We start from the raw sequence: 107,827 nt of genomic DNA on the forward strand, positions 1-107,827 counted from the left end.
AGTGGACTGGTTAAGCCCCATGCACCACAACGACAGAAAGCTCGGCGTGGTGCCAATCCACCGCGCACATGCGAGCAGCTGTTCCACGGAAATACCGCAGATCGTCGCCACCCGCTCTGGCGGGTAATCGCGGACCAATGCCTGCATCTCGGCATAGCCTTCGGTGTGCTCGGCGACGAACCCGCTGTCTGTAAGGCCATGGCTGATGAGCAGGTGCAGCAGGCCATGAAAGAGCGCCACGTCGGTGCCCGGCTGAATCGCCAGATGCAGGTCCGCCAGTTCGCAGGTGTCGGTGCGCCTTGGGTCAATGACGATGATTTTCATATCCGGCCGTCGGACCTTGGCTTCTTCGAGGCGACGAAACAGCACCGGGTGGGCGTAGGCCATATTGCTGCCGACGATCATCACGCAATCGCTGGCGTCGATGTCCTCGTAACTGCATGGCGGCGCATCGGCGCCCAGACTGCGCTTGTAACCAACGACCGCCGAAGACATGCACAGCCGCGAATTGCTGTCGATGTTGTTGGTGCCGATCAGGGCGCGGGCCAGCTTGTTGAGTGCGTAGTAGTCCTCGGTCAGCAACTGGCCGGAGATGTAGAAGGCAACGCTGTCCGGCCCGTGCTCGCGAATGCTGTCGGCGAACACATCGGCGGCATGTTCCAGCGCGCTGTCCCAGTCGGAGCGGGTTCTGCCCAGCTGTTTGCCCAGGCGCAGCTCGGGATAGAGCGCGCGGGCCGAGAGGTCGCCGGTCAGGTGCAGGCTGGAGCCCTTGCTGCACAGTTTGCCGAAATTGGCCGGATGCTCTGGATCACCGCTGACGTCCAGGATTCGCTCGCCGTCGTGGGCGATCAGCACACCGCAGCCGACACCGCAGTAGCAGCAGGTGGACGCCGTGACCTGAACGGCCGGGCCAGTCGGGGCAGCCAGGCTGTTCATGCACACGCTCGCTGTATCGGATTTGGCTGGCCGAACATCAGATGATCGCGGATCGGGCCGATGCTGCTGCTCTCGCGGATCTGTTGCAGATACCAGCTGCCATCGGCGGTATCGCCGTACAGGCACGCCCCGACCAGCACGTCCTCTTTGATAATCAGCTTTTTATAAACGCCACTGATGGGGTCAGACAGCGTGATGCTTTCGGTGCCTTCGCCGCCGAGAAAATCCCCTGCTGAAAACAGGTCGATGCCGGTAACTTTCAGCTTGGTCGAGGTGACCGAGCCGGGGTAACGGGCAAAGCCTAGCTGGGCCAGATGATTGGCGCAGACTCTGGCCTGCTCGAACAGCGGCGCAACCAGCCCGTAGGCGATGCCACGGTGGCTGACGCACTCGCCAATCGCATAGATACGCGGGTCATAGGTCTGCAAGGTGTCGTTGACCAGGATGCCGCGATTGCAGGGTAATCCGGCCTGTTCGGCCAGCTCGATGTTCGGGCGGATGCCAGCGGCCATCACCACCAGATCGGTTTCTATTTGGTCACCGTCGGCCAGTTGCACGGCGTTGACCCGGCCGCCTTCGTCACCAAGCAGCGCCTGGGTCTGCGCGCCGAGGCGAAACGCCAGACCGCGCTGTTCGAGCGCCTTTTGCAGCATTTGGCCGCTGGTCGGGTCCAGTTGGCGTTCCAGCAGGGTCTGGCCGTTGTGCAGCACCGTCACCCGCATGCCGCGCAGGGCCAGGCCGTTGGCTGCTTCCAGACCGAGCAGCCCGCCACCGATCACGACCGCGCGGCGATGGGTCCTGGCCGTGTCGATCATCTGCTGCGTATGACCGATGTCGCGATAGCCGATGACGCCATCCAGGGTGTTGCCCGGAACCGGCAGGATGAACGGGCTGGAGCCGGTGGCTATCAGCAGTCGGTCGTAGCGGGCTTCGGTGCCGTCGTCGGCGATCACCCGGCGTCTGACCCGGTCGATTTTCACCACGTGACGGTTGAGCAGCAGATGGATGCCGTTGTCCCGGTACCAGGCCAGATCGTTGAGGACGATGTCGTCGAAGGTCTGTTCACCGGCCAGCACGGGCGACAGCAGGATCCGGTTGTAGTTGGGATACGGCTCGGCGCCGAAGACTGTGATGTCGTACATGTCGTCGCGCAGCTTGAGAAGCTCTTCGAGCGTGCGCACGCCGGCCATGCCGTTGCCGATCATCACCAGTTTGAGTTTTTCCATGTCGCCTCCGAGTAGCACCAGCGCGAGCCCGGTTTTTCTCGCGCAAACAAAAAAGGCGCCCCGCCAGTTACCTGACGAGGACGCCTTTGTCCGAATCCCGTTCTCTCGGGGAGCGCCGTCTTCGTCGTTGAAGGCAGTCGCGTATGAATGATGTCGGCAGAAGCAATGCAGTGGTCGTGCCAGGTTGGGGAAGCCCGGTACAGCGGAGTTTCAGGACGACTAGCCTGCGGATCGTGCACCGCATTGAAGCGGCGCGCACAGAAGCGGGGCGCAAATACTCAATGGCGGGCAAGCCAGGAGAATACCGCCACGAGGTTGGCCAGTAACGATACCAGGGCCACGGTGCGCCACACCTTGAGCGGTTCTCGTTCGAGCAACGGGCGAGGGCGAGCGGCCGGTGGCCGGTGTTCAGCCTGTTCCAGTTCCAGCAGCCATTGCTCGGCGGTTTCATAGCGTCGAGCGGGATCGGCCTCCAGCGCTTTGCTCAGGCTATGGTTGAGCCAGTCAGGAAGGTCCGGCCGGTAGCGGCTGGCCGGTGCCGGAATGCCGAAGCGCCGATGCTGGAACGCCTCGATTTCCCCGTACGGGTAGTGCCCGGTCAGCAAGTAATACAGAGTGACGCCGACCGAGTACAGGTCTTGCGGTGGCGCAGGTTCTACACCGCCAAATGCTTCGGGCGCGATGTAGCTCGGTGTGCCTGGCAGGTCGTTGACATTGCGCGCCGAGAGCCCCGGACAGAACGCCAGGCCGAAATCCAGGACGCGCAGCTCGCCGTCTTCGGCCAGCAGCAGGTTTTCCGGTTTGATATCGCGGTGAATGATATTGCGTCGGTGCAGCAGGCCGACAGCTTTCAGTAATCGGTTCGCGACAGCCTGCCATTCGGCAAGCGGCAGCGGGCCGGAGGCGGAGAATACAGCGGCGAGCGTACGGCCCGGGTGCTCGCGCATCACGTAATACAGGTGCTGGCGATTCGGCAGCGGATGGATCTCGGGGAAGAAGCGCCCGGCGACGCGGCGCAGGAACCATTCCTCCAGCAACAGGCTCTGGCCCGCCGCAGGTTCATCGTGGCGGCTGTTTGGCAAGGTCTTCATCAGCCATGGCATGCCTTGCGCGTCCCGGACCCGATAGACAACCGACTGACGCGACTGGGCCAGCGGCTGATCCACCTGCCATCCCTCAAACGCCTGGCCGGACTTGAGCGTTGGCGGCAATGGCCACTGCTGCAGCTGCAGCAGCGCATCGCCCAGGTCATCGGCGCCAAGGCTCGCGACCTGGATCAGCAGAGCGCTGGCGTTATCCTGACTGCCGGCCAGATGGGCGGCATCGACCAGCGTGCGGACTGCCGCGTCAAGATCCGCCTGTTCATTGAGTATCGAACGGATGCTGGTGTCGCCCAGCGTCGCCCAGACACCATCACTGACCAGCAGCAAGCGTTCGCCTTCACCCAGCTCGCCGTCGAGGTAGTCCATCACCACGTACTGATCCAGGCCCAGCGCGCGCTTGAGCACATGCTGCATGTCCGGCTGCTCCCAGACATGGTCCTCGCTGATGCGCGTCAGTTGTCCGGCCCGCCAGCGATACGCCCGGCAGTCGCCGACGTGGGCCAGGGTAAAGCGTCGACCGCGCAGCACCAGCGCACTCAGGGTGGTCAGCAGCCCGTTGGCGACCAGCCAGCGATTCTGCGCCAGCAGCAGACGGTCCAATGACTGCGCGACACCCCAGGTCTCGGGTGTTGAGTAGTAATCCAGCGCCAGTGCCTGCAACGTTGACTGCGCGGCCAGCGCGCCATCGGCGCACTGGCTGACGCCGTCGGCTAGGGCGAACAGGTAGCCCTTGCTGGCGGCAAGGGCCGGCGCGGGCGTGACCGAGCGCAGCGCGTCCTGATTTTCCGGGCGCGGGCCGCTGGCGCTGAACTCGGCGAACTGCAGTTGCAGGCCCATCCGCGGGTCAGACCCGAGCAGCTGTCACGGCGGCCGAACCCCAGGTTGTTCTCCAGCGACGCTTGACGTTCATCAAGCCGAACCAGGCCAATACCGCGAGGCCCGCGAACAGCCACAGGCCGAGCTGATAGTCGCCGCTGTGTTGTTTGATGGCGCCGAGCCCCGCTGCCAGCAGGAAGCCGCCAATGCCGCCCGCCATGCCGATCAGACCGGTCATGACGCCGATTTCCTTGCGAAAACGCTGCGGGACCAGTTGGAACACCGCGCCGTTGCCTGCACCCAGACCGAGCATCGCGGCAACGAACAATGCCAGCGCCGCCCAGGAACTGGGCAGGTTGAAGCCGACCGCGGCGATGCCGATGGCGGCGATGGTGTACATGACGGTGAGGGTGCGGATGCCACCGAACCGGTCGGCGAGCGCGCCGCCCAGCGGGCGCATCAGGCTGCCGCCGAACACGCAGGCCGCTGTGTAATAGCCTGCGGTGATCGGGCTCAGGCCGTACTGGTCATTGAAATAGCCGGGCAGGGCGCTGGCCAGACCGATGAATCCGCCGAAAGTCACACTGTAGAAAAACATGAACCACCAGCTGTCGCGGTCGCCCAGCGCCTTGAGGTAATCACTCATGGATTTTGGCTTGGCGCGTTCCGGCGCGTTGCGTGCCATCAGGCTGAACGCGACCAGCGTCAGGACCAGCGGGATCAGCGCCAGGCCGAATACATTGCCCCAGCCGAAACTGGCCGCGAGCACCGGTGCCAGCAATGCCGCCAGTACCGTGCCGGAGTTGCCGGCGCCGGCAATGCCCATCGCCTTGCCTTGATGCTGCGGTGGATACCACTGTGAAGCGAGCGGCAGCGCGACGGCAAAGGACGCACCGGCCATCCCCAGGAACAGGCCGAGGATCAGGGCCTGTTCGTAAGTATGAATGCCCAGCTGCCAGGCGCCGAGCAGGGCGGCGATCACGATGACCTGGCCGATGATGCCCGCTGTCTTCGGTGAAAGCTGGTCGGCAAGCAGCCCCATCAGAAAGCGCAACACCGCACCGGCAAGGATAGGGGTAGCGACCATCAGGCCGCGTTGCTGGGTGGTCAGTTGCAGGTCGGTGGCGATCTGTACCGCCATCGGGCCGAGCAGATACCAGACCATGAAGCTCAGGTCGAAGTACAGGAACGCTGCGAACAAGGTCGGTTTGTGGCCGGCTTTCCAGAAGCTTGTATCCATTGCACACCTCATCATCGGCTAGTGGGTCGGGCCTTGACCGCGACTCGAAGGAATCCAGACGTTGTGGCGAAGCGCAGCGCGCACCGCCGGCCCCGTTCATCAGGGCCAAAACGCAAAAACGTCGCCTCTGTTCTGCCGGGGCAGATCAGATGGGCGACGTCTTTGTCGTAAGGGGTGGCAACCGCCTTTGGCTACCGGTGATGTTTGTTTAGCAAGAGGTGGGCCAGATTCGGAAGGGCGTCATGCTTTTCCGTAGCAGCGGTGATGGGAGGCGTCTGGAACTGGCGCTGCGCGCCAGGGCTCCCCAATCCGCCCGGCAGGCAATGTGGTTCTATCCAAGCAATTCGCTCATCGCAATGATCTGCTCGGCCACCTGAATCAGCTTCTGCTGACGGCTCATCGCCTGGCGACGCATCAAGGTATAGGCCTCTTCTTCGTTGCAATCCTTCATCTTCATCAGCAAGCCCTTGGCCAGTTCGATGCGTTTGCGCTCGGCCAGTTGCTGGTCGCGGGCCTGAAGCTGCGCGCGCAGCGCCTGGTCGCTTTCGAAACGGGCCATGGCAACGTCGAGAATCGGCTGCAAGCGCTGGGCGTGGATGCCTTCAACGATGTAGGCGCTGACCCCTGACTTGATCGCCTGACGCATGACGCCGGGATCGTGTTCATCGGTAAACATGACGATCGGCCGCGGCTGGTCGCGGCTGACCAGCACCACTTGTTCCAGTACATCGCGGCCCGGCGACTCGGTATCGATCAGAATCACATCCGGGCGCAAGGCCTGAACACGGGCGGGCAGGTCAATCATCAGACCCGATTCATCGATTACCTCGAAACCCGCTTCGCTCAAAGCGGCCTTCAGGCGCCCGACTTTCTTTGCCGTGTCATTGATCAGCAAAATACGCAGCATCTTCTGGCCTCCTCAATGACTGGCGACGGGTGAGCGTTCGGCCATCGCATGCAGCTTGAAGCTGCGCGCGTAGGCCCTCGGGTCGCTGCCATCCCAGATCTTGCCGTCGATCAGCTGACTGCTGCGCAGCGGTGTGGCTGGAATATCGATGCCGAGCGCCTCCGCCGCCTGGCGATAGAGCGCCAGTTGCTGTACGCGGCTGGCTACCGCCAGATAATCGGGGTCGTCGCGCAGCAGGCCCCAGCGGCGGAACTGGGTCATGAACCACATGCCGTCCGACAGCCATGGGAAATTCACTTCGCCTGCGCCATGGAAGCGCACTGCGTGGTTGTCCTGCCATTGGTTCCCCAAACCGTCGCTGTAGCGACCGAACAGCCGTGGCTCGATACAGTCCAGCGGCGCGTCCAGGTATTCTGCGCCGCTCAGCAGCTGGGCGGTACTGCGGCGGTTTTCCGGGCTTTGCTCGATGAACCGGCTTGCCTCGATGACCGCCATGATCAGCGCGCGGGCGGTGTTGGGATTCTGTTCGACGAACTCCCGGGTACAGCCCAGCACCTTGCCGGGATGGTCGGGCCAGATCGCTTGGCTCGTGGCCATGGTGAAGCCCAGCTCGCGTGATACGGCGCTGGCGCCCCAGGGTTCGCCGACGCAGAAGCCATCGATGCGGCCGGCTTGCAGGTGTTCGACCATTTGCGGTGGCGGCACGACCACGCTGTCGACATCCTCCAACGGATGGATGCCCTGGCTGGCGAGCCAATAGTAGAGCCACATGGCATGGTTGCCGGTGGGGAAGGTCTGCGCAAAGGTCAGTTTTGATCCGCTTTGGTGCGCGCGCCTGTCAAGTGCCTCAGGAGTGACCACGCCGGCGTCCTGAAGCGGACGGGACAGGTTGATGCACTGGCCGTTCTGATTCAGCCCCATGAGAATCGCCATGTCGGTCGCCGGACCGCCGCCGATGCCCAACTCGACTGCGTAGGTCATGCCGTACAGACTGTGCGCGGCCTGCAACTGGCCGCTGACCAGTTTGTCGCGCAGGCCGGACCACGAGGTCTGGCGCTTGAGGTTGAGGGTCAGACCATACGGCTGGGCAAATCCCTGTGTGGCGGCGACAACAAGTGAGGCACAATCGGTGAGCGCCATGAAGCCCAGGTCGACACTGGACATCTCCGGCGCATCGCTGCCGGCCACCCACGCGAGCGGATTGCGTTTCGGTGTGTTCATAGGGCTTGCTTCATCAAGATCACGTCCATAAAAAAGGCGTCGCTCGGCCCACTGCATCAAGCAAGGGCCCAGGCAACGCCATTGTCCATGCACTGCTCCGCCGTTGGAGACAGTGTCGATATCTGGTTGAAGCAAGGCATATGCCAGCGCGCGGGCAGGCACGCGCCGCTACGGCTAAGTTTGCCGTGCATCTCGCCTGCGCGGCCTTCACACGGCTATAATCGCGCCCTGAATTCAGCTTCTCACGAGCCTAGCCCGCCCATGTATAACCTGGCCCGCCAGTTATTGTTCAAACTCTCCCCGGAAACCTCCCACGATCTGTCGCTCGACCTGATCGGTGCCGGCGGGCGGCTGGGCCTCAATGGGCTGATGTGCAAGGCGCCCGTCAGCCTGCCGGTGACGGTCATGGGACTGCAGTTTCCCAACCCTGTCGGTCTGGCGGCCGGGCTGGACAAGAACGGCGCGGCCATCGACGGCTTCGCGCAACTGGGTTTCGGCTTTGTCGAGATCGGTACTGTGACGCCACGCCCGCAACCGGGCAATCCCAAGCCGCGAATCTTCCGCCTGCCAAATGCCGAGGCGATCATCAATCGCATGGGCTTCAACAATCTGGGCGTCGATCACCTGCTCGGCCGTGTGCAGGCGGCGCGTTTCAATGGCGTGCTGGGTATCAACATCGGCAAGAATTTCGATACGCCCGTTGAGCGCGCGGTCGACGACTACCTGATCTGCCTGGACAAGGTCTATGCCCATGCCAGCTACATCACGGTCAACGTCAGCTCGCCGAACACGCCGGGCCTGCGCAGCCTGCAATTCGGCGATTCGCTCAAACAGCTGCTCGAAGCGTTGAGCAAGCGACAACAGGAGCTGACCCTGGCGCACGGCAAGCGCGTTCCGCTGGCGATCAAGATCGCTCCGGACATGACCGACGAGGAAACCGTGCTGGTCGCCGCCGCGCTGATCGAATCGGGGATGGATGCGGTCATCGCCACCAACACCACCCTGAGCCGCGAGGGCGTTGCAGGATTGCCGCACGCCGACGAAGCAGGCGGTCTGTCGGGTGCGCCTGTGCGTGAGAAGAGCACCCACACTGTGCGGATGCTGGCCGGCGAACTGGCCGGGCGTATGCCGATCATCGCGGCGGGCGGCATTACCGAAGGGCGGCACGCGGCCGAGAAGATCGCGGCTGGCGCGAGCCTGGTTCAGGTGTATTCCGGGTTCATTTACAAAGGGCCGGCGCTGATTCGCGAGTCAGTCGATGCGATTGCCGCAATGTCACGAGGCTGAGTGGATTGCAGGGAGAAGGGGGCTCATCAAGAGCCCCCGGGTCTAAGCCCGCCGCCCGGGTGGGGCGTGCATGGTGCGAAGGTGAAGATCAGTCGATGGGTCTTGATGGACTGGTCGGAATTACCTCATCCGACCGCGTGAAGTTCGTTGAGTCTGTGGATTCCCGCAGTACCGGTCATACCGTCCCAATTGTCGCCACGTCCTTCTCGCCAGCCGTTGATCCATGCCTGGCGTACCGAGGGCAGAGTAAAAGGGCAAAGTTCACGGGATTTACCATGAACGCCGTACTGATATCCGCGTAAAAATGCTCTTTCCAACGGATCACGCTTAAGTCTTCTCATAGGGTATTGCCCTCGTCTGTTGACTGTTACATCCCTTGGACCTCATGGTGAGGTCGGGCAGAAAGTTCTGCCGTTGGTGCCCGCTGCCGGCGTCGCGGGCCTTGGTGTCGTTACCATTGCAGTGACGACCTGAGGTGATTTCTAACCAAAGCACCAGGTGCTGTGAATGACCGTTTTGTCATAAGCACGTCACATTCCGGCGTCTGGGGCGATAAGCAGGACGGCAAAATAAGAATTATTTACCGTGCAACCCTGCTGACCCGTGGGCTGCAGGCGAACGGGGCGTGACCTGCGGCGATAGCCGATTGCTCCGTATCCGAATGGTTAAGGCGACGAAAGGTCACGAGAAATTGCAAAATTGCCTACCTTCACGGGTAGCTTATGCAGTTTGTAAATAATGATTGCTGCCGTAATGCCATGAGTTGGCATACGGCGGACCGGCACACATTCGCGTGCCACGCAGGCGTTCTCCCTGAAAGGCGCCTGTTTTGAATCTGGTAGGGCAATGCGTTGCCCGCCGCTGACGGCTCAGGCCCTGGAATACACATGTCGGATCGCTACGAACTTTTCCTCACTTGCCCCAAAGGCCTCGAAGGGCTGCTAGCCGAAGAGGCCGCGAGCCTTGGCCTTGAGGAAGGCCGCGAACATACCTCTGCCATCCGCGGCATGGCCGACATGGAGACTGCTTACCGGCTGTGCCTGTGGTCGCGCCTGGCGAACCGCGTGCTGCTGGTGCTCAAACGCTTCCCGATGAAGGACGCCGAAGACCTCTACCACGGCGTGCTGGACATCGAGTGGCAGGACCATCTCGAAGCGGACGGTACTATCGCTGTCGAATTCAGCGGTCACGGCTCCGGCATCGACAACACCCACTTCGGTGCCCTGAAGGTCAAGGACGCCATCGTCGACAAGCTGCGCACGCCCGACGGCGAGCGTCCTTCGGTCGACAAGATCAACCCGGATTTGCGCGTGCATCTGCGGCTGGACCGTGGCGAGGCGATTCTGTCGCTGGACCTGTCGGGCCACAGCCTGCACCAGCGCGGTTATCGCCTGCAGCAGGGGGCCGCGCCGCTCAAGGAAAACCTGGCGGCGGCGATCCTCATCCGTGCCGGCTGGCCGCGCATCGCCGCGGAAGGCGGCGCGCTGGCGGACCCGATGTGCGGGGTTGGCACCTTCCTGGTCGAAGCGGGCATGATCGCGGCCGACATCGCACCCAATCTCAAGCGCGAGCGCTGGGGTTTCTCGGCGTGGCTGGGCCACGTACCGGCGCTGTGGCGCAAGCTGCACGACGAAGCACTGGCGCGTGCGCAGGCCGGTCTGGCACGTCCGCCTTTGTGGATTCGGGGCTATGAAGCCGATCCGCGGCTGATTCAGCCGGGCCGCAACAACATCGAACGCGCCGGCCTGAGCGAATGGATCAAGGTCTATCAGGGCGAAGTGGCGACATTCGAGCCGCGCCCGGATCAGAACCAGAAAGGTCTGGTGATCTGCAACCCGCCCTACGGCGAGCGCCTCGGTGATGAAGCCAGCCTGTTGTATCTCTACCAGAACCTGGGCGAGCGCCTGCGTCAGGCCTGTCTGAACTGGGAAGCGGCGGTATTCACCGGCGCGCCGGATCTGGGCAAGCGCATGGGTATTCGCAGCCACAAGCAGTATTCATTCTGGAACGGCGCGCTGCCCTGCAAGCTGCTGTTGATCAAGGTGCTGCCCGATCAGTTCGTCACCGGCGAGCGTGGTACTGCCGAACAGCGCCAGACCGAACGCGAGGCTGCGGTCGAAGCATCAAGTGAAGCTTCGAGTGAGGCCTCGGGCGAAAAGCGGTTCAACAAGAACGGCAACCCGATCAAGCCGGCGCCCGTCGTCGTGGAGCAGGCGCGGCTGAGCGAAGGCGGGCAGATGTTCGCCAATCGTCTGCAGAAGAATCTCAAGCTGATGGGCAAATGGGTGCGCCGCGAGGGCATTGAATGCTACCGCGTGTACGACGCAGACATGCCCGAGTACTCGCTGGCCATCGATCTGTACCATGACTGGGTGCATGTGCAGGAATACGCCGCGCCGAAGTCCGTCGATCCGGAAAAAGCCTCGGCGCGATTGTTCGATGCGCTGGCCGCCATTCCACAGGCGCTGAACATCGACAAGAGCCGGGTAGTGATCAAGCGCCGCGAGCGCCAGAGCGGCACCCGGCAGTACGAGCGTCAGAGTTCCCAGGGCCAGTTTCTGGAAGTGAACGAAGGCGGGGTGAAGCTGCTGGTCAATCTGACCGATTACCTGGATACAGGCCTGTTCCTCGACCACCGCCCGATGCGCATGCGCATCCAGCGCGAAGCGGCCGGCAAGCGCTTCCTCAACCTGTTCTGCTATACGGCAACCGCCAGTGTGCATGCGGCCAAGGGTGGTGCGCGCAGCACGACCAGCGTCGACCTGTCACGCACCTATCTGGACTGGGCACGGCGCAACCTGTCGCTCAACGGGTTCTCGGACAAGAACCGTCTGGAGCAGGGCGACGTGATGGCCTGGCTGCAGGCTTCGCGTGACGAGTACGACCTGATCTTCATCGACCCGCCGACCTTTTCCAATTCCAAGCGCATGGAAGGCGTCTTTGATGTGCAGCGTGATCAGGTCGAGCTGCTGGACCTGGCCATGGCGCGGCTCGCGCCGGGCGGCGTGCTGTACTTCTCCAACAACTTCCGCAAGTTCGTGCTGGACGAGAATCTGGGACAGCGCTACGCCGTCGAAGAAATCACCGCGCAGACTATCGACCAGGATTTCGCCCGAAACAGCAAGATCCACCGTGCCTGGAAGATCACCGCCAAGGCTTGAACTGCGGCTCCTGCAACCATGTGCGTGCGGGAGCCAGCTTGTTGTGGGAGCCAGCTTGCTGGCGACAGTGCCGGTTCAGCCCACACGTCTGTGTCGTCTGACTAGCAGCACTCGCCAGCAAGCTGGCTCCCACAAAACGTAAGCAGCTCATATTCGTGCGGGAGCCAGCTCAGTTAACTGTGGGAGCCAGCTTGCTGGCGAGACAATCCAACGATCTGGCGCGTAGCGGCAGCAGGGCATCGCCCTTAGCTCAAGTCAGACTCAAGCCCGTGGGAGCCAGCTTGCTGGCGAGAGTGCCGGTTCAGCCCACACGTCTGCATCGTCTGACCAGCAGCACTCGCCAGCAAGCTGGCTCCCACAGCGCCGCTAAAGCCTCAGGGCTGTTCGATCGACACGGTGGTGTTGGTCAGCTTTGGCTGTCGGTACAACTCGACCAGCACTTCGTCCAGCACCGATGAGGCACCGAATGGACGAGGGTCGTTGAGGATGGCGACCACCGCCCAGGTATTGCCGTTGCTGTCGCGGCTGAAGCCTGCGATGGCGCGCACGGTATTCAACGTGCCGGTCTTGATATGGGCCTGCCCCAGCACCGGCGTGCGCTTGAGACGCTTGCGCATGGTGCCGTCCATGCCGGCGAGCGGCATGGAACTCATGAACTCGGCAGCGTATGGGCTGCGCCACGCGGCTTGCAGAATCACTGCCATTTCACGCGCGCTGACCCGTTCGGCACGTGACAGACCTGAACCGTTTTCCATCACCAGATGCGGCGCGGTGATGCCCTTTTTCGCCAGCCACTGGCGCACCACGCGCTGCGCGGCCTTGGCGTCATCGCCATCGGCTTCGTTGCGGAATTCCTGGCCCAGGCTCAGGAACAGCTGCTGCGCCATGGTGTTGTTGCTGTATTTGTTGATGTCACGAATCACTTCGACAAGGTCCGGCGAAAAAGCCTTGGCGAGCAACTTCGCGTTGCCTGGCACCACGTCGACACGATCCTTGCCCAGAATGGTCCCGCCCAGTTCCTGCCAGATGGCCCGCACTGCCCCGGCGGCATAGGTGGGATGGTCGAGCAGCGACAGGTAGGTCTGCGAGTTGCAACCGTTGCCCAGCTGACCGCTGACCGTCACGTTGACGCTGCCGTCAGGCTGGGTCACCGGGTTGTAGCGCACCTCGCCGTTGCACTGCTTGGTGGCAGCGGCCTTGACCTGATTGTCGATACGGACCGTGGCGATAGGCGGTTCGACCGAAACCAGAATCTTGCCGTCGTCGTTTCGGGTCACGAAGCGCAGTGCCTTGAGATTGACCATCAAGGCGTCGGGCTTGACCAGAAACGGCTTGTTCACGTCGTTGCCATCATCGTTGAAGACCGGCAGCTGCGGCTGCACGAAGTGGCTGCGATCCAGCACCAGATCCCCGGTGACCTGCTGCACGCCGTTAGCCCTCAGGTCGCGCATCAGCAGCCAGAGTTTCTCCATGTTCAGCTTCGGGTCGCCGCCACCTTTGAGGTAAAGGTTGCCGCGCAGCACGCCGTTGCTCAGAGTCCCGTCGGTGAAGAACTCGGTCTTCCACTGGTGGGTCGGGCCGAGCACTTCAAGCGCGGCGTAGGTGGTGACCAGCTTCATGGTCGAGGCCGGGTTGACCGACACATCGGCATTGAAAACGGTCGGGGTGCCCGGCCCGTTGAGCGGCAGCATGACTAGCGACAGGGCGTCGTCGCCGAGCTTGCTGGCCTTGAGGGCCTGTTGAACCTTGGGTGGCAGGGTGGTGTTGACGACAGCGGCTTGAACGGGAAGAGCCAGCGGGAAAATGAGGGTCGCTAGCAGAAAAGGACGCAACGATTTGATCATGGAAATAACACCCTACTGCAAAGAGGGGAAAAAATGAGGGCATGGATGGATTCCCTCGATAGAAATATAGATCGCGCGAGGCATTTGGTAATAAAGAAGCGCTCGCCCGTGAACAGGCGGCATTATGCCCGAAGCGGGCCGGGGTTGTGACAGACCGATGGCAACGTCCGAAACTTTTTTCTGCAATCGGGGTGAATCTCCATTGCGCGGGCTTTTGCCGGGCCAAACTGGTAAAGTGCCGCCCGGTATTTATTTATGAGGATTGTTCCATGGCCACTAACCGTTCCCGCCGTCTGCGCAAAAAGCTCTGCGTCGATGAATTTCAGGAGCTGGGTTTTGAGCTGAACCTGGATTTCAAGCCAGAACTGGATGACCAGGCAATCGATGCTTTCCTCGACGCTTTCTTGAAAGAAGCCATGGAAGCCAATGGTCTTGGCTATGTAGGCGGCGATGACTTCGGTCTGGTCTGCCTGAGCAAGCGTGGCTCGGTCAACGAAGAGCAACGCGCTGCCGTTGAAGCCTGGCTCAAAGGCCGCAGCGAACTGACCGAGATGACTGTCAGCCCGCTGATCGACGTCTGGTACCCGGAAAAAGAAATCAACCCGGTCGCTTGATGTCTGGGGGAGCAGGCCCTGCGCCTGCTTCCTTGCTTCGCCCTCGCAGTCGTTTCAAATGCATCAGGTTCCAGCGCAGCACGTCCTCATGCCTGCGTCCCGAAAGTAGCTCCATCCCCAAAATTGCTCCATTCCGAAAAAATACCTCCATCCTTCTCAGGCACCGCTTGCAGCCTGTGCCTGCTCGCTCGCCAGAGCGTTTTCCAGATCGTACATCGCCCGTTTCACGGCTTCGAGTCGTTGGCTGATCTGGCGGTCCGGTACTTCCCGACCGCAGGCATCTTCCAGCTCCTCACAGCTCCTGATCACACGTGAGGCGCGGATAATTCGCGCGGCACCTTTGATGCGATGCGCCATTTCCCCGATCTGCTCCCGATCACTTGCCTCCGATAATGCGGCCAGCATCAGCCGGTCTTCACGGCTGCTGTTCAGCAGTTGCGCGAGCAAGCGCTGAGCCATATCGGGGCGGCCGCCAGTCAGGCTGCTGACGCTGGCCATATTGAAGTCAGGTTCGGTGCCGGCAGTCGGGTCAAGCGTGGCCAGACGCTCGTTGAGCGTCGTCAGGCTGACAGGCTTGAACAGGCAATCGTCCATTCCCGCTTGCAGACAACGTTCGATCTCTTCGGGCTGAGCGTTGGCGGTGAAACCCCAGATCGCGCATCGCGGCAGCCCGTCTTCCTGTTCGCGCCGGCGGATGCTTTTTGTCAGCTCGTAGCCGTTCATGATCGGCATGTTGCAGTCAGCGATCACCAGATCGAACGGCTCCGCCTGCCAGCGCTCCAGTCCGTCGGCACCCTGTTCGGCGGTCTCGCAACGATGGCCGAGAAAATCCAGCTGCTGGCATAACAGAAGACGGTTGGCCGGATGGTCGTCGACGATGAGGATGCGCAGCGCCTGAGTCGCCGGGGGCACCGGTTGCGGCGCGGCTGGCAGCGGTGAGAGTGGGTCGAGGCGCGTCAGCTCCAGTGTCATGTGTACGGTGGTTCCGCGGCCCGGTTCGCTTTCCAGCGTCAGGCTTCCGCCCATCATCTGGCAGAGATTGCGGCAGATGACCAGGCCCAGGCCGGCTCCGGCCCGAGCCTGCTGGCTATGGTTGTCGGCCTGCGCAAAGGGCTCGAACAGTCGTCGCTGATCGTCGGCGCTGATGCCGATGCCGCTGTCGCGCACCGTCAGGTCCAACAGGAACCGTTGCGCCGCGGCGCCGTCCCTGGCCTGCAGGCTGACCCGCACTTCGCCGTGGGCGGTGAACTTGATCGCATTGCTCACCAGATTGGAAAGCACCTGCTTGAACCGCAGCGGGTCGATCAGCACGTCGCCGTTGATCTGGCTGTCCAGTTCAAGGACCAGATTCAGACGTTTCTGCCGGGCCAGGCCGTCGAACACTCGCACCACCGACTCCGCCAGCTGGCGCAGATTGGCGCGCTCCGGGCTGAGGGCCAGGTGCCCGGATTCGATGCGCGCGATATCCAGGATGTCGCCGATCAGGCCCAGCAGATCGTTGGCCGAACCGTAGGCGACCTCGATGGCGCCACGGTCCAGTTCACCCTGGTCGGCGCGCTTGAGCGCCAGTTCGAGCATGCCGATGACTGCGTTCATCGGCGTGCGGATTTCATGGCTCATGGTCGCCAGAAAGGTGCTCTTGGCGCGGCTGGCATTGTCGGCCTGCTCTTTGGCGGCCTGCAGCTCCTCGATCAGTTCGCGACGCTCGCTGATATCGATCCAGCCACCAATGACGCCCTGTACCACGCCGAGCGAATCGCGAAAGGGCAGGATCCAGTGGTAGATGGTCATGTGCCGGTCGCCGATGTGCAGCGTGCGGTCCAGGACCATGGCGGTGTCGGTAGCCATGACCCGCTGGTAGTCGGCGGCGTACTCACGGGCCTCGGAAGCGTTGCTGAGGACCCCTTCGGTGACGGCCCTGTCGATGACGTCCTCGCGGCGGGCGGCGAACGCCTTGAGGTAGCTGTCATTGCACATGCGCAACAGCCCGCCGCGATCCCGCACGTAGATCGGATGAGGAGTGCCATCCACCAGGGCGCGCATGAATTCGAACTGGTCGTTGAGCGCCCGCTCCGCGGCCTCGCGCTGTTTGATCTGTCGGCGCATGTAGGCATTCCATGCCAGCAGCGCCAGCAACAGCACACCGGCGCCCAGCACAATCTGGTAGATCAGCCGCTGGTAGTCTTGCCAGTTCACGCCGGTATGGGCATAGGACCGCCAGCGATTGTTGATGGCTGCCAGTTCCTGCGGGGCGATGCTGGCCAGCGCCTTGTCGAGTATCGAGCTCAGCTCCAGAGCATTGCGCGAGGTGGCCATCGAAATCAGCGCGGGTTCCTCGCCCACCGTTGCCGTGATTTGCAGGCGCTGGCCGAAGATGCCCGACGACAGAAAGTAGTTGGCGCTCAGCAGCGAAGTGACCGCACCTTCCACTCGGCCCAGCGACAGCATGTCCAGCACCTGGAACGGGTTGTCGACCTCGACGGGCACGATGCGCGGGAATTCACGCTTGAGCCAGGGAAGCAGTGGACTGCCCTTGATCAACGCCAGTCGCTTGCCGTCCATCTGTTCCAGATAGGCGGGGTTTCTTTCGCCCTTGAGCGTCAACAGCACGAACGAGTTTTCGACGTACGGGCGGGTGAAGCTCAACCGGTCCTGGCGATCGTCGCTGGCCACCAGCGCGCCGATTACATCGGCTTGTCCCAGGCTCACCTGATCCATCATGTCGGCCATGCTCGGCGCGCGTCGTACCTCGAAACGCAGCCCGGTACGCAAACGGACCAGCTCCAGCAGGTCGGCGGTCACGCCGCGGAAATGGCCATTGGTGTCGAAGAAGGTCAGCGGTGCATAGGTTTCGTTGATGACCACGCGCACCTCGGGGTGGCGAGCAATCCAGCGTTCCTCGCGCGGGGTGAGTTGCAGTTTCTGATCGGTGACCATCAGGTCGCTGCCGGCGGTCCAGCGCTTGGAGATGGCGATGCGTTCATCGACCGGTATGGCCTTGAGCGTCTGGTTTATCACCTCCAGCAGGGTCGGGTTTTGCTGGCTGACGGCGAAGCTGAAACCGTTGGCCTCGTGCTTGCCAAAGTTGGCCATCTGCACGTTGTTCAGATAGCCCTTGTTAATGATGTACTGAGTGGAAATGGTGTCGCCAAGAAATACGTCCGCCTGATTGAACGCCACCGCGTTGATCGCGTTCTGGAATGAGGGGTAGGTGGTGAGCAACGCATCAGGGTAGAGCGCTTCGACCATTTTGGGCGGGAGATAGTGGTAAACCATGCTCAGCCGCATGCCTTTGAGCCCGTCGGTCAACGAGCGGGTTTCGCCGATGCGGCTGACCAGCACCGGCTGATCGACTGCATAGGGCTGCGATAACCGGATGCCCTGGTCTATTGCTTCGAAGCCGTTCGCACTGCCAAGCAGATCGATCTGGCCTTGTTTCAGTGCCGCCATGGCCGCAGCGCGGTTGTCGAAACGCTGGACCCTGACCGGCAGGTCCAGCGCCGCGGAGATGATACTTGCGTAGTCGGCGGTTATGCCTTCGTAGTCGTTGCCCGAGATCGTGATGTCGAACGGCGGATAGTCCGGTGCCGAGGTGCCAAGGATCAGCTCCCGCTTGCCGCGCACCCACCGCCATTGATTGCCGTCGAGCTTCACATCCATGTGAGCCGGACTTGAGCGCCCCAGCAGGATGAAATGATCCGCCGCGCTTGAGGACGATGCCGCCCATCCCAGGCAGAAGCCCGTGATGAGCGTAATTAACAGTTTGTAGCGCCTGGACATCCGGTCCCTCACACTAGCGCGTTGCGTTTTGCCATCTCGATAAGTTCTACCAGGGTTTTGGTCTGGAGTTTTTGCATCAATCGAGTCTTGTAGGTGCTGACTGTCTTGTTACTGAGGAACATGCCCTTGGCGATCTCCTTGTTGGATCGGCCCTGGGCAAATAACTGCAGGACCATGAGTTCGCGGTCGTTCACCAACTTGAAAAGTTCTGTTTCGCTTGGTTTGCCGTCTTCGCCGACGGCGGGAGCCAGGGCCTGACTGGGGAAGTAATTGTAGCCGGATAATACGGCCTTCACCGAACTGAGCAACTCGCTCAGATCTTCCTGTTTGCAGACGTAGCCAGCCGCGCCGGACTGCATGCAACGGATGGCGAACAGGTGCGGCGTCTGCGAAGTGAGCACGAGTATCTTCGAGGGAAGCCCCATGGCGTTGAACCGGGCCAGTACCTCCAGACCGTCGAGCTTGGGGATGCTGATGTCGAGGATGATCAGGTCCGGCATGCATTCACGCACCATCTGCATGGCGTCCACACCGTTATCCGTCTCGCCGACGACTTCGTAGTTCTCGTTTTCCAGCAGCATCCGCACGGCCAGGCGAATAACTGGATGGTCGTCGATGATAAAAACTGAGTTCATAGTTCAATCCATACAAGCAGCGTAGAAAACGCGCACCTTATCTCAGATGTTCAGACAGGCACATGAACAGAGGGGCCCGGAGGGCATATATAGGAAGGTTCCTACAGTAATTAGAGTATTGGAGTACGTAAAAGCCCACGTCTGGAACAAAATGTTTAATGGCGCGACCTGTCTGCTGACTGCGCTGGAAAGTTATAGCGGCGTGTGATGTTTATCGTCTTTTGGAATTATCCTCCAACGGAAGCGGCAACTTCCTACGTGTTTATTTGTGTAAACCGGAAGGCCCAGGCTGGGCGTCTTGCTGTGTAACGTCTTTGGCAAGGCCGCTCAGCATTCGGCTGGCTGTCTGGTGAGCAAGCGGGAAAGATCAGGGCCGTGAAGCGGTTTGCTCAGGCAACCCAGTAACGGCAACCCGCGCTCGCGTGCCAGATGCTCCAGCGTTTGCAGCTGTCCGCTGCCCAGCCCGCTGAGCACGATTGCCTGACGCACGAAACCGCGCCGGCAGGCGTGGTCGATCAGATCGAACCCCGTAAGGTCAGGCAGGCATTGATCACACAACAACAGGTCGTAGGGCTCGGGACTTCGTTCCATGGCAGCAATGGCCTCCACGGCGGTCAACGCGGGCGTGAGCAGAAAGTATCCGTGGTTGTTGAGCAGTATTTGGGTGGCGATCAGTTGGAACGGGTGATCTTCTACCAGCAGTATCCGCAGGTTGTGTTTGAACATGGGGCTTCCGGGAGCATCGGCCGTAAGGGGTGGATCGGGCTCGGCGCGGCGCAGTGAATCGAGCCGGATCGACGGGCGTCGCCGCGTCAGGGCGGCAGTTGAGTGCGGGGATTATTGGGGGCGCGGCCCCGGATGGGCGATAGGACGTTTCTGATAAAAACGTAGGGAGAGTCTGAAGTTTAGGTGTGTCATTAACGAGGAACCTGGCCTCAACGGGTTTTTTCCCAAGCTGTCGAAGCCTGATTCCTCAGTAATGTTCAGTGATGTCCTGCGCCGCCGGTCATTTCGCGGGCCATCTCACTGGCGTAGCTGTCAGTCATGCCGGCGATGAAGTCGATCATGCGCAGGAACGCGGCGTGCAGTGGCGCGTCGGGGCTCGGCGCGCTGTTGCCCAGCAGGTCGAGGATGCGCCGGTGTTTGAAGGACGGCGTGCGTCCGCCGAACTGTTCGACCGCCGCGCCGCAAAACGCATTGAGCAGCACTTCGAGCGTGGTATAGGCGCCGATCTCATGCAGAGTCTTGCGCTTGTCCTGGAAGATTTTCTTGCGCGCCATGTCCTTGGCGCTCAGCACACAGCGTTTGGCCGGCCCGTGCATGTGCTCGACCAGATCGCCGGGCAGCGTGCCGGCCAGCAGCGCGTCCTGCTGTTCAACGAAAGCGCGGGCGGCGGCGTTGGTCAGGTGCTCAATGGCCTTGCCGCGCAAGATCGCCAGTTTGCGTCGGCGCGAGTCCGCCGGACCGAGCTGACGATACGTCTCCGGCAGGTCGTCCCCGACCAGACTCAACAGCAGCGACTCAACCTCGGCGTATTCGAGCAGGTCCATTTCCAGGCCGTCTTCGAGATCGATCAATGCGTAGCAGATGTCGTCAGCCGCTTCCATCAGGTACACCAGTGGATGCCGCGCCCAGCGTTCATCTTCCAGCTGGGGCATGCCCAGTCGGGAGGCGATCTGTTCAAGAATCGGCAGTTCGCTCTGATAGCAGCCGAACTTGTGCTTCTTATAGCCCAGCGAATCGGCATGACGAGCCGTCCACGGGTATTTCAGGTACGTGCCGAGGGTGGCGTAGGTCAGGCGTGTGCCGCCGTCGAAATGGTGGTATTCAAGCTGGGTAAGTACGCGAAAACCCTGAGCGTTGCCTTCGAAATTGAGAAAGTCGTTACGCTCGGTCTCGCTCATCGCGTCCAGCCAGCCGCGACCGGCGGCCTGCGCGAACCAGTTGCGAATTGCATCTTCGCCGGAATGGCCGAAAGGCGGATTGCCGATGTCGTGGGCGAGGCAGGCCGATTGCACGACCATGCCCAGATCGCTGGGGTCGCACCAGTCGGGCAGGGCGCCGCGCAGGGTTTCTCCGACGCGCATACCCAGCGAACGGCCGACACAGCTGACTTCCAGCGAGTGAGTCAGGCGCGTGTGGATATGGTCATTGCTCGACACCGGGTGGACTTGGGTCTTGCGGCCCAGGCGACGGAAAGCACCCGAGAATATGATGCGGTCGTGATCCTTGTGGAACGGGCTGCGGCCCAGTTCTTCAGGACTGTGCAGGGTCTTGCCCAGGCGTTCGCGGTTAAGCAGGGTTTGCCAATCCAAGGCGGTCACTCCATCAGTGGTATGGGCCTAGCTTCGGGGTTCCATCCGCCGTGCGCAAGGTCTGTCGCCGTCGGTGCAGATGAACAGTAGTCTGCCGAGCGGCATGGCTCAACGTACGTGCTCGCCGGTCCGGGGGCAAAAACAGGAATGCCCGCTGCGGCAGCGCCGATGCGGGCATTCATGTCGCCGGCCAGGGACCGCTTTGCGTGCAGCTGCAGATCTGACGGTCGGGCTCAGAGCCTGCGCGTCTTGTTCTGCCTGTTCTGCATCGCGACCTTGATCAGCGGCAGCAGGGTAATGCCCAGTTTGACCAGGCTGCCCACGGTGCTGGACTTGTCTGAACGGCGGGTCTTGGCGGCCCGACCGCTGAACATGCCCAGTATCGCCGCGACGCCCACCCCCCACAGCGGCGCGTGACGTACGCCCAGAGCGCCTTTCCAGTCATGACGAATGCCGCGCAGACGTTGCAATGGCTGCAGCAGGTGCGTGGATTCGTGGCGAATCTCCTGGCGGTGCATTTCCATGCGCAGGCGGATCAGCGCCTTGCGCAGTTCGCGTCGGGTATTGCCTTGATGCGATTTGGGTTCACTCATGGCAGCAATCGCTCACGGTCATTGGCCAGTTCTTCCAGGGTCGCGCTGAACGGAGACGATTCATCGTAAATCGCCGCTTTCAGACGCAGCCCGCAGAACACCGCGGCCAGGAAGTAGAACACGCACAACCCGACGATCCCGGCCACTCGGTAGTTGTCCCACAACAGGATCAGCAACAAGGCGGACAGGCCGGTGAGCAGCAGCAGGGCGAAAACCAGCGCCAGCCCTGCAAACAGCAGAAGGCTGACAGTCCGGGCTTTCTGCTCCTGAAGTTCGATGCCGAGCAGTTCGACGTGGCTGTGCAGCAGGCCAAGAAAAGCAGCGCCCAGGCGCCGCGGTGAGGAGCTTTGGTCCGCCGCTGGCGGCCCAGAATCCGTTCCCAGTGTCATGACTTAGCGCCTTGTTACCAGCAAGCCCAGCAGGAAACCGGCGCCGGCGGCGATACCGACCGACTGCCAGGGTTTGGTCTGCACGTATTCTTCCGTTGCAACGATTGCTGCTTCGCCACGCGCACGCACCGATTGCTCAGTGTCTTTCAGGGTCTCTTTGGCGCGCAACAGGCTTTCACGGATCTGGTCCCGAAGCTCGTCCGCCTGCTCACCGGCCAGGGAGGCGGTGTGCTCAAGCAGTTTTTCGGTGTCAGCAACCAAGGCCTGAAAGTCGGCCTTCAAGACTTCCTGGGCGTACTGTGCGGTTTGGCTAGGCATGGTTTTCTCCGTTAGGTGGCTGTATGGAGGCTTCGAGTGCGACCGATTCCATAAGGTTCCTTGAAGGCCCCTCGCAATCCTTCGGGCACGGGCGTGATGGCCGACCTGCCGCTGCTGGATCGCGCCAGGGCGCTGAGCAAGCGGCGCTTTAAAACCGGCGCTTCGGGGATAGTGTCATAGAAAATCTTGTATGGCGTCCGATGACAGCCTTTTGTTGTGATGCGCTGTTGGCACAGTCATGACACGAGGCACGAGGATGGGGTTACAGACGTTTACGCCATATGGCGGCATCTCGGTGATGCTGCCTGCCGCGCTGGTTATCGCGATCTGGCTGTGGACCATGCGCTCCAGGCGCTCGGCGTTGTTATGGGGCCTGACCTTGCTGGTGACTTACTCGGTGGTCGTGGTCAGCAAGGTGTTGTTCAAAGGCTGGGGCGTAGCGCTGGAAAGCCTTGGGATTTATGTTCTGAGTGGCCATGCGATGAACATGTGTCTGATGCTGCCGGTCGGGCTCAGTCTGCTGGTACGCCAGGTCCGGCCTGCGTTGCGCTGGCCGGCGGCAGCTCTGGGGCTGGTGCTGGGTAGCCTGTTTGCGGTGTTCTGCGTCGCGCCCTTCATCCATCCGCTGGCCGAAGCAGTGGCGGGGGCGTTGCTGGGCGGTATTGCGGCCTGCGTGTTTCTGGCGTGTCTGGATAACCATTCGCCCGGCCGGATTCCTTCGGCCGCGGTTGTCGCGGGTCTGCTGTTCATCGCCATCAGCAGCAACCTCACGCAGCTCAATGCCGAAAAACTGCTGGATCGCATCTCGATGAAGATCTCCGGCTCTGAGCGCGCCTTCCGCCAGCCCGACTGGCGCAGTGGCAGCGAAACGCTCTGAGCGGCCGCGCCAGGGCCGGGCGTGCAGGCAGGCTTTGCCTCGACGCCTGCGCGGTGCGGGAATAGAATATCGGCCCCGGTTTACATTTCCGCCCCGCTTGAGGACGCGTCAATGCTTCCTGAATGCCAGCTGTTCGGTACCCTGGGGTGCCATTTGTGTGAGGCTGCCGAAGCAGAGCTGTTGCCGTTCGTTGAGCACGGGCTGCTGGTGGAGCTGGTGGACATCGCCGACGACCCGCGCCATTACGACGCGTATTGCCTGCGGATTCCCGTGCTCCGGCGAGTGGACACCGGCGAAGAACTCGATTGGCCATTCGAAGGTCCGCAACTCGCTTCTTTTCTGGGCAAGTGAAGTAGCAGGCAACCAAAACCTATCCCGACCTTCCCAGGCTGAATGCGCAGTGAATATCGACACCCGAATCAAGTTTCGCCATCTGGTGTGCTTTCTCGAAGTGGCCCGCCAAGGGAGTCTGGCGCGGGCTTGTGATGCGTTGTCGATCAGTCAGCCCGCGTTGTCCAAGACCCTCAAGGAGCTGGAAAGTCTGCTGGAGACTTCGTTGTTCGTACGCAGCAAGAGCGGTGCGGCATTGACCGACGCCGGCGTGGCCTTCATGCGTTTTGCCGGGCCGAGCGTGCAGGCGCTGCGCGAAGGCGTGAACAGTCTGCGTTCCGGCGAGCATGAAACGCTGACCGCGCGCCTGGGCGTGCTATCCACGGTGGAGAGTCTGCTGGTACCGGAAGTGATCAAGCGTCTCCATGCCCGCAACCCGGCACTGGTCGTCAGCGTGATGACCGGGCCCAGCGCTTACCTGTTGTCGCAATTGCGCGTCGGCGAACTGGATCTGGTGGTCGGTCGCATGACCGACAGCCCGCAGATTCAGGGTCTGACCTTCGAGCATCTGTACAACGAATCCATGACCCTTGTGGTGCGCGCCGGCCACCCGCTGCTGACGATGCCGCGCCGACGCCAGAGCCTGGAGGATTTCCCGCTGGTCCTGCCACTGGCGGGCACCACAATTCGCAAGTTCGCGGACAGCCTGTTCGTGCAATACGGCATTCAACCACCGCGCCAGCGTCTGGAAACCCTGTCCTTGACGCTCAGCCGTCGCTACGTGCAGTGCAGCGACGCGATCTGGATTGCGCCGCTGGACGCGGTGGTCCTGGATATGCAGGCCGGCGCGCTTGCCGAACTGGACATGGGAATTCGCGAGCCGGGCGGGTCGGTGGGCATCTGCAGTAACCCGGCGGTTCCCTTGTCGCGCGCTGCCGAGTGGTGTGTGGACGAACTCCAGAGCGTAGCAGCGGACTATCGCGAGGGGCGCTATACATAACCATATGGTTATGGCTCCGGTGGAATTTTTCATTTTTCGCTTTGCCCCCGCCGCGCGACACTCCGCCGCAGGCCTGAGCGCAAGAGCACTCCTTGCGCGCTCCGTTCCCGTAACAACAAATCCCATAACAACAAAAGGGAGAACGCCATGTCTGTCGCGGACAACAGCCGCTTCGTCATTCGTGATCGCAACTGGCACCCCAAGGCGCTGACGCCTGACTACAAAACCTCGATCCTCCGCTCGCCGCGCCAGGCGCTGGTGAGCATTCCGCAATCGGTTTCCGAAACCACCGGCCCTGATTTCTCGCACCTGCAACTGAGCCGGCACGACAACGACCTGCTGCTCAATTTCGATCATGGCGGCCTGCCTATCGGCGAGCGCATCATCGTCGCGGGACGTGTCTGCGACCAGTACGGCAAGCCCGTCCCGCACACGTTGGTGGAAATCTGGCAAGCCAATGCCGGTGGACGTTATCGCCACAAGCGCGACAGCTACCTGGCACCCATCGACCCCAATTTCGGCGGGGTCGGGCGTACGCTGACTGACCGGGACGGCAACTACAGCTTCCGAACCGTCAAGCCGGGTCCTTATCCATGGCGCAACGGCCCCAATGACTGGCGTCCGGCGCATATCCACGTGTCAGTGAGCGGCCCGTCGATCGCCACGCGGCTGATCACCCAGCTGTATTTCGAAGGCGACCCGCTGATCCCGATGTGCCCGATCGTCAAGGCCATCACCAATCCGGATGCGGTGCAAAGCCTGATCGCGCGGCTGGACATGGGCATGGGCAATCCGATGGATTGCCTGGCGTACCGCTTCGACATCGTCCTGCGCGGCCAGCGTCAGACCCACTTCGAAAATTGCTGAGGAGGCTTCGACATGCCTGTTCAATTGCTGCAGGAAACGCCTTCGCAGACTGCGGGGCCTTACGTGCATATCGGCCTGGCGCTGGCAGTGGCCGGAAATCCGGTCCGCGAGCTGGAAATCTGGAACGACATGGCCAAGCCCGGCGCGCCTGGCGAGCACATTGTGCTGCTGGGCAACGTGTTCGATGGCAACGGCCACCTGATTCGCGATGCCTATCTGGAGTTCTGGCAGGCCGACCATCAGGGCGTTTACGACGGCACCTACGATCCGCTCAAGCCGTTCAATGGTTTCGGACGCACCGCAACCGGTGACGATGGCACCTGGATCATGCATACCGTCAAGCCCGGTTCCGTGTGCAACGCCGCTGGCGTGCCGATGGCGCCGCATATCAACGTTTCGCTGTTCGCCCGTGGTATCAATATCCACCTGCAAACCCGGTTGTATTTCGACGATCAGGCACAGGCCAATGCGGCTGATCCGGTGCTTAACCTGATTGAGCAACCGCCACGCCGTGAAACCCTGATCGCTCGTCAGTGCACGGTCGACGGGAAACCGGCTTATCGCTTTGATATCCGGGTCCAGGGCGAAGAAGAAACCGTATTTTTTGATTTCTGAGGCTGCGCTTTCTGAAGTTTGGAAGCTGATGCTGATCGAAAGTGACCTGTGTGTGCTTCACGGCGCCTGCATCGGCAGGCGACCCTATAAAAATAAAAGGTAACAACCATGACCCTATCCGCTCGCGGAACCGTCACCGGAACGCTCGACGTACAGACGTTCATCAACAGCCAACCGTTATCTTCATACCAGTGGCGGGTAGTCGCCCTGTGCTTTCTGATCGTCTTCCTCGACGGGCTCGATACGGCGGCCATGGGCTTCATCGCCCCGGCGCTCAGCCAGGATTGGGGCATCAACCGTGCAAGCCTGGGCCCGGTGATGAGCGCCGCGCTGATCGGCATGGTGTTCGGTGCTCTCGGATCCGGCCCGCTGGCCGACCGTTTCGGGCGCAAGGTGGTGCTGGTCGTCGCAGTGCTACTGTTCGGTGCGTTCAGTCTGGCCTCGGCCTACAGCACCACGCTTGACCAGCTGTTGGTGCTGCGTCTGCTGACCGGCCTGGGGCTCGGTGCCGCAATGCCCAACGCCACCACTCTGCTTTCGGAATACACGCCGGAGCGCATTCGTTCACTGCTGGTGACCAGCATGTTCTGCGGTTTCAACCTGGGCATGGCCTGCGGCGGCTTCGTTTCCGCCAAGATGATCCCCGCCTTCGGCTGGCAAAGCCTGTTGCTGCTGGGCGGAATATTGCCGTTGCTGCTGGCGCTGGTACTGATGGTCTGGCTGCCCGAATCGGCGCGTTTTCTGGTGGTACGCAATCGGGGCGCGGAGCGGATTCGCAAGGTGCTGGCGCCCATCTCGCCTGCGGACGTGGCGCTGGCCAAGGACTTCAGCGTGCCGGAGCAGAAAACCGTCAGCAGCCGCAACGTGTTCAAGGTGGTGTTTTCCGGAACGTACAGCGCCGGTACGCTGCTGCTGTGGCTGACCTATTTCATGGGCCTGGTGATCGTCTATCTGTTGACCAGCTGGCTGCCAACCCTGATGCGTGACAGCGGCGCGAGCATGGAGCAGTCGGCGTTCATCGGCGCGCTGTTCCAGTTCGGCGGGGTGCTTAGCGCAGTGGGCGTGGGCTGGGCCATGGACCGTTTCAATCCGCACAAGGTCATAGGCGTGGCGTATGCGCTGGCGGGCGTATTCGCCTGGCTGGTCGGCCAGAGCCTGGGCAATGTCGCGGTGCTGGCGACACTGGTACTGGTGGCGGGCATGTGCATCAACGGCGCCCAGTCGGCAATGCCTTCGCTGGCCGCGCGTTTCTACCCGACCCAAGGCCGGGCGACCGGTGTGTCGTGGATGCTGGGCATCGGCCGCTTCGGCGCGATCCTCGGGGCCTGGGCCGGCGCGACCCTTCTGGGGCTGGGCTGGAGCTTTGAACAAGTGTTGACGGCGCTGGTTGTACCAGCCGCGCTGGCGGCGCTGGCGATTCTGATCAAGGGCTGGGTCAGCCATTCCGACGCCACTTGATTCGACGCTACCCGATACCTTTTGCTGTGGAGCTGTGCTGTGAATCGACCGAGCAACCAACTTTTCGATGCGTATTTCACCCACGCGCCGATGCGTGAAGTGTTCTGCGACGAGGGACGCGTGCAGGGCATGCTCGACTTCGAAGCCGCGCTGGCGCGCGCCGAGGCGCGGGCGGGCCTGATCCCCGAGGCGCTGGTCGCCGATATCGAGGCCTGCTGCCATCCCGCGGGCTTCGACTTCGATGCTCTGGCGGTGGCCATCGGCAGCGCGGGCAACTCGGCGATTCCGTTGGTCAAGGCGCTGGGCAAACAGGTGGCCGCGCGCAACCCCGAAGCCGAGCGTTACCTGCACATGGGTGCCACCAGCCAGGACGTGATGGACACCGGACTGGTCTTGCAGCTTCGCGCAGCTATTGAATTGCTTGAGCGTGATCTCGCGCGTCTGGGTCAAGAGCTGGCTACCCAGGCGTCACGCCATGCGCAGACACCCCTTGCCGGGCGGACCTGGCTGCAACAGGCAACGCCCGTCACGCTGGGCATGAAAATTGCCGGTTGGCTCGGTGCCCTGACCCGGCATCGGCAGAGACTCGCCGAACTCAAGCCGCGCTTGCTGAGCCTGCAATTCGGTGGCGCCTCCGGCTCGCTGGCGGCGCTGGGCGACAAGGCATTCGTTGTGGCACAGGCGCTGGCCGATGAGCTGAACCTGCGTTTACCCGAACAGCCGTGGCATACGCAGCGCGATCGACTGGTCGAGTTCGCCAGTCTGCTGGGCATGATCGCCGGCAGCCTCGGCAAACTGGGTCGCGACGTCAGCCTGCTGATGCAGACCGAAGTGGGCGAAGTGTTCGAGCCGGCGGCACCGGGCAAGGGCGGCTCATCGACCATGCCGCACAAACGCAACCCGGTAGGCGCGGCCGTGATGATCAGTGCCGCTACGCGCGCGCCGGGGCTGGTGTCGACCATGCTGGCGGCAATGCCTCAGGAACACGAGCGCAGCCTGGGCCTGTGGCATGCCGAATGGGAAACGCTGCCGGAACTCTGCTGCCTGGTGTCCGGCGCATTGCAGCAGGCATTAGTGGTGGTGCCGGGCCTGGAGGTCGACGCCGGGCGCATGCTGGATAACCTGGAATCGACAAAAGGCCTGGTGCTGGCCGAGGCCGTCAGCATCGCCCTGGCGCAGCGTATCGGCCGTGACGCCGCTCATGCACTGGTCGAACAAAGCTGTCTCCGCGCGGTGGAGCAGGGCGCGCACTTGCGTGAGGTGCTTGGGCGGAACCCGCAGGTCAGCGAGCAGCTCTCGCCACGGGAGCTGGACGAACTGCTCGATCCGGCCCGCTACCTGGGCCAGGCGCAGCGCTGGGTCGAACGTGCGGTCGACGAATATTCAACCTTCAACAACCTCATGGACAGCCAGTCAGGACACAACCAATGACCGAAGATGAACGCTACCAGGCCGGCATGCAGGTTCGCCGCGCGGTGCTGGGCGACACCCATGTCGATAACAGCCTCAAGAAATTGACCCCGTTCAATGGGGAATTCCAGGAAATGATCACCCGTCATGCCTGGGGTGATATCTGGACCCGTCCCGGTCTGCCACGCCATACCCGCAGCCTGATCACCATCGCCATGCTGATCGGCATGAACCGCGAAGGTGAACTGCGCCTGCACCTCAAGGCCGCTCGCAACAATGGCGTGACGCGCGAGGAGATCAAGGAAGTGCTGATGCAGAGCGCCATCTACTGCGGAATTCCGGCCGCCAATGCCACGTTCCATCTGGCCGAAGAAGTCTGGGACCAGCTCGGCGCGGAGTCGCTGGAGCAGCCCTGATCAGGCGTATTCGAGCGTGTTTCAGAGCATGCCGTCCCAGCCTGGCTGGCGACGGCTTTTTGCTTTTTGCGCGGCGTCGAGAATCGAAAACGACCCTTGCATGCCCGTGCGGCTCGGCGATGTTGCGCAGCGTCGGGAAGTTGCGTAGGTTCAGACCTGCCGCCGCATCGTCGCCCGAGGCGGCGCGGCGCGCCTTCAGCATCCGGAGCGTCGGCCTCGTTACAGAAACCTCTTTATCGCAAAATCCAAGGAAGCCTGATGAGCACAGCCAGTACCCCGTTGTCCGGCGTCAACCAACCGCTCAAGGGTATCTGCTTCATTCTGCTGGCAACCTTTCTGTTCGCCAGCCATGACACCCTGTCCAAGTACCTCTCTGGTTTCTATCCGATCATGTTGGTGGTCTGGGCGCGCTATCTGGTGCATACCTTACTGATGGCCTGCATCTTCATGCCGTCGGCGGGACTGCGTGTGCTGCGCACCAAGAAGCCTGGCATGCAGGCCTTGCGTGCACTCGCGTTGTTGGGCACCAGCCTGTTATTCACCAGCAGCCTGATGTTCATTCCTCAGGCAGAGGCCACGGCGGTCAACTTTCTTGCGCCATTGCTGGTGACCGCGCTGTCGGTGCCGCTGCTGCATGAGCGAGTGACGCGCGGGCAATGGGCGGCGGTGATTGTCGGGTTTTCCGGGGTGATGATCATTATCCATCCGGGCGGTGAGCTATTCACCCCGGCGATCCTGCTTCCGCTGTCGTCGGCGCTTTGTTTTGCCATCTATCAGCTGCTGACCCGTCTGGTCAGCCCTCACGACAGCCCGACCACCAGCAATTTCTTCGCCGGGCTGTTCAATACGTTGTTGATGAGTGCGCTGGTTCCGTTTGTCTGGGAGGTTCCGGCGTGGCGGCATCTGCCGTTTCTGCTGGCCCTGGGTGCCTGCGGCATGGCCGCGCATTTGCTGCTGACCCAAGCCTTCAGATTCGCCGCGCCGGCGATGCTGGCGCCGTTCAGTTATTGCCAGATCGTGTTTGCCGGGCTTCTGGGGTTTCTGGTCTTCGGCCACGTCCCGTCACCGACGGCCCAGGCGGGCATCGCTATTATTTGTCTGAGTGGGCTTGCGGCAGCGTGGCAGCAGCGGCGTAACGGTTAGGCGGTTCTGATCCCAAGGGGCATAGGAGTTGGCCTGCTGATGACCTACCCAGACGGACCCCGCTTTTGATTCTGCCCAACGGGCGTGGAGTCAGCTTGCTGAAGCACTGCCGCTACGCGCCAGATCGCAGGCAAGCCAGCTCCTACAAAGCATAAAAGTTGGCCTGCTGATGATCCGCCCTGGCCGAGCCTGCTTCTGATTCTGCCCAACGGGCGTGGGAGTCAGCTTGTTGACGATCTGCCGGGAACCGGCAGCTACCGGCGCACGCGAGCTAGCTGAAGCACTGCCGCTACGCGCCAGATCGCAGGCAAGCCAGCTCCTACAGAGCATAAAACTGGCTTGCTGATGATCTACCCGGCTCGACCCCGCTTTTGATTCTGCCCAAAGGGCGTGGGAGTCAGCTTGCTGACGATCTGCCGGAACCGGCAGCAAACCGGAGCACGCGGGCTAGCTGAAGCACTGCCGCTACGCGACAGATCGCGTACACGCGGAGTGCCGTCCGGTCCGCTCCTATAGATAGCTGAGCTGCGCAGAATGCGATGCCGTGGAGGCGACCCGCGTCGCCTCTGCATCACTCCTTAACCGCAGGCACTTCCCGGGGAGCCATGAAGTACATCCAGATCAGCGCAATGAAGTACATCGCTGGAATCATGGTGAACAGCACGTTGTAATTGTTATTGGTGGCAGTGAGTACCGCGCCCACCAGCTGCGTCATGAACATGCCGCCGATAGCCGCGCACATGCCGCCGAAGCCGAACACGGTGCTCATCATGTGCTTGGGTGTGTAGTCCATCACCAGACTCCAGATGTTGGCCGTCCAGGCCTGGTGCGCGCCGACTGCCAGCGAAATCGCCAGAACCGCCACCCACAGGCCACTGGCATTGGCGGCGAATACCACGCTGCAGATGGTCAGCGCGAATATCAGCATCGAGATCAGTCGCGAGGTGCTGGGACGCATGCCGCGCCCGATCAACCAGGAAGACAATACGCCGCCCCCGATGCTGCCGAAGTCAGCGGTCAGCCAGATCAGGATCAGCGGGATACCCATTTGCGTCACGCTGATGCCCAGGTTGTATTGCTGATTGAGAAACGGCGGCAGCCAGTACAGATAGAACCAGAACACCGGCGCGGTCAGCGAGTAGGCAATGGCAAACGCCCAGGTGCCGCGCATTTTGAGGATCCGGGAAAAGGGCACCTTGACCGGTTCAGGTTCGACGCCCTGATTGATGTAGGCAAGTTCGCTCTGGCTGACAGTCGGATGATCTTCAGGGTTGTAGTACTTCAGGCGCCACAGGATGACCCAGAGCAGGCCGAGCGTGCCCATCGCGACGAACGCTGCCTGCCAGCCCCAGACGGTGAGAATCAGTGGAAGCAAAGCCGGGGTCACCATGGCGCCGACGTTGGTGCCGGCATTGAAAATGCCGGTCGCCACCGCTCGTTCGCCGGCCGGGAACCACAGGCGTGTGGTCTTCACGCACGCCGGGTAGTTGGCTGCCTCGGTCAGGCCCAGAATGAAGCGGCAGACCATGAAGCCCGCGGCCGAAGTCGCCAGGCCGTGCGCGCCGGTCGCCACGCTCCAGAGCAGTACCGCGAGGAAAAACGCGCGCTTGACGCCGACCCGGTCGATGAACCGGCCTTGCAGCACGAACCCGACCGCATAGCCGACCTGGAACCAGAAGTTGATGTTGGCGTAGTCCATCGCCGTCCAGCTCATTTCCTTGGCCAGGACGGGTTGCATGACGCCGAGCGCGGCGCGGTCGATGTAGTTAAGGGTAGTGGCGAAGAACACCAGGGCGAGCATCCCCCAGCGCGTTTTGCCGACGGCAAGCGCGCCTCGGATCTTGGAGCTCATGCTGGCATGAGCGGCCTGGGCGAGCGGAGTGCTGTGTGTGTTGAGCATGATGTTCCATCCGTTCCGGGACTGCGCCGCACGCGCAGTCGGACTGTGAAAGTCCACTCGACGGGCCGTTGAAGTGAGGTCCGCGCCAATTCAGCGTAGGGCTGGCCGACGGGTCGGCGTTTACCTGACGCAGAAAAAGGCGGACAAGTTACACGTTACGGGCATCGAGTGCGCTTGATTGGTTCACGTCGCGGCAATATCGGGCGCTGCAACGGCAGCACGGCGGGATACGGCCGGAACGCTCGGAAAGGAATGGGATAGCGGAGCAAGGCAAGTACACATGAGCAATTTTCCTGTTCTTGAAATTGTTATGAATCGCTGATTCGGAGAACGACAAAGCTTCCTGGCTTGTCGGAACGTCCTGCAATGTGTGCCTGATGGTGGGCGCGGATCGAAACAGCGTCAATTGACCGAAGAGGCTTTTGTTCGATAATCGAACGTAAAACTAACTGGTTGGTACACTTTGTATTGCGGTCGTATTGGCTCAGGCAAATACTCTTCATGGGCCCTGTAAACAGGGCGCGGTCCAGACAATCGCGACCCGGGAGGTCGTGCTTACCAAGGAGCTCGAACATGCTGCGTTCCATCGCCACCGTCTCGCTGAGCGGTACCCTGCCGGAAAAACTCGAAGCCATCGCGGCCGCCGGTTTCGACGGGGTGGAAATATTCGAGAACGACCTGCTGTACTACGATGGCAGCCCACGCAATGTGCGACAGACTTGCGCCGACCTGGGCATCGCCATCACTCTGTTTCAGCCGTTTCGCGACTTCGAGGGCGGGCGACGAGACCGGCTGCAGCGCAATCTGGACCGCGCCGAACGAAAATTCGATCTGATGCAGGAACTGGGCACCGACCTGGTGCTGGTCTGCAGCAATGCTTCGGCCGACTCGGTCGGTGATGAAAACATCCTGCTCGACGACCTGCATCTGCTGGCCGAGCGCGCCGGTGCCCGCCAGTTGCGGGTAGGTTACGAGGCGTTGGCCTGGGGCCGGCACGTCAATACCTGGCAGCAGGTCTGGAATCTGGTGCGTCAGGTCGATCACCCGGCGCTGGGTGTGCTGCTCGACAGTTTCCACACGCTGTCGCTCAAAGGCGACCCGTCGGGCATCGCGCAGATTCCCGGCGACAAGATCTTCTTTGTGCAAATGGCCGACGCGCCGATCCTGGCAATGGACGTGCTTGAGTGGAGCCGTCATTTCCGCTGTTTCCCCGGCCAGGGCGAATTCGACCTGGCGGGTTTTCTGGCACCGATTCTGCGCAGCGGCTACACCGGGCCGCTGTCGCTGGAAATCTTCAACGATGGCTTCCGCGCCGCGCCTACCCGCGCCAATGCCGCCGACGGTCTGCGGTCTCTGCTGTATCTGGAGGAGAAAACCCGCCAGTTGCTGGCCAGGGAAGCGGAACCGGTCGCATCGGATATCCTCTTCAACCCGCCACCGGCAAGTCAGTACAACGGCGTCGAGTTTCTTGAGTTTGCGGTCGATGAAGACCACGGCGCGCGGCTGTCCACCTGGCTTGAGCACCTGGGCTTCGCGCGGCTCGGTCAGCACCGCTCCAAGGCGGTCAGCCTGTTGGGGCAGGGCGATGTGCGGATTGTATTGAACGCCGAACCCTATTCGTTCGCCCACAGCTTCTTCGAGGCTCACGGGCCGTCGCTGTGCGCCACTGCTCTGCGAGTCGATGACGGCCACCGCGCGCTGGAGCGCGCGCGTGCGTTCAAGGGCCAGCCCTATCGCGGCCTGGTCGGGCCGAACGAGCGCGAGATACCTGCCGTGCGTGCCCCGGATGGCAGCCTGATCTATCTGGTGGAAGGCGCGGAGCCCGGCCAGTCGATCTACGACAGCGATTTCATCATCAATCCGCAGCCACCAGCGTCCGGCGGCCTGCAGCGAATCGACCACATGGCCATGGCGCTTCCGGCCGACAGCCTGGACAGCTGGGTGCTGTTCTACAAGACCATCCTCGATTTCGAGGCCGACGACGAAGTGGTGCTGCCCGATCCTTACGGGCTGGTGAAGAGTCGTGCCTTGCGCAGCCCGTGCAGCAGCATTCGTCTGCCGCTGAATATCTCCGAGAACCGCAACACCGCCATTTCCCATGCGCTGTCGACCTATCGCGGCTCGGGCGTGCATCACATCGCGTTTGCCTGCGACGACATCTTTGCCGAGGTGCGCCGCGCCAAGGACGTCGGTGTGCCCGTGCTCGACATCCCGCTCAACTATTACGACGACCTCGCGGCCCGCTTCGATTTTGACGATGAATTCCTCAGCGAGCTGGCGTACTACAACGTGCTGTACGATCGTGACGCTCAGGGTGGTGAGCTGTTCCACGTCTATACCGATGCGTTCGACGGACGATTCTTTTTCGAGATCCTGCAGCGCAAGAACGGCTACTCGGGTTATGGCGCGGCCAATGTGCCGGTGCGTCTGGCGGCCATGGCCAAGGCTCGCAGTGGCGCCGCGCGCCAGGCACGACTGTAACCCGGAACGGGGACACGAGCGTGGCGCGGGGCATCGGCTGCCTCGCGGCTTCCCTCGGCGTCGGGTGGGCCGCATAATCCGCGCTTCAACCGTGGTCGTGAGCACATAATGAAAACAACTGCCGACACCCTCGCCGTCGAGCCGGTCGGGGTCCTGCCCAAGGGTCGCAAGAACAATCCGGAAAAGACTCGCGAAGACATCCTTCAGGCGGCCATCGCCGAGTTCGTCGCCTACGGGCTGTCGGGCGCGCGGGTCGATGCCATTGCCGAACGCACCCGCACCTCCAAGCGCATGATCTATTACTACTTCGGCAGCAAGGAGCAGCTGTACGTCGAGGTGCTGGAAAAGCTCTATGGCGACATTCGCAGCACCGAGAGCCAGCTGAATCTATCGGAACTGGCGCCGGTCGAGGCGATTCATCGGGTGGTGGAATTCACTTTCGACCACCATGACCGCAACGTGGATTTCGTGCGCATCGTGTGCATCGAGAATATCCACAATGGCGAGAACGTCAAACAGTCGCAAACCATTCAGGCCAAGAGCCAGAACATCATCCGGGCGCTGGACGATATCCTGCGCCGTGGCGAGGCCGACGGTGTGTTCCGCGAGGGCGTGCCGGCCATCGACCTGCACCTTATGATCAGCTCGTTCTGTTTTTACCGCATCTCGAACCGCCACACCTTCAGCGAGATCTTCCAGATCGAGCTATGGAGCGAGGAGGTCAAACAGCGCCACAAGGCGATGATCTGCGATGCGGTGCTGCGTTACCTCCAGCGCTGAACGGCCGCGGCCGGACTACAAGCTGTGGAAGTGCGCCATCATCCGTTCGGCGTCAGCCGCGCGGCCACTGAACAGCTCGAACGCCTTGACTGCCTGGAACACCGCCATGGTCGAGCCGTCGAGGGTCCGGCAGCCCAGCGCCCGGGCGTGCTTGAGCAGCTCGGTTTCCAGCGGGAAATAGATGATTTCCGCGACCCATAGTGTCGGGCGCAACAACTCGACCGGCAGCGGCGTGCCCGGCAGTTTCGCCATGCCCACCGGCGTGGTGTTGACCAGCCCGTCGGCCTCGGCCATGGCGGCTGGCAGATCCGTTCCCGCCTGGGCGCGACCCGCGCCGAAATGTGCGTTGAGGTTATCTACCAGGCCCTGGGCACGCGCCGCGTCCACTTCGAACACGGTCAGCCGCTCGACACCGGCACTGAGCAACGCGTGGGCGACCGCCGCGCCCGCACCGCCGGCGCCCATCTGCACCACGTGCTGTCGGGCTGCACCGGCGAGACCGCGCTGAAAACCTTCGGCGAACCCAAGGCAGTCGGTGTTGTGACCGATGCGTTTGCCGTCCTTGAACACCACCGTGTTGACCGCGCCGATGCCGCGCGCCTCGTCGGACAGTTCATCGAGCAGCGGAATGACCGCCTGTTTGCAGGGGAAAGTAATGTTCAGCCCGGTAAAACCACTGGTGCGCGCACCTTCGAGCAGAGCGGGCAGGGCGCTGATGTCCATGTCCAGCGCATCCAGGTCGATCAATCGATAGAGATAACGAAGCCCTTGAGCGTCGCCTTCGTGCTCGTGCAAGGCCGGGGTGCGTGAAGCCTGGATGCCAGAGCCGATCAGGCCAGCGAGGATGGAAGATTTTGCGATCTGGGTCATGACGGTGCGTCTCTTGTTCTTGTGTCATTGCCGTTAGGACGACGTTTTGGCGAAATGTACCAGATGGTTAATCATGCTGCCGAGGGATTTGCAGCCGGGTTCGGGAATCTGTGCGGTGATCGCCCGCATGGAGGATAATGCCGCGCCTGCCCATTACGACCATCTTGCCCGAGCCCCTGCATGTCCGAATCATTCAACGCCGCCGCCCACCAGGCCAGCACCTTGTATCTGCCGCCAGGCGCGTGGACCACGGTACTTGACTGCCTGTGCGCGAAATTCCCGGCCATCGACCGCGAGCAATGGCTGGACCGCATTGCCCGCGGTCGCGTGCTCGACGGCGACGGCCAGCCGATCAGTGCGGATCTGGCATTTCGCGAAGGGCTGAAGATCCATTACTTTCGCGAGGTGCCAAACGAAGCGCCGATTCCCGTGGTTGAAACGATCCTCTACGCCGACGAGCATCTGGTGGTGGCCGACAAGCCGCACTTCCTGCCCGTGACACCCGCAGGCGAGTATGTTGAGCAGACCTTGCTGCGACGTCTGATTCAGCGGCTGGACAATCCTGATCTGGTGCCTCTGCACCGCATCGACCGCCATACCGCCGGGCTGGTGCTGTTCTCGGCAAACCGACAGACCCGCTCGGCGTATCAGGCGCTGTTCCCCACTCGGCGCATCGAAAAACGCTACCAGGCCATAGCGGCCGCCTTGCCGCACCTTGAATTCCCTCGGATGCATGAAAGCCGGATGGTCGACGGCGAGCCGTTTTTCCGCATGCAGGAAGGGCCGGGCGCTAGCAATACCCAAACGCGCATCGAGGTCCTTGAGCGCAACGGCGAGTTGTGGCGTTACGGGCTGTATCCGGTGACCGGCAAGAAGCATCAGTTGCGCGTGCATATGGCGGCGCTGGGAGCGCCGATTTGCAACGATCCGTTCTACCCCGACGTCATCAAGGACGCGGTCGACGATTACGACCGGCCTCTGAAACTGCTGGCTCAAGGGCTGGATTTCATTGACCCGGTCACGGGCGAGCCGCGCCGCTTCGAGAGCCGGTTGCGCCTCGACTGGTGACTGGTGAATTGCGGACATTAAAAAACCCGCACAAGGCGGGTTTTTCAGCTCAGCGAGCTCGTCTCCGGATTACAAATCCTTGACGGTACGAACCTGGTCCTTGTTGATCCGGGTCTGTTTGCCGTCCAGTTGCTCGAACTCGTAGAAACCGGAGTCTTCATCGTACTGGGGCGTATCGACCGCCTGGATTTCACGGCCATCATTGAGGGTGATCACAGTGGGCGAGGAGCAGCCGGCGAGAGTGGCGATGCCCAGTGCAAGCAGAAAGGCAGCGGGAAGGGTCCGTTGTTTCATTACTGTGTCTCCAGATGGATTCTTGATTACTGACCTTCAGACGTATACACCCCCCGCAAGTTCAATGACCAGTTACAGCCGTCGGTTATTACTGATCTGGGTCAACAGCGCCGGGGTATTCAGGTTGGCGAGGCGAGGGTCGTCGGCGCCTAGTTGCAAGGCGACCGGATGCAGTGCCTGCATGGCCCGGCGCGGGCTGCGTTCGCCGGTCTGCCAAGCGGCTTCCAGCGCATCGGCATGGGCCGTCGGAATGATGCAGATCAGTGGCTGCCAATGCTCGCCTTCGCGCACCATCACCGGCTGATCCGGATGCCCGGCGGCCTTTTTTCGCAGCGCCTCAAGCAGCGGCGTATCGATCAGCGGCACGTCGCAGGGCAGCACCAGCAGGTAGTCGTGACGGGCTTTTAGCAGCGCGGCGCGGATGCCGGCCAGCGGTCCGGGGAAGTCACTGTCAAGGTCCTGAACCAGTTGATCGGCGTAAGGCGCGTATTGCTCCAGATTGCGGTTGCACGACACGATCAGGTCGTCGGTCAACGGCCGGGTCAGTCGATGCAGATGCTGGATCAGCGGCTCGCCCTGCCATTCCACCAGCCCCTTGTCGCGTCCGCCCATGCGTTGCCCCTGGCCACCGGCCAGCAACAGGATCGAACAAGGGGGCAAGGCACCACTGGCATTCATCGCAGACTCATCAGGCAGCATAAAGGAGGGCTGTGATATAACACCGGCCTGTTTCCTTAACAACCGGATGAGGCCATGAACGCCAAGGCTGACACACCTTTCGTACCCCTGAATATTGCCGTGCTGACTGTCAGCGATACCCGTACCCGGGAAACCGACACTTCCGGCCAGATGTTTGTCGATCGTCTGACCGCTGCCGGTCATGGGCTGATCGAGCGCGTGCTGCTCAAGGACGACCTGTACAAGATTCGCGCTCAAGTAGCGACCTGGATCGCCGACGAGCAGGTTCAAGTCGTGTTGATTACCGGCGGCACCGGTTTTACCGGTCGCGACAGCACCCCCGAAGCGGTAGCCTGCCTGCTGGACAAGCAGGTAGACGGCTTCGGCGAACTGTTCCGGCAGATTTCCGTGCCTGATATCGGCACCTCGACCATTCAGTCCCGCGCGCTGGCCGGCCTTTCCAATGGCACGCTGGTCTGCTGCCTGCCGGGCTCGACCAATGCGGTGCGTACCGCATGGGATGGCATTCTTTCGCAGCAGCTGGATGCGCGCTTTCGTCCGTGCAACTTCGTGCCGCATCTCAAGCAGGCCGAGCCCTGCGCCACTCGCGGGTAAGCACTGATGAGTCTGATGCCTGTCGAGCAGGCGCTGGCCCGCCTGCTGGAAATGGCTGAAGCCGCGCCCATCACCGACCATGAGTGCGTACCGCTGGCTCAGGCTCAGGGCCGGGTGCTGGCCACGGACCTGATCGCCAGCCTCGACCTTCCGCCCTGGCCCAACAGCGCCATGGATGGCTACGCCTTGCGCCTGGCAGACTGGAACGGCGAGCCGCTGCCGGTCAGCCAACGCATCTTCGCCGGCCAGGCGCCGGAGGCTCTGGCGGCAGGCACTTGCGCGCGCATCTTCACCGGCGCGCCGCTGCCCGCCGGAGCCGACTGCGTCGAGATGCAGGAGAATGCCGAGGTGCTGGACGACCAGCGCGTACGCTTCAGCCAGCCTTTGAAGATCGGGCAGAACATTCGCCCGCGCGGCCAGGAAACCCTGACCGGTGACAAGGTGCTGGCCGCCGGTACGCGTCTGGGCCCGATCGAGCTGGGGTTGGCCGCGTCGCTGGGGTTGGCGGAACTGGAAGTGGTACGTCGCGTGCGGGTTGCGGTGCTGTCCACAGGTGATGAGCTGATCGAACCGGGTCAGCCTCTCGGCCCCGGACAGATCTATAACAGCAACCGGGTGCTGTTGTGCAGCTGGCTCAAGCGCCTGGAGTGCGACGTGATCGACGCCGGCATCCTGCCCGACGAGCTGCAGCTGACCCGCGCTGCGCTGGCCGGGCTGAACGAGGTCGACCTCATTCTCTCTACGGGCGGGGTGTCCGTGGGCGAAGCGGATTTCCTCGGTCACGCACTGCGCGAGGATGGCGAGCTGGCGCTGTGGAAGCTGGCGATCAAGCCCGGCAAACCGCTGACTTTCGGGCATTATCGCGGCGTGCCGGTCATAGGTCTGCCGGGCAACCCGGCGTCGACGCTGGTGACCTTCGCCTTGCTCGCCCGACCGTACCTGCTGAGGCGCCAGGGCGTTGCCGACGTCACGCCAATGCAGTTTCCGGTGCCCGCCGGACTGGTCTGGCACAAACCGGGCAGCCGCCGCGAGTACCTGCGTGGACGTCTGGAAAACGGTCGCGCGGTCGCTTACAGCAACCAGAGTTCCGGCGTGCTGCGCAGCGCGGCCTGGGCCGACGGACTGATCGAGATCCGCGAAGGCACCACCGTGGCTGAAGGTGATCCGGTCAACTTCATCCCGTTGAGCGAGGTATTAGGCTAGTTAGCCGAAAGTGGTTGAAACCGGGGCACTGCAATACCTGAGATCCGAGGTGAGCGTCATCGGCCCCCGCAGATTCTGGTGGTGGCCGGTGCCCGCTTGGCAAGTCTGTGAAAAATCGGCTGGACATGCATAAACGCTGGCGGGGACAGCCCGTACGCCTGCTTGCGTCCGTACAGCTGCGACCAGAGGCATGCGTCACGGACAGGATTAAGCAGTCATTCGTGCGTCTGACGCACTTATACGCTGTGTAAATGTAAATTTTCTTCATGTGCGCGAGTACCTAGAATGCCGGCCATCGATATGACCGGATAGCGTTGCGCCCATGACATCCCTTGCCTCGACTGGCCTTGCAGCCAACGCCACTCAGCCTGCCGCGCCGGCTCCGGCCGTTTTTGGCCTGCGCACCGTGCTCGGCCTGGTGGGTGTGTTGCTGGCCGTGCTGGTGGCGGGAATCAACGAGGGCGTCACGCGGATCGCGATGGCCGATATCCGCGGAGCCATGTTCATCGGTTCGGACGAAGCGACCTGGCTGATCGCCGGCTACTCGGCAACGTCTGTTGCAGCCATGGCGTTCGCCCCGTGGTTTGCGGTGACGCTGTCGCTGCGTCGCTTCACCTTGAGCGCCATCGCCGTCTTTGTCGTGCTGGCGCTGCTGTGCCCGCTGGCGCCCAACTACCCCAGCCTGTTGGTGCTGCGGATTCTTCAGGGGCTGGCGGCCGGTTGTCTGCCGCCGATGCTGATGACCGTCGCGCTGCGTTTCCTGCCGCCGAACATCAAACTCTACGGTCTGGCGGGCTATGCCCTGACCGCGACGTTCGGCCCCAGTCTGGGTACGCCTCTGGCAGCCCTCTGGACTGAATACTTCAATTGGCACTGGACCTTCTGGCAAGTCATCGCCCCTTGCACGGTGGCAATGATCGCAGTGGCGCATGGCATCCCTCAGGACCCGCCGCGTCTGGAGCGCTTCAAGCAGTTCAACTGGCGAGGCGTACTGCTCGGCGGGCCGGCAATTGCGTCGCTGGTGATCGGCATCCTGCAAGGCAATCGCCTCGACTGGTTCGAGTCGACGCTGATCTGCTGGTTGCTGGGTGGCGGGCTGGTACTGCTGGTCGCGTTCATGATCAATGAGTGGTTCACGCCGGTGCCGTTTTTCAAGCTGTCGATGCTGGGCAGCCGCAACCTGTCCCACGCTTTGCTCACGCTCGCTGGCGTGCTGGTCATCCTGACCGCCGTAGCGTCCATTCCATCTTCATATCTGGCGCAGGTGCATGGATATCGACCATTGCAGACCGCGCCGCTGATGCTGATCGTGGCCTTGCCGCAGTTGCTCGCACTGCCGCTGGTGGCGGCGCTGTGCAATGTTCGCTGGATCGATTGTCGCTGGGTGCTGGCCGCAGGGCTGGGCCTGCTGGCGCTGTACTGCGGGCTCGCGACCCAGATGACATCGGAGTGGATACGCGACAACTTCTACAGCCTGCAACTGTTGCAGATCATCGCTCAGCCGATGGCCGTTCTGCCGTTGCTGATGCAGGCTACCGGCGGCATCGCGCCGCCCGACGGGCCGTTCGCATCGGCCTGGTTCAACACGGTGCGCGGTCTGGCAGCGGTCGTTGCCACCGGCGTGCTCGAAGCACTGACTACGACGCGACAGCATTTTCATTCCAATACGCTGGTGGATCGCCTGGGCAATTCACCGGCGTTGGCCAGCGAAGATTCGGTGACTTCGCTGGCGCATCGCCTGCACGAGCAGGTGGTGGTGCTGACCAGCGCCGATCTCTATTACTGCATGGGCTGGCTTGCCGTTGCCCTGATGCTGCTGATCCCTCTGATGCCGACGCGGGTCTTTCCGCCTCGCGCGCTTCCCGCGCACTGAATTGATTGAATCGAGAACTTTCATGAGCATGACCTCCAGACAGACCCTGGCCCTGTGCGGCGCAGCCATCCTGCTCGCCGGACTGGGCATCTTTACCCTGACCGGCGACGGTGCGCGGCAGACCACCAACGACGCTTTCATCGCGGCCGATTACTCGGTCGTGGCCCCCAAGGTCTCGGGCTTCATTAGTCAGGTGCTGGTAGAAGACAACCAGCCGGTCACGGCCGGTCAGTTGCTGGCGCAGATCGATGATCGCGACCTGCAGACCGCGCTGGCGTCGGCTGAGGCGGGGGTGGCCACCGCCAGTGCCCGGCTGGAGCAGGCGCGCGCCGTGCTGCAACGTCAGGCTTCGGTGATCGCCCAGGCTCAGGCCGCGCTGATCGCCAGCAACGCAGCGGTGAAGTTCGCCGAGCAGGAACGAACCCGCTACGAGCATCTGGCCGGTGCCGGTGCGGGGACCGTGCAGAACGCGCAGCAGGCGCGCAATCGAATCGACACTGCCAACGCTCAGCACGCCAGTGCCACGGCGCTGCTGGCCGCCGAACGCAAGCAGGTCGAGATTCTGGTCGCTCAGCAGCACAGCGCCGAAGCTGACCTGCAACGTGCCGAAGCGGCGCGGGATCAGGCCCGCCTGCAGCTGTCCTATACCCGCATCGTGGCGCCGATCGATGGCACGGTCGGCGAGCGGGCGGTGCGTGTCGGCAATTACGTCAACCCCGGCAGCAAGCTATTGTCGGTGGTGCCGCTGGAGCGGGCCTATGTGCTTGGCAACTTCCAGGAAACCCAGCTGACCCGTGTCAGCGTCGGTCAGGCGGTGCAAGTGCGGGTCGATACCTACCCCGACCAGATTCTCAAAGCTCACGTTGAAAGTATCGCGCCGGCCACTGGCGTGACCTTCGCCGCGATTCGTCCGGACAACGCCACGGGCAATTTCACCAAGGTGGTTCAACGAATTCCGGTGAAGATCGTGCTGGATCCCGGTCAGCCGCTGGCCAGCCGCCTGCGCGTGGGCATGTCGGTGGAGGCGAGTATCGACACGGAGTCGCCCGTCGATAACCAGGTGAGCGCGCTATGACACGCAATTGGGGTAAAACAGCTCTGGCTCTGGCGGTGCTCGCTGCGCTGACAGGCTGCCAGGTGGGTCGCGATTTCCAGCGCCCACAGACCAGCGATATCCAGTGGCTGCCGGTGCAGGGCGAACAGGCGGCCAGCCGCGTCGCCGCCACGCCCATCAATGAGCGCTGGTGGGAGGTGTTTCAGGACGCCCGGCTTTCGTCCCTCATCGATCGTGCGGCCGCGGCCAATCTGGACGTGCGGATCGCCGCGGCTCGCCTGGAGCAGAGCCGCGCTGCGCGCAATGTGGTGGCGGGCGAGGAGACGCCAAGCGTTTCAGGCAACCTGGGCTATCAGCGCAAGCGCAACAGTGCCGAGGGGTTGAATGATCCGTCGGGCAACGCTGGCCGTGCGCCTTTCAATCAGTGGGATGGTGGCCTCGGCGCCAGTTGGGAGCTGGATCTGTGGGGCCGGGTAGGGCGCGAGGTCGAAGCGGCCGATGCCAATGTAGAGGTCGCGGAGAACGACCGACGCGCCGCGCTCTTGTCTCTGCAGGCCGAGGTAGCCGGCGATTATTTGCAGCTGCGCGGCCTGCAACACACGCTGGCGGTGACCCGGCAGAACCTGGACCTGGCGCGCAACAGCCTGGAGCTGTCGCGGGTGCGACTGGGCAACGGTGTGGCCACGGACCTGGACGTCGCCGAGGCGGCGGCGGAGGTCGCGGCCCTGGAATCGCGACTGCCCATTCTCGAACAGCGTCAGGCGCAGTTGATCAACGCGTTGGGCCTGCTATTGGCGCAGACTCCACGCGCCCTGCAAAGCGAACTCCAGCAACCCGTTGCAATGATCGAAGTGCCGACCACGGTTCCGGTGGGCCTGCCGTCGGAGTTGGCGCAACGGCGGCCCGATATTCGCCGTGCCGAGGCAAGGTTGCATGCGGCGACGGCGAGCATCGGCGTCGCCGAAGGGGACTTTTACCCGCGGATCATGCTGTCCGGCAATGTGGGTTTCCAGGCGCTGCAGTTGTCGGACTTCGGCAGCTGGGGATCGCGCCAGTTCGGCATCGGTCCGCAACTCAGCGTGCCGATTTTCGAGGGCGGGCGGCTGCGTGGCATGTTGCATTTGCGTGAGGCGCAGGAGCAGGAAGCGGCACTGGCGTATCAGCAAACCGTACTGCGCGCCTGGCAGGAAATCGACGACAGCATGAGCCTGTACAACGCCAGCCAGTTGCAACAGCGCAAACTCGAAGAAGCCGTGCAACATAACCGCGTCGCGTTGCAGGCGGCCAAGCGTCAGTACGCTGAAGGCGTGGCGGATTTCGTCAACGTGCTCACGGTGCAGCGCGCACTGCTCGCGACCGAAGAGCAATGGGTGCAGAGCTCCACCACCCAGGCCCAGGCGCTGGTCGGCCTGTATCGCTCGCTGGGCGGTGGCTGGTAGGTCTCAGACTTTGCCGGCTTCCTCGTCCAGGCGGTCGGCCTCGAACAGCTGCGCCAGTTCGCCCCTGGCTTCGCGGGCGGTCTGCAGCACCTTGGCCTCATCGTCATAGACTTCATGCTGGGCCATCAGCACCTGCTCATCGTGACGCTTGAAGCGGGCAATCCGGGCGTCCGCCTGAGCCTGACTCAAGCCCAGACCCAACAAGGTCTGACGGCTCATTTCCAGACTTGAATAGAACGTTTCGCGAATAGCGTGGGCGCCGACGTCCATCAGGCGGTGCACGTGCTGGCGGTTGCGCGCCCGGGCAATGATCTTCATGTCCGGATACAGCTTGCGCACCAGTTCGGCGGTCTTGATATTGGTGTCCGGGTCGTCGGTGGCAATGATGAAAAACTCGGCTTCATGGACCTTGGCGGCGCGCAGGATCTCGGGCCGCAGCGGGTCGCCATAGAACACCGGCACGTTGCCAAAGCTGCGCGAAAACTCGATGGACTCCACGGCGGTGTCCAGTGCGATGAAAGGGATCTTCTGCGCGCGCAGGATTCGCGCAACAATCTGACCCATACGGCCCATTCCGGCGATCACGACGCGTGGCTCGTCGGTGTGGATTTCGCGGTATTCGTCCGGCACCTCGGTGGTTTTCGGCCTGGGCGCCAGCCAGCGCGCGAGGGCTATGAACAGCAGCGGAGTCAGAGCCATCGACAAGGTGATGGTCAGGATCAGCATGTCGTACAGCGCCGGCTCGAACAGACCCTGATCGCTGCCGATCTTGAACACTACGAAAGCGAATTCCCCGCCGGCCGCCAATACCAGACCCAGACGCAGCGCGCTCTGCCTGGCGAGGCCGCCGGCGAGGCGCCCGATGAAGAACAGCAGCGGCAGCTTGATGCCGATCAGCAGCAACGTCAGCCCCAGCACAATGAAGGGTGAACTGAACAGCAGGCCGATATTGGCGCCCATGCCGACACTGATGAAAAAAAGCCCCAGCAGCAGGCCCTTGAACGGCTCGATTTGCGCTTCCAGTTCGTGGCGGTATTCCGAGTCGGCGAGCAGCAGGCCGGCGAGGAACGCGCCCAGCGCCATCGACACGCCCACCAGCTCCATCAGCCACGCGGTGCCGATGACGACGAGCAGGGCAGTGGCGGTCGACACTTCCTGAATGCCGGTCTTGGCGACGATGCGAAATACCGGACGCAGCAGGTAACGGCCACCGATGACGACGATGGCGATGCTGCCGAGCACCCGCAAACCGTGAGTCAGGGTGTCCTGTGAATCCGTGCTCTGGTCGGAGCCGGCCAGGAAAGGCACAAGCGCAATCAGCGGGATGGCGGCGATGTCCTGAAACAGCAGAATCGCAAACGCCAGCCGTCCATGAGGGCTGTTGAGTTCCTTGCGCTCGGCGAGGCTTTGCAGGCCGAAAGCAGTGGACGACAGCGCCAGGCCCAGACCGAGCAGCACAGCGGTGTTCAATGCCTGGCCGAAGGCAAGCAGCGCAACAGCGCCAATAACCAGGCCCGTCAGCAGAACCTGGGCCATGCCCACGCCGAATACCGATTTGCGCATCACCCAGAGGCGCTTGGGCGAGAGCTCAAGACCGATGATGAACAAAAGCAATACCACCCCGAGTTCCGAGATGTGCGCGACGCTCTCCGTATCTCCTATCAAACCCAGCACCGAGGGGCCGATGATGACGCCTGCGATCAGGTAACCGATCACAGCGCCCAGTTGCAGCCGTTTGGCCACCGGAACGGTAAGAACGGCTGCGCAAAGAAACACGACTGCGGCCTGCAGCAGGCTGCCTTCATGGGGCATGTTTTAACTCCTTGGTCGATCAGGTAGGGCGGGAAACGTTTTGCAACAGGCGCGCATTAAACCACGTGAAATCCACACGACAACTTTCCATCGGCAATGACGGCCATCAGTGAAGTTGATAGTTGAGGCGGGAAACCGCTGCGACGGCGGTCGGGGCAGATCGCCGATGCCTGGAGCGTTGCTTCGGCGTAAGATAGGCGCGCATTTGCGTAAGGCCAATGCGGATCATGAAGACATCAGGAAACCGGTTATGACCAACAAGCAACGTTTGATTTACTCCGTACTGATCGCCGTGGGCGTTCTGGCCATCATGCTGGGCCTGTCGCACCTGCAGACCAGTGGCGTCATCACCGAGAAGACGTTTCAGTACATCGCCATTGGCGTCGCCGTGCTGGTGGTCGTGCTCAACGGCGTCCTGCGTCGCAAGGTCAAGCGCTGACCGGGATCGCGGCTAGCGACCAGAGGCGTTTTGCGCGTCGCTCAACCACTCGGCGGCGCGCGCATTGAAGCTGTAGGTTTTGTCCGGGTCGAGATTGATCACGCCTTCGTCGCAGAGCCGTTTGAGGACTTCGCGCACGCTGAGAAACGACAGCGGCACGTCGAGCCGCAGCAGATGACTGTGAACCCCGCGCACGCCCAGCGCCTTGCCCTCCAGGCTGGCGACCAGCAAAGCGTCCAGCACCTTGAGCCGCACAAGGCTGCTTCGCAGGCCGAAGCTTTTCAGCAGCAACCGGATGTGCTCGTTGCCGGGACGTTCAGCGGATGACGTCGGCGCTTGCGCCTGGGCGATGGCCGTCTGCCGCAGCAGGGTGCGGGTCGTTACGCCTTGTCGGTTGAACATGCGCAAACTCCTTTTCAGGCATTAAACGAAAAACTCAGTAACTAAGACGAACGAGTCGCCCGGATCCTCAATTTTTCGTTGAAATTAATCTGCAACGCACGGCGGCCGGACGAATGCCGGCGGCCTGGGCGTCGGCAGAATTCGGCCTCGGAGACTGTTCGGGTGTCGGGTTTGACTGCGGTGGCAGCGGCTTTCAATGCCAGGAAGCCGGCGGGTCAGCCTTTCGGCGTATTCGCCGGACGTCTGGTCAGGACCGGGTTGCCTTGTTGGTTGTGCGCCACGGTGACGGGCAAAACCTTGGGCAGACTGCGCAGCAGCCCCGAGAGATCGCGGGTGTTGTAGCTACCGCCAAGACGCAGAGCGCCGGTGGCCTGATCACCCAGCAGGATCGGCTGCGGCAGGTAGCGATTGATCATCGGCAGCGCATCGCTCAACGGCAAGTCGTTGAAAATCAACTTGCCGGTGCGCCACGCCAGGCTCGTATCACCTGCTTTGGTCGCGCTAACCTGCGGTTGTCTGTCACCCGTCCGGTAACTGGCCTGCATGCCCGGCGTAAGTGCCATATCGCTGGAGGGCTGCGCTCGATCACTGCGTACCTGGACCGAACCTTCGACAAGATTCACCCGCACCTGGTCCTGATAGAGCCACAGGTTGAAGCGCGTGCCGGTGACCCGGACGCTGCCTTTGCCGGCGTCGACGATGAATGGATGCGCAGCGTCGTGGCTCACTTCAAAGAAAGCCTCACCCTTGGTGAGCGTCACGCTGCGCCGATCCTTGAAGTTGAGATAGGTCAGCTGCGTACCGATATTCAGCTCCACGCGGCTGCCATCCGACATCGTCACCAGACGTGTGGAATCCAAGGCCTCGTAACTCTCGTAGGCGTCAGGTACCCAGCCCTGGTTCCAGCCAACGAAGCCCGCAACCGGCAATGCCAGCGCGATGACCGCCGCCGCTGCCGTCAGCGGGTGCCACGCCCGGCGGTTGCCACGTGACGCAGGCGGCGAAAGCGGTTGAAGATTTGGCGCGGGATTGATCGCCGGCACGTGCGCGGTCAAACCCCAGACGTCACAGATGGCCTGGTATTCGCTTGCATGTCGTGGGTCGGCGGCGTGCCACTTGGCGAAGCGTCGGCGCTCGGCATCCGTGCAATCGTCCGCGTGCAGGCGCATGCACCACTGCGCCGCTTCGTCGGTGATTGCATCGTATTGTGCTTCGCTGAGCAAAGGTTCGCTCATGGGCGCTCCAGGCTTGACTGTTGGCGCATTCTACCCCTTGATCTCCACTGGCGAGAACAATACGTGGCTATTGGGTATCAAGGTTGGCTCTATTAGCTCGTGAATGTGATCCGCTCTCATTGATGCATGGCTACCGCTGTCACTGTAGTCAGTGTTTTTCTTCCAGGTTTGATCGACTCCGTCTCCCCATCTTCTCTTTCAGGAAATTGCGATGACCATGACCTCTGGCAGCACCCCATCCGACGGCAGCGCTTCCGATAGCAGCTCGGTCCATTGTGTTTCCTGGCGGGAGCTCGCTGACGTGTTGTACCGGGTGTTCATGGCCCACGGCACATCCGCCCAGGTGGCGCAGGCGCTGTCCGAAAACTGCGCCAGCGCACAGCGCGACGGCTCTCACAGTCATGGCATTTTTCGCGTTCCGGGTTATCTCTCGTCACTGGCCAGCGGCTGGGTGGATGGACGTGCGGTTCCGGTGGTCGAGGATGTGGGCGCGGCGTTTGTCCGTGTCGATGCAGCCAACGGATTCGCCCAGCCGGCACTCGCGGCGGCGAGGTCGTTGCTGGTCAGCAAGGCGAGAGCGGCCGGCATCGCAATCCTTGCGATCCGTGGTTCCCATCACTTTGCGGCGCTCTGGCCGGATGTCGAGCCGTTCGCAGAGGAGGGGCTGGTGGCGTTGAGCATGGTCAACAGCATGACGTGCGTGGTCCCTCATGAGGCCGACAAACCGGTGTTCGGTACCAACCCGATCGCGTTCGCGGCGCCGCGCGCCGAGGGACCGCCCATTGTCTTTGATCTGGCGACCAGCGCCATCGCGCACGGCGACGTGCAGATTGCCGCGCGGGAAGGGCGACAGTTGCCACCGGGTATGGGGGTCGACAGTCATGGGCAGGCCACTCGCAATCCGGACGAGATTCTCAAAGGCGGCGCATTACTGCCGTTCGGCGGACACAAAGGGTCGGCGCTGTCGATGATGGTCGAGCTGCTTGCCGCAGCGCTGACCGGCGGCAATTTTTCCTTCGGTTTCGACTGGTCGCAGCATCCTGGCGCGCAGACTCCGTGGACAGGCCAGGTGATTATCGTCATTGATCCTGACAAAGGCAGCGGGCAGCAATTTGCTCAACGAAGCGAAGAATTGGTGCGTCAGCTTCACGATGCCGGCCAGGCGCGTATGCCCGGCGACCGTCGCTATAAGGAACGCGCCGTGGCGGAAAAGCGCGGGATCGAAATTGCCCGAAGCGACTGGGAACGACTGCAACTGCTCGCGGGCCTTGGATGAAAAGACGGGGCAGCCTGAAAGTTGCACCCACATTAATACCACCCCGTTGTCGCAGAGGCGCCGGATCAGACCGCGTGATCCCTCAGTAGACAAGCAGAGCAGGGCGCCTTGAGGCAGTTTAAGTTCGGGCTGGAGTGCAGCGACTGATGACCATTCGTCGACAACGGACTTGCTTTGGCCCTCGGTTGCAAATACTGTATGTATAAACAGTATCTGCAAAAGAGGTTAGTCATGTCCCTGAATACCGTGCAAAACCCTGCCACTGCCCATCACTTCGCAGCACCCTTGATCAATGAAATGCAACGCGAGGATTTCCTCGCGCTGGCGGCGGCGCTGCGGCAGTTCAACGCGTATGAATCCGATATTGCCATGGCAATCGAATCGGCGCGTTACGTCGATCAGGCTGAATGATCCAAGCTTTCAGAGAATGCGGACGAATCTCCGACGCTTGCCTGCTAATATACGAACCATATATGATTCGTATATTCATAGTGGAGGCGAGTCATGGGGCTGGTGAAAATTTCCGAACACATGCATAGCAATGTGCGTGCGGCCAGCGTTGCGCTGAGCCGGTCTATCAATGCACAGGCAGAGCACTGGATGCGCGTCGGCATGATCGCCGAATTGCATCCGACCCTCGATTACACCGAAATATGCCAGATGCTGATTCGCACTCAGGCATCCGACGCGGTGTCATTCACTGCCGAAGCTGGCGAGCTTCCTTCATTGACTCAGGTGGCTTCATGAGCAATGCAATCAGTCTGAAGACCGAACAGGATCTCGTGCAGTTGCGCATTGCCGGCAGGCTGGCAGCGGACGTTCTCGCGATGATCGCGCCGCATGTGAAGCCGGGCATCAGCACCGAAGCGCTGGACGATATCTGCAATCGCTACATCGTTGACGAGCTGAAAGTCATTCCGGCGAACGTCGGCTATCACGGTTTCACCAAGACCACCTGCATCTCGCCCAACGCTGTGGTTTGCCACGGGATTCCGGCCGCATCCGACCTCCTCAAGGAGGGCGACATCGTCAACATTGACGTGGCGGTCATAAAGGACGGCTGGTACGGCGATACCAGCCGCATGTACCTGGTGGGAGAGGTCAGTCCGCTTGCCCGGCGCCTGGTCGAAACAACGTATGAAGCAACTCGCGCAGGTATCCACGCCGTTCGCCCTGGTGCGACGCTGGGCGACATCGGGCATGCAATTCAGACTGTCGCGCATCGCGAGGGCTTCAGCGTCGTGCGTGAATACTGCGGGCACGGCATCGGGCGCAAATACCACGAAGAACCGCAGGTGTTGCACTATGGCACTGCAGGAAAGGGCTTGAGGCTCAAGCCGGGAATGGTCTTTACCATTGAGCCGATGATCAACGCGGGCAAGGCCGGGACCAAGACCTTGCCTGACGGCTGGACAGTGCTGACGCGTGATCAGTCCTTGTCGGCTCAGTGGGAGCACATGGTCGCTGTCACCCAGACCGGTTTTGAACTGCTCACACCCTGGCCCGACGGCACCGGCAGTTATCCCGCCATCTGATTGCCGCAGGCCGGGCCGGGCTTTTACACCGGTTCGGCCTGGTCTTCCCTGGGGTTGCTCTCCGCGCGTTTGATGCGCTTCTTCCACAAGACCTGAGTCACACCAAAGCCCTGCGCCTGCAGGGTCGCCAGCTTTATAGGTCCCGCAGCAACGTTCCCACTGACTGTTCCGACGCCAGCGTGCAGGGTCGCGAAATGCAGTGCATCGCTCTGGCAGAGCTGCAGTGCTTCATGGAGAAAGTGGCGAGGCTCGCCCTTGAACTGGTAATGAATCTCGAATTCCGTTTGGGTATTCATCATGATCCGCCTGTGGGGCGTAGCGGCTACGCCCATCTGAAAATGAGTACATAGGTGTACCGGGCAGCGAGTCCTGGAAAACGGGTACTGCGCTGCAACTTCATTTCGAGATCGATACAGGCTTGCATAACTACAAGCGGCCTTGATCGGACTGCTGTCTCTGGGGGATTAACTTAGCTGGAAGCTACAGGGTTACAGATCAGAGTGAACGGTCGTCCGACAAGTGGCATAACGCCATATCCATTTGAGTGATGTGGCGGCTTCAGTTTTACTCAAACGGTTGTAGTTGACCTCAACTGCATGACTTCAGGTCTACAGGCCCCACAAATTCATTGCCATGGCCCATCACGCACGCCACTCGCTGGTTGCGCTGGCGCTCCCATGGCTGAGCCGGATAGGTCTTGTTCCAGGCCTGATAGAGCTGTTGGTCCTGGCGGGAAAGCCTCAGGTTGTAGTGCTTGCTCATGTAAAAGTAAGTCCTGGCGATCATGCCGCGAATCGATGGCCGCGGCATGACTTTTCGGGCCTTGAAATCCACCTGGGTCAGGCAGGAACCGTATTGGCCCTTGCGCTCCGGCACCCAGCCAAAGCTGTAATTGCTGCGGTCGCCGTTCACCTCGCCAATACTCGGTACCAGGTTGTGCAGATCAGCCTCGGCGCGCTTGTAGATATCGTCGTTCTTCGCGCAGTTCTTGCGCCCCCCCGATTGCCAGCACTGGCGTTGGTGGCCGATCTGCCATGCCGGCACGATATGTTCCCACTCGATACGCTTGGCTCGGTTGGCGTTCTTGCGTGGCACGTAGCCGCATCCGGCGAGGTCCACCTTGTTGCCCGAGTACTTGCAGCCGCAGTAGAACTCGGTGGACTGAGGCGCATACAGACCCCACGCGACTTTCTTCGCTTCGCTGAACGTACGAGGCGCATCGGCCTGCGCAGCAAGCGGCGCGAGAGCCGCCAACGACGTGAAGAGCAGGATGGAAAGCGAGGCTTTCATGCGGTCAATCTTCCTTCGGCACTGTCCAGAAAAGCTGCACACCGCCGTCATCGCGCCAAGCGAGCGTCACATTGTCGTTTTCTGCGATTTCTTCCAGCAACTGCGCCCAGTCTTCTTCGGATTCATCGGGCTTGCGGAACAGCAATGCCGCTTTGGCTTTCTGCGCGGCGGGCGAATTGATGATCTTTTGTACCCGGATGCCAAGGCGCTCGTAAGAGCCTGGCTCGGATGCGGTTGCTGGAGATTGTTTTGCCACGGGGAAAGTTCCGATATGTGCTGTACGGGCGTACAGTATTTCAACGTCGGATCTTTCGCAACAACTATTGGGATCAAGCGTTTACATGGCCTGGATGGCATGGTTGTCTGCAACCGACGGTAGCGTTTGATTCGACGGTGATAGCGCCATGCAGCGATTGACAAAGCACAGAACATTTCACATAGTCGACCCCTCGCAAACGTTTGCGTAGTAGCTCTGAGCCTTGGCTACGTAACGTTGGCCCGAACAATAATCACAAGAACGGAGATGAACCCATGAAGCTGCCATTCGCTGGACGCCTTCTCGCTGTCGCCATGTTCGCCGCCACGGCGCTCGTGCCCCTCTCTGCAGTCCATGCTCAGACCCCTGAAAAACCCAAGGTTGCGTTGGTGATGAAGTCGCTTGCCAACGAGTTCTTCCTGACCATGGAGGACGGCGCCAAGGCGTACCAGAAGGAGCATTCCGCCGAGTTCGACCTGATCTCTAACGGCATCAAGGATGAGTCCGACACCGCCAATCAGATTCGCATCGTCGAGCAGATGATCGTGTCAAAGGTCGATGCACTGGTTATTGCGCCCGCTGACTCCAAGGCTCTGGTTCCTGTGATCAAGAAGGCGATGGACGCTGGCATCCAGGTGGTGAACATCGACAACCAGCTCGACGCCACAGTGCTCAAGAGCAAGAACATCGAAGTTCCGTTCGTGGGGCCTGACAACCGTAAAGGCGCGGCTCTGGTGGGCGAGTACCTGGCCAGACAGCTCAAGTCGGGAGATGAGGTCGGCATCATCGAAGGCGTGCCGACCACCACCAACGCCCAGCAGCGTACGGCAGGTTTCAAGGACGCAATGGAAGCGGCCCGGATGAAGGTTGTGTCTGTGCAGTCCGGCAACTGGGAAATCGACAAGGGCAATGCCGTTGCGTCAGCCATGCTCAATGAATATCCCAACCTCAAGGCGCTGCTCGCGGGCAACGACAGCATGGCGCTCGGAGCCGTCTCGGCGGTACGTGCGGCAGGCAAGGCGGGCAAGGTGATGGTGGTCGGCTACGACAACATCAACGCGATCAAACCCATGCTCAAGGATGGCCGGGTCCTGGCGACCGCGGATCAGTTCGCGGCGCGTCAGGCGGTATTCGGCATCGAAGCTGCGCTGAAGAAGGTCAAGGGCGAGAAAGTCGAGACCAATGACAAGGGTGTGATCGAAACCCCCGTCGAGCTCGTTACCAAACCTTGAAGCCATGCCTTGATCCAGGCTGAGTAATGGCATCCGTCCACACAGGGCGGGTGCCGGGAGAATTCTATGTCAGCGTCTGTTCAGACGGCTGTACTGTCGGTCAGCGGCATCGGCAAGACCTATGCCCAGCCAGTGCTGGGTGATATCGACCTGACCCTGATGCGCGGTGAGGTCCTGGCCCTGACTGGCGAAAACGGGGCCGGCAAAAGCACGTTGTCGAAAATCATCGGCGGGCTGGTTACGCCGACCACCGGCCACATGACGTTTCAAGGCCAGCCTTACCAGCCGGCCAATCGCGCTCAGGCAGAAAAGCTCGGCATCCGTATGGTCATGCAAGAGCTCAACCTGCTGCCGACGCTAACCGTCGCCGAAAACCTGTTTCTGGATAACCTGCCACGTCTCGCGGGCTGGATCGATCGCAAGCGCCTAAGGGATGACGCCGTCAAGGCGATGGCGCAGGTCGGTCTGGAAGCAATCGATCCGGACACATTGGTGGGCGATCTGGGCATAGGCCATCAGCAGATGGTGGAAATCGCGCGCAACCTGGTTGGCGACTGCCATGTGCTGATCCTCGACGAGCCGACAGCGATGCTGACCTCCCGCGAGGTCGAAATGCTGTTCGAGCAAATCACGCGGTTGCAGGCTAAGGGCGTATCGATCATCTACATTTCGCACCGCCTTGAGGAGCTGGCCAGGGTCTCGCAACGCATCGCGGTGCTGCGTGACGGCAAGCTGGTTTGTGTCGAGCCCATTTCCCGCTATGACAGCGAGCAACTGGTGACCCTGATGGTGGGGCGCGAGCTGGGCGAACACATGGATATGGGCGAGCGCCACATCGGCGACGTCGCGCTGTCGGTCAATGGCCTTAGTCGCGCGGGCAAGGTGCAGGATGTGTCGTTCAAGGTGCGCCGCGGTGAGATCTTCGGTATTTCCGGATTGATTGGCGCCGGTCGTACCGAGTTGCTGCGCCTCATCTACGGTGCCGACATCGCCGACAGCGGCAGCATAGAGGTGGGCAAGCCGCTGCGCCCGGTGACCATCCGTTCGCCGTCGCACGCCGTGGAGAACGGTATCGCGCTGATCACTGAAGATCGCAAGAGCGAAGGCCTGCTGATGACCCAGTCGATCAGCGCCAATATCGCTCTGGGCAACATGAATGCGATTTCCAGCGGCGGATTAGTCAGTGCGCAGGAAGAGCTCGAACTGGCGCAGCGCCAGGTCAGCGCCATGCGCATTCGCAGTTCAAGCCCGGCGCAGCTGGTGTCGGAACTATCCGGCGGCAATCAGCAGAAAGTCGTGATCGGTCGCTGGCTGGAGCGCAATTGTCCGGTAATGCTTTTCGACGAACCGACACGAGGCATCGACGTCGGGGCCAAATTCGATATCTATGCGCTGCTGGCCGAGCTGACCCGTCAGGGCAGGGCGCTGGTGGTGGTTTCCAGTGACTTGCGCGAGCTGATGCTGATCTGCGACCGGATCGGCGTGCTGTCGGCCGGGCGTCTGATCGATACCTTCGAACGGGACAGCTGGTCGCAGGACCAACTGCTCGCCGCCGCCTTTGCGGGCTACCAGAAACGTGACGCGCTGCTCAGTGAAGCAGCGCCCAGGAACGACTCATGAAAAACATCACTTCCCCGGCGTTGCCTTCTGCAACGCGGCGCGGCGGCAATTATTACGGGCTGGGTACTTATCTGGGGTTGGCGGGCGCGCTGCTGGCCATGATCGTGCTGTTTTCGGTGCTCAGCGACCACTTCCTCTCGTACCAGACGTTCAGCACGCTGGCCAACCAGATTCCGGATCTTATGGTACTGGCCGTAGGCATGACTCTGGTGCTGATCATCGGCGGCATCGACCTGTCGGTCGGCTCGGTGCTCGCCCTTGCGGCATCGGCGGTCAGCGTTGCGATCCTCGGCTGGGGGTGGAGCGTATTTCCCGCGGCTTTGCTCGGCATCGGCTGCGCCACCCTGGCGGGCACCATCACCGGTTCGATTACCGTGGCATGGCGCATACCGTCGTTCATCGTCTCGTTGGGCGTGCTGGAAATGGCTCGCGGTGTTGCCTACCAGATGACCAACTCCCGCACGGCGTACATCGGCGATTCTTTCGCGTGGCTCTCCAATCCGCTGGCATTCGGCATCTCGCCGTCGTTCGTCATCGCTTTGCTGGTGATTTTCATCGCCCAGGCGGTCCTCACGCGTACCGTTTTCGGCCGCTATCTGATCGGGATCGGGACCAATGAGGAGGCCGTGCGCCTCGCGGGGATCAACCCCAAGCCGTACAAGATCCTGGTGTTTTCGTTGATGGGCCTGCTGGCCGGCGTCGCCGCGCTGTTTCAGATCTCGCGCCTGGAAGCCGCCGACCCGAACGCCGGTGCTGGCCTGGAGCTGCAGGTCATCGCGGCGGTTGTTATCGGTGGTACCAGTCTGATGGGTGGGCGCGGCTCGATCATCAGTACCTTTTTCGGCGTGCTGATCATTTCGGTGCTCGCGGCGGGGCTGGCTCAGATCGGCGCCAGCGAACCGACCAAGCGCATCATCACGGGTGCCGTGATCGTCATTGCGGTGGTGCTCGACACTTATCGCAGCCACAGGGCGCGTCGGCAGAACTGACATGGCAACCATTAAAGATGTCGCGGCACTCGCGGGAATTTCCTACACCACGGTGTCCCATGTACTGAACAAGACCCGTCCGGTCAGCGAGCCCGTGCGGCTGAAGGTCGAGGCGGCCATCGCGCAGCTGGACTACGTGCCCAGCGCCGTGGCGCGTTCCCTGAAAGCCCGGAGCACCTGCACCATCGGCCTGTTGATCCCCAATGGCATCAATCCTTACTTCGCAGAGCTGGCCAGAGGGATCGAAGACCACTGCGAGCGCAATGGTTTCTGCGTGATCCTGTGCAACTCCGATGACAACCCCGAGAAGCAGCGCAGTTACCTGCGCGTGCTGCTGGAAAAACGCGTCGATGGCCTGATCGTGTCGTCGGTGGACGGCGACGTCAGTTTTGCCGGCGGGCTGGCGGAGGTGCGCACGCCGCTGGTGGTGGTGGACCGTGAACTGGAAGGTATCGAGGCCGACATGGTCCGCATCGACCACGAGCAGGGCGCCTATCTGGCGACGCGGCATCTTCTGGGCCTGGGGCATCGGCACATCGCCTGCATCGGCGGGCCGGCCGACACGCTGGTCGCCGAAATGCGCCAGGCCGGTTACCGGCGAGCGATGCTTGAGGCCGGGGTCGATGTGCTACCGGGATGGACCGTCAACAGCGAGTTCACCAGCCCCGCAGGCTACCAGGCGGCGGTGGGTCTTCTGAGTGATCAGCCACCCACGGCGATTTTCGCGGGTAACGACGTGATCGCCATCGGTGTGTTGCGCGCCGCGGCCGAGCGCAGCGTGGCAGTGCCCAGGGATCTCTCGGTGGTGGGGTTCGACGACATTCAGATGAGTCGTTACGTTTACCCGGCACTGACTACGGTCGGTCAGTCGATAAGACAACTGGGCGAAACCGCCGCCGAAATGCTGTTGTCCAGAATCGCCGCGCCCGACACCGCGCCGGTTCGCAAGCGTCTTGTGACCCCCAATGTCGTAGTGCGTGAATCCACGGCACCACCTCCATCCGTTTCCGGCATGACGCTGAAGCACAGCGACGAGTGAATGAACCATGCAAGCAAAGATAGTGATAGTCGGCAGCCTGAATATGGATCTGGTGATCCGCGCCCAGCGCCTGCCACGCCCTGGGGAAACGCTCGCCGGCGAAACCTTTGCCACGGTGCCGGGCGGCAAGGGTGCCAACCAGGCGGTGGCCGCCGCGCGCCTCGGAGGTTCGGTGGCGATGATCGGCTGCGTGGGCGCCGACGCCTACGGTGACCAGCTGCGCGCTGCGCTGTTGACGGAAGGTGTCGACTGCCAGGCGCTTACAAGTATCGACGGCCTGTCTACGGGGATCGCTTCGATCGTCGTCGACGCCGCAAGTCAGAATGCAATCGTGATTGTGGCCGGAGCCAATGGCCAGCTGACCCCGGCGTCGATCGAGCGGCACGATGCGCTGCTGGCGGCTGCGGACATTGTCATCTGCCAGCTCGAAGTGCCCACCGCCACTGTCCATCGCACCCTGGTCAGGGCGCATGAGCTAGGCAAGACCGTGATCCTCAACCCGGCACCGGCAGTCGGGCCGTTGCCGGTCGAGTGGTATCCGCTGATCGACTATCTGATTCCCAACGAGAGCGAAGCGCAGGCGCTCACCGGCGTGGCCGTCCAATCGATAGCCACCGCCGAGCAGGCCGCCGCCATGATGCTGGCGGCGGGTGTCGGCGGTGTGATCATTACCCTGGGCGAGCGTGGTACTTTGCACGCCACGGCTGAAGGTTTTGAACATGTGCCTGCGCCGGTTGTCCGTGCAGTGGACACCACGGCAGCGGGCGACACTTTTGTCGGCGGCTTTGCCGCCGCGCTGGCCAGCGGTCACGACGAATCGGAGGCAATCCGCTTCGGCCAGCTGGCCGCCGCGTTGTCGGTTACTCGCGCAGGCGCGCAGCCCTCCATTCCTACGTACGACGAAATAAAGGAATTCAAACCCGCATGAAGAAGACCGCGTTGCTGAATATCGAATTGTCCCGAGTCATCGCGTCCCTGGGCCACGGCGATATTCTGATGATCATTGATGCTGGCATGCCCGTACCGGCCGGAGTAGAGCTTATCGATCTGGCGCTGACCCGTGGCGTGCCCGATTTCGTGAGTGTGCTGGACGTAGTCCTGACGGAAATGCAGGTGGAGACTCACGTCCTCGCCAACGAAATGGTCACCGCCCGGCCGCCGGCGCTGCAGGTTATCGAAAATCTGAACCTCGACGGGCAACTCGGCCACCAGCGCTGGGTCAGTCACGAGGATCTGAAGGTCTTGAGCCGCGAGGCCAAGGCGATCATCCGCACCGGCGAATGCCAGCCTTACAGTAATGTGGCGTTAGTCGCCGGTGTGGTTTTCTAAGCGTTCGGCTTGAACGAAATTTACCGACAGGGAGTTGCATATGATGCCGAAAGGGTTTTTCAGGCACTTGATCCGGGGAGCGCTGCTTTTGTCCATTCTTGGTTCTGCCGTTGTACAGGCAGCAGAAAAGCGTGATCTGATCATCGACACCGATCCGGGCGCAGACGATGTTGTTGCGCTGCTTCTGGCGCTGGCATCGCCCGAAGAGCTGAACGTGATGGCGATTACCACGGTCGCCGGCAACGTGCGCCTCGACAAGACCTCGCGCAATGCCAGGCTGGCGCGCGAATGGGCCGGGCGCGAGGAGGTGCCGGTGTACGCCGGCGCGCCCAAGCCACTGGTCCGCACTCCGATCTACGCCGAAAATGTGCATGGTCAGGAAGGGCTTCCGGGCGTGCCCGTGCATGAGCCCGCCAAAGGGCTTGCTTCCGGTAATGCGGTGGATTACCTCATCCGCACGCTGAGTCAGGCCAAGCCGCACAGCATCACCATTGCAATGCTCGGCCCGCAGACCAACCTGGCGCTGGCACTGGTTCAGGCGCCGGAAATCACCCAGGGCATCAAGGAAGTCATCGTCATGGGTGGCGCACATTTCAACGGTGGCAATATCACTCCCGTGGCCGAATTCAATCTGTACGCGGACCCGCATGCCGCTCAGATCGTGCTCGCCAGCGGCGTCAAACTGACCTATGTGCCCCTGGACGTTACCCACAAGATCCTGACCAGCGAGGCGCGGCTCAAACAGATCGCAGCGCTTGGCAACAACGCGGGCAAGCTGGTGGAGGGCATCCTCAATGAGTACGTCAAACTGGACATGGAGCACTACAGTCTGCCGGGTGGCCCGGTGCATGACGCCAGCGTGATCGCCTGGCTGCTCAAGCCCGAGCTTTTCTCGGGCCGGCAGATCAATGTCGCCGTCGATACTCGTGAGGGCATCGGTTTCGGCCAGACAGTTGCCGACTGGTACGGGACACTTAAGCAGCCGGCAAACGTGTTCTGGGTCGAAAACGGCGACGCTCAGGGTTTCTTCAATCTACTGAGCGAGCGGCTGGCGCGGTTGAAATGAGGATTGGCCTGCTATCGATTCACGTCTTGTGACGATTTGGCAGCGCGTGCAGTTGGATCGTCAGGCAAGCTTGCGCACCCTGAAACCGGATCCGGTTCTCATGCTCTGTCGAATCGCGTGGTGCAACCAAAACGCCCCGGCGCGGTCGCACAGAGGCTGATAATGTTTATCGATAGAGGAGGCTGTATGCCCTGGAAGTTCGCAACACTCGGTTTTGTCGTCGTGACATCGTTACTGGCGGGCTGCAGTACCCCATCCGGTTCGACGGATGACACCAAAGCCGCCGAAACCACCACGACTACAACCAGCGATGGTCGTTGCGATGCCGAGGGCGGTCAGTTCGCAGTCGGCAAGCAGGCTTCGATCGATCTGCTGAACCAGGTGCGTACCCGATCCGGCGCTCTGGACGCGCGTATTCTGGGTCCCAATGACATGGTGACGCTGGAGTACCGCTCCGAACGGGTCAACGTCAATACCGACGCAGCCGGCAAGGTGGTTCGTATCAACTGCGGTTGACGCAGGCCCTTTCCACCAGCCAATAAAAAACCCCGTCAGTGACGGGGTTTTTTTAAGCCGGCTGAATCACTCGACTTTGACTTCTTCTGCTTGCATGCCTTTCTGGCCTTTAGCAGCAACGAAGCTGACGGTCTGGCCTTCTTTCAGGCTTTTGAAACCGTCGCTCTGGATTGCTTTGAAGTGTACGAACAGGTCGTCACCGCCACCTTGTGGAGTGATAAAGCCGAAGCCTTTTTCATCGTTGAACCATTTTACGGTGCCGGTTTGGCGATTAGACATGGTGTATCTCCAAGAACATAATTTTCAATAGCGTGCTGCTCAGGCCAACTGGGCACACCGGCCTATCATAGTCTAAATGTGCGAAAAGAGAGCCATTCAGGTAGGAAGTTTGATCGAGTCATCAAAATAGCGGCGGATTTCCCTGGCGCCGGCTGTGCTCCGTTGACGTTCGAGTCGTGGCCGTCAGGCAGCGGGATCGTGCTGAAAGCCCCGTCGTAGCGGGGCTCCAGACATTGCACTGAAGCGCGTCGATAGCCAGCAGAGCGTGCCGGTCTGGCTATGTGAATATTTTATTTTTTTGGCTGGACGCAGTTGTCAGCGACCAGTTTCTGCATCTTCGAGGTCAGTTGCGTGCTGGGTGCCTTGTTGGTGTCGTTGAGAGACGCGATCTCGTCGGCGGTGAAATGGGCATCGACCTGCCGGGCACCGCAGTCGCAGTGAGCCTTGGCCACTTTTTCGTCAAGATTCTGCTGCTTGGCGGCACTGATGCATTCTTGCGTGAAGGTCGAACGCGTCGCGTTGTCCATCGCCGCCTGGGCGCCGAAAGGGGCCAGAATCGCCGCGCTGGCGAGGAGGGCTGTCAGGCTTGAAAGCTTCATGATGTTCTCCTTGGGTGGAAAAGTCGTACAGGTCTCGGTTAATTCAGACGGCTGTGAGCCCGACCAGTTCAGACGAGGTACGTTTACTTCTCTATTTCGCTTCGTTTGCGCGGCAGATGCGTCCGAATCGCGGCAGCTGTGCTAGGATGCGCGTCCTGTGAATTTCGCTCGCGCTGCGCTGTATCATCCATCCGCGCGTCGCAGGCAGTTTTTTCGTATCAATCCAGTCATCTGGTTCGGTTCAAGGTTGGCCTGAAGGCTCCTGCCACTGTGAGGCAGGCATACCACCGGATCACGTACTGGCTCATCCCAACCCACGTGACCTTTGGTAGGGGTCACCACTAGGAGAGGAGGCGCCATGCCCACCATTACTCTTCCCGACGGCAGTCAACGTTCATTCGACCATCCGGTCTCCGTAGCCGATGTCGCGCTGTCGATTGGCGCCGGTCTGGCCAAGGCCACCGTGGCCGGCAAGGTCGACGGCAAGCTCGTCGATGCCTGCGATCTCATCGAGAACGACGCCAGCCTGCAGATCATCACCCCCAAGGATCAGGAAGGACTGGAAATCATCCGCCACTCCTGCGCTCACCTGGTGGGTCATGCGGTCAAGCAACTGTATCCGACGGCCAAAATGGTCATCGGCCCGGTGATCGACGACGGTTTTTACTACGATATCGCTTACGAGCGCCCGTTCACGCCTGACGATATGGCGGCGATCGAGCAGCGCATGCAGCAGCTGATCGAGAAAGACTACGACGTCATCAAGAAAGTGACCCCGCGCGCTGAAGTGATCGAGGTGTTCACCGCCCGTCACGAAGACTACAAGCTGCGTCTGGTCGAAGACATGCCTGACGAACAGGCCATGGGCCTGTACTACCACGAAGAATATGTCGACATGTGCCGCGGTCCGCACGTGCCGAACACCCGCTTCCTGAAATCCTTCAAGCTGACCAAGCTGTCGGGCGCCTACTGGCGCGGCGACGCCAAGAACGAGCAACTGCAGCGCGTATATGGCACTGCGTGGGCGGACAAGAAGCAGCTGGCGGCCTACATCCTGCGTATCGAAGAAGCCGAGAAGCGTGATCATCGCAAGATCGGCAAGCGCCTCGGCCTGTTCCATACCCAGGAAGAAGCTCCGGGCATGGTGTTCTGGCACCCGCAAGGCTGGACCTTGTACCAGGTGCTTGAGCAGTACATGCGCAAGGTTCAGCGTGAAAACGGTTACCTTGAAATCAGGACGCCGCAGGTGGTTGATCGCTCGCTCTGGGAGAAATCCGGGCATTGGGCCAACTACGCCGACAACATGTTCACCACAGAGTCGGAAAGCCGCGACTACGCCATCAAGCCGATGAACTGCCCATGCCATGTGCAGGTGTTCAATCAGGGTCTGAAAAGCTACCGCGAGCTGCCGATGCGTCTGGCCGAATTCGGTGCCTGCCACCGCAACGAGCCGTCGGGCGCACTGCACGGCATCATGCGTGTGCGTGGCTTTACTCAGGATGACGCGCATATCTTCTGTACCGAAGAACAGATGCAGTCCGAATCCGCGGCGTTCATCAAGCTCACCCTCGACGTCTACGCCGATTTCGGTTTCAAGGACATCGAGCTCAAGCTGTCCACTCGTCCTGAAAAGCGCGTGGGTTCCGACGAACTGTGGGATCGCGCCGAAGCGGCGTTGGCTTCCGCGCTGGACAGCGCAGGCCTGCCTTATGATCTTCAGCCAGGCGAGGGCGCGTTCTACGGCCCGAAAATCGAGTTCTCGTTGAAGGACTGCCTGGGTCGTGTATGGCAATGCGGTACGCTGCAGCTGGACTTCAACCTGCCGATCCGTCTGAGTGCCGAGTACGTATCGGAAGATAACGGTCGCAAACACCCGGTCATGCTGCACCGCGCGATCCTCGGTTCCTTCGAGCGTTTCATCGGTATCCTGATCGAGCACTACGAAGGTGCGTTCCCGGCCTGGCTGGCGCCGACCCAGGCAGTGATCGTGAATATCACTGACAAACAGGCCGATTTCGCCCTTCAGGTTGAAAAAACTCTGGCTCAAAGCGGATTTCGTGCCAAGTCCGACTTGAGAAATGAAAAGATCGGCTTTAAAATCCGCGAGCATACTTTGCTCAAGGTCCCTTATCTCCTCGTCATCGGAGATCGGGAAGTTGAAACGCAAACTGTCGCTGTGCGTACACGCGAAGGCACCGACCTCGGCTCGATGCCGGTCGCCCAATTCGCTGAATTCCTCGCACAAGCGGTTTCCCGGCGTGGTCGCCAAGATTCGGAGTAATTATTATTAAGCGTGAAATGAGACAAGATAAACGAGCTGCACCTAAGGCCCCGATCAATGAGAATATCTCGGCCCGCGAGGTTCGGTTAATTGGCGCTGACGGCGAGCAGATTGGCATCGTCTCGATTGATGAAGCGCTTCGTATCGCCGAAGAGGCGAAGCTGGATCTGGTAGAAATTTCTGCCGACGCGGTACCACCGGTTTGCCGGGTCATGGACTACGGCAAATCGATCTTCGAAAAGAAGAAACAGGTTGCTGCGGCGAAGAAAAACCAGAAACAGATCCAGGTTAAAGAAATCAAGTTTCGTCCAGGGACGGAGGAAGGGGATTACCAGGTAAAACTACGCAACCTGGTACGTTTCCTGAGTGACGGGGACAGGGCCAAGGTATCGTTGAGATTCCGCGGTCGTGAGATGGCCCACCAGGAGCTGGGCATGGAGCTGTTGAAGCGGGTTGAAGCTGACCTGCTCGAATACGGTTCCGTTGAGCAGCATCCTAAGATGGAAGGACGCCAGCTGATCATGGTCATCGCCCCGAAAAAGAAGAAGTAACCACCAGGGCACGGCAGGCCTTGCGGTTATGTTTATCAACTGAATGCGGAGTATCCGAACATGCCAAAGATGAAGACTAAAAGTGGTGCAGCTAAGCGGTTTCTGAAAACCGCTAACGGCATCAAGCACAAACACGCTTTCAAGAGCCACATCCTGACCAAAATGTCGACAAAGCGTAAGCGTCAACTGCGCGGTAGCAGCCTGCTGCATCCGTCTGACGTGGCTAAAGTCGAGCGCATGCTGCGCCTTCGTTAATTTTGATCAAGATATAGAGGAAGTTACTCATGGCTCGTGTAAAGCGTGGCGTCATTGCCCGTAAGCGTCACAAAAAGATTCTGAAACTTGCCAAAGGCTACTACGGCGCGCGTTCGCGTGTATTCCGTGTTGCCAAGCAAGCGGTCATCAAGGCAGGCCAGTACGCCTACCGCGACCGTCGTCAGAAAAAACGTCAGTTCCGCGCTCTGTGGATCGCTCGTATCAACGCTGGTGCTCGCGTCAACGGTCTGTCTTACAGCCGCCTGATCGCTGGCCTGAAAAAAGCGTCGATCGAAATCGACCGCAAGGTTCTGGCTGATCTGGCTGTGAACGAAAAAGCGGCGTTTGCTGCGATTGTCGAGAAAGCTAAAGCCACTTTGGCCTAAGTCCCCGGCAATCACCGCCTTCGATTTCGAGGGCGGTGTTGAACGTCATAAATAGGGGAAGAGCCTTAAGCTCTTCCCCTATTTCGTATCTGGAGTCTGTACATGGAAAACCTGGACGCGCTGGTCTCTCAAGCTCTCGAGGCTGTGCAAAGCGCTGAAGATATCAATGCCCTGGAGCAAATCCGGGTTCAATACCTTGGCAAGAAGGGTGAGTTGACTCAGGTGATGAAGACCCTGGGGAACCTGCCTGTTGAAGAGCGTCCGCAAGTCGGCGCCCTGATCAACGTCGCCAAGGAACGTGTTACAGAGGTTCTCAATGCTCGCAAGGCGTCGTTCGAGGAAGCGGAACTGACCGCCAGACTCGCCGCCGAGTGCATCGATGTGACTTTGCCGGGCCGTGGCCAGACCTCCGGTGGTCTGCACCCGATTACCCGCACTCTGGAGCGTATTGAGCAATTCTTCACTCACATCGGCTACGGCATTGCCGAAGGCCCTGAGGTCGAAGACGATTATCATAACTTCGAGGCGCTCAACATCCCTGGCCACCATCCGGCGCGGGCGATGCATGACACCTTCTATTTCAATGCGAACATGCTGCTGCGCACGCACACCTCTCCGGTGCAGGTGCGGACCATGGAATCGCAACAGCCTCCGATCCGTATCGTGTGCCCGGGGCGAGTCTATCGTTGCGACTCGGATATCACCCATTCGCCGATGTTTCACCAGATCGAAGGCCTGCTGGTCGACCGCGATATCAATTTCGCGGATCTGAAAGGCACCATCGAAGAGTTCCTGCGCGTGTTCTTCGAAAAGGAGCTGGCGGTACGTTTCCGTCCGTCGTTCTTCCCCTTCACCGAGCCGTCGGCTGAAGTCGACATGGAATGCGTGATGTGCAGCGGCAAAGGCTGCCGTGTCTGCAAACAGACCGGCTGGCTGGAAGTCATGGGCTGCGGCATGGTCCATCCGAACGTGTTGCGCATGTCCGGGATCGATCCCGAGGAATTCCAGGGTTTCGCATTCGGCATGGGCGTCGAGCGCCTGGCCATGCTGCGTTACGGCGTCAATGATTTGCGTCTGTTCTTCGACAACGACTTGCGGTTCCTCGCGCAATTTCGCTAGGTCGCACGCCCGTAACGTATCTTTCAGGAGAGCAGGATGAAATTCAGTGAACAATGGCTGCGCAGCTGGGTAAGCCCGCAGGTTTCCCGTGACGAGCTGGTTGCTCGTCTATCGATGGCCGGTCTTGAGGTCGACAGCGTAACGCCGGCCGCCGGCGCCTTTTCGGGTGTGGTGGTGGGTGAAGTGCTCAGCACCGAGCAGCATCCGGATGCCGACAAGCTTCGCGTGTGTCAGGTCAGCAACGGCAGCGAAACATTCCAGGTCGTATGCGGGGCACCCAATGTGCGCCCGGGCCTGAAGATCCCGTTCGCGATGATCGGTGCCGAACTGCCCGGCGACTTCAAGATCAAGAAGGCCAAGCTGCGCGGCGTCGAGTCGAACGGCATGTTGTGTTCCGCCGCCGAGCTGCAGGCAGGCGAGGGGAATGACGGTCTGATGGAATTGCCAGCCGACGCGCCGGTCGGTCAGGACATTCGCGTGTATCTGGAGCTGGACGACGCCAGCATCGAAGTCGACCTGACTCCCAACCGTGGCGACTGCCTGTCGGTGGCCGGTCTGGCGCGCGAAGTCGGCGCGCTGTATGCCGCCGAGGTCGTACGCCCGCAGATTGCCACGGTCGCTGCGACACACGATGAGGTGCGTCCGGTCGAAGTGCTGGCACCTGCCGCTTGCCCGCGCTATCTGGGCCGAGTCATCCGCAACGTGGATCTGTCGCGTCCGACCCCGCTGTGGATGGTCGAGCGCCTGCGCCGCTCCGACGTGCGCAGCATCGACGCTGCGGTCGACATCACCAACTACGTGATGCTGGAACTGGGCCAGCCTCTGCACGCCTTCGACCTCGCCGAGATCAACGGCGGGATTCGCGTGCGCATGGCTGAAGAGGGTGAAAAGCTGGTCCTGCTCGATGGCCAGGAAGTCACTCTGCGTGCTGACACCCTGGTGATCGCCGACCATCAGCGTGCGCTGGCCATTGCCGGTGTCATGGGTGGCGAGCACAGTGGTGTGACCGCCAGGACCCGCGACATTTTCCTGGAAAGCGCATTCTTCGACACCATCTCGGTAGCGGGCAAGGCGCGTTCCTACGGCCTGCACACCGACGCCTCGCATCGTTACGAGCGTGGCGTCGACTGGCAGCTCGCCCGTGAAGCCATGGAGCGCGCCACCGGCCTGCTGCTGGAAATCACCGGTGGTGAAGCCGGCCCGGTAATCGAGGTGGTCAGCGAGCAGCATCTGCCATCCATCGCTCCGGTAACATTGCGCGCAAGCCGCGTGGAGCAGATGCTCGGCCTGGTAATCGAAAACGCTGAAATCGAGCGCCTGCTCAATGCGCTCGGTCTGACCGTCTCCGCCGACGGCGATGGCCAGTGGCGCGTAGAAGTGCCGAGCCACCGTTTCGATATAAGCCTGGAAGTCGATCTGATCGAAGAACTGGCGCGCCTGTACGGATACAACCGCCTGCCGGTACGTTACCCGCAAGCGCGACTCGCGCCTCAGGCCAAGGCGGAAGCGAAGGGCGACCTGCCTGAACTGCGCCGTCTGCTCGTAGCCCGTGGGTATCAGGAAGCGATTACCTATAGTTTCATCGATCCAAAGTGGTTCGAACTGTTCAATCCAGGTACCCAGCCCCTGTTGCTGGCCAACCCGATCTCCAATGACATGGCCGCCATGCGCTCGTCGCTGTGGCCAGGTCTGGTCAAGGCGCTGCAGCATAACCTGAACCGTCAGCAAGACCGCGTCCGCATGTTCGAGAGCGGGCTGCGTTTTGTCGGCCAGTTGGGTGAGCTCAAGCAAGAGCCGATGCTGGCCGGCGTTGTATGCGGCAGTCGTTTGCCTGAAGGCTGGGCGCAGGGTCGCGATGCCGTCGACTTCTTTGACGTCAAGGCCGATGTAGAGGCGGTGCTGGGCTTCGCCGGTGCGTTGGGTGAGTTCACTTTCGCCCCCGGTCAACATCCGGCACTGCATCCAGGTCAGACTGCGCGTATCGAGCGCGACGGGCGTGAAGTCGGTTACTTGGGCGCGCTCCATCCGGAGCTTTCCAGAACGCTGGGGCTGGACCGTCCGGTCTTCGTTTTCGAGTTGGTACTGGCGGAAGTCGCTACCGGTCGTCTGCCGAAATTCCACGAGCTTTCGCGCTTCCCTGAAGTGCGCCGCGATCTGGCGCTGCTGGCTGACCGCGATGTGGCGGCCAGCGCAGTGCTGGACGTAATACGCGAAAATGCAGGGGAATGGCTGACAGACCTCAGGCTATTTGACGTCTATCAGGGTAAAGGCATTGATCCTCATAGAAAAAGCCTTGCAGTCGGCTTGACCTGGCAGCATCCATCGCGCACTCTTAATGACGATGAGGTAAACGCAACCACACTTGCTATCCTCACCTCGCTTGAGGAGAGGTTAAACGCCACGTTAAGGAAGTAACGTATGGGGGCTCTGACGAAAGCTGAGATGGCCGAACGTCTGTACGAAGAGCTGGGCCTGAATAAACGAGAAGCCAAGGAATTGGTCGAGCTGTTCTTTGAGGAAATCAGGCACGCTCTGGAAGATAACGAGCAGGTCAAGTTGTCCGGTTTCGGCAACTTCGACCTGCGAGATAAACGCCAGCGGCCTGGGAGGAATCCCAAGACCGGTGAAGAGATCCCGATCACCGCTCGCCGTGTGGTCACCTTTCGTCCAGGGCAGAAGTTGAAGGCCCGAGTTGAGGCTTATGCTGGAACCAAGTCATAACGACGAGCTGCCCCCCATCCCGGGCAAACGCTACTTCACCATCGGTGAGGTCAGCGAGCTCTGCGCGGTAAAACCGCACGTTCTGCGCTATTGGGAGCAGGAATTTCCTCAGCTCAACCCCGTCAAGCGACGCGGAAACCGCCGGTATTATCAGCGACAGGACGTCATGATGATCCGGCAGATCCGCGGTCTGCTTTACGAGCAGGGCTTTACCATTGGTGGCGCCCGTTTGCGGCTTTCCAGCGGAGAGACCAAGGATGATGCCCAGCAGTACAAGCAAATGATCAGGCAGATGATTGCCGAGCTGGAAGATGTGCTGGTCGTACTCCGGACCTGAATTACACAGATACTTCCATAATTCAAAAGCTTAGGGTATATTCCTCATCGCTTTCGCAAGTTGCGAAGCAGAGTTACACGCCTAGTCGGGGCGTAGCGCAGTCCGGTAGCGCACTAGCATGGGGTGCTAGGGGTCGAGTGTTCGAATCACTCCGTCCCGACCATATATTTCAGTGACTTAGCCACCTTCGGGTGGCTTTGTTGTTTCTGCCCTAGTGACTTTTCGAGTGACCCTGGGGTTTTTCACTATACCTGCCTCCTCTTCAGAATCGTCAGCGCTGGTGCGCGCGAGTCGGTTACTGATACCTTGTTGGCCGCTGCGATCAGCTGATCCAACTCTGCTGCCGAGTAGTGGCTGGTGATGCTGCCGTTCTTGTGCCCGAGCAAAGCTTTCCGGTCTTCCTCGGTCACGCCTGCGGCGCGCAGCCTTCTTCCGAATGAATGCTTGAGGTCATGGATACGGATTCTCGCGAACCCGTCGTGCGCCGGCCTCAAGTACTTCTCCTGCCACTTCTTCGCCGCCCTTGTCCGCGCCTTCCTCCAGGCTGAGTCGTTCATGCGGTGAACGGTCGATGCATTACCCTCGCCATCTGGCATTCCAAACGGAAACACGAACAGCGGATGCTTGCCGCGCTGCTGCTCGATTACCGACTTGGCCACGTCGTTCAACACCACCAAGCGCTCGTCCCGGTTCTTCACGCCGGCTTTCTCGCTTCGGCCGCCAAACCCCGCAGGGATCAGGAACACACTGGTTCCCAGTTCCGGTACCGCGATCTCCCAGTCCCATTGCAGCTTGCACACTTCCTGCTCACGGCAGCCGGTATTGACCTTGAACATCGCCATGGTCTGGAGATGTGACGGCAGCTCGGCGAACAGAATCGATTGCTCTTCCCACGACAAAGGGTAGGGCTTGCGACAGTTCGTCTTCTCATCGAGCAGCGAGATCATCGGCACCACGTCAAGCCACGGCCGCCGCTCCTCATCCCGCCACTTCCTGGCACACAAATTCAGAACCCTGATAACGCGTTGCAGCGCGATGTTCACAGTTCGGTTCGTGACCGGCTTGCCGTTTTCCGGTTCCAGCTTGGATCGGATGTAGGGGGCCAGCGCATCGTCGTCGACGTGGGTGATCGGCAGATGCCCAATAAACGGGTCGAGCTGTGCCATGTAAGTGGCTGAAATATGGATTGATGGCTGGTTCTTCACTTCCAGCAGGAAGCGGATCGACGCCTCCCGCCAGGTCCGGACCTGCCGAACGCCATACACTTTGCGCTGGCGTAGCTTCTCCAGCAGGTGGATCAGGTACTGCTCGGCTTCCGCCCGGTCACTAGTTCCAGTACTTTCCTGAATTCGCTCTCCTCGGTATTTCTTGTCGATTTTCCAGATGCCGTTCGGCATTTTCTGGAGGCCGGTGATTGCCTTTTGGGCCATGGTGTTACTCCTGTGGCATCGCCATGGCGCTCGCTGCGCCGCCGATTGTTGTCCTGATTGCTTACCTTTTCAATCGCCTTGGCCTCGACGTAGGCATCTGCCCACGCATCCAGCTCCAGGCGGTCGAACCCGATGCCCTGTTTCCCGATCGGGAATTCCCGCACGTTCGGGCGCACGGTCTTGTTGAATTCATCCCGGCACATGCCGAGATACCCGTAGGCCTCTCCCGCCCGAATGAACCGGGGCAGGATCGGCGCTACCAGGGCTGCGCTTTTATTTGCCATTGGCATAGCTCCGCTCTCCGCTAAGCGGAGGCATTTGGTGAGGATGGTCAGCGGTCGGCGACACCGGGGCATTTGCCTGGCGCCATTGGAAAGTCGATGTAAACTTGTAACGCTATTGAATCGTTTTTGAGCGAAGGCACCTCGACATTGAGTCACGCGGTACGCAGTGCCTGGACACGGAAGGAGCAGCAGTCCATGGAAGTAGTCAAAACCGGTAACCGAGTGTTCGGCCGAAACGGAATCGAACTGGGCTATGTCGACGAGCACGGGCTCGTTTGGTCCGACAACGCCGTTGTATTCAGGATTGTTCGAGGCGCTGTTTACTCAGCGCATGACCAATATCTGGGCAAGCTTGAAGGGGGTATTGGAGTAACGAGCCGAGGGCAGATTCTGTTCAGCGTCGAAGGCATCCTCACTTGGGGCTGAGTATGCATAGGGCTGACTGATGTCCGACGAGTGCCATGCTTGTGATGCTGGCATCATGATGGCGCGTGGGCTATACCTGAAGAATTCAGTCAGTTTCAGGGCATCGCTATGTTCAGGAATTCACCGGTGATGTTCGCGGTTTACCGCGGCGTCCAGATAGAGTTGCGCTTGCTATACGTACCTGAGGGCGTCCTCAGCGAGCTGAAACTGTTTGATGAGAGCGGCGGCACCCGAGTGCTTTTTGTTTGCGAGCGGCAAAGCTTTGTTGATCGCGAGGAAGCCTTAACCGCGTTGGCGACTGAGTGCCGTATGCACGTCGATCATTGGATCGAAAAATGTCCGCGCAGGCGACGAATGAGGCTCACTCGCGAGGAGGCCATCAGCTCCCCGCACGTCCCGCCGGGTCAGGAGTTCCGCTGGAATTCAACAACCCAGACCCACGGGTTGGCTTCCCAACTGCCAGCGCCGTTGATGGCCTCTCAGAGCTCTCGCCATGCGGAGAGATATCAGTCACGGTAGTGGGCGCTCCATGATGGGCATGCCTCCGCCAGCCGCTCACTGGCAGGCTGTTATGGTTTAATACTTGACCATCAGGAGGATCAGTTATGGGCAAGAGTGCCAACAAGCCTTTTTACTTCGCCGGCGTACCTTTGGTTGCGATCGGCTGTGCCTTTGCTGCGATCGGCGCATCGGGTCAGGAAGCGTTCGGGTGGACAGCCATCGGGCTACTTCTGCCTGGCGTGGCTCTTCTGGCCGCAGGCGTTCTAAATCGTCGCCGGGCGAGCTGAGCAAGACGGACGACCGTCATGCGGCCGCCATCAGCGCTTCAATTACGCGCTGTCCGGCCAGCGGCGGGACCGCGTTTCCAGCCATGTGCATCGTCTGGCGGTGGCTGTCCGGGCGTAAGGTGTCGAGCGGAAACGTCTGAGCGGCCAACGCTTCGTTCGCGCTGAGCATTCGCATCTCGCTGCCGCGTACGAGCGCCCAGCGGTCCAGCGTCGTGATGGTGCCGATTGGGCGATTCATGTCCCGCCCGGTCAGCCCGGATCCTTTGCCGTAGTAGGGCATGATGAACTGATCGCCGAAGCGCTCGCGGCCGTTGCGCACTCGGTCGAGCGTGGCCTGCGCGCGGCCTGGCTTGTCGATGGCCGACCACTTGCCAGCGCCGAAGTCCAGAAAGCTGGCGGCCGGCACATGCTGACGTTTGTGCAGCTCAAGCATCAGCGGGGCGCGGCTTCGGGTCAGCACCAGGAACAGACGCACCCGGTGCTGCGGGACGCCGAGGTCGGCGCAATCCACGACGTGCGGCGCGACCTGGTAGCCCAGCGCCTGAACCGCTGCGACCCATGCAGGGTAGAGCGCCCATTCGGTGAACTCCGGTACGTTCTCTACCAGTGCCGCTTCGGGCCGGTGAAACTCCAGCGCCGAAACGACTGCCCAGGCCGTGGACCGGCTCGAATCATGCTGCGGGTTACCGGATGCCTTGCCGCGGGCCTTCGAATGACCCTGGCAGCAGGGCGAGGCCAGCAGCAGGTCATGCGCGGGCACATCTTCCCAGCGAGCCTGGTGCAGGTCTTGGCAGATATGCTGCGTGTCGGGGTGGTTGGCGCTGTGCCATTCAACGGCAACGGGCCAGTGGTTGGCGGCCCAGAGAACCTGGACGCCTGCGGCGCGCGCGCCGGTGCTCCATCCGCCGAGTCCGGCGAACAGGTCGATTGCTGTGGTCATGGGAATAGTCCGCCGTTATAGTCCGGCAATATCAAAGGAGACGGTTATGGAATGTTTCGTGTGCAATAAGAAAGCCGAGCGGCTTGAGCCGGCAGGTGACTATGAGGAGCTGGTCTGTGAGGACTGCGGTCGTTACCGCATCACAGGAACGGTCGTCCGGATGTGGGAGAAGGCCAGGTGGGTCCATACAGTTGCCATGCAGCAATGGATTGAAGAGCAGCGCCGCGGCGGCGTGGAAGTTCCCGTTATCAACAGCGATATCGTGGAATGGGAAGGGGTGCGGGCTGGCTCTTAGTCGCCGCAGAAGCAGGCGATCGCTTCGTCATGATCGGCGAAAATATCGAACTGCGTGTCCGAGTAATCGAGCATCTGCTGATAGCTAGGCCGGTCAAAGCGGAAGAGGGCGCCGTCACTTGTGGCTGTGGTGCTCTGGACCGCAGTGCGTTCCATTCGAGCCCACCATTCCGCCTTGCTGCGGTCGCTGGCTATGATCGAGTAGACCTGCTTTGCCCCCTTGAGGAAGCACAGGTCGCAGTTCCCTTCCAGGGTGCGGCCATTGATCGTCGGCAGCTCCAGGTCAAACGGCTGGGCATTCCAGAACTCGCCGATCTGTTGCACGCCGACGTTGGCATCCGCCAGCGGCATGACCATCGTTGCGTGCTTGCTTTCGGTGGTGGTCTTGCGGTGCCGGATCTTCGCAACCCGCCTGGGCTCGTCCGCCCGGATGCCGGTCATCATGTCCACCGGTGTTTCCTCGGTTGAGCAGCCGATCATGCGCAGGTATTTGTGGATGACGCGAATCTTTAAGTCGATCGTGCAGAACCTGGTCACAGGGTTCGGCAAGTAGCTGCGCTTGCGGATCAACGCTTCGAACGGCTCACCGTCGCGGCTGGCCGTTTCATAAGTGACCATCGCGAAGCCGCGCTCGTCGTCGCGGTACTCCAGCCAGATGATCGGCACCTTCCAGCGTTGGGCGCACTCGTTAACGAAGTCCAGTGTGGCCGGGTGTTCCTTGCCGGTGTTGGCAAAAGTCACAATCAGGTCGCCCAGGTCGCTGTTGTTATCCAGCACCTGGCGCAGCATATAGGCGCTAGTCCGGCCTCCGCTGAAGCTGACGACCGTCGTGCCGCGCATGCGGTAAGGGTTCATGCATTACTCCAGGCAGCCGCGGTCGCTGCCGGGCTGGCGTGATTCGTTGAAGTGGGGAGGTGGTCAGGCTGCTGCGGCTTGTTCTTTGATCGCCATGATGGCGTTGGCCGCGTGTCGCACGTAGAACAGGCGAGCCATCAGGTTCGGGCAGGGCTTGCTGATCCGCGTTTCCCAGAGGTCGCTGCCGCCGATCAATTCTTCATGCTGTTGCAAGAAGTCGTAGGCCAACACGATTTCGCTGTCGCGACCATCGGCGAAGCGCTCGACGTCTTCGATGACGTCAATAAGCTCATCGAACGGCAGGCGATCATCGTCAGCTCTGACGCGCTCTCGCATCCACTCGGCGAGTTCTTCCGCCTGCGCCTCGGTTGTATCGTCCGTAATCGAGGTCATCCATCCGGGAATCTCGTCACTGTCGAGCTCTTCCTCGATTCGAGCCACGATGCAGCTGCAGACTGTCTCCCGGATGCTGTCGAAGTCGATCACTTCGCGCTTGCAGTCGCTTTCCAGCTTGCCATGAAGATAGCCGTCGCTCTGATGACGCAAGAAGTTGATGCCGTAATCGGTCCCGACATTCCAGATCAGGCCGTCGATATCGCCGAACATCGAAATGCCATAGGCGGTTACGCAGATATCGAAGTGGTAGTTTCGGGTTCCAGGTTGCTTGCAGCGCCATACCTCAACACCGTTTTCGTTTACCAGTTGGGTGTACTGGTGATGGGCCAGATCCTCAGCTACGCGAGCAATCAGAGTGGCGCGCTCTTGTTCCTTCATGGAAATCTCCAGGTAGGCGCCGCCCTCCGATACCGGATGGTGGCAAATTGGTTTGGGATGGGGTATTAAGGATGCCCGGCATGGAGCCGGATCAAGGAGTGAGAAATGAGTCAGCAGGCACAAATCGATGCGCTAGAGCATCTGGTACTTACATTGATTAAGAAGAACAGGTCCAGCCTGTCTACCACTGAGCTTTTCGATGACGCCAAAGCCTCAGTAATGAGCGAGCGAAACGCGAGCGGTAACGAATATAAAACAGAAGCCAGCTCGTATCTTGAGCACTTGCAGACGACTTGGAAGATCTAGCTACTCGTCGCGGCCTATCCGCAATTCCTCGCGCCGATAGGCCAGCTCTAATTTCTGCACCACAACTGGCGACACACTGATTTCGTGGCGCGGAACCTCCAGCAGCGGCAGCGCGCCGCCCGGTCCAAGCGCATGCAGATGATGAATCATCAACGTCAGCGCCTCGCCCTGTTCCTCGATGTCCGCCCACTGCATCAGCTCGGCCAGCGCCTGCTTCGTGCCCGGGCGAACCCGTAGCCTCAGCTCTTCCTCGCCTGCCTTCTGCCGCTTGAGCACAGTTCGCTCGTTCCGCTCTTGCTGGGTCATGGCCATGTCAGCCGCTCCATCTGGTCCTGCGTAAAACGATGTCGCGGGCGGTGGACGCTCCGCAGTTGAATATCTCGGCCAGGTAGCCGTAACCGACGCCACCGCTGTCGTAGATCGCGCGCATTTCAGCGACCTGCTCAGTCGTGAGCCTTGATCGGTGATGGCTGGGTCCGCATCGGTGGTTGGTGTGGCTTCTGGTTATCGCAGCTGCTTGCATGGTGGATACCGCTCGCTGGGATGTGGAGTTGTTCGGCCCGCCGCCGTGTGCGGACCCGGTTGCTGATGCGCCTCAAAACGGGATGTCCGAGTCAAAGTCGTCGAAGTTATCCGGCGGCGCTGATCGTTGATTCTGCTGTGGAGCCACGCGTTGCTGCTGCTGGCGCGGCGCTGACTGCCGGGCGGGCTGTTGCTGCTGTCCGCCATCCAGCGGGCGCCCGCCGAGTAGCTGCATCGTGCCCTGCATGTCCACCAGAATTTCCGTGGTGTAGCGCTTGATGCCGTCTTTCTCCCATTCGCGGGTCTGAAGCTTGCCTTCGATGTAGACCTGAGAGCCTTTGCGCAGATACTCGTCGGCGATTTCCGCGACCTTGCCGAACAGCGAGACGCGGTGCCATTCGGTTTTCTCGACTTTCTGACCCGACTGCTTGTCCGTCCATTGCTCGCTGGTAGCCAAGCTCAGGTTGGTGACTGCGTTGCCGTTGGGCATGTAACGCACTTCGGGGTCCTGGCCGCAGGTGCCTACCAGGATGACTTTATTGACGCCTCTCATGACGCTTGCTCCAGTGGGGTGAGTTCAGCTTTGCGCTTGTCCTTGGCGGCAACCACCTGCTGCACCAGGTCATCGAACCCGATGGCGATTGCTTTTGCCGCATTGAATGCCGCTTGCAGCGCGGACATGTCCGAGGCGCTGGAGATATCTGCGATAGCGCCCACCAGCAGCTCCTTGGCTCGCGATTCCGGGCTGACACCGGCGTTGAGCCAGGCCAGAAGCTTGCGGCCCGTCTCCTCGCTAATCAGTTCGGGCTCATCGAACAGCTTCGTCCGGTCCTTGCTGGCGAGCGCCGTGTGCGCGTCGTGGGTAAGGTCCAGCACGACCGTGAATTCGTAATCGGTGCCATCGCGCTGCTCGGACTTCATGCCAAGCTTCAGGATCTTTTTGCCTTCGCCTTGGACCGTCTCTGTCTTGCTGCGCATCGTGCAGATAACGTGGAGGGAGCTGGTCAGGATCTTGTTGGTGAGCTGCCGGTGCCGAGGCGTGGTCTCGTTCCATGCGGCCCAGGTGTTGCCCTTGAATTTCTGGTGAGCCAGCTTCTCGTTCGCTTCAAGGCATCCGCCCGGGCCAGTCCACTCATGCGAGTAGCTGTCGATGATGAGGACGCTGTAGCCGGCGGTCTCCGCCGCAGTGATGGCCTCGACGTACCGTTCAGGTGTGAAGGGCGCCTGCAGCTCCAGCACGTCAAAGTCCGCGATGTCGGAGTACAGCGAGGCGCTGCCTTGCTCGGTGTCGATCACCGCGATGCGGCCTCCCAGCCCTTTTGCCATGAGCAGGGCGGAGTAGGTCTTGCCCGATCCAGATGGCCCGGCAAGTGCCAGCCGTAGCTTGGCCTGCTTGCGTTCGGCTTTCTTGAACATGATGTTTCCTCAGTTCGGTTGGTTGTCCCATTCCCGCTCAAGGCGGGCTTGTTCTGCTTCGTACTCTTTGCGCTCATCGCCTTGGTATCTATCAGGCGAGAAGGCACCGACCGTCATCCAGTCGAGCTGGGCTGCAAGGCGAGGGCTGCTCATGACGACACCTGCTGCTGCACTCGAAAGCGCAGTACCTGCAGCACCCGTCCCCGGTAGCCGGGCTCGGCGTACTGCTCGACGGGAGGGCCGTAATAGCCCCGCTGCTCTGCGAGCCGGTAAGCGGTGCGCAGGTCGTGGGCGCTGATCTCTTCGAGCTGGTCGTTAACCAGCGACTTGTGAATAGGCGTGGTCATGCGCAGCCTCCTGGTGGCGGGCAGATCGTTTCCATCTTGGCGATTGCGCAGCTGATGCGTTGCGCCAGGTTCTTTCGGTACGCCGCATCGCGGTCACGGCGCGCGGCGAGTTCGGCAGGGCTGTCGTATTCATGGACGAACTCGGCGAAGTCCCGCACGGGGTTTCCGTACTGGTCCAGGCGCTGCTCAAGCCGCCGAACCGATTGAATGCCTTGGTAGCTGTCCTGATACCGCTCTAGATCATTCATGCGCACCGGCCTACCGGCTGGAGGCCGAACAGGCTGTGGTACATCTCGGTGTAACTGGAATGCTCTGCGCAACTGATGTCGCCCTGGGCGTAGGCCAGCTCGACAGCCATCTGGAACGCAGCGGCTGTCATATCAGGGAAGGGCGCAGTTGGGTGTTCAGCCAGCGCCCGCTCGATGAAGCGCTTGGCTGTGGCGTGTCGAGACATGGTCGCCTCCAGGGCGTAAACCGCATTGGTCGGATGCCAGGCACACAGGGACCAAGCTGGGCGTGAATAGCCAGCCTGGCACCCGCCGATGCGGTCGTATTGGTTGGGGTAGTGTTGATGCAGGGGGCCGCGTTGCGCGGTGCAGAAGTCTTCCGCATCGGGGTGTGATCGCCTACCGGGACGAAGTCCCTCGACCATTTCTGGAACCCGACGTGCCCGCCGGGTAGATCACACCCCGATGCGCTCTCGTTGAGAGGATCGGGCAGTTAGCGTCAGGCTGACGTGGCGCTGGTTGTCTTTCCTCCGCAGGGGTGGACGGAGGTTTAGCGGTAGTGGGTGAGAATCCAGGCGCGCACATCGGGCGCGAAGTTGAACTGCTGCTGGACCAGCTTTGCCACCTCGGCCTGCAGCTCCGGCGTCATCGCGGTCGTAGCGTCAATTGGCGCATTGAAACCGTAGTTGCCGTTCTGATCGTCGGACTTGGCCAGTACGCGACCGATGGCGATGTGACTGCCGCCCATTCCGTCGTAAAGCACGCACAGACCGTTGTGGTGCTCAATACCCTTGTATGCGCTGTCTGTGTACGGCTCCAGCACCTCATACGGGTCGTCGTGAACGTCGTCGAAGTGGTCGTAGGGCAGCATCACGCCAACCAGTAGATAGGTGTTGCTCTGTACGCTCATGCTGCGTCTCCGGGTTGATTTCCCGTCTGGCCCTGTCGCCAAGGCCAGCCAGTGAAATCTTTCCCTCATTACCGCCGGGATGGCGGGGCGCACTGCTTGCCGGGTCGTTCTCTCGGTTCTGGCGTTTCACCATCGTCAGCCGTACAGGGTTGTCCCTGTCGTGGGCAGCCTTTCGGGGCTGTCTGATCGCCGGTCGCCGGTAGAGGCAGTGCGGTCTGTTGTGTGTTGCGCTGGTTGTTAAAGAGCGGCGGGCTTCTTGAGGCCCTGTCCGCCCTGCGCTTGTGTTTCATGTGCAAGTCGGCTTGCATCTATAAAAGCATGCTTGTTATTTGAATGCAAGCAAGCTTGTATTTATTTTTTGTACTGTACGGATATACAGTCTGGAAAATGGAGGTGTTTGTGGCAGAGAAGGGCAGTAGTAAAGAAGTTGCTCGGAAGGAAATGACAGGATTGGAGCGCTTAGGCCTTCGGGTGTCGTCGATGATCAATCACCCAATTGCGCAGACGCAGCGATGGGTGACGGTCCATCGGCTTGATACAGATGGTGAGCGGGAGTGGGAGGAGGTGATGGGCGTTCTTGCGGAAACGGACGAGATCGACATGACCTTCAATGACGACGGGTCAGTGACGTTGAGGTGGGAAGCGCAGAGCGATTACGACCATCCGGTAGCGGATGACGAATTTGCGCGAGTAGAAAGAATCGAGACGCTTGGCGCTGAAGCCCCGTTCTGAGCCCACAAAAAAGCCCGCTTGGCGGCGGGCTTCATTGGTTGGCCGACTTACCGGGATTACCAGCGGAAGGCCTTATCTGCAGCGCCTGCGATAAGCGCAATCACTATGGTCAGCGCAAACATACCGAAGAACAGTGCTATGGAGGCGGGCCATGACCAATGCCATGCGTAATGCGCACCCATTACGCCAATCACACAGTTCAGAAGGTTAACGCGCAGAACGAAAACGAGAATTGTGGCAACGAGCGAGCTGAAGAACCAGTGCCAATCAAGCCAGTGCTGGATGCCGCCGTAGATTGCCAGGATCTGGGCAATGCCCAGCGCAATGTTGATGGGCAAAAGCAAAACACCGATCCCGGTCGCTACTTTATCCGATGCACTCATTTTACTGCTCCATGTGGTGAGCCATCACTTTAACATTGCAGATGGAAGGAGTGGATACCTTGGCCTCGCCAAGCCTCAGACCTTCTTTGCATTCCAGACCAACAGCACCTTGGCGTGGATCGTTACATCATCCATGCGCGCCTCCAGGTCCTTGTTCTTGGGGTTGTCCGAGATCAGCCAGAAGTGGTCCTCGTCCTTACGCTGCACGCGCTTGATGAGCAGATCAGTGTGCCAGGTGAGCACATAGATACCTTCCCCGCTGTACTCAGTGACGCCCCGGTCGACGATCACCGGGTCCTTGTCGTTGATCGTGCCTTCCATGCTCTGGCCCCAGCCCGTAATCACAGCCAGGGCAGAGGCGGAGGTGTACGACACGCCCTTATCCTTAAGCAGCTCCTCTCGGACGATCAGATTCCGGATTACATGCTGATAGTCCGACGGCACCTGGCCGTGCCCCATCGACGCCCGGACGTCGTACTGGGGAATCAGGATCTCGCCCCTCTCGATGCCTGGGCCTTCTGCTGGAAGCAGAGCCGGTATCTGCAGTGATGCCGTTTCGGCCACTGCGGCGGCGATGCCTTGGCGTGCTTCTTCGGGGAGGTTCTTGCCGTGCTTGGCGAGCATCTGCTTGACGATATCGGCCGACGACTTGGCCGCGGCGGATGCCTTGCGGCGCGGCGCCTCTCCCTTTCCGGAAAGCAGCCAATCCACGGTCGTATCGTAGCCTTCGGCGATCGCGATCAGGTTTTCATTCTTGATGTTGCCTGTGTCGCCTGCAAACCATTGGCGCACTGCCTCGTAGCTCACATTGCAGGTGGTAGCAATGTCCCGCTTGAAGCTGCGTGCGCTTATCTCCGGCTTGCGAGACAAAACCAGCTGTTGAATTCGGTCGGTAATTTTCATGCGGGCAATCTACAAGAGAGCTTGTCAAGCATGCTTGCCTTGTAAACACAAGCATGCTTGAATATGAACAACGCAAAGGAGGTCGGCATGACCAAAACACAAGCAATCCAGCATTTCGGCTCTGTCTCTGCCCTGGCAAAAGCCCTGTCCGTTACGTACGAGGCCGTCCGCCAATGGGCCGAGGTTCCGGAGCTGCGCCAGTACCAGATCGAGCGGATCACGGGCGGTGCGCTGAAGGCCGAGCAGAAAAGCCAAGCCGCGTAAGCATGCCGCCCAATTCATTTCACCCACTTCAACCGCAACAGGAGCAACAAATGTACGACGAACCTCGCCACCTGAAGGACCGCGAGATCAAGTCTCGGTATGACGACGAGACCTACGAAGCGCTGAAAGCCGTAGCGCGCCTGCACAAGCTGCAACTGGCTGTGTTTGTGCGGATGTGCGTGGAAGAAAAACTGGAAAGCATCGTTGAGCAAGATCTTAGCGTTACCCAGCAATCGGCTTGAAGTCCGGAAGGAGGCCCGCAGTGCCTGAAACCACGATATGCCACGGCATCGAGAGGCGGCTCTACGAAAAGCTTGAACGGTTGGCGAAGGCAGCAGGAATGACGCCAGGTCAGTACGCCGCAAAGCTTGGAAGCGAACGCATCTTTGAAAAGACCAGGCCAAAGGGTGCCGGGAAGATCCGGCATCTGCCAGTAACAAGACGAGAGCCCGCAAGGGACTCGGGAGTCCCTGAAAAGGGAGGGGGAGGGACTGATGAATCCCTTGAATAGCAAGACCGCCAAATCGCAGGCACAAAAAAGCCCGGCGGCAACCGGGCTTTTTCAGAACAGCAGGAGTAAACACTTTGTGAGGCCGATTATGCATACCTTGAACAATGATGTACAGGCCCTGAGCCGGGCCGCGCCACAAAATGGCAGCTTTGAAAACGTGGCGCGCACAGATTCGATGAGCAGCTTTGACCTTCTGGAAATGGTCAACGCTGCCCGGCACGAATTTGGCGAGAGCGAGGTTCGCCGCGCTGATTTCACTGCTCGCTGCCGCGACGAGCTGGAAGGCGAATACTACGAAACTTTCGTAGTAAGGAATCCGCGTGGTCCGGCTTCAGAAGGTCTGATGCTGACCCGCGACCAGTGCATGCTGGTATCGATGCGCGAGTCCAAGGCGGTGCGCCGCTCGGTAGTCGCCAAGCTCAACGCGCTGGCAGGTCCCAAAGAGCTCAGCACGCTTGAAATCCTCCAGATGGCTTTGGAATCCGAGAAGGCCCGAGTGCTGCTGACCGTCCAGGTCGAGGTCCAGGCCACGAAGATTGAGCACCTGGAGAACCTGTTCAAGGAAGGCATGAGTGCCCCTCAGTTCTGCAAAGGCCTGAACGGCGTCAACGTCATGCAGATCGGCAACTTCCTTGAAGGGCGGAGCTGGCTCTACAACGAAAGCAAGACCGGCCTGCGCTGGCGTGTGGCTTCGTACGCCCGCGACAAGTACATGACGGAGCACCAGCACGAAGTAACGCCACACGGCAAAGACCCCTTTATTTCCTATACGCCAGTCCTGCTGCGCAAGGGCGCTGTTCGCCTGTACGAGCTCTATCTGGCAGGCGAGCTGCCCATGAAAAAGAACTGGAACGGCCTTCACACCCATGACAAAGCACTTAAGGGGGTCGCGTGATGGCTGGCGACTGGATCAAATTCGAACTCACCACGATGGATAAGCCGGAGGTGTGCCAGCTGGCGGATCTTGCCGCCATCGATCCGGATGCCGTGGTGGGAAAACTGATGCGCGTGTGGGGCTGGTTCGATCAACAGACAGAGAGTGGTAACGCTCCGAGCGTTAGCAAAAAGTTGCTCGACCGTTCCGTAGGCGTTACCGGCTTCTGCGATTTGATGAAATCCGTCGGCTGGATGGAGGAAGAAGACGGCTTCATCAGCCTGCCGCACTTTGACCGGCACAACGGCAAGACGGCCAAGAACCGGGCTCTCACGGCTAAACGTGTCGCTTCTCACAAGACCAAAGGTAACGCTGCCAGCGTTACTAGTGCGTTACCTAGAGAAGAGAAGAGAAGAGAAGATCAACACAACACACTACGCGAGGGCGCTGAAAATTCGGCAGACCCAAAAGCCCCGTGTGAAATGACCCTGGACTGGACGCCTGATGATCGCGTGCTGGCCGCTTACGCCACGCGCATGGGTCTGGCTACGTCCCTGTTCACCCATGAAGCCATCGGCGCGTTTGTCTGCCACTACGCCGCGTCTGGCCGTTTTGAGACGCCTCAAGCGTGGGCAAGCCTGCTGGTGAAGTGGGTCAAGCGGGACTGCGCGACCTTGGCCGGATCGAACGTGCGACCGTTCCCTATCCGCCAGGCCAACGGCCCAGACTTCGACGACACGTCCTGGTCGACCGATCTGGGGGTGCTCTGATGAGGCCAGTCAACGAACTGATGGCAAACATGGGCAACCTGCCCGCAGTGGAGACTGCGCCGCGCAAGATCGACGCCGGGACCGCGCAAGTGGTGAACACGCTGTTCCGCGAGCTGAGAGCCATCTTCCCGGCGTGGAAACAGGCATGGCCGGATGACGACACGCTCAAAGCCGCCAAGCGCAGCTGGATCAAAGCGTTCATGGCCCAGGGCATCAACCAGATCGAGCAGATCCGCTACGGCATCGAGAACTGCCGCAAGTTACAAAAGCCTTTCGCGCCGAGTGCTGGTGAGTTCATCGCCCTGTGCCAGCCAACGCCTGAAATGCTCGGCATACCGTCCCACGACGCTGCCTACGCCGAAGCAGTGGCGAATGCTCACCCGTGCATGGTCGGTAGCCGCCAATGGTCACACCAAGCCGTATACCACGCTGCGTCTCAATCAGGCTTCCACGCGCTGAGCCGGTTGTCCACCGACGCCAGCCGCAAGCTGTTCGACCGCAACTACGACATCACCATCCGCATGGTCCTGGACGGCAAGCCGCTGCGGAACATCCCGCTCGCGCTGCCCAGCCGGGCCGACGGGCGCATGACGCCTGAGATCGGGAATAAAGCGCTCGCCGAGCTGCGGAAGGGTCGCCAATCACACATGGGCAAGGGAGCTGCGCAATGAGCGAAGAAACGATCATTCAGATTTTTGAAGCGCGCCTCGAAGCAGATTATCGCCAGCTGGCGGTGACCACCAACGAGCGTTTTCTGTACTCAAGCGCCGCTTACATCCTCTCCGACAGCTGCGCGACCACTACGGGTTACGTTGGCCGCCGGCTGGGTATGACCTGCCAGCAGACGCGGAAAACTCTGCGCCGTATGGAGAAGCAGGGCTACGTAGTCGCGGATAGCAACGGCTCCAACAACATCAACTGGAGGCTGAATCCATGACCGAGTTCGTGATGCGCAGCCGGGACGACACCAGCCGCTTGTTGGGTGTTTTGCATGGGACCAACTTCGACAAGCCCAAGAAGATCGTCATCAAGGATCTGGACCGCAGCAGCGAGCAGAACAAGCTCCTGCATGCGCGCCTGACCGATATCGCAAGACAGGTCGAGCACGCAGGCAAGAAGTGGGACGTGCTGATCTGGAAACGCCTACTGACGGCCGCCTGGCTGCGTGAGGCTGGCGAACGCCCGCAGACGATCCCAGCACTCGACGGCCACGGCTTCGATGTCGTGTACGAGCGCACCAGCAAGCTCAGCGTGAAGCAGTGCGCTGAGTTGCTGGACTGGATCGAGGCGTTCGGCGGTGAGCACGGCGTTCGGTGGACGGCCAAGGATCACTGGAGCGGCCGCTATGACTGAGTTTGCAAAGGGCCTCAATCGGGCCGCCAATCGCTTTACCAGGTTCATGGCTCAGGCCTACCAACAGCCAGAGCTCTGCCTCCAATTCCAATGGGGGCAGTCGTAATGCGCCAGGCAGTACAGGCAGTGAAGACCCCGAAGCCGAAAAGGTGCCGTGTGCCGGAGTGCCGGACAACATTCGTCCCGCAGCGCCTAGGTCAGTCTGTATGCAGTCCGGCCTGCGCGATCCTCGATGCGCCAAGGCATCAGCAGAAAGCCCGCAAGGCTCTGGCTGACGTCGAACGCCGCGAGATCAAGGTGCGCAAGGAGAGGCTGAAGAGCAGGGGAGAGCATCTGCGTGATGCTCAGATCGCGTTCAACCAGTTCATCCGCGCCCGCGACCAGGCCGCCGGTCATCCGTGCATTTCCAGCGGTCGCCCTCTGGACTGGTCCGGTAACCAGACAGATGCCGGCCACTATCGCAGCGTCGGTGCTGCGCCGCACTTGCGCTTCGATGAACGCAACTGTCACGCACAGAGCAAGCAGGACAACCGCTTTCTGTCCGGGAACGCCGTGGACTACCGGGTCGGCCTGATCGCCCGCATCGGCCTTCAGGCTGTCGAGGAGCTGGAAGCGGACCAGTCCGTGAAGAAGTACACGGTCGAAGAACTCAAGGCCATCACGGCGCATTACAGGGCGAAGACCCGAGAATTGAAGGAGCAAGCAGCATGATCTATCGCAACGTGATTTCAGCAGTAGTGCGCGCCCTGGCGGCCGAAACCATCAACAGCGCGGGCGGGTGCGATTTCGAGCCAAAGGTTCAGGCGTCCAAGCTCAAGGGCGAGATCGTCGGCAAGGAGGCTGCATTCCTCACCGACTGCATGGTGTTCAGCCGGCTGCACAAGAACCTGAGCCCTGAGCACTGGCGCGTGCTGGTGGCGAAGTACTCCACGCATTCCGACCGCAAGCACGCGGCGATCACCGAAATTACCAAGCGCTACCGCTCGCCAGCGCCCGAGCGTTTCCGTCATTGCGCAATCGTGACGTGGGCAATGCCCAAGCTTGCTGGCGTCGACGGCAAGAGGAGTACAGATGTTCTCCCTGCGGCATGGTACGAAATGGACAACTGGAGCGACGAGCCGCATCCGGTCAAGAAGCAGGAGCGGTGGAGGAGGGATATTCGCAAGGGTCTTGAGGGCGCGATTGACCTGGCCTTGACCGAGGCGCAGCACATTTTAGAGCATGAAGGCCTTTTAGTGGCAAATGTCGCTTGACGGCAGATGATCCAATGAGCCAATATCGCCCCATCCTGTCATTCCTGCGCGTTTAGGAGTGAACAAAAACCCGGCCTTTAGCGTCGGGTTTTTTTTGGAGTTATCGGTACATAAGGACGTGGTCATGCGGGTTGGTACATTCATAGTTTTTTGTGGCGCAGCTCTTTCTGGTTGTTCGGGGATACCTTCTGTCCCCTACGAAGAGCCTGCCCCGTCGGAAGCGTACGCGCGCGTTCGCGTTATTACGAATTCCACGGTTTATGGGGATAGCATCGTCGGCAGTTGTGCTCCCGCTGTCCGTCATCAAATGGCGGAAGCCGGGCGCTTTTCCCGGGACGGAGAGGCGAACATCAGTTATCCGCAGTATCCCCTGAAGCCGCCGAGCCTTGGGATGCCGAAAAGGGTTGCGCCGCCTCTTGCTGAGTACGTGCCTGGAAGTCGAATGGCTGAAGGCGCACACAAAGAGGTAGTAGCTGAGTACCGCGTTCGAGCCGATCAGCCATTTCAAATCGCAACTCGGGGAGCCAGCATTGGCGGGTATGGCACGCTCCGATGGTCCTGCGGGGCCCAAGCGCTCGTGTACAAGCTGAAACCAGGTAAAGACTACGAAGCATTGGTCGGGGTCGGTCCGGCACCAAATAATAATGGCGCGCCACCGGTTATGTGCATCTTCGAGGTTATTGAACTTATGCCTCTACCTGGCACCTCTGTGGTAATCCCCCTAGCCCAAACGCCCGCTGCGCCGCCGCAGGTGTTCTGTAAAAATTAACAAGCCTTGCCTGCATGTAGGCGGGTTACATGCCTAAGTAGACACGATAAAGCCCGGCCTAACCGCAGGGCTTTTTTGTGTCTGAGGAAAAACAAAGCCCCGACACAGATCGGGGCTTTTTTGTTACACGAAAGAAAGGGCGGCTCCAGCGGGTGCAGCAACACCCAAGGGAGCCACCAGACCGCAGATGTAGCCTGCAAGCCAGCCAAGGCCCTCACTGCTCGCGCGAGCGGGGCGGAGCCTAGCAGAAAACGATAAGGCTTTGCAGATGTTGAAAGACTTCAGATGTGGACAGTGCAAAAAACTTCTTGCCCGAGTGGGCGGGAAGACCGAGCTCCAGATCAAGTGCTCCCGATGCGGGACGTTGAATCATGTGAAGGCCCCGAGCCTCAAGCTATCGCCTCTGAGCGACATGAAAGCGGAATTCTCCGCAGACATTCATTCCACTCAAGAGGTGATCTGATGGCGATCGAACTTCCAGCAACCGTTATTTATGGAAACGCGCCCACTTATACGTTTGACGGCAATTGGGACAGTGCTTTTGACAGCACGCCAGCGTATGTACGTGAGATCTACGGCATTCCATTGGCAGCAGAAGCCTATGTGATGAACGGCCCTGCCGTGTGGGCTGCCGCAGCGGAGGGCGACGGACATAAGCTAATGGAGGAGGTCTGCAAAGGTCTGAGCGGCCAGTCACTTTTGATGCTCAAGGACCAATTTGCGCTTCATTGCTATGGAGCTAATTACGTAGGCGCAGGCGGGGTTGCGCACGGCAAATACACCGTAGACGGACAAAGCCTTCAAGGGGCTTACGGGCAGTTCATCCTCGCCAATCTGTACACCAATGCATGGCGGGACGCGTTCAAAGAACATCCGATTGATCTGTACGGTCCATTTATGCCCTTTTCTGCAGTGGGCTACTGGATATTCGGCGAGGGTAGGGAGCGAAATATCCATGTCGGATCGCTTAATCTCGCATTCGACGCCTCCGAGGTACAACCGATCCAAGCGATCCTGTCGAATTCTGCGAATGGGCCAGGTGTTTACCCGCTGGCCAATGAGCCTTTCAGCATCAATACTTTCAAGCACCCTTCTGACCTACCAGTCGCATTGACCGTTGGACGCGTCTCGGGGAACATCACAGGTTCGCTGACGGTAAATCCTGATGGCACTTACTCGTTTAGTGGGTCGTACACATTGAATGATGATAAGTTCGACGCCGATCCCAACAAACGCCCGTGGCTCCAAGAGGCATTGACAACCTTTCTACGCGGGATGGGCGACGTATTCGGTCACACTGATTACTACATCCGCTTTCAGGGCTCTCAGGAGCTAACCCTAACTGGTACCCGGTAACCTCTAATGAAGAAATTTTTGCTACTGCCATTGATGGCATCCACCCTGCTGCTTACGGCCTGCGGCGAAAAAGACGCGGGAAGCTGCGCTGATGGAGGAAGCGAATCTTTCTTCAAGTCTTCGTTAGACAGCTACTACACGCGTAACAACCCAGACATGGTTGGGAAGTACCAATTGGTAGAATCAGCCAAATACGATTCCACTACGAACTGGTGGATGGTGCCGGTTGATGCGGAGGGTAGAAAGCTGCTTGCTCTTATCAGCTGTGATGGTCGGCTTGAGCTGAGTGGCCGGAAATGAGCTAGATACCTCCACAGGGGGATACCGTTAGGTATCCCTTCTGCCAACAATCCTAAAGCCCGCGTCCGTGCGGGTTTTTTACGCCCACGATTTCCCAAATGCCCTCCATGCCTCTTGCTTGCAATGCACAAATCGCGAGGGACTCATTTGCACCTGGAGAGACGATGACTCGTTCCCTTTGCTGGAGCATCTTCGCCTTTGCCATGGCGGTGCTCAGCTACCTCATGAATCGCGACATCAGCGCCAACGTGTTCCTGGGCGTGCTGATGGTGATTCAGGGCCTCAAAAGGACCGGTGAAGAAACCCATCGAGTCACCGAGCGCATCATGACGCTTTGCCTCACCGCTGGGGTGAGCGTCATCACCTTCGCCGTATTCGCCCGCATGACCGGGCTTGAGTGGGACAGCCCCGCATCATGGTGACCCTCAACCCAACCCACCGCCCCACGGAGTGCTTATGAGTGCAGAAGCAATACCTGCCGCACTCGTAAGCGGTGTGGCAACCGGTGGAGGGGTGACGCTCGCTTACCTGTTCTCGTTCGATCACGGCATGGCGCTGGCTGCGATTGGCGGCTGCTGCTTCTTCCTGGGCGCATCCGCTGCATTGCCGTGGAGTACCCGCGTCTTCTACGCCCTGGGCTCCTGCATCATCGGTTACATCTTCGGAATCATGATGCTCAACCTGCTGTCCTACAACGGGGCGGCCGCTTTCCTGGCCTGTGTTGCATCCGCGCTTGCATCCTGGGTGTTCGGATCGCTGAAGCGCTGGGCAGACGGCGGGCCGCGTCCTGACTGGGTAGACTGGTTCGCAACCTTCGCAAAGGGGTTCCTGCCGGCCTTCCTCAAACGAGGAAAGCGCGATGAATGAATTTCTGCAATGGGTAAACGCCGTCGCCATCTGGCTCGACAGCGTGATCCCTGATGTTCTGCTGGGTACGCGAGGCACCTGCCACCTGCTGATATTTCTGGTGGTGGCTGGGTATCAGAGCGGAACCGCCAAACACCGCAAGCTGATCGGCGCGATTGCCGCAGCGTTCGCAGGTGCCAACGCCGCCGAGGCCTACCGGGTCGCCGTGAACTTCAACCAGTTCTCCGCCGTGGTCCAGCCGCCGCTCACGCTCGTGATGCTGTGCGTGCTGTTCTTCGTGATCTACGCCAGAGGCAACGTCGCCCGGATGCTGCCACGCAGTTTCACCGACATGATTCGCTGACCGCGCCGCAAGCATCTGTGCATGATCATCGTTGCAAACGGGACCATTGGTCTGCGATATCACCGACTGTCGACGGCCCGCCACTCTTTATCCACGCCATGAGTGCGCGATCAAACCTGAAGCCATCGCCGCATTCGGCAGCGAGGAATCGCCGCACGTTCTGCGTGTTCCTATAGTTTTGGTCGATTGGGGTGGATCTAGTGATCGGTCCTGAGTGCCAGTCGAATTGCATCGTCATTCCTTGTCGTGTGCCGAGTTGCTGGAGAGCATAGAGCACCGCGCCACGAAACAGGCACCGCCATTTCGTGGCGCGAGCTCTCCACTTTCGGCAGTTAAGGCATAAATAAAGGTTGCAGAGTGTACCTTAAGGGTACATAATGTATCTCAAGGGCGGCACAGAGGGTGCAACCCGGAACCCGAAAGGATGGAAAATGCCAAGCGAGAGAGAAGAACTGGAGCTTGAGAAACTGCAAGCTGAGGTTCACAAGTTGGTAGCCGAGACTCGAAAGATGATCGCAGAGACCAACAAGCTGAAACGGGAAACAAGCTTCTACCCGTTTGTAGCGACAGGGGGCCTGATCACAGTAATCGTCACAGCTGCCGCCTTCATCCACAAATTCTAAGCAACGAGCCCCGAGAGATCGGGGCTACTGCCCGGTAGCTCTTGAGATTTGAGCCGATTCGGGCGAGAGTACGCACATAGGGTCAGGCAATAGGCTTGTCCCGATACCCGAGAGAGGATGACCATGAGCCACGATCAAGTAATCGCGCAAATGCGCAAAGACCTGGCACAGTTGGGCGACGAAGTCCGCGCCGCGCCCCGTCACGAGACCCGCAATATCATATTGTCTGCAGCCTCTGGCGCTGTCTTTGCGCTGGCTGTTTCCTGGGTCGCCTTCAGAGTCCTGTTCTGAACCATTTTTTCAGCCCTGCCACGGCGGGGCGTCAGGACTCATATGAAACGAATCGAACATTACCAGCCGCCAACCGCGGCTGATCTGGCGCGCCTCAAGGACGAACTCGGTTTTACCAGTCCGCAAATGGCTGACCTGGCCGGGCTTGCCCAAGGCGCCCAGTGGCGCAAGTACACCGGCGGCGCCCAGCCTCGCGAGTTGAACCCACACATGCATTTCTACATGGCGGCGCTGTTGACGCTCACGCCTGATGAGCTGGAGCGGGTAGCAGGCAAAATGCGCGAGCATGGCGCGGAAGTAGGGCTCGGCCCTTTGCCGGCCGGACCGAGCAGGAACAGCCAGAGCTGATATCGCTCCACGCTTCAACCATCCACTGAGCCCAGCCTAATCCGCTGGGCTTTTTTATTGGCTGAGCTGGCGGAATTGTCCGCGTCCGACCTAGCCCAACTGCACAGTCGAGTAACCCCAATGACAGCTCAAATCCACGACATCGCGGATCAGCGTCCGCACCTGTGTGTGGTTGCGTCTGATGGGCCGCACGTCATCCCTGTCGCGCTGGTTCGCTCAGTGATCGAGGGCGACAAGCCATCCAGCATCCTGACCGAGCCTGTGCTACGCAGGATGATTGAGGAGTGGCTGGAGCAGATGTGCCGCGAGTGAGCGCGGCACGGGTGACTTAAGAAACCTTGAGCGCTTGCTGAATCTGGTCGGCATAAGTCGAGAGCCTTTCCAGCTCTTCTTTGACGATTGTGGAGCGATCTGGCGAATTGGAGACTTTAGCGGCAATCAATATAAGTGCCGCAGCGACCGCCGCTTGTCTTTGGTCTTCCGCCGTTCCAGGCCCGAAACCGGTGTTCGCCATGAGGTTTTTGAAATGCTCTGACATTGCTTATTCCTTCAGATGAATGAGTGGGCACTAATACCGGCAATCGGCCACTATTTCAATCCTCTTAAGTTTACCGAGATCAAACCATGACAGCCAAGCAACCCGACTGGGAGGCGATTGAACGTGCCTACCGGGCCGGATTGCTTTCCATACGCGAGATCGCATCGACCCAAGGCATTACCCACGGCGCCATCAACAAGCGCGCCAAGCGGGATGGCTGGGAGCGAAATCTCAAGGCAAAGATTCAGGCCAAGGCCGATGCGCTGGTATCCAAGCGCACGGTATCCATCGAGGTATCCAGCAAACAGGCGGATACCGAGCGCGAGATAATTGAGGTCAATGCGGAAGTCATTGCGAACATACGCATGGCTCACCGCAACGACATATCGCGCGGCCGGCGACTCACCAACAAGCTGCTGGATGAGCTGGAAGGACTGACTGACAACCGTCACCTGTTCGAAGAGCTCGGCGAGCTGCTGCGCTCTGAGGACGACAACGGCCAGGACAAGCGGAACGACCTGTACCAGAAGATCATCGACCTGCCGGGGCGCTCCAAGACCATGAAGGAAATGGCCGAGACGCTGAAGACGCTGATCAGCCTTGAACGCCAGGCTTACGACCTCGACAGTAAGCAGGGCGGGAACGACGCAGACGATCTGTCCAAGCTGATGGACGAACTATCGAAGGACGCCTGACATGAAGCCCGAGCACATGAAGCTGCTCAGGGATCGGTTCTGGCGCCTGAACAACCTGTACTTCATCACCGACAAGAACGGGAAGAAGGTCCGCTTCCGCATGACGCAGGAGCAGATTGATTACTTCCAGGGCATGCACACCCGCAACATCATCTTAAAGGCTCGTCAGCTGGGGTTCACGACGCTGGTCTGCATCGTGCAGCTGGATGCGGCCCTGTTTGAGTCGGCGAAGTGCGCGCTGATCGCTCACACCCTGAACGACGCCAAGCGCCTGTTCCGCGAGAAGATCAAGTATGCGTATGACAACCTTCCCAAGGAGATACGGGCTGCAAACCCTGCTTTTAACGATGCTGCTGGTGAGCTTGTGTTCAGCAAGGGCGGATCGCTCTACGTGTCCACATCCTTCCGGGGCGGGACTCTACGGTATCTGCACGTATCCGAGTTCGGGAAGATCTGCGCCAAGTTCCCCCACAAGGCCCGAGAGATCGTTACCGGGGCCTTCGAGGCTGTCGCCGCCGACTGTTTCGTTACCATCGAATCGACGGCGGAGGGCAGGGCGGGCTACTTCTTCGACTACTCGCAGAGCGCTGAGAAGCAGCAGCTTTCCGGCGTGCCGCTGGGCCTGCTGGACTGGAAGTTCTTTTTCTTCAGCTGGTGGCGCAACGCGCTGTACTGGCTCGACCCGACAGATGTGGTCATCCCTGACCGCCTGACGAACTACTTCAACGAGCTGCACGCCAAGCACGGGATCGTCACGAACCCAGGCCAGCGCGCCTGGTACTCGGCCAAAGAGAAGACGCTCGGCGACGACATGAAGCGGGAGTACCCGTCGATTCCCGCCGAGGCCTTCCAGCAGTCGATTGAAGGCGCGTATTACGCCAAGCAGTTCACCAAGCTCTACGGCTCGCAGCGCATCGGCGTGCTGCCAGACAACAGCCATCAGCCTGTCCACACGTTCTGGGATATCGGCGTGGGCGACTCGACGTCGATCTGGTTCGTCCGGATCGTTGGTGAGGAATTCCACATCGTCGACTTCTACCAGAACAGCGGCGAAGGCCTGCGGCACTACATGAAGGTGCTCAAGGACCGCGGCTACACCTACGGCGAGCACTGGGGGCCGCACGACATCGACAACCGGGAGTTCAGCAGCGATGCGAAGACCCGGCGTGAGGTGGCGCGCGAGGGTTACGAGATTGACGGCCAGCATTACCGTCTGACGTTTCAGGTCGTTCCCAAGATCGGCGTGGACGACGGCATCGACCAGGTGCGCGAGATCCTTCCACGCTGCGCCTTCGACGAGGCCAAGTGCGAGGAGGGCATCACCTGCCTGGAGAACTACCGCAAGGAGTGGGACGACAAGAAGGGCTGCTGGAAAGACAAGCCACTGCACGACTGGTCATCCCACGCCGCTGACGCCTTCCGCTACTTCGCTGTCGCCAAGACCAAGCGCGCAGTCATGACCCACATCCCTGTCACATTCACATTCTGAGGTTCTACGCATGCCGAACTACAGTGCCGTCCGGGCAGAGTACTCGGAGGCCTTGCCCGGCTGGCAGCTGGTCAAGCGCTGCGTGGCTGGGCCTCGCGAGGTCCGCAAGTACAACGAATATCTGCCGATGCCGGATCCTCTCAACCTGAGTCCGGAAAACCTGGCGCGGTATGAGCAGCTGAAGAAGCGAGCCATGTTCCTGAACGTGGTTGGCCGCACCCGCACCGGCTTGCTGGGCGCGGTGTTCCGCAAGACTGCTGAAGTCGAGCTGCCGGCCGGCATCCAGTACCTGCTGGAGAACGTATCCGGCGACGGTTCCAGCCTTGAGCAGATGAGCAAGGAGCTAACCGGCGAATGCCTCGATACGGGCCGCGCTGGCTTGCTGGTTGATTTTCCGAAGGTCCTGCTGCCAGAGGGTCAGGTTTCGCTGACAAAGGCTCAGGAAGGCGGCAGGAAGTCGTTCATCCACTTCTATCCAGCGGCCAGCATCATCAATTGGCGCGAAGACGTTATCGAAGGCGTGAAGAAGCTGACGCTGGTCGTGCTGCATGAGCAGGTCAACAAAGTGACCGAGGACGGTTTCGAGTTCACTGCTGTGGACCAATACCGGGCGCTGATGTTGGTCGGCGGTCAGTACGTGCAGCGCCTGTACCGGGAAGACATGGCAGACGTCGAAGAGAGCACACCGACCGACAAGACCGGCAAGCCTTTCGATCACATCCCGTTCCACTTCATCGGCTCTCAGAACAACGACGCCAGCATCGACAAGGCGCCGCTTGAAGACCTGGCAGAGGTGAACATTCTTCACTACGGCAACAGCGCCACGGTGGAAGAGTCGGGCTTCATCAGTTCGCAGCCAACGCTGTTCATCACCACGGCTATCTCGCCTGACGATTTCGCCAAGCTGAACCCGAACGGCATGCACATCGGGTCGCGCCGCGGGCATAACCTGGGCACCTCTGGATCGGCAGTCATGCTGCAGGCCAATGAAACCCAGCTGGCCCGCGAGCTGATGAAGGACAAAGAAGAGCAGATGCTCATGATCGGCGCGCGGATCGTCCAGCAGGGCGGCAGTGCCGAGACGGCTGAAGCAGTCCGGATTCGCTACACCTCCGACAACTCGGTACTGGGCACTATCGCGGGCAACGTGTCCGAGGCGGTGCGCCTGGCTCTGTTCGACGCTCAACGCTTCATGATGGATGCGCCTGACGAGGACGGGACTGTGTTCTGGCTCAATCAGGAGTTCTTCGAACAGACCATGGACGCTCAGGCGATTCTGGCTCAGGTCCAGCTGTGGCAGCAGGGCATCATCGCCAAGAAGGACTTGCGCACCAATCTGCGCAGGGGCGCTGTCATCGAGGCAGACCGGACCGACGACGACATCGACGAGGACCGCGAGGGCGAGGCTCCGATATTGGGCAGCGAAACCGACGAGAAAAAGGAGTCCAAGCCAGCCGAGGTAGACGATGAGCAGTGAGGGATATCTCGAAGGCGAGACGACCAGGCATCAGATCTACCTGGAGCTGCTGGCCCTGGGCAACGCGAAGAAGGCCGCCAAGTTCATTTATACCGCGATCAAGGCAGCGCAGGAGCGCATTGCGGAAGGCTTGAGCGCTTACGGCACTCGACGGTATGAGCAACAGATAAGAGCGCTGCAAAACGATCTGGCGGCCGTGTACGGCTCAATGAAGGGTCAGATACAACTGGACCTTCGCGAACTGTCGGTGGTCGAGTCGAAATTCAGCATCGAGCTGATGGGGCAGGTGGTCAGGCCTGTGGTGCAGCTCAACACCCCGTCGCCGCAGATGATCAAAGCTGCCGCCTTGTCCGAGCCGATGAAGCTTGAAGCACGGACGGGCGTGCAGAAGATCAGTATCAGCGGCGCGCTCGACCAGTTCGGGACGAAGAAGTCCGCCGAGATCATCGGAGAAATCCAGATCGGGGCGGCCTTGGGCGAAACCACACCGCAGATCAGCCGACGCTTGGCCGGGCTCCACCAGTTGCAGCGAGATCAGGCCACTGCACTCGTTCGCACCGTGACCAACCATGTCGCCGCCACGGCGCGCATGGAAACGCTCAACGCGAATGACGACATCCTCGAAGGCAAGAAGCGGATCGCCACCCTGGACGGCCGGACGTCTCCGGTCTGCCGGTCGCTGGATGGCACCGTCGTGCCGTTGTCGGCTCCGTCGCCGCCGTTCCACTGGAACTGCCGCACCTCGGAAATTCCCTGGCTCAAGGCCGAATACCGGCGGGAGATACCAGGCTCCACAAGGCCCTCAGTAGGACCAGACGGGGCAAAGCCTGTACGCAGCAACACCACGTATCAGGAATGGCTGGAACGGCAGCCCGCGAGCTTCCAACGCGAAGTACTCGGCCCAAGCCGTTACGCCCTGTTCTCGAAGGGCGAGCTGACGCTGGACCGCTTCGTTGCGGCGAACGGAAAGACCCTGACCCTTGACCAGCTGCGAGAGCTTGAGCCTTTAGCGTTCAAGCGCGCAGGACTCTGAATCAACCACGACCGGCCATGAGCCGGTTTTTTTATGCCCGCGGCTGAGCCAACGGCGAATCATCCGGGGGATGAAATGAAATATCTGATCGACAAGGCAGCATTCGACGCACTCGAACCCGCTCTGCAGGCTTTGTACAAGGTGCAGGGCGACCAGTACGTGCTGGCCGTTGAGGGCTTGCCCGCCGGTGACGGTGACCTGGAAGGCCTGAAGCGCCAGAACCAGACGCTGCTGGACGAGGCCAAGGAAGCCAAGCGCTTGAAGCGCGAAGCCGACGAGAAGCTGGCCCAGAAAGAGCTGGATGCGGCCAAGGCCCGCGGCGACTTCGAGCAGCTGTATGCCAGCAGCGAACAGGCTCTGGCCGCCGAGCGCACCCGGCTGGCCGAACTGACCGCCAGCATTGAGCGTCGCGACCTGACGTCGGCGGCAAGCAAGGTATCCACGGCCATCGCTGACGGCGAGAACGCCGAGATCTTGGCTGAGTTCGTCCAGCGCCGCCTGAAGATCGTAGACGGCCAGGTCAAGGTCACGGATGCCGAGGGCAACCTCACCATCGCGTCACTCGACGATTTGGCAAAGGAATTCCAGCAAGCGCCGCGCTACGCAGCATTGGTGCGCGGCTCGCAAGCGAACGGCGGCGGGGCTGCCGGGGGTAAGGGTGGCGGGGCCACCAAAACGTTTGACCAACTCACCGGCATGGAGCGCGTAGAGCTTCGCCGAACCAATCCCGCCGAGTACGAGCGCCAGAAAGCTGCTTCGAAGTCGGCCAAGCAATAAGGAAACCCCGCAATGCCAACCATTCTCTCGGACGTCGTGTTCCGCGACGAACTGCGCGATTACATCAATGTGCTCAGTGTTGAGCGCACCGCGTTCTTCGAGTCGGGCATCCTGACCAGTAACAGCGATATGGCGCAGCTACTGGCAAGCCCGTCCAACACCTTCACCATTCCGTGGTGGGTCGATCTGGATGCGTCCATCGAGTCGAACTACTCGAACGACGTGTACACCGACATCGCCGTTCCGCTGTCGGTCACCAGTGCTTCCATGCAGGCGCGCGCCGCGTACCTCAACGAAGGCTGGAACTGCATGAACCTGGTGAAGAACATCACCAAGCAGGACCCGCTGGAATTCGTTGCCGGCCGCCTGTTGTCGTACTGGCGCAAAGTGGCCCAGCGCCGCGCCATCGCAACCACCATCGGTATCTACAACGACAACGTAGCCAGCAACGGCGGCGACATGGTCGTGGATGCTGGCGGCACCATCAACGCCGCAGCGATCATCCGCGCCAAGGCCACCATGGGCGACTACTCCGGCCAGTTGGGCGGACTGAGCGTCATCGCGATGCACTCCGCCGTGCAGACCGAGCTGCAGATCCTCAACCTGATCGACTTCACCCCGTTGGCTGACCAGATTCCTGAATTCGGTCGCTTCCAAGGGATGCGCGTCGTGGTTGACGACTCCATGCCGGTTGTTGGCACGGGTGCTGACGCTCGCTACCTGTCCGTCATCTTCGGTCCGGGCGCGCTCGGCTACGAAGAGCAACAGCCAGCGGGTGAAGACGGTCTCGAATACGAGCGCGCTCCTGATCGCGGCAATGGTGGCGGTACAGAAACCCTGTGGACTCGTCGTAACTTCGTCGTGCATCCGCTGGGCTACTCGTTCACCAGCGCAACCATCACCGGCACGCCCGGCACCACACGCCCGGTATCGGCCAACTGGTCCGACCTGGCTCTGGCGACCAACTGGGAGCGCAAGTTCGACCGCAAGCAGGTGCCTCTGGCGTTCGTCACCTCCACCGTATCGGCCTGACCGATGGCCGGCCTCAGCCGGGGCTGGCCGACTTGAAGGAGAAACATCATGGCAGTCGAACCAGACAAGCACATCGACCCAAACAACAAGGCCCGCTGGGGCTTTGGCGGAACGGCCGGCAACATCACCGTCGGCCCGCAGACAGTCGGCGAAACCGGCGGCGTTGATACCGCTCGCACCGAATCGGACGAAACCGCAGCCCGTAACAACGGCGGCGGCGCGAAGACCGAAGCGGGCAAGGCGTCCACCAGCAAGACCACCACCAAGTAACACCGGGGCTTCGGCCCCACCTATTCGAGGCATCCCATGCAATACGTGACCATTGCCGCCGTTGACGCCGCCCTGGGCGAGACGTGGGCTGCCCAAAACGAGAAGGCTCGCTATGTGGCTATGGCGAATGCCTGGCTCAACTCGCAGACCCTGCGCCCAGTCGAGCCCGACGCCATTCCGCAGGGCCTGATCGATGCTGGCGTTGAGCTGGCCGCTGCGGCCGCCGCTGGCGAGCTGTACCAGACCAAGACCGAAGGCGAGGTGCTGTCCAAGTCGGTCAAGGCCGGCTCTGTGTCTTCGGCCAAGACGTTCGCCAGTGTCAGCGGCACATCCGCTGCACTCCCGGCCCGCGTCCAGTTCGCTCTGGCACTGATCGAGCCATGGAAGGCCAGCGCCTTCTCCTTTGCCGTTCACAGGGGCTGACCATGGGCCTACGCGATGAGTTGCAGGCCGATCTGGCCGAAGCGTTCGATACCGACCTGGCCGACGCCATGCAGGCGTTTGCAGGCGGCATCACGCTGCCCGGCACATGGGATCCGGTGACCGAGACGGGCGGCGAGCCAGTCGTCATCAGCTACACCGGGCGCGGCGTGTTCGATAGCTACCGCGTCGACCTGATCGACGGCGAAAGCATCAAGTCCACTGACCAGTTGCTGATTGTCCTCACAAATGAGGTGATTGGCGGCGTCCCGCAGGTAGGCCACAAGATCAACGGTTTCGACGTGCTCAACGTGCAGATCGATCCGGTTGGCGCGCACTACGAAACCCAACTGAGGAGCGTCTGATGGCCGGATGGAGCATTCCCCCGACAGCCTTCGTCGCTCAGATCGAAAGCGACCTGACCAAGCAGGCGCGGATCATCGCCATGGCGCTGCTGGGCGAGATCGTGACCCGATCGCCGGTCGACACTGGCCGCTTTCGCGGAAATACGACTGTCAGCATCGGCAGGCCAGTGCTCTCGAACAGCACCACGCTCGACCCGACCGGCTCCGGCACCCTGAGCGCTGGCAACGCCGTACTGACTGGCCTGAAGCCGTACACGATCATCTACATCCAAAACAATCTTCCCTACGCGGAGAAGCTGGAGAACGGCCATTCCAAGCAGGCGCCGAACGGCGTTTTTGGCTTGGCCTTCACCGGCGTAGCAGCGGCGTACGCATCATGACCTACGAAGAGATCCGCGTTGCGATCACCGAACGCATGGCCGCATTCACCGGCATCGGACAAAGTCGCATCTTTTACCCGAATGCCCAGTACCCAGCTCAGAACACCGATACCTCAGGCATGTTCAAGCCGCCCGCCGAGGGTTTGTGGTGCCGCCTGCACATCGGGCACGCCACGGCTTTCATGGCAGGCATGGCCGATCAACCCTACACCCGCAAGCCTGGCCTGATAACCGTCCAGTGCTTCGCTCGCATCCGCACTGGCATGAAGGGGCTGAATCAGCTGGCGGATGCCTTGGAAGCGCATTTCGCCTACTGGAGCCAAGGCGACCTTGAGTGCATCGAAACCAGTCAGGTCGATGCAGGCGAGTTCGAAGGCTTCTACCAGATCAATGTTGTGACCCGGTTCCGCGCCGGTTGAACCTGAAGCACCAACCCGGCCCGCCTTGAGCGGGTTTTTTTATGCCCGCAGAACGGAGATAACCCATGAGTAGCGGCGCCAAAGTCACGTCTTACCTTATTCCCGAAGTAACCCCCGGCGTCACGCCAGTGGGCAGCTTCGACACCCTGCGACTGACCGGCAACACCCTGTCGCCCACCGTGAATACCGAAGTCAGCGACGAGATCACCGACTCGCGCCTGAGCCAGGGCTCTGTGGCCACCAGCACCGACATTCAGGGCGACCTGACTGCCGAGCTGTCCTACGGCACGTTTGACCGTCTGTTCGAGGCCGCCTTCTACGGCACCTGGAACAATGACGTGCTGACCATCGGCGACACCCGCCGCACCTTCACGATCGCGAAGAACTACGCGGACGTGAACGTGTTCACCCTGTTCAAGGGCATGCACGTTTCCACCTTCGCGCTGGAAATCCCGTCTGACGGCAAGATCACCGCCACCTTCGGGATGATGGGCCTGGACTACGCCGACGGCACGGTAAACACCGTAGCCGGCGTCAAGCCGCCGACCACTACGCCGTTCATGTCGAACGTGAACGTGGGCACAGTCAGCGTCAACGGCGAATCGCTGGAAGGCATCGCGTGCGTATCCGGTATGACCATCGAGCTGGACAACGGCATGCAGACGCAGCGCTGCCTCGGCTCTGAACGTCTCGGTCCTGGCGCTCACATCGCCACCGAAGCAGCGATCACCGGCACCATCACCATGGCCTGGTCCCAGCGCGCCTGGCAGCTGTGGAAGAACAGCTTCAACCGCGCGCCAATCGCCGTCTCGTTCCCGATCACTGACAGCCTCGGCAACTCCTACACCTTCGACTTCCCGGCGCTGGAGATCGATGGCGAGCTGCCGAACGGCGGCAAGCGCGATCTGATCGAAGTGACCTTGAACTACACCGTAGCGAAGGTGGCGCCGACCATCACCCGCGCGCCGGCCCCGGTCGAGCCTGAAACCCCGTAACTGATGCTCCTTTGGCCGCTCCGGCAGTAACGCCAGCCGGTGCGGCCCTTTTTATTGGCGTGGCGTGAGGAACTACCGTGACCCTGAAAATGAAGAAGGAACCAGCCCCGCATAGCGAGGCGCGCTGGTTCGATTACGACGTAGACACCAAAATTCAGTTGGTAGGCCTGGACAACGAGGAATATCAGATCGCTCTGGAACGCATGCGCCGCCGCCTGATCCGAAACGATGCCCAGTTTCCCGAGGGCGACATTGGCATCATCGAGGGCGAGAAGACCGAGCATGACAACCAATGCATGCTGATCGCGACCTTCCTGCTCAAGGACTGGAGCGGCGCCGAAGATGAGCAGGGCAACCCGCTGAAATACAGTCCGCAGGTCGGCCGCGACATGCTCAAGGGCGATGTCGATTTCTTCCTGTTCGTGCTCGCCAAGGCTTCTGAGGTCGCGGCTGACCTCAAGAAGGAAAAAGATGAGGCAGTGGGAAAGCCATCGCCCGCTTCGAGTGGGAAAAGGAGTGGGCGGGCAACGTCGAAAAAAGGCGCGCAATCTATACCCGCCTGAAGCGACGCATCCCGGACGAGCCGGAGATTGACTCGATCACTGCCTACCTGCTGCATACCTTCCGGAGCGTCTGTCGTGCACGTCAGTACATGAGCACGATGGCCGGCGTATTCCCGCTGCCGCTCTCGGCCAGCCAGATCAATGACTGGCTTGAGGGGCATCCGGCGGCGCTGCCCCGCGACATGATCGACGATGTTGTGTTCGCATTGGATGACCTGGTTCTCAGCGACAGGGATGAAGGTTGACGCCCTTACTTAAAGTTAGGGCGTCCAGTAAAGTTGCCACACGTTTACCGTATTGGAGCCGCCATGAAGCGCGATTGGGAGCTGGTCAGGAAAATCCTGATCGCTGTAGAAGAGATTCAGGGGCACAACCAGCACGTCGATGGCACCTCGATCCCCGGATATGACGCGCCGTTGGTTTCCTACCACATTTATCTGCTCAAGGAGGCCGGGCTGCTGGAGGCTACTTGCGCGACCTTTCTGAGTGAGCCGCGACAGTGTCATGCCTTTGAGCTGACGTGGGAGGGGCATGAGTTTCTGGACCAGATCAGGCCGCAGAGCATCTGGAACAAGACGGTCAGCTTGGTGAGAGAGAAGGGTCTGGACCTGTCGTTCAGCACGATCAAAGCAGCTGCTGCAGCCGTAGCAAAGAGCCTGATTACCTTCTAAGGGCCTTCGTTGGTCGCCGTGTTGATGGTAGATTGCTGCCATCAACAGGGAGTCTCGTCAATGCAGCTGGTGATTGTTATTTTGCTCGTACTCATCCTACTGGTGTTGGCACCATGGATGCTCTTCGTTTTCCTAGCAGGCGCTCTTGCTTATGGGACGGTGGTTGCGGCCGCAGGCGCAATAGCGCTGGCTGTAGGCCTGATCTTCGTCGTCGTGCTGCTTTTCAAAGAAAAGATCAGTGCTTTCAGAAGCAAATCCAGCATCGATGCGCAGATCCGTTCAGGAAACGAAATCTATCGCGCCAAAGAAGCCGCTCGTCAGGCAGAACAGGCGCAGAAACCTGCGTCTACTCCTGCTCAAGAGCTTCAGCCCGAGCCTTACCGGGGCAGGCTTCGGCCATGCTCGTATTGCCAGGTTGAGATAGCGGTAGGTTCACTCTACTGCCCGTCCTGCGGGAAGCAGACCAAACCGTTAGTACAGTAGCTGCCTGAGTCCAGGCGCTGATCACCAAGCCCGCCACTGAGCGGGCTTTTTCATGCCTGGAGAAACGTATGGCCCTGACATCCCGCCTCGCACTCGAAGTCGATGGGCGCAGCGCCGAGCAGCAGATTCTCGCCGTGCGCCGCGCACTTGAGGGGCTGAATGAGGCCGGCCTTCGGGCTGGACCTGTTCTTTCCGGCGCAAGCGGCAGCGTTGATACAGCTGGACGCAGTGCGCGCACCGCTTCCGGGCAGGTGCAGGGCCTGGAGCGGCAGGTGAAGTCGCTTGCAGCTGCAGCAGCAGGGCTTGCCGGCCCGCTTGCAGCGGCGTTAAGCGTCAAGGCGCTGTACGATGCAAGCGAGGCATACAGCACACTGACCAACCGCATGCGGCTTGTAACAAATGGCTCTGCCGAATTGGCCGCTGCACAAAAGGCCGTGTTCTCGATTGCGCAAAGCTCCTACCAGCCGCTCACCGCAACGGCCGAGCTGTACCAGCGCATAGCCACGAACCAGAAAGAACTCAAGCTGACTGGCGAGGGTGTAGCTGGTGTTGTTGGAACCATCAGCAAGACCCTTGCTATCTCTGGCGCTTCAGCGGCTTCAGCTAACGCTGCATTGATCCAGCTGGGTCAGGCCTTCGCCTCCGGCGTACTGCGTGGCGAGGAATTGAACTCCGTAATGGAGCAGGCGCCCGCTCTCGCGCAGGCCATTGCTGCGGGCATGGGCAAGACGGTAGGACAGCTTCGTTCGCTCGGAGCGGAAGGCAAGCTCACGGCCGACGCGGTAGTGAAAGCTCTACAGAGTCAGCAGAAAGCCGTGGAAGACCTGTTCACCAGAACTCAGGCCACAATCGGCAACAGCCTGACCGCGCTGGGTAACTCCGCTACGTCCTTCGTGGGACAAATTGACCAGGCCACAGGAGCAAGCACTGCGCTGGCAAAGGAAATCCTTTTCCTGTCGAAAGCGCTGGATGGCAGTCTTCCAGGCACGCTCACTGCCATCAAGGAAAACACGTCCGCGCTTGAGCAGGTCATGACTACCGGGCTGTATGTGGCCCTCGGCCGGATCGCTGGAGGCCTTGCTCAGCAGGCTGCTCAAGCTGGGGTTGCAATGGCCGCGAACCAGCGGTTGCTTGCGTCGACCGCCTCAGTCGCCGCACAAGATCTTGCCGCTGCGAAAGCGAAGCAGACTGACGCAAAGGCCGCGGTCGACCGCGCAACAGCACAGATCGCTGGCGCGCAACGGCAAGTCGCAGCCAACCGTGAAGTGGCAGCGTCTGAAGTTGCCCGAATCAAGTCAGTTCAGACAGCCTTAGTCGCCGAGCGCGAACTTGAAGCTCAGCGTCTACGTGCGCAGATCACCGATCAAGGGCGAACCGCTTCGCTCACTCGCCTCGCCGAGTTAAACCGCGCGCATGCCGCCATCACCGCTCAGGTGGCTGCTGCAGAGCGCACACTCGCGGCGACTACCGTAGCGGCGTCCGCGCAAATCGAGGCCTCTTATGCCGCTCGGACAGCTGCCGTTCTGGCTTACGGAGAGACCACTGCCGTCGTCAACGCTGCAACCGTTGCATCGACGCGCGCCGCTCAGGCAGCAAGCCTCACGTCCAGAGCGCTGACTGGGCTGGCGTCTGCGGGAACCGGGCTGCTTGGCATGCTCGGAGGGCCGCTCGGCCTCCTGTTCATAGCTGGTGCCGTGGCTGTCTCCTTTGCCGACTTCAGTAGCAAGTCCGAGAAGCTCAAGGGCGATTTGTCAGACCTGGGTAAGACGGTTGAGCAACTCCGGATGGAGTTCCAGAGGCTGAACCAGGATCAGCAACAGGCCAAAATAAACGAATGGAGGGATAAGCAACTTGGCGCCACCATGGAGGTGGAGAACTCCTATAAGGACCTTAAGAAGTCGATTGAGGCTGCGCTGGTTGGTAATTCCAGCGCAGACTTGGTCGACCCTGCCAAGATCGCCAAGCAGACACAGGCGGTAGACGAACTCTTTGCAAAGCTTGACGCGGCGAAAGCTAGCGGCGGAGCGCTAGGTCCTATTCTGCGCGAGGCTGCCGCCAGCGGCGAAGTTCCTCCGGCGCTGCTCAGGAGCTGGGAAAAGCAGGCGGGCGTTGTCGGCGACAATATCTCGGTTCTCAACCAGGTGAACGATGTTCTAGGTCTGCAAACGGGGCTGATGGGACAAAATACTGCAGCCACGACGCAGAACAACCAAGCAAAGGCAGGCTTCACCGCAGCAGGAGAAGGCTACCTCGGCACGCTGCAGAAACAGCTCGCCAAGCTTCAGGACAACAATGACGCAGTCAAGGAGGCAAACCGATATATATCTGAGCACGCTGATCTTTCTGAGGCCGACAAGGTCGCCATTCTTTCCACCGCCAACGCGCTGAAGTCTCAGGAGCAGGCCAACAAGGATGCCGCCAAGGCGACCCGCGAAGCGAATAAGGCCTACACGGAAAGCGCCGGCACGAAGTTGCTGGATCAGGCCCGGCAGCAGTACTCGGTCCTCCAGCAGCAAAACGCTCTTATCGACGCACAGAAGGGGCAGATCGACAAGATAGGGACTGCTGGCCAGCAGCTCATCAAATGGGAGCAGCAGCTCGCCGACATCAAAGGTAAGCAAACGCTGACTGCGGATCAGAAGTCCCTAATTGCCAATCAGGACCTGATCACCGCACAGCTCAAGCGCAACGCTGCGCTCGAGCGGGAAACGGAATTACGCAAGATCGCAACCGAGGAGACGCAGAAGCTCGCCGCGTTCCAGACCAACCTGAACAGCCAGCTTGCCAAGGACCAGACCGGGCTCGATAACAGCCTGGCCGGTCTCGGCATGGGCGAACAGCAGCGCGCCCGGTTGCAGGAGCAGTTGAGCATCCAGCAGCAGTACCAGTCGCAGATGGACAACCTGCTGCAGCAGCGTAACGAAGGGCGCATCAGTCCTGAGCTCTACGCCAAGGAAACCTCCGCGCTCCAATCGGCATTGCAAACCCGCCTATCCATGCAGACGCAGTATTACGAGGCCGTGGACAAGGCGCAGTCTGATTGGTCCATTGGCGCAACGTCGGCCATGCAGACCTACGTGGAGCAGGCGCGCGACGTGTCCGGACAAACCCGGCAGATGTTCACCAGCGCCTTCAGCAACATGGAAGACGGCATCATCAACTTCGTGCGAACCGGCAAACTTTCCTTCAAGGATCTGGCGGACGGAATCATCGCGGACCTGATCCGCATCCAGATCCGTCAGGCGGCGGTAGGCTTCCTCAGCAGCGCCATTGGTGCGATCGGAGGGCTCGGGGCTGGTGGCGCAGGTGCAAATGGATTCGCGGCAGGCTCTGCCGGAGCAACCTCGTCGAAGCTCGGCGCATCAGCCGCTGGCTACTCGTCGCAGTACGGTTTCTCCGACGGCGGCTACACCGGCAACGGCGGCAAGTACGAGCCGAAAGGCGTGGTGCACGGCGGCGAGTTCGTAGTGAAGAAGGAGGTCGTCAGCCAGCCCGGCGCGCGTGAGTTCCTGGAGCGCATGAACGCAAATTCAAAGGGGTATGCCGATGGAGGGTATGTCGGCTCAGGCGCCTCGCGTGGCAGCACCGCCGGAGTGCAGCCGGGCAAAGTCGTAATCCAGCAGTCAATCCTGGTCCCCGAATCCGGGGGAAACACGAACAAACAGGAAGATGCAGCGATTGGGCAGGCCTATGCGACTGTCGCGAAGCGAGGAGCTGAGCAGGCCATAGCCGAAGAACTGCGCCCAGGCGGATCAATCTGGAGGCTCGTTAATGGCCGTTGAAACGTTCACTTGGTGCCCCAGCAAGGGCACCTCAAGTACGCCGAGCTACCGAACTCGCTCCTCCCAATTCGGGGATGGGTACGAGCAGGTAGTCGGCGATGGCATCAACAACAAACAGGATTCATGGCCGCTCTCCTTTACGGAGAGCCGGGATGAAGCGCTCCTCATCAAGTCCTTCCTTGATCGACACGGGGGCTACAAGGCGTTCTTTTGGACGCCACCCCTTGGCGAGCTGGGTCTTTACCGAGCAACTGCGCCTTCTGTAACGCCTATCGGCGGCGGCGTTTATACGCTGACATCGACTTTCACCCAGACATTCCACCCCTAAGGGACAGCCATGCCGCTGATCAGTGATATTCAAGCGCTTGAGCCTGGCAGCGAGGTGCTGCTTTTTGAGCTGGACGGCTCTGAGTATGGGGCTGATGTGCTCCGCTTTCATGGGCATGCGATCCCTCACACGGCCGCCGAGCTGGTAGCGGCGGGTGCCGAAGCGGACCTACTGCCGGCAAAGCCGATTTACTGGCAGGGGGAAGAGTACAGCGCTTGGCCTGTGCAGCTGGAGGGGATAGAGGCGAACGGCGACGGCACCGCTGTCAGGCCAACGTTTTCCGCCGGGAACGTAAATGGGCGCATTACTGCGCTGTGCTTGGCCTTCGAGGATCTGCTCGAGTTCAAGCTGACCATGCGTCATACGCTCGGCCGGTACCTGGACGCCGAGAACTACCCGAGCGGAAACGCTGACGCTGATCCCACGCAAGAAACCGTCGAGATCTGGTATATCGACCAGAAGACCAGCGAGGATGGGGAAAATGTCAGCTGGGAGTTGGCGAGCCCGGGCGATGTGGGTGGCGAATCGGTGGGCCGGCAGATGACCACGCTTTGCCACTGGTGTCTCACTGGCGGATACCGCGGGCCGAACTGCGGCTACACGGGCCCGTATGTGGACAAGGACGGGTTGCCAACAGATGACCCTGAGAAAGACGTGTGCGACGCAACGCTGACCCGTGGTTGCGAGCCAAGGTTTGGCTCTGCCAACGAACTGCCTTTCGGCGGCTTTCCCGCCGTTTCCCTTATAGCCCGGAGCTGACATGCTCAAGTACATCCTGACGGCCGTGCAAGCGCACGCGGCGGCCGAGTACCCGCGCGAGTGTTGCGGCCTGCTGTTGGCCGTGGGGCGCAAGCAGCAGTACTTCCCCTGCATGAATGCAGCGAGCGACCCAAACGAAGAGTTCCGTATCAGTCCCGAGGATTACGCGGCGGCGGAGGATGCCGGCCAGGTGATCGGGGTAGTGCACTCGCATCCCGACGCAACAAGCAGGCCGTCGCCGCGCGATCTGGCGATGTGCGAGGCGACCGAGTTGCCCTGGCATATCCTCAGCTGGCCGGAAGGGGATCTACGGACGATCGTCCCGGCTGGCAACACGCCATTGCTTAAACGTCCTTTCGTTCACGGAGCGTGGGACTGCTGGCAAGTTTGCGCCGATTGGTACAGGCGCGAGTGGGGACTGGAGTTTGAAGCGTTCAAGCGCACTGATGGCTGGTGGGAGTCTGCCGATAGCGAGAGCTTGTACGAATCGAACTACGAGGATGCTGGCTTCTACCGGGTAGACCAGCCGCAGCGTGGCGACATGCTCGTCATGGAGGTTGGCAGGACGATGC

At 60.7% G+C, this 107,827-nt stretch carries 129 protein-coding genes, 1 tRNA gene and 1 pseudogene (2 of these 131 running past the window's edge); 87 read left to right on the forward strand and 44 right to left on the reverse strand.

Going from position 1 to position 107,827, the window contains the following annotated elements:
* The 6 genes and pseudogenes from J3P77_RS09110 to J3P77_RS09135 all read right to left on the reverse strand — a co-directional run.
* A protein-coding gene (locus tag J3P77_RS09110; protein ID WP_434681224.1) for a nitrate reductase crosses the window boundary here: on the reverse strand, positions 1–936 show its beginning. The gene continues 1,794 nt to the left of window position 1, outside the view; 936 of the gene's 2,730 nt are visible here — the first part of the coding sequence; the start codon lies at positions 934–936; the stop codon falls past the left edge of the window.
* Positions 937–962: 26 nt separating this feature from the next.
* Positions 963–2,162 (reverse strand): annotated as a pseudogene (locus J3P77_RS09115) (NAD(P)/FAD-dependent oxidoreductase); the annotation flags it as partial.
* A 278-nt stretch (positions 2,163–2,440) separates the two neighbouring features.
* Positions 2,441–4,102, reverse strand: coding sequence for a protein kinase domain-containing protein (locus J3P77_RS09120; RefSeq protein WP_434681225.1), 1,662 nt, complete (start codon positions 4,100–4,102; stop codon positions 2,441–2,443).
* A 7-nt stretch (positions 4,103–4,109) separates the two neighbouring features.
* The gene (locus J3P77_RS09125) at positions 4,110–5,321 is read right to left on the reverse strand and encodes a nitrate/nitrite transporter (protein WP_434681226.1); all 1,212 of its coding nucleotides are present in this window, start codon (positions 5,319–5,321) and stop codon (positions 4,110–4,112) included.
* A 331-nt stretch (positions 5,322–5,652) separates the two neighbouring features.
* On the reverse strand, positions 5,653–6,228 hold the full coding sequence (locus J3P77_RS09130) for an ANTAR domain-containing response regulator (RefSeq protein ID WP_434681227.1): 576 nt from the start codon (positions 6,226–6,228) through the stop codon (positions 5,653–5,655).
* Between the two features lie 12 nt (positions 6,229–6,240).
* Positions 6,241–7,449: a CmpA/NrtA family ABC transporter substrate-binding protein gene (locus J3P77_RS09135; RefSeq protein WP_434681228.1), complete on the reverse strand. Its 1,209-nt coding sequence runs from the start codon at positions 7,447–7,449 to the stop codon at positions 6,241–6,243.
* 261 nt (positions 7,450–7,710) lie between these two features.
* Here J3P77_RS09135 and J3P77_RS09140 point away from each other — a divergent pair, with 261 nt between their 5' ends.
* Entirely contained in the window at positions 7,711–8,736 is a 1,026-nt protein-coding gene (locus tag J3P77_RS09140; protein WP_434681229.1) for a quinone-dependent dihydroorotate dehydrogenase, read from the forward strand.
* Between the two features lie 125 nt (positions 8,737–8,861).
* On the opposite strand, the gene rmf is transcribed toward J3P77_RS09140, so the two are convergent.
* Positions 8,862–9,077 (reverse strand): ribosome modulation factor, encoded by a 216-nt coding sequence (gene rmf, locus J3P77_RS09145; protein ID WP_002553055.1) that lies wholly within the window; start codon positions 9,075–9,077, stop codon positions 8,862–8,864.
* A gap of 546 nt (positions 9,078–9,623) precedes the next feature.
* Between rmf and rlmKL the strand changes: the two genes are divergently transcribed.
* Complete coding sequence (gene rlmKL, locus J3P77_RS09150; RefSeq protein WP_434681230.1) at positions 9,624–11,897, forward strand: bifunctional 23S rRNA (guanine(2069)-N(7))-methyltransferase RlmK/23S rRNA (guanine(2445)-N(2))-methyltransferase RlmL; 2,274 nt, start codon at positions 9,624–9,626, stop codon at positions 11,895–11,897.
* Between the two features lie 374 nt (positions 11,898–12,271).
* On the opposite strand, the gene dacB is transcribed toward rlmKL, so the two are convergent.
* Entirely contained in the window at positions 12,272–13,741 is a 1,470-nt protein-coding gene (gene dacB, locus J3P77_RS09155) for a D-alanyl-D-alanine carboxypeptidase/D-alanyl-D-alanine endopeptidase (RefSeq protein ID WP_434681232.1), read from the reverse strand.
* Between the two features lie 269 nt (positions 13,742–14,010).
* Here dacB and J3P77_RS09160 point away from each other — a divergent pair, with 269 nt between their 5' ends.
* On the forward strand, positions 14,011–14,355 hold the full coding sequence (locus tag J3P77_RS09160) for a YggL family protein (protein ID WP_434681233.1): 345 nt from the start codon (positions 14,011–14,013) through the stop codon (positions 14,353–14,355).
* Between the two features lie 156 nt (positions 14,356–14,511).
* Here J3P77_RS09160 and J3P77_RS09165 read toward each other — a convergent pair whose 3' ends face one another.
* The 7 genes from J3P77_RS09165 to J3P77_RS09195 form a co-directional block, all read right to left on the reverse strand.
* Positions 14,512–18,135 carry a transporter substrate-binding domain-containing protein gene (locus tag J3P77_RS09165; protein ID WP_434681234.1) on the reverse strand — a complete coding sequence of 1,208 codons (3,624 nt, stop codon included), beginning with the start codon at positions 18,133–18,135 and terminating at the stop codon, positions 14,512–14,514.
* An 8-nt stretch (positions 18,136–18,143) separates the two neighbouring features.
* Positions 18,144–18,770 carry a response regulator gene (locus tag J3P77_RS09170; protein ID WP_434681236.1) on the reverse strand — a complete coding sequence of 209 codons (627 nt, stop codon included), beginning with the start codon at positions 18,768–18,770 and terminating at the stop codon, positions 18,144–18,146.
* Positions 18,771–19,097: 327 nt separating this feature from the next.
* Complete coding sequence (locus tag J3P77_RS09175) at positions 19,098–19,496, reverse strand: response regulator (RefSeq protein WP_434681238.1); 399 nt, start codon at positions 19,494–19,496, stop codon at positions 19,098–19,100.
* A 257-nt stretch (positions 19,497–19,753) separates the two neighbouring features.
* Positions 19,754–21,085 carry a deoxyguanosinetriphosphate triphosphohydrolase gene (locus J3P77_RS09180; protein WP_434681239.1) on the reverse strand — a complete coding sequence of 444 codons (1,332 nt, stop codon included), beginning with the start codon at positions 21,083–21,085 and terminating at the stop codon, positions 19,754–19,756.
* A 233-nt stretch (positions 21,086–21,318) separates the two neighbouring features.
* Positions 21,319–21,678, reverse strand: coding sequence for a hypothetical protein (locus J3P77_RS09185; protein ID WP_434681241.1), 360 nt, complete (start codon positions 21,676–21,678; stop codon positions 21,319–21,321).
* Complete coding sequence (locus J3P77_RS09190) at positions 21,675–22,067, reverse strand: phage holin family protein (RefSeq protein ID WP_434681243.1); 393 nt, start codon at positions 22,065–22,067, stop codon at positions 21,675–21,677. The genes J3P77_RS09185 and J3P77_RS09190 overlap by 4 nt, the downstream gene beginning before the upstream one ends.
* Positions 22,068–22,070: 3 nt before the next feature.
* Positions 22,071–22,385, reverse strand: a complete 315-nt coding sequence (locus J3P77_RS09195) for a DUF883 family protein (protein WP_434681244.1) — start codon at positions 22,383–22,385, stop codon at positions 22,071–22,073.
* Between the two features lie 256 nt (positions 22,386–22,641).
* Between J3P77_RS09195 and J3P77_RS09200 the strand changes: the two genes are divergently transcribed.
* The 9 genes from J3P77_RS09200 to J3P77_RS09240 all read left to right on the forward strand — a co-directional run bounded on the left by J3P77_RS09200 (position 22,642) and on the right by J3P77_RS09240 (position 30,501).
* A complete protein-coding gene (locus tag J3P77_RS09200) occupies positions 22,642–23,262 on the forward strand; it encodes a hypothetical protein (protein ID WP_434681245.1) in 621 nt (206 codons plus the stop codon).
* A gap of 111 nt (positions 23,263–23,373) precedes the next feature.
* Complete coding sequence (locus tag J3P77_RS09205) at positions 23,374–23,613, forward strand: glutaredoxin family protein (protein WP_434681246.1); 240 nt, start codon at positions 23,374–23,376, stop codon at positions 23,611–23,613.
* Between the two features lie 49 nt (positions 23,614–23,662).
* On the forward strand, positions 23,663–24,592 hold the full coding sequence (gene pcaQ / locus J3P77_RS09210; RefSeq protein ID WP_434681247.1) for a pca operon transcription factor PcaQ: 930 nt from the start codon (positions 23,663–23,665) through the stop codon (positions 24,590–24,592).
* Positions 24,593–24,739: 147 nt separating this feature from the next.
* On the forward strand, positions 24,740–25,459 hold the full coding sequence (gene pcaH, locus J3P77_RS09215; RefSeq protein WP_434681248.1) for a protocatechuate 3,4-dioxygenase subunit beta: 720 nt from the start codon (positions 24,740–24,742) through the stop codon (positions 25,457–25,459).
* Between the two features lie 12 nt (positions 25,460–25,471).
* Positions 25,472–26,074, forward strand: a complete 603-nt coding sequence (pcaG, locus tag J3P77_RS09220; protein ID WP_434681249.1) for a protocatechuate 3,4-dioxygenase subunit alpha — start codon at positions 25,472–25,474, stop codon at positions 26,072–26,074.
* 108 nt (positions 26,075–26,182) lie between these two features.
* Positions 26,183–27,532 carry an MFS transporter gene (locus J3P77_RS09225; protein ID WP_434681250.1) on the forward strand — a complete coding sequence of 450 codons (1,350 nt, stop codon included), beginning with the start codon at positions 26,183–26,185 and terminating at the stop codon, positions 27,530–27,532.
* 90 nt (positions 27,533–27,622) lie between these two features.
* Positions 27,623–28,963, forward strand: a complete 1,341-nt coding sequence (locus J3P77_RS09230; protein ID WP_434681938.1) for a 3-carboxy-cis,cis-muconate cycloisomerase — start codon at positions 27,623–27,625, stop codon at positions 28,961–28,963.
* Positions 28,960–29,358, forward strand: coding sequence for a 4-carboxymuconolactone decarboxylase (gene pcaC, locus J3P77_RS09235; protein ID WP_434681251.1), 399 nt, complete (start codon positions 28,960–28,962; stop codon positions 29,356–29,358). The genes J3P77_RS09230 and pcaC overlap by 4 nt, the downstream gene beginning before the upstream one ends.
* Positions 29,359–29,616: 258 nt before the next feature.
* A complete protein-coding gene (locus J3P77_RS09240; protein ID WP_434681252.1) occupies positions 29,617–30,501 on the forward strand; it encodes a DMT family transporter in 885 nt (294 codons plus the stop codon).
* Between the two features lie 571 nt (positions 30,502–31,072).
* On the opposite strand, the gene J3P77_RS09245 is transcribed toward J3P77_RS09240, so the two are convergent.
* The gene (locus J3P77_RS09245) at positions 31,073–32,401 is read right to left on the reverse strand and encodes an MFS transporter (RefSeq protein WP_434681253.1); all 1,329 of its coding nucleotides are present in this window, start codon (positions 32,399–32,401) and stop codon (positions 31,073–31,075) included.
* Between the two features lie 573 nt (positions 32,402–32,974).
* Between J3P77_RS09245 and quiC the strand changes: the two genes are divergently transcribed.
* The gene (gene quiC, locus J3P77_RS09250; protein ID WP_434681254.1) at positions 32,975–34,882 is read left to right on the forward strand and encodes a 3-dehydroshikimate dehydratase QuiC; all 1,908 of its coding nucleotides are present in this window, start codon (positions 32,975–32,977) and stop codon (positions 34,880–34,882) included.
* Between the two features lie 108 nt (positions 34,883–34,990).
* Positions 34,991–35,662 (forward strand): TetR family transcriptional regulator, encoded by a 672-nt coding sequence (locus tag J3P77_RS09255; RefSeq protein WP_434681255.1) that lies wholly within the window; start codon positions 34,991–34,993, stop codon positions 35,660–35,662.
* A 15-nt stretch (positions 35,663–35,677) separates the two neighbouring features.
* Here the strand turns inward: J3P77_RS09255 and J3P77_RS09260 are convergent, their stop codons facing one another.
* Positions 35,678–36,532: a shikimate dehydrogenase gene (locus J3P77_RS09260; RefSeq protein ID WP_434681256.1), complete on the reverse strand. Its 855-nt coding sequence runs from the start codon at positions 36,530–36,532 to the stop codon at positions 35,678–35,680.
* A 180-nt stretch (positions 36,533–36,712) separates the two neighbouring features.
* Here J3P77_RS09260 and J3P77_RS09265 point away from each other — a divergent pair, with 180 nt between their 5' ends.
* The gene (locus tag J3P77_RS09265) at positions 36,713–37,600 is read left to right on the forward strand and encodes a pseudouridine synthase (RefSeq protein WP_434681257.1); all 888 of its coding nucleotides are present in this window, start codon (positions 36,713–36,715) and stop codon (positions 37,598–37,600) included.
* Positions 37,601–37,669: 69 nt separating this feature from the next.
* On the opposite strand, the gene J3P77_RS09270 is transcribed toward J3P77_RS09265, so the two are convergent.
* Positions 37,670–37,894: a YgdI/YgdR family lipoprotein gene (locus J3P77_RS09270; protein WP_434681258.1), complete on the reverse strand. Its 225-nt coding sequence runs from the start codon at positions 37,892–37,894 to the stop codon at positions 37,670–37,672.
* A 72-nt stretch (positions 37,895–37,966) separates the two neighbouring features.
* Positions 37,967–38,572 carry a molybdenum cofactor guanylyltransferase MobA gene (gene mobA / locus J3P77_RS09275; protein ID WP_434681259.1) on the reverse strand — a complete coding sequence of 202 codons (606 nt, stop codon included), beginning with the start codon at positions 38,570–38,572 and terminating at the stop codon, positions 37,967–37,969.
* A gap of 75 nt (positions 38,573–38,647) precedes the next feature.
* Here mobA and moaB point away from each other — a divergent pair, with 75 nt between their 5' ends.
* From moaB to J3P77_RS09300, 5 genes are all read left to right on the forward strand, one after another.
* A complete protein-coding gene (gene moaB, locus J3P77_RS09280) occupies positions 38,648–39,187 on the forward strand; it encodes a molybdenum cofactor biosynthesis protein B (RefSeq protein WP_434681260.1) in 540 nt (179 codons plus the stop codon).
* Between the two features lie 6 nt (positions 39,188–39,193).
* Complete coding sequence (locus tag J3P77_RS09285) at positions 39,194–40,390, forward strand: molybdopterin molybdotransferase MoeA (protein WP_434681261.1); 1,197 nt, start codon at positions 39,194–39,196, stop codon at positions 40,388–40,390.
* 322 nt (positions 40,391–40,712) lie between these two features.
* Positions 40,713–42,263, forward strand: a complete 1,551-nt coding sequence (locus J3P77_RS09290; protein ID WP_434681262.1) for an MFS transporter — start codon at positions 40,713–40,715, stop codon at positions 42,261–42,263.
* Between the two features lie 22 nt (positions 42,264–42,285).
* Positions 42,286–43,338, forward strand: a complete 1,053-nt coding sequence (locus tag J3P77_RS09295) for an HlyD family secretion protein (RefSeq protein ID WP_434681263.1) — start codon at positions 42,286–42,288, stop codon at positions 43,336–43,338.
* Entirely contained in the window at positions 43,335–44,756 is a 1,422-nt protein-coding gene (locus J3P77_RS09300; RefSeq protein WP_434681265.1) for an efflux transporter outer membrane subunit, read from the forward strand. Before J3P77_RS09295 ends, J3P77_RS09300 begins: the two co-directional genes overlap by 4 nt.
* Before the next feature lie 3 nt (positions 44,757–44,759).
* Here the strand turns inward: J3P77_RS09300 and J3P77_RS09305 are convergent, their stop codons facing one another.
* A complete protein-coding gene (locus J3P77_RS09305; protein ID WP_434681267.1) occupies positions 44,760–46,568 on the reverse strand; it encodes a monovalent cation:proton antiporter-2 (CPA2) family protein in 1,809 nt (602 codons plus the stop codon).
* 250 nt (positions 46,569–46,818) lie between these two features.
* Here J3P77_RS09305 and J3P77_RS09310 point away from each other — a divergent pair, with 250 nt between their 5' ends.
* Entirely contained in the window at positions 46,819–47,007 is a 189-nt protein-coding gene (locus tag J3P77_RS09310; protein ID WP_434681268.1) for a hypothetical protein, read from the forward strand.
* Positions 47,008–47,019: 12 nt separating this feature from the next.
* Here the strand turns inward: J3P77_RS09310 and J3P77_RS09315 are convergent, their stop codons facing one another.
* Together J3P77_RS09315 and J3P77_RS09320 are read right to left on the reverse strand one after the other, a co-directional pair.
* Positions 47,020–47,409: a Fe2+/Zn2+ uptake regulation protein gene (locus J3P77_RS09315; RefSeq protein ID WP_434681269.1), complete on the reverse strand. Its 390-nt coding sequence runs from the start codon at positions 47,407–47,409 to the stop codon at positions 47,020–47,022.
* Between the two features lie 215 nt (positions 47,410–47,624).
* Positions 47,625–48,644 (reverse strand): FecR family protein, encoded by a 1,020-nt coding sequence (locus J3P77_RS09320; RefSeq protein WP_434681270.1) that lies wholly within the window; start codon positions 48,642–48,644, stop codon positions 47,625–47,627.
* A gap of 217 nt (positions 48,645–48,861) precedes the next feature.
* Between J3P77_RS09320 and J3P77_RS09325 the strand changes: the two genes are divergently transcribed.
* The 4 genes from J3P77_RS09325 (at position 48,862) to map (ending at position 51,455) form a co-directional block, all read left to right on the forward strand.
* Positions 48,862–49,920 (forward strand): Ldh family oxidoreductase, encoded by a 1,059-nt coding sequence (locus J3P77_RS09325; protein WP_434681939.1) that lies wholly within the window; start codon positions 48,862–48,864, stop codon positions 49,918–49,920.
* Between the two features lie 231 nt (positions 49,921–50,151).
* Positions 50,152–50,331 (forward strand): hypothetical protein, encoded by a 180-nt coding sequence (locus J3P77_RS09330; RefSeq protein WP_434681271.1) that lies wholly within the window; start codon positions 50,152–50,154, stop codon positions 50,329–50,331.
* A 93-nt stretch (positions 50,332–50,424) separates the two neighbouring features.
* Positions 50,425–50,667, forward strand: a complete 243-nt coding sequence (locus tag J3P77_RS09335; RefSeq protein ID WP_434681272.1) for a ParD-like family protein — start codon at positions 50,425–50,427, stop codon at positions 50,665–50,667.
* On the forward strand, positions 50,664–51,455 hold the full coding sequence (gene map, locus J3P77_RS09340; protein WP_434681273.1) for a type I methionyl aminopeptidase: 792 nt from the start codon (positions 50,664–50,666) through the stop codon (positions 51,453–51,455). The genes J3P77_RS09335 and map overlap by 4 nt, the downstream gene beginning before the upstream one ends.
* 23 nt (positions 51,456–51,478) lie before the next feature.
* Here map and J3P77_RS09345 read toward each other — a convergent pair whose 3' ends face one another.
* The 3 genes from J3P77_RS09345 to J3P77_RS09355 all read right to left on the reverse strand — a co-directional run bounded on the left by J3P77_RS09345 (position 51,479) and on the right by J3P77_RS09355 (position 53,001).
* On the reverse strand, positions 51,479–51,751 hold the full coding sequence (locus J3P77_RS09345) for a DUF6555 family protein (RefSeq protein ID WP_434681274.1): 273 nt from the start codon (positions 51,749–51,751) through the stop codon (positions 51,479–51,481).
* A gap of 292 nt (positions 51,752–52,043) precedes the next feature.
* A complete protein-coding gene (locus tag J3P77_RS09350) occupies positions 52,044–52,745 on the reverse strand; it encodes an endonuclease (RefSeq protein ID WP_434681276.1) in 702 nt (233 codons plus the stop codon).
* A gap of 4 nt (positions 52,746–52,749) precedes the next feature.
* Positions 52,750–53,001: a DUF1654 domain-containing protein gene (locus tag J3P77_RS09355; protein WP_434681278.1), complete on the reverse strand. Its 252-nt coding sequence runs from the start codon at positions 52,999–53,001 to the stop codon at positions 52,750–52,752.
* 275 nt (positions 53,002–53,276) lie between these two features.
* Here J3P77_RS09355 and J3P77_RS09360 point away from each other — a divergent pair, with 275 nt between their 5' ends.
* The 8 genes from J3P77_RS09360 (at position 53,277) to J3P77_RS09395 (ending at position 60,792) form a co-directional block, all read left to right on the forward strand.
* A complete protein-coding gene (locus J3P77_RS09360; RefSeq protein ID WP_434681279.1) occupies positions 53,277–54,233 on the forward strand; it encodes a sugar ABC transporter substrate-binding protein in 957 nt (318 codons plus the stop codon).
* 66 nt (positions 54,234–54,299) lie between these two features.
* Positions 54,300–55,853, forward strand: a complete 1,554-nt coding sequence (locus tag J3P77_RS09365; RefSeq protein WP_434681281.1) for a sugar ABC transporter ATP-binding protein — start codon at positions 54,300–54,302, stop codon at positions 55,851–55,853.
* Positions 55,850–56,842, forward strand: coding sequence for an ABC transporter permease (locus tag J3P77_RS09370; RefSeq protein WP_434681283.1), 993 nt, complete (start codon positions 55,850–55,852; stop codon positions 56,840–56,842). Before J3P77_RS09365 ends, J3P77_RS09370 begins: the two co-directional genes overlap by 4 nt.
* 1 nt (position 56,843) lies before the next feature.
* On the forward strand, positions 56,844–57,881 hold the full coding sequence (locus J3P77_RS09375) for a LacI family DNA-binding transcriptional regulator (protein WP_434681284.1): 1,038 nt from the start codon (positions 56,844–56,846) through the stop codon (positions 57,879–57,881).
* A gap of 7 nt (positions 57,882–57,888) precedes the next feature.
* A complete protein-coding gene (rbsK, locus tag J3P77_RS09380) occupies positions 57,889–58,809 on the forward strand; it encodes a ribokinase (RefSeq protein WP_434681285.1) in 921 nt (306 codons plus the stop codon).
* Entirely contained in the window at positions 58,806–59,210 is a 405-nt protein-coding gene (rbsD, locus tag J3P77_RS09385) for a D-ribose pyranase (protein ID WP_434681286.1), read from the forward strand. The genes rbsK and rbsD overlap by 4 nt, the downstream gene beginning before the upstream one ends.
* A gap of 40 nt (positions 59,211–59,250) precedes the next feature.
* Positions 59,251–60,276 carry a nucleoside hydrolase gene (locus J3P77_RS09390; protein ID WP_434681287.1) on the forward strand — a complete coding sequence of 342 codons (1,026 nt, stop codon included), beginning with the start codon at positions 59,251–59,253 and terminating at the stop codon, positions 60,274–60,276.
* A gap of 186 nt (positions 60,277–60,462) precedes the next feature.
* Positions 60,463–60,792, forward strand: a complete 330-nt coding sequence (locus tag J3P77_RS09395) for an I78 family peptidase inhibitor (protein WP_434681289.1) — start codon at positions 60,463–60,465, stop codon at positions 60,790–60,792.
* A 66-nt stretch (positions 60,793–60,858) separates the two neighbouring features.
* Here J3P77_RS09395 and J3P77_RS09400 read toward each other — a convergent pair whose 3' ends face one another.
* Together J3P77_RS09400 and J3P77_RS09405 are read right to left on the reverse strand one after the other, a co-directional pair.
* Positions 60,859–61,071: a cold-shock protein gene (locus J3P77_RS09400; protein WP_434681290.1), complete on the reverse strand. Its 213-nt coding sequence runs from the start codon at positions 61,069–61,071 to the stop codon at positions 60,859–60,861.
* Positions 61,072–61,361: 290 nt separating this feature from the next.
* Positions 61,362–61,670, reverse strand: a complete 309-nt coding sequence (locus J3P77_RS09405; protein WP_434681291.1) for a hypothetical protein — start codon at positions 61,668–61,670, stop codon at positions 61,362–61,364.
* A gap of 358 nt (positions 61,671–62,028) precedes the next feature.
* Here J3P77_RS09405 and thrS point away from each other — a divergent pair, with 358 nt between their 5' ends.
* The 9 genes from thrS (at position 62,029) to J3P77_RS09450 (ending at position 69,483) form a co-directional block, all read left to right on the forward strand.
* Positions 62,029–63,951 carry a threonine--tRNA ligase gene (gene thrS / locus J3P77_RS09410; RefSeq protein ID WP_434681292.1) on the forward strand — a complete coding sequence of 641 codons (1,923 nt, stop codon included), beginning with the start codon at positions 62,029–62,031 and terminating at the stop codon, positions 63,949–63,951.
* Positions 63,951–64,502 (forward strand): translation initiation factor IF-3, encoded by a 552-nt coding sequence (infC, locus tag J3P77_RS09415; protein ID WP_172604547.1) that lies wholly within the window; start codon positions 63,951–63,953, stop codon positions 64,500–64,502. Before thrS ends, infC begins: the two co-directional genes overlap by 1 nt.
* A 60-nt stretch (positions 64,503–64,562) precedes the next feature.
* Complete coding sequence (rpmI, locus tag J3P77_RS09420; protein ID WP_002553160.1) at positions 64,563–64,757, forward strand: 50S ribosomal protein L35; 195 nt, start codon at positions 64,563–64,565, stop codon at positions 64,755–64,757.
* A gap of 29 nt (positions 64,758–64,786) precedes the next feature.
* Positions 64,787–65,143: a 50S ribosomal protein L20 gene (gene rplT / locus J3P77_RS09425; RefSeq protein ID WP_045184205.1), complete on the forward strand. Its 357-nt coding sequence runs from the start codon at positions 64,787–64,789 to the stop codon at positions 65,141–65,143.
* A gap of 102 nt (positions 65,144–65,245) precedes the next feature.
* A complete protein-coding gene (gene pheS, locus J3P77_RS09430; protein WP_434681293.1) occupies positions 65,246–66,262 on the forward strand; it encodes a phenylalanine--tRNA ligase subunit alpha in 1,017 nt (338 codons plus the stop codon).
* A gap of 36 nt (positions 66,263–66,298) precedes the next feature.
* Complete coding sequence (pheT, locus tag J3P77_RS09435; protein WP_434681294.1) at positions 66,299–68,677, forward strand: phenylalanine--tRNA ligase subunit beta; 2,379 nt, start codon at positions 66,299–66,301, stop codon at positions 68,675–68,677.
* A 3-nt stretch (positions 68,678–68,680) separates the two neighbouring features.
* Positions 68,681–68,983: an integration host factor subunit alpha gene (gene ihfA, locus J3P77_RS09440; protein WP_002553164.1), complete on the forward strand. Its 303-nt coding sequence runs from the start codon at positions 68,681–68,683 to the stop codon at positions 68,981–68,983.
* Complete coding sequence (locus tag J3P77_RS09445; protein ID WP_434681295.1) at positions 68,964–69,320, forward strand: MerR family transcriptional regulator; 357 nt, start codon at positions 68,964–68,966, stop codon at positions 69,318–69,320. The genes ihfA and J3P77_RS09445 overlap by 20 nt, the downstream gene beginning before the upstream one ends.
* Positions 69,321–69,406: 86 nt before the next feature.
* A tRNA-Pro gene (locus J3P77_RS09450) sits at positions 69,407–69,483 on the forward strand.
* 82 nt (positions 69,484–69,565) lie between these two features.
* On the opposite strand, the gene J3P77_RS09455 is transcribed toward J3P77_RS09450, so the two are convergent.
* Together J3P77_RS09455 and J3P77_RS09460 are read right to left on the reverse strand one after the other, a co-directional pair.
* The gene (locus tag J3P77_RS09455) at positions 69,566–70,717 is read right to left on the reverse strand and encodes a tyrosine-type recombinase/integrase (protein WP_434681942.1); all 1,152 of its coding nucleotides are present in this window, start codon (positions 70,715–70,717) and stop codon (positions 69,566–69,568) included.
* Entirely contained in the window at positions 70,618–71,034 is a 417-nt protein-coding gene (locus J3P77_RS09460; RefSeq protein WP_434681296.1) for a hypothetical protein, read from the reverse strand. Before J3P77_RS09460 ends, J3P77_RS09455 begins: the two co-directional genes overlap by 100 nt.
* 195 nt (positions 71,035–71,229) lie before the next feature.
* On the opposite strand from J3P77_RS09460, the gene J3P77_RS09465 reads away from it, so the two are divergent.
* Positions 71,230–71,460, forward strand: a complete 231-nt coding sequence (locus J3P77_RS09465) for a hypothetical protein (protein ID WP_434681297.1) — start codon at positions 71,230–71,232, stop codon at positions 71,458–71,460.
* 605 nt (positions 71,461–72,065) lie between these two features.
* Complete coding sequence (locus J3P77_RS09470; protein WP_434681298.1) at positions 72,066–72,248, forward strand: hypothetical protein; 183 nt, start codon at positions 72,066–72,068, stop codon at positions 72,246–72,248.
* 16 nt (positions 72,249–72,264) lie between these two features.
* Here the strand turns inward: J3P77_RS09470 and J3P77_RS09475 are convergent, their stop codons facing one another.
* On the reverse strand, positions 72,265–73,188 hold the full coding sequence (locus tag J3P77_RS09475; protein WP_434681299.1) for a DNA cytosine methyltransferase: 924 nt from the start codon (positions 73,186–73,188) through the stop codon (positions 72,265–72,267).
* 46 nt (positions 73,189–73,234) lie between these two features.
* On the opposite strand from J3P77_RS09475, the gene J3P77_RS09480 reads away from it, so the two are divergent.
* Positions 73,235–73,483 (forward strand): hypothetical protein, encoded by a 249-nt coding sequence (locus J3P77_RS09480; RefSeq protein ID WP_434681300.1) that lies wholly within the window; start codon positions 73,235–73,237, stop codon positions 73,481–73,483.
* Here J3P77_RS09480 and J3P77_RS09485 read toward each other — a convergent pair.
* A complete protein-coding gene (locus tag J3P77_RS09485) occupies positions 73,480–74,337 on the reverse strand; it encodes a phosphoadenosine phosphosulfate reductase family protein (protein WP_434681301.1) in 858 nt (285 codons plus the stop codon). The two genes, J3P77_RS09480 and J3P77_RS09485, sit on opposite strands and share 4 nt — an antisense overlap.
* 63 nt (positions 74,338–74,400) lie before the next feature.
* Entirely contained in the window at positions 74,401–75,111 is a 711-nt protein-coding gene (locus J3P77_RS09490) for a hypothetical protein (RefSeq protein WP_434681302.1), read from the reverse strand.
* Positions 75,112–75,216: 105 nt separating this feature from the next.
* Between J3P77_RS09490 and J3P77_RS09495 the strand changes: the two genes are divergently transcribed.
* Positions 75,217–75,417 carry a hypothetical protein gene (locus J3P77_RS09495; protein ID WP_434681303.1) on the forward strand — a complete coding sequence of 67 codons (201 nt, stop codon included), beginning with the start codon at positions 75,217–75,219 and terminating at the stop codon, positions 75,415–75,417.
* Here the strand turns inward: J3P77_RS09495 and J3P77_RS09500 are convergent, their stop codons facing one another.
* From J3P77_RS09500 to J3P77_RS09535, 8 genes are all read right to left on the reverse strand, one after another.
* Complete coding sequence (locus J3P77_RS09500) at positions 75,418–75,729, reverse strand: hypothetical protein (protein WP_434681304.1); 312 nt, start codon at positions 75,727–75,729, stop codon at positions 75,418–75,420.
* A gap of 283 nt (positions 75,730–76,012) precedes the next feature.
* Positions 76,013–76,492 carry a single-stranded DNA-binding protein gene (locus J3P77_RS09505; protein WP_434681305.1) on the reverse strand — a complete coding sequence of 160 codons (480 nt, stop codon included), beginning with the start codon at positions 76,490–76,492 and terminating at the stop codon, positions 76,013–76,015.
* Positions 76,489–77,355 (reverse strand): ATP-binding protein, encoded by an 867-nt coding sequence (locus tag J3P77_RS09510; RefSeq protein WP_434681308.1) that lies wholly within the window; start codon positions 77,353–77,355, stop codon positions 76,489–76,491. The genes J3P77_RS09505 and J3P77_RS09510 overlap by 4 nt, the downstream gene beginning before the upstream one ends.
* A 9-nt stretch (positions 77,356–77,364) precedes the next feature.
* Positions 77,365–77,508, reverse strand: a complete 144-nt coding sequence (locus J3P77_RS09515) for a hypothetical protein (protein ID WP_434681309.1) — start codon at positions 77,506–77,508, stop codon at positions 77,365–77,367.
* Positions 77,505–77,702 (reverse strand): hypothetical protein, encoded by a 198-nt coding sequence (locus tag J3P77_RS09520; RefSeq protein ID WP_434681310.1) that lies wholly within the window; start codon positions 77,700–77,702, stop codon positions 77,505–77,507. Before J3P77_RS09520 ends, J3P77_RS09515 begins: the two co-directional genes overlap by 4 nt.
* Complete coding sequence (locus J3P77_RS09525) at positions 77,699–77,950, reverse strand: hypothetical protein (RefSeq protein ID WP_434681312.1); 252 nt, start codon at positions 77,948–77,950, stop codon at positions 77,699–77,701. The genes J3P77_RS09520 and J3P77_RS09525 overlap by 4 nt, the downstream gene beginning before the upstream one ends.
* Positions 77,947–78,156, reverse strand: a complete 210-nt coding sequence (locus tag J3P77_RS09530; RefSeq protein WP_434681314.1) for a hypothetical protein — start codon at positions 78,154–78,156, stop codon at positions 77,947–77,949. The genes J3P77_RS09525 and J3P77_RS09530 overlap by 4 nt, the downstream gene beginning before the upstream one ends.
* A gap of 323 nt (positions 78,157–78,479) precedes the next feature.
* Positions 78,480–78,839 carry a hypothetical protein gene (locus J3P77_RS09535; RefSeq protein WP_434681315.1) on the reverse strand — a complete coding sequence of 120 codons (360 nt, stop codon included), beginning with the start codon at positions 78,837–78,839 and terminating at the stop codon, positions 78,480–78,482.
* Positions 78,840–79,226: 387 nt separating this feature from the next.
* On the opposite strand from J3P77_RS09535, the gene J3P77_RS09540 reads away from it, so the two are divergent.
* Entirely contained in the window at positions 79,227–79,571 is a 345-nt protein-coding gene (locus tag J3P77_RS09540) for a DUF1654 domain-containing protein (RefSeq protein WP_434681943.1), read from the forward strand.
* Positions 79,572–79,627: 56 nt separating this feature from the next.
* Here J3P77_RS09540 and J3P77_RS09545 read toward each other — a convergent pair whose 3' ends face one another.
* Both J3P77_RS09545 and J3P77_RS09550 read right to left on the reverse strand, forming a co-directional pair.
* Entirely contained in the window at positions 79,628–79,954 is a 327-nt protein-coding gene (locus J3P77_RS09545) for a hypothetical protein (RefSeq protein WP_434681316.1), read from the reverse strand.
* Positions 79,955–80,029: 75 nt separating this feature from the next.
* Complete coding sequence (locus J3P77_RS09550; RefSeq protein WP_434681318.1) at positions 80,030–80,857, reverse strand: XRE family transcriptional regulator; 828 nt, start codon at positions 80,855–80,857, stop codon at positions 80,030–80,032.
* 87 nt (positions 80,858–80,944) lie between these two features.
* Between J3P77_RS09550 and J3P77_RS09555 the strand changes: the two genes are divergently transcribed.
* From J3P77_RS09555 to J3P77_RS09630, 16 genes are all read left to right on the forward strand, one after another.
* Complete coding sequence (locus J3P77_RS09555; RefSeq protein ID WP_434681319.1) at positions 80,945–81,121, forward strand: Cro/CI family transcriptional regulator; 177 nt, start codon at positions 80,945–80,947, stop codon at positions 81,119–81,121.
* Between the two features lie 50 nt (positions 81,122–81,171).
* Positions 81,172–81,363 carry a hypothetical protein gene (locus J3P77_RS09560; RefSeq protein ID WP_434681320.1) on the forward strand — a complete coding sequence of 64 codons (192 nt, stop codon included), beginning with the start codon at positions 81,172–81,174 and terminating at the stop codon, positions 81,361–81,363.
* Positions 81,364–81,383: 20 nt separating this feature from the next.
* The gene (locus J3P77_RS09565; RefSeq protein ID WP_434681321.1) at positions 81,384–81,632 is read left to right on the forward strand and encodes a hypothetical protein; all 249 of its coding nucleotides are present in this window, start codon (positions 81,384–81,386) and stop codon (positions 81,630–81,632) included.
* 88 nt (positions 81,633–81,720) lie between these two features.
* A complete protein-coding gene (locus tag J3P77_RS09570) occupies positions 81,721–82,527 on the forward strand; it encodes a transporter (RefSeq protein ID WP_434681322.1) in 807 nt (268 codons plus the stop codon).
* Entirely contained in the window at positions 82,527–83,276 is a 750-nt protein-coding gene (locus tag J3P77_RS09575; RefSeq protein ID WP_434681323.1) for a DnaT-like ssDNA-binding domain-containing protein, read from the forward strand. The genes J3P77_RS09570 and J3P77_RS09575 overlap by 1 nt, the downstream gene beginning before the upstream one ends.
* 29 nt (positions 83,277–83,305) lie before the next feature.
* Positions 83,306–83,947, forward strand: coding sequence for a replication protein P (locus J3P77_RS09580; RefSeq protein WP_434681325.1), 642 nt, complete (start codon positions 83,306–83,308; stop codon positions 83,945–83,947).
* Positions 83,944–84,213 carry a hypothetical protein gene (locus tag J3P77_RS09585; protein WP_434681326.1) on the forward strand — a complete coding sequence of 90 codons (270 nt, stop codon included), beginning with the start codon at positions 83,944–83,946 and terminating at the stop codon, positions 84,211–84,213. The genes J3P77_RS09580 and J3P77_RS09585 overlap by 4 nt, the downstream gene beginning before the upstream one ends.
* Positions 84,210–84,629, forward strand: coding sequence for a recombination protein NinB (locus tag J3P77_RS09590; protein ID WP_434681327.1), 420 nt, complete (start codon positions 84,210–84,212; stop codon positions 84,627–84,629). Before J3P77_RS09585 ends, J3P77_RS09590 begins: the two co-directional genes overlap by 4 nt.
* A 105-nt stretch (positions 84,630–84,734) precedes the next feature.
* Positions 84,735–85,340 carry a recombination protein NinG gene (locus tag J3P77_RS09595; protein WP_434681328.1) on the forward strand — a complete coding sequence of 202 codons (606 nt, stop codon included), beginning with the start codon at positions 84,735–84,737 and terminating at the stop codon, positions 85,338–85,340.
* The gene (locus J3P77_RS09600) at positions 85,337–85,882 is read left to right on the forward strand and encodes a hypothetical protein (RefSeq protein ID WP_434681330.1); all 546 of its coding nucleotides are present in this window, start codon (positions 85,337–85,339) and stop codon (positions 85,880–85,882) included. The genes J3P77_RS09595 and J3P77_RS09600 overlap by 4 nt, the downstream gene beginning before the upstream one ends.
* Before the next feature lie 1,037 nt (positions 85,883–86,919).
* A complete protein-coding gene (locus tag J3P77_RS09605) occupies positions 86,920–87,114 on the forward strand; it encodes a zinc finger domain-containing protein (protein ID WP_434681331.1) in 195 nt (64 codons plus the stop codon).
* Entirely contained in the window at positions 87,114–88,007 is an 894-nt protein-coding gene (locus J3P77_RS09610; protein ID WP_434681333.1) for a lipid II-degrading bacteriocin, read from the forward strand. Before J3P77_RS09605 ends, J3P77_RS09610 begins: the two co-directional genes overlap by 1 nt.
* A 6-nt stretch (positions 88,008–88,013) precedes the next feature.
* Complete coding sequence (locus J3P77_RS09615; RefSeq protein WP_434681334.1) at positions 88,014–88,307, forward strand: hypothetical protein; 294 nt, start codon at positions 88,014–88,016, stop codon at positions 88,305–88,307.
* Positions 88,308–88,471: 164 nt separating this feature from the next.
* A complete protein-coding gene (locus J3P77_RS09620) occupies positions 88,472–88,729 on the forward strand; it encodes a hypothetical protein (RefSeq protein WP_434681336.1) in 258 nt (85 codons plus the stop codon).
* Positions 88,730–88,763: 34 nt separating this feature from the next.
* A complete protein-coding gene (locus J3P77_RS09625) occupies positions 88,764–89,174 on the forward strand; it encodes a hypothetical protein (RefSeq protein WP_434681337.1) in 411 nt (136 codons plus the stop codon).
* Positions 89,167–89,517 carry a phage holin family protein gene (locus tag J3P77_RS09630; RefSeq protein ID WP_434681338.1) on the forward strand — a complete coding sequence of 117 codons (351 nt, stop codon included), beginning with the start codon at positions 89,167–89,169 and terminating at the stop codon, positions 89,515–89,517. Before J3P77_RS09625 ends, J3P77_RS09630 begins: the two co-directional genes overlap by 8 nt.
* A gap of 25 nt (positions 89,518–89,542) precedes the next feature.
* On the opposite strand, the gene J3P77_RS09635 is transcribed toward J3P77_RS09630, so the two are convergent.
* Positions 89,543–89,755 (reverse strand): DUF6434 domain-containing protein, encoded by a 213-nt coding sequence (locus J3P77_RS09635; protein ID WP_434681340.1) that lies wholly within the window; start codon positions 89,753–89,755, stop codon positions 89,543–89,545.
* 139 nt (positions 89,756–89,894) lie between these two features.
* On the opposite strand from J3P77_RS09635, the gene J3P77_RS09640 reads away from it, so the two are divergent.
* The 4 genes from J3P77_RS09640 (at position 89,895) to J3P77_RS09655 (ending at position 91,091) form a co-directional block, all read left to right on the forward strand.
* Positions 89,895–90,140, forward strand: coding sequence for a hypothetical protein (locus J3P77_RS09640; RefSeq protein WP_434681341.1), 246 nt, complete (start codon positions 89,895–89,897; stop codon positions 90,138–90,140).
* Between the two features lie 123 nt (positions 90,141–90,263).
* Entirely contained in the window at positions 90,264–90,431 is a 168-nt protein-coding gene (locus J3P77_RS09645; protein WP_434681342.1) for a hypothetical protein, read from the forward strand.
* A gap of 42 nt (positions 90,432–90,473) precedes the next feature.
* Positions 90,474–90,779, forward strand: a complete 306-nt coding sequence (locus J3P77_RS09650; protein WP_434681344.1) for an XRE family transcriptional regulator — start codon at positions 90,474–90,476, stop codon at positions 90,777–90,779.
* Positions 90,780–90,899: 120 nt separating this feature from the next.
* Complete coding sequence (locus tag J3P77_RS09655) at positions 90,900–91,091, forward strand: hypothetical protein (protein WP_434681345.1); 192 nt, start codon at positions 90,900–90,902, stop codon at positions 91,089–91,091.
* Positions 91,092–91,107: 16 nt separating this feature from the next.
* On the opposite strand, the gene J3P77_RS09660 is transcribed toward J3P77_RS09655, so the two are convergent.
* Positions 91,108–91,317, reverse strand: coding sequence for a hypothetical protein (locus tag J3P77_RS09660; protein ID WP_434681346.1), 210 nt, complete (start codon positions 91,315–91,317; stop codon positions 91,108–91,110).
* Between the two features lie 86 nt (positions 91,318–91,403).
* Here J3P77_RS09660 and J3P77_RS09665 point away from each other — a divergent pair, with 86 nt between their 5' ends.
* The 20 genes from J3P77_RS09665 to J3P77_RS09760 form a co-directional block, all read left to right on the forward strand.
* Complete coding sequence (locus J3P77_RS09665) at positions 91,404–92,012, forward strand: hypothetical protein (RefSeq protein WP_434681347.1); 609 nt, start codon at positions 91,404–91,406, stop codon at positions 92,010–92,012.
* Position 92,013: 1 nt separating this feature from the next.
* Positions 92,014–93,501, forward strand: a complete 1,488-nt coding sequence (locus J3P77_RS09670; protein WP_434681348.1) for a terminase — start codon at positions 92,014–92,016, stop codon at positions 93,499–93,501.
* A 10-nt stretch (positions 93,502–93,511) separates the two neighbouring features.
* Positions 93,512–94,978: a DUF4055 domain-containing protein gene (locus tag J3P77_RS09675; RefSeq protein WP_434681349.1), complete on the forward strand. Its 1,467-nt coding sequence runs from the start codon at positions 93,512–93,514 to the stop codon at positions 94,976–94,978.
* On the forward strand, positions 94,968–96,011 hold the full coding sequence (locus J3P77_RS09680; RefSeq protein ID WP_434681351.1) for a phage minor head protein: 1,044 nt from the start codon (positions 94,968–94,970) through the stop codon (positions 96,009–96,011). Before J3P77_RS09675 ends, J3P77_RS09680 begins: the two co-directional genes overlap by 11 nt.
* Before the next feature lie 75 nt (positions 96,012–96,086).
* Positions 96,087–96,788 carry a hypothetical protein gene (locus J3P77_RS09685; protein WP_434681353.1) on the forward strand — a complete coding sequence of 234 codons (702 nt, stop codon included), beginning with the start codon at positions 96,087–96,089 and terminating at the stop codon, positions 96,786–96,788.
* Between the two features lie 12 nt (positions 96,789–96,800).
* Positions 96,801–97,820, forward strand: coding sequence for a hypothetical protein (locus tag J3P77_RS09690; RefSeq protein ID WP_434681354.1), 1,020 nt, complete (start codon positions 96,801–96,803; stop codon positions 97,818–97,820).
* 48 nt (positions 97,821–97,868) lie between these two features.
* On the forward strand, positions 97,869–98,090 hold the full coding sequence (locus tag J3P77_RS09695) for a hypothetical protein (protein ID WP_434681355.1): 222 nt from the start codon (positions 97,869–97,871) through the stop codon (positions 98,088–98,090).
* A gap of 36 nt (positions 98,091–98,126) precedes the next feature.
* Positions 98,127–98,513 (forward strand): protein singed, encoded by a 387-nt coding sequence (locus J3P77_RS09700; protein ID WP_434681357.1) that lies wholly within the window; start codon positions 98,127–98,129, stop codon positions 98,511–98,513.
* A 2-nt stretch (positions 98,514–98,515) separates the two neighbouring features.
* The gene (locus tag J3P77_RS09705) at positions 98,516–98,875 is read left to right on the forward strand and encodes a hypothetical protein (RefSeq protein ID WP_434681359.1); all 360 of its coding nucleotides are present in this window, start codon (positions 98,516–98,518) and stop codon (positions 98,873–98,875) included.
* Positions 98,875–99,255, forward strand: coding sequence for an HK97 gp10 family phage protein (locus tag J3P77_RS09710; protein WP_434681360.1), 381 nt, complete (start codon positions 98,875–98,877; stop codon positions 99,253–99,255). The genes J3P77_RS09705 and J3P77_RS09710 overlap by 1 nt, the downstream gene beginning before the upstream one ends.
* Positions 99,252–99,674: a hypothetical protein gene (locus J3P77_RS09715; RefSeq protein ID WP_434681362.1), complete on the forward strand. Its 423-nt coding sequence runs from the start codon at positions 99,252–99,254 to the stop codon at positions 99,672–99,674. The genes J3P77_RS09710 and J3P77_RS09715 overlap by 4 nt, the downstream gene beginning before the upstream one ends.
* A gap of 65 nt (positions 99,675–99,739) precedes the next feature.
* Positions 99,740–100,669, forward strand: a complete 930-nt coding sequence (locus J3P77_RS09720; protein ID WP_434681364.1) for a phage tail tube protein — start codon at positions 99,740–99,742, stop codon at positions 100,667–100,669.
* Positions 100,670–100,746: 77 nt separating this feature from the next.
* The gene (locus tag J3P77_RS09725; protein ID WP_434681365.1) at positions 100,747–101,232 is read left to right on the forward strand and encodes a hypothetical protein; all 486 of its coding nucleotides are present in this window, start codon (positions 100,747–100,749) and stop codon (positions 101,230–101,232) included.
* 89 nt (positions 101,233–101,321) lie between these two features.
* Entirely contained in the window at positions 101,322–101,477 is a 156-nt protein-coding gene (locus tag J3P77_RS09730; protein ID WP_434681366.1) for a hypothetical protein, read from the forward strand.
* A 63-nt stretch (positions 101,478–101,540) separates the two neighbouring features.
* Positions 101,541–101,903, forward strand: coding sequence for a DUF2513 domain-containing protein (locus J3P77_RS09735; RefSeq protein WP_434681367.1), 363 nt, complete (start codon positions 101,541–101,543; stop codon positions 101,901–101,903).
* 60 nt (positions 101,904–101,963) lie between these two features.
* Positions 101,964–102,386: a hypothetical protein gene (locus J3P77_RS09740; RefSeq protein WP_434681368.1), complete on the forward strand. Its 423-nt coding sequence runs from the start codon at positions 101,964–101,966 to the stop codon at positions 102,384–102,386.
* 68 nt (positions 102,387–102,454) lie between these two features.
* Entirely contained in the window at positions 102,455–106,168 is a 3,714-nt protein-coding gene (locus J3P77_RS09745; protein ID WP_434681371.1) for a phage tail tape measure protein, read from the forward strand.
* The gene (locus J3P77_RS09750; RefSeq protein WP_434681373.1) at positions 106,158–106,496 is read left to right on the forward strand and encodes a phage tail protein; all 339 of its coding nucleotides are present in this window, start codon (positions 106,158–106,160) and stop codon (positions 106,494–106,496) included. Before J3P77_RS09745 ends, J3P77_RS09750 begins: the two co-directional genes overlap by 11 nt.
* A gap of 9 nt (positions 106,497–106,505) precedes the next feature.
* Positions 106,506–107,255, forward strand: a complete 750-nt coding sequence (locus tag J3P77_RS09755) for a phage minor tail protein L (RefSeq protein ID WP_434681375.1) — start codon at positions 106,506–106,508, stop codon at positions 107,253–107,255.
* A gap of 1 nt (position 107,256) precedes the next feature.
* Positions 107,257–107,827 carry the 5' portion of a C40 family peptidase gene (locus tag J3P77_RS09760; protein WP_434681377.1) on the forward strand. It continues 185 nt past the right edge of the window, so the window shows 571 of its 756 coding nt (coding positions 1–571); the start codon lies at positions 107,257–107,259; its stop codon lies off the right edge, out of view.

It is taken from the genome of Pseudomonas sp. R1-18 (genome assembly GCF_051132095.1).
GTDB lineage: Bacteria > Pseudomonadota > Gammaproteobacteria > Pseudomonadales > Pseudomonadaceae > Aquipseudomonas.

Bases quoted from the DNA above. Each gene is read 5' to 3' on its own strand.
- J3P77_RS09120 (WP_434681225.1), bottom strand. From the start codon at position 4,102: ATGGGCCTGCAACTGCAGTTCGCCGAGTTCAGCGCCAGCGGCCCGCGC.
- J3P77_RS09125 (WP_434681226.1), bottom strand. From the start codon at position 5,321: ATGGATACAAGCTTCTGGAAAGCCGGCCACAAACCGACCTTGTTCGCA.
- J3P77_RS09130 (WP_434681227.1), bottom strand. From the start codon at position 6,228: ATGCTGCGTATTTTGCTGATCAATGACACGGCAAAGAAAGTCGGGCGC.
- J3P77_RS09135 (WP_434681228.1), bottom strand. From the start codon at position 7,449: ATGAACACACCGAAACGCAATCCGCTCGCGTGGGTGGCCGGCAGCGAT.
- J3P77_RS09140 (WP_434681229.1), top strand. From the start codon at position 7,711: ATGTATAACCTGGCCCGCCAGTTATTGTTCAAACTCTCCCCGGAAACC.
- rmf (WP_002553055.1), bottom strand. From the start codon at position 9,077: ATGAGAAGACTTAAGCGTGATCCGTTGGAAAGAGCATTTTTACGCGGA.
- rlmKL (WP_434681230.1), top strand. From the start codon at position 9,624: ATGTCGGATCGCTACGAACTTTTCCTCACTTGCCCCAAAGGCCTCGAA.
- dacB (WP_434681232.1), bottom strand. From the start codon at position 13,741: ATGATCAAATCGTTGCGTCCTTTTCTGCTAGCGACCCTCATTTTCCCG.
- J3P77_RS09160 (WP_434681233.1), top strand. From the start codon at position 14,011: ATGGCCACTAACCGTTCCCGCCGTCTGCGCAAAAAGCTCTGCGTCGAT.
- J3P77_RS09165 (WP_434681234.1), bottom strand. From the start codon at position 18,135: ATGTCCAGGCGCTACAAACTGTTAATTACGCTCATCACGGGCTTCTGC.
- J3P77_RS09170 (WP_434681236.1), bottom strand. From the start codon at position 18,770: ATGAACTCAGTTTTTATCATCGACGACCATCCAGTTATTCGCCTGGCC.
- J3P77_RS09175 (WP_434681238.1), bottom strand. From the start codon at position 19,496: ATGTTCAAACACAACCTGCGGATACTGCTGGTAGAAGATCACCCGTTC.
- J3P77_RS09185 (WP_434681241.1), bottom strand. From the start codon at position 21,678: ATGAGTGAACCCAAATCGCATCAAGGCAATACCCGACGCGAACTGCGC.
- J3P77_RS09190 (WP_434681243.1), bottom strand. From the start codon at position 22,067: ATGACACTGGGAACGGATTCTGGGCCGCCAGCGGCGGACCAAAGCTCC.
- J3P77_RS09195 (WP_434681244.1), bottom strand. From the start codon at position 22,385: ATGCCTAGCCAAACCGCACAGTACGCCCAGGAAGTCTTGAAGGCCGAC.
- J3P77_RS09200 (WP_434681245.1), top strand. From the start codon at position 22,642: ATGGGGTTACAGACGTTTACGCCATATGGCGGCATCTCGGTGATGCTG.
- J3P77_RS09205 (WP_434681246.1), top strand. From the start codon at position 23,374: ATGCTTCCTGAATGCCAGCTGTTCGGTACCCTGGGGTGCCATTTGTGT.
- pcaH (WP_434681248.1), top strand. From the start codon at position 24,740: ATGTCTGTCGCGGACAACAGCCGCTTCGTCATTCGTGATCGCAACTGG.
- pcaG (WP_434681249.1), top strand. From the start codon at position 25,472: ATGCCTGTTCAATTGCTGCAGGAAACGCCTTCGCAGACTGCGGGGCCT.
- J3P77_RS09225 (WP_434681250.1), top strand. From the start codon at position 26,183: ATGACCCTATCCGCTCGCGGAACCGTCACCGGAACGCTCGACGTACAG.
- J3P77_RS09230 (WP_434681938.1), top strand. From the start codon at position 27,623: ATGCGTGAAGTGTTCTGCGACGAGGGACGCGTGCAGGGCATGCTCGAC.
- pcaC (WP_434681251.1), top strand. From the start codon at position 28,960: ATGACCGAAGATGAACGCTACCAGGCCGGCATGCAGGTTCGCCGCGCG.
- J3P77_RS09240 (WP_434681252.1), top strand. From the start codon at position 29,617: ATGAGCACAGCCAGTACCCCGTTGTCCGGCGTCAACCAACCGCTCAAG.
- J3P77_RS09245 (WP_434681253.1), bottom strand. From the start codon at position 32,401: ATGCTCAACACACACAGCACTCCGCTCGCCCAGGCCGCTCATGCCAGC.
- quiC (WP_434681254.1), top strand. From the start codon at position 32,975: ATGCTGCGTTCCATCGCCACCGTCTCGCTGAGCGGTACCCTGCCGGAA.
- J3P77_RS09255 (WP_434681255.1), top strand. From the start codon at position 34,991: ATGAAAACAACTGCCGACACCCTCGCCGTCGAGCCGGTCGGGGTCCTG.
- J3P77_RS09260 (WP_434681256.1), bottom strand. From the start codon at position 36,532: ATGACCCAGATCGCAAAATCTTCCATCCTCGCTGGCCTGATCGGCTCT.
- J3P77_RS09265 (WP_434681257.1), top strand. From the start codon at position 36,713: ATGTCCGAATCATTCAACGCCGCCGCCCACCAGGCCAGCACCTTGTAT.
- J3P77_RS09270 (WP_434681258.1), bottom strand. From the start codon at position 37,894: ATGAAACAACGGACCCTTCCCGCTGCCTTTCTGCTTGCACTGGGCATC.
- mobA (WP_434681259.1), bottom strand. From the start codon at position 38,572: ATGAATGCCAGTGGTGCCTTGCCCCCTTGTTCGATCCTGTTGCTGGCC.
- moaB (WP_434681260.1), top strand. From the start codon at position 38,648: ATGAACGCCAAGGCTGACACACCTTTCGTACCCCTGAATATTGCCGTG.
- J3P77_RS09285 (WP_434681261.1), top strand. From the start codon at position 39,194: ATGAGTCTGATGCCTGTCGAGCAGGCGCTGGCCCGCCTGCTGGAAATG.
- J3P77_RS09290 (WP_434681262.1), top strand. From the start codon at position 40,713: ATGACATCCCTTGCCTCGACTGGCCTTGCAGCCAACGCCACTCAGCCT.
- J3P77_RS09295 (WP_434681263.1), top strand. From the start codon at position 42,286: ATGAGCATGACCTCCAGACAGACCCTGGCCCTGTGCGGCGCAGCCATC.
- J3P77_RS09300 (WP_434681265.1), top strand. From the start codon at position 43,335: ATGACACGCAATTGGGGTAAAACAGCTCTGGCTCTGGCGGTGCTCGCT.
- J3P77_RS09305 (WP_434681267.1), bottom strand. From the start codon at position 46,568: ATGCCCCATGAAGGCAGCCTGCTGCAGGCCGCAGTCGTGTTTCTTTGC.
- J3P77_RS09310 (WP_434681268.1), top strand. From the start codon at position 46,819: ATGACCAACAAGCAACGTTTGATTTACTCCGTACTGATCGCCGTGGGC.
- J3P77_RS09315 (WP_434681269.1), bottom strand. From the start codon at position 47,409: ATGTTCAACCGACAAGGCGTAACGACCCGCACCCTGCTGCGGCAGACG.
- J3P77_RS09320 (WP_434681270.1), bottom strand. From the start codon at position 48,644: ATGAGCGAACCTTTGCTCAGCGAAGCACAATACGATGCAATCACCGAC.
- J3P77_RS09325 (WP_434681939.1), top strand. From the start codon at position 48,862: ATGACCTCTGGCAGCACCCCATCCGACGGCAGCGCTTCCGATAGCAGC.
- J3P77_RS09330 (WP_434681271.1), top strand. From the start codon at position 50,152: ATGTCCCTGAATACCGTGCAAAACCCTGCCACTGCCCATCACTTCGCA.
- J3P77_RS09335 (WP_434681272.1), top strand. From the start codon at position 50,425: ATGGGGCTGGTGAAAATTTCCGAACACATGCATAGCAATGTGCGTGCG.
- map (WP_434681273.1), top strand. From the start codon at position 50,664: ATGAGCAATGCAATCAGTCTGAAGACCGAACAGGATCTCGTGCAGTTG.
- J3P77_RS09345 (WP_434681274.1), bottom strand. From the start codon at position 51,751: ATGAATACCCAAACGGAATTCGAGATTCATTACCAGTTCAAGGGCGAG.
- J3P77_RS09350 (WP_434681276.1), bottom strand. From the start codon at position 52,745: ATGAAAGCCTCGCTTTCCATCCTGCTCTTCACGTCGTTGGCGGCTCTC.
- J3P77_RS09360 (WP_434681279.1), top strand. From the start codon at position 53,277: ATGAAGCTGCCATTCGCTGGACGCCTTCTCGCTGTCGCCATGTTCGCC.
- J3P77_RS09365 (WP_434681281.1), top strand. From the start codon at position 54,300: ATGTCAGCGTCTGTTCAGACGGCTGTACTGTCGGTCAGCGGCATCGGC.
- J3P77_RS09370 (WP_434681283.1), top strand. From the start codon at position 55,850: ATGAAAAACATCACTTCCCCGGCGTTGCCTTCTGCAACGCGGCGCGGC.
- J3P77_RS09375 (WP_434681284.1), top strand. From the start codon at position 56,844: ATGGCAACCATTAAAGATGTCGCGGCACTCGCGGGAATTTCCTACACC.
- rbsK (WP_434681285.1), top strand. From the start codon at position 57,889: ATGCAAGCAAAGATAGTGATAGTCGGCAGCCTGAATATGGATCTGGTG.
- rbsD (WP_434681286.1), top strand. From the start codon at position 58,806: ATGAAGAAGACCGCGTTGCTGAATATCGAATTGTCCCGAGTCATCGCG.
- J3P77_RS09390 (WP_434681287.1), top strand. From the start codon at position 59,251: ATGATGCCGAAAGGGTTTTTCAGGCACTTGATCCGGGGAGCGCTGCTT.
- J3P77_RS09395 (WP_434681289.1), top strand. From the start codon at position 60,463: ATGCCCTGGAAGTTCGCAACACTCGGTTTTGTCGTCGTGACATCGTTA.
- J3P77_RS09400 (WP_434681290.1), bottom strand. From the start codon at position 61,071: ATGTCTAATCGCCAAACCGGCACCGTAAAATGGTTCAACGATGAAAAA.
- J3P77_RS09405 (WP_434681291.1), bottom strand. From the start codon at position 61,670: ATGAAGCTTTCAAGCCTGACAGCCCTCCTCGCCAGCGCGGCGATTCTG.
- thrS (WP_434681292.1), top strand. From the start codon at position 62,029: ATGCCCACCATTACTCTTCCCGACGGCAGTCAACGTTCATTCGACCAT.
- rpmI (WP_002553160.1), top strand. From the start codon at position 64,563: ATGCCAAAGATGAAGACTAAAAGTGGTGCAGCTAAGCGGTTTCTGAAA.
- rplT (WP_045184205.1), top strand. From the start codon at position 64,787: ATGGCTCGTGTAAAGCGTGGCGTCATTGCCCGTAAGCGTCACAAAAAG.
- pheS (WP_434681293.1), top strand. From the start codon at position 65,246: ATGGAAAACCTGGACGCGCTGGTCTCTCAAGCTCTCGAGGCTGTGCAA.
- pheT (WP_434681294.1), top strand. From the start codon at position 66,299: ATGAAATTCAGTGAACAATGGCTGCGCAGCTGGGTAAGCCCGCAGGTT.
- ihfA (WP_002553164.1), top strand. From the start codon at position 68,681: ATGGGGGCTCTGACGAAAGCTGAGATGGCCGAACGTCTGTACGAAGAG.
- J3P77_RS09445 (WP_434681295.1), top strand. From the start codon at position 68,964: ATGCTGGAACCAAGTCATAACGACGAGCTGCCCCCCATCCCGGGCAAA.
- J3P77_RS09455 (WP_434681942.1), bottom strand. From the start codon at position 70,717: ATGCCGAACGGCATCTGGAAAATCGACAAGAAATACCGAGGAGAGCGA.
- J3P77_RS09460 (WP_434681296.1), bottom strand. From the start codon at position 71,034: ATGGCAAATAAAAGCGCAGCCCTGGTAGCGCCGATCCTGCCCCGGTTC.
- J3P77_RS09465 (WP_434681297.1), top strand. From the start codon at position 71,230: ATGGAAGTAGTCAAAACCGGTAACCGAGTGTTCGGCCGAAACGGAATC.
- J3P77_RS09470 (WP_434681298.1), top strand. From the start codon at position 72,066: ATGGGCAAGAGTGCCAACAAGCCTTTTTACTTCGCCGGCGTACCTTTG.
- J3P77_RS09475 (WP_434681299.1), bottom strand. From the start codon at position 73,188: ATGACCACAGCAATCGACCTGTTCGCCGGACTCGGCGGATGGAGCACC.
- J3P77_RS09480 (WP_434681300.1), top strand. From the start codon at position 73,235: ATGGAATGTTTCGTGTGCAATAAGAAAGCCGAGCGGCTTGAGCCGGCA.
- J3P77_RS09485 (WP_434681301.1), bottom strand. From the start codon at position 74,337: ATGAACCCTTACCGCATGCGCGGCACGACGGTCGTCAGCTTCAGCGGA.
- J3P77_RS09490 (WP_434681302.1), bottom strand. From the start codon at position 75,111: ATGAAGGAACAAGAGCGCGCCACTCTGATTGCTCGCGTAGCTGAGGAT.
- J3P77_RS09495 (WP_434681303.1), top strand. From the start codon at position 75,217: ATGAGTCAGCAGGCACAAATCGATGCGCTAGAGCATCTGGTACTTACA.
- J3P77_RS09500 (WP_434681304.1), bottom strand. From the start codon at position 75,729: ATGGCCATGACCCAGCAAGAGCGGAACGAGCGAACTGTGCTCAAGCGG.
- J3P77_RS09505 (WP_434681305.1), bottom strand. From the start codon at position 76,492: ATGAGAGGCGTCAATAAAGTCATCCTGGTAGGCACCTGCGGCCAGGAC.
- J3P77_RS09510 (WP_434681308.1), bottom strand. From the start codon at position 77,355: ATGTTCAAGAAAGCCGAACGCAAGCAGGCCAAGCTACGGCTGGCACTT.
- J3P77_RS09515 (WP_434681309.1), bottom strand. From the start codon at position 77,508: ATGAGCAGCCCTCGCCTTGCAGCCCAGCTCGACTGGATGACGGTCGGT.
- J3P77_RS09520 (WP_434681310.1), bottom strand. From the start codon at position 77,702: ATGACCACGCCTATTCACAAGTCGCTGGTTAACGACCAGCTCGAAGAG.
- J3P77_RS09525 (WP_434681312.1), bottom strand. From the start codon at position 77,950: ATGAATGATCTAGAGCGGTATCAGGACAGCTACCAAGGCATTCAATCG.
- J3P77_RS09530 (WP_434681314.1), bottom strand. From the start codon at position 78,156: ATGTCTCGACACGCCACAGCCAAGCGCTTCATCGAGCGGGCGCTGGCT.
- J3P77_RS09535 (WP_434681315.1), bottom strand. From the start codon at position 78,839: ATGAGCGTACAGAGCAACACCTATCTACTGGTTGGCGTGATGCTGCCC.
- J3P77_RS09540 (WP_434681943.1), top strand. From the start codon at position 79,227: ATGGAGGTGTTTGTGGCAGAGAAGGGCAGTAGTAAAGAAGTTGCTCGG.
- J3P77_RS09545 (WP_434681316.1), bottom strand. From the start codon at position 79,954: ATGAGTGCATCGGATAAAGTAGCGACCGGGATCGGTGTTTTGCTTTTG.
- J3P77_RS09550 (WP_434681318.1), bottom strand. From the start codon at position 80,857: ATGAAAATTACCGACCGAATTCAACAGCTGGTTTTGTCTCGCAAGCCG.
- J3P77_RS09555 (WP_434681319.1), top strand. From the start codon at position 80,945: ATGACCAAAACACAAGCAATCCAGCATTTCGGCTCTGTCTCTGCCCTG.
- J3P77_RS09560 (WP_434681320.1), top strand. From the start codon at position 81,172: ATGTACGACGAACCTCGCCACCTGAAGGACCGCGAGATCAAGTCTCGG.
- J3P77_RS09570 (WP_434681322.1), top strand. From the start codon at position 81,721: ATGCATACCTTGAACAATGATGTACAGGCCCTGAGCCGGGCCGCGCCA.
- J3P77_RS09575 (WP_434681323.1), top strand. From the start codon at position 82,527: ATGGCTGGCGACTGGATCAAATTCGAACTCACCACGATGGATAAGCCG.
- J3P77_RS09580 (WP_434681325.1), top strand. From the start codon at position 83,306: ATGGGCAACCTGCCCGCAGTGGAGACTGCGCCGCGCAAGATCGACGCC.
- J3P77_RS09585 (WP_434681326.1), top strand. From the start codon at position 83,944: ATGAGCGAAGAAACGATCATTCAGATTTTTGAAGCGCGCCTCGAAGCA.
- J3P77_RS09590 (WP_434681327.1), top strand. From the start codon at position 84,210: ATGACCGAGTTCGTGATGCGCAGCCGGGACGACACCAGCCGCTTGTTG.
- J3P77_RS09595 (WP_434681328.1), top strand. From the start codon at position 84,735: ATGCGCCAGGCAGTACAGGCAGTGAAGACCCCGAAGCCGAAAAGGTGC.
- J3P77_RS09600 (WP_434681330.1), top strand. From the start codon at position 85,337: ATGATCTATCGCAACGTGATTTCAGCAGTAGTGCGCGCCCTGGCGGCC.
- J3P77_RS09605 (WP_434681331.1), top strand. From the start codon at position 86,920: ATGTTGAAAGACTTCAGATGTGGACAGTGCAAAAAACTTCTTGCCCGA.
- J3P77_RS09610 (WP_434681333.1), top strand. From the start codon at position 87,114: ATGGCGATCGAACTTCCAGCAACCGTTATTTATGGAAACGCGCCCACT.
- J3P77_RS09615 (WP_434681334.1), top strand. From the start codon at position 88,014: ATGAAGAAATTTTTGCTACTGCCATTGATGGCATCCACCCTGCTGCTT.
- J3P77_RS09620 (WP_434681336.1), top strand. From the start codon at position 88,472: ATGACTCGTTCCCTTTGCTGGAGCATCTTCGCCTTTGCCATGGCGGTG.
- J3P77_RS09625 (WP_434681337.1), top strand. From the start codon at position 88,764: ATGAGTGCAGAAGCAATACCTGCCGCACTCGTAAGCGGTGTGGCAACC.
- J3P77_RS09630 (WP_434681338.1), top strand. From the start codon at position 89,167: ATGAATGAATTTCTGCAATGGGTAAACGCCGTCGCCATCTGGCTCGAC.
- J3P77_RS09635 (WP_434681340.1), bottom strand. From the start codon at position 89,755: ATGACGATGCAATTCGACTGGCACTCAGGACCGATCACTAGATCCACC.
- J3P77_RS09640 (WP_434681341.1), top strand. From the start codon at position 89,895: ATGTATCTCAAGGGCGGCACAGAGGGTGCAACCCGGAACCCGAAAGGA.
- J3P77_RS09645 (WP_434681342.1), top strand. From the start codon at position 90,264: ATGAGCCACGATCAAGTAATCGCGCAAATGCGCAAAGACCTGGCACAG.
- J3P77_RS09650 (WP_434681344.1), top strand. From the start codon at position 90,474: ATGAAACGAATCGAACATTACCAGCCGCCAACCGCGGCTGATCTGGCG.
- J3P77_RS09655 (WP_434681345.1), top strand. From the start codon at position 90,900: ATGACAGCTCAAATCCACGACATCGCGGATCAGCGTCCGCACCTGTGT.
- J3P77_RS09660 (WP_434681346.1), bottom strand. From the start codon at position 91,317: ATGTCAGAGCATTTCAAAAACCTCATGGCGAACACCGGTTTCGGGCCT.
- J3P77_RS09665 (WP_434681347.1), top strand. From the start codon at position 91,404: ATGACAGCCAAGCAACCCGACTGGGAGGCGATTGAACGTGCCTACCGG.
- J3P77_RS09670 (WP_434681348.1), top strand. From the start codon at position 92,014: ATGAAGCCCGAGCACATGAAGCTGCTCAGGGATCGGTTCTGGCGCCTG.
- J3P77_RS09675 (WP_434681349.1), top strand. From the start codon at position 93,512: ATGCCGAACTACAGTGCCGTCCGGGCAGAGTACTCGGAGGCCTTGCCC.
- J3P77_RS09680 (WP_434681351.1), top strand. From the start codon at position 94,968: ATGAGCAGTGAGGGATATCTCGAAGGCGAGACGACCAGGCATCAGATC.
- J3P77_RS09685 (WP_434681353.1), top strand. From the start codon at position 96,087: ATGAAATATCTGATCGACAAGGCAGCATTCGACGCACTCGAACCCGCT.
- J3P77_RS09690 (WP_434681354.1), top strand. From the start codon at position 96,801: ATGCCAACCATTCTCTCGGACGTCGTGTTCCGCGACGAACTGCGCGAT.
- J3P77_RS09695 (WP_434681355.1), top strand. From the start codon at position 97,869: ATGGCAGTCGAACCAGACAAGCACATCGACCCAAACAACAAGGCCCGC.
- J3P77_RS09700 (WP_434681357.1), top strand. From the start codon at position 98,127: ATGCAATACGTGACCATTGCCGCCGTTGACGCCGCCCTGGGCGAGACG.
- J3P77_RS09705 (WP_434681359.1), top strand. From the start codon at position 98,516: ATGGGCCTACGCGATGAGTTGCAGGCCGATCTGGCCGAAGCGTTCGAT.
- J3P77_RS09710 (WP_434681360.1), top strand. From the start codon at position 98,875: ATGGCCGGATGGAGCATTCCCCCGACAGCCTTCGTCGCTCAGATCGAA.
- J3P77_RS09715 (WP_434681362.1), top strand. From the start codon at position 99,252: ATGACCTACGAAGAGATCCGCGTTGCGATCACCGAACGCATGGCCGCA.
- J3P77_RS09720 (WP_434681364.1), top strand. From the start codon at position 99,740: ATGAGTAGCGGCGCCAAAGTCACGTCTTACCTTATTCCCGAAGTAACC.
- J3P77_RS09730 (WP_434681366.1), top strand. From the start codon at position 101,322: ATGAGCACGATGGCCGGCGTATTCCCGCTGCCGCTCTCGGCCAGCCAG.
- J3P77_RS09735 (WP_434681367.1), top strand. From the start codon at position 101,541: ATGAAGCGCGATTGGGAGCTGGTCAGGAAAATCCTGATCGCTGTAGAA.
- J3P77_RS09740 (WP_434681368.1), top strand. From the start codon at position 101,964: ATGCAGCTGGTGATTGTTATTTTGCTCGTACTCATCCTACTGGTGTTG.
- J3P77_RS09745 (WP_434681371.1), top strand. From the start codon at position 102,455: ATGGCCCTGACATCCCGCCTCGCACTCGAAGTCGATGGGCGCAGCGCC.
- J3P77_RS09750 (WP_434681373.1), top strand. From the start codon at position 106,158: ATGGCCGTTGAAACGTTCACTTGGTGCCCCAGCAAGGGCACCTCAAGT.
- J3P77_RS09755 (WP_434681375.1), top strand. From the start codon at position 106,506: ATGCCGCTGATCAGTGATATTCAAGCGCTTGAGCCTGGCAGCGAGGTG.